Source organism: Streptococcus mitis, assembly GCF_016658865.1.
GTDB classification, from domain to species: domain Bacteria; phylum Bacillota; class Bacilli; order Lactobacillales; family Streptococcaceae; genus Streptococcus; species Streptococcus mitis_BT.
Genome location: NZ_CP067992.1, coordinates 1,185,415 through 1,297,574, shown reverse-complemented (window position 1 = coordinate 1,297,574; position 112,160 = coordinate 1,185,415). Strand labels below are relative to the sequence as shown.

The following is a 112,160-nucleotide window of genomic DNA, read 5'->3' as shown; positions in this document are numbered from 1 at the left end:
ATCATTCTAAATTGTGATATAAGTTGGTTATATGGATCCTGGGAACTGGATTACCAGTGTAGTTGGTAGCGCTTCTTACAAGTATAGTCTCTTATTTGTTATTTTGATTTCATCTATCATTGCCATGCAGCTGCAACAGATGGCTGGAAAGCTCGGTATCGTAACTAAGATGGACCTAGCACAGGCAACTGCACATCATGCTCCCAAATGGCTCCGCTATAGTCTGTGGGTGATTTTAGAATTGGCTTTAATGGCGACAAACTTGGCTGAAGTTTTAGGTTCAGCGATTGCCTTAAATCTTTTGTTTAAAATACCGATTATGGTCGCTATCCTCTTAACTGTTTTGGATGTATTTCTTTTGTTGTTGTTGATGAAATTTGGTTTCAAAAAAATTGAAGCCATTGTTACGACTCTTATCTTAACTATATTAGGTATTTTTTCTTATCTGGTTGCTTTATCCAATCCAAGTGTTCAGGGAATTTTTGGTGGCTATTTACCGACTCCAACATTATTTGAGACACCATTGCCAGGTCATGAAAGCCAATTGACCTTGGCTTTAGGGAGTGTAGGAGCGACAGTCAGCCCCATAACCTCTATCTTCATTCATCCCTATCGCAAACAAGGAAAATCAATCACAAAGATAAGAAGGACGTCCGAAAAGCAGTGCGCTTTATGACCTGGGATTCAAATCTTCAGTTGTCCCTAGCCTTTATTGTCAATTCCTTGTTGCTCATTTTGGGTGCCTCCCTCTTTTTTGGTCATGCATCTGAAATTTCGGCATTCTCCCAAATGTACAATGCTTTACAGGATTCGACAATAGCAGGAGCGATAGCAAGCTCAACTTTGTCAACTTTGTTTGCTCTGGCTCTCTTAGCAAGTGGTCAAAATTCGACCATTACAGGAACTTTGACAGGACAGATTGTCATGGAAGGTTTCTTGCATCTGAAATTACCTCAGTGGCTTATCCGTATCGGTACACGTATTTTTGCCTTGCTACCTGTGATGATAGTTGCTGTCTTGTTTGGGCATCAAGAAAAGACCTTAGATCAGTTATTGGTCTATTCACAGGTCTTTCTTTCAATCGCTCTTCCATTCTCAATTTTTCCCTTAATTTATCTGACTTCTAAGAAGTCAGTGATGGGAGAATTTACCAATGCCAAGTGGAACACAATCCTAGGCTACGTAGTTTCAATCATCTTGACTATTCTCAATATCAAGCTTCTTTTCGATATTTTTTAACCCCGTTTGAAATCAATTATAGTGTCAGCGTGACGGTTGCCAAATAGAAAGTAGTAGTGATTGGTTTATAAAAAGAATAAAAAAAGAACAGTTGAAACTGTTCTTTTTTATCATTATTTGAGACCGTATTTTACAAAGGTATACACTGTAATGTTTAAATCTTTATTAAATCAACGTTTCTAAAGGGAAAGTAGCTGTAAAATATTATATATATAGCGTATTGTTAAACCAAGACGGTACCAAAAGGGTACCAAAAATTAAGGTTTCGGAGCTTATAAAATTAAGAAAGATGTCTCAGGTGTTTGAGATTTTTTTTGACAAGAAAAAACTCTTGAATATAATCCAAGAGTAAAACGAATAGGACCAGTGGTGGAGCGGGTTCTTTACAGCCTAAAGCTGAAGGCAGTACCTAACCTGTACCTAAAACAAGTACCTTTGAGCAAACTGTTACCAGTCACCCGACATCATCCTATCCTTATCCATAGTTTAGGATAAATAAGAGAGAATGTCAACAATAATTTTTATTAACTTAGGTGTTTGTGATATTTGACTTCTCCTTGATTGATTTATTCCAATTTTACAAAGATATACTCTATAGTGTTTAAATCCTTATTAAATCAACGTTTCTAAAGGGGATATAGCTGTAAAATATTATATATACCGTATTGTTAAACCAAGACGGGACCAAAAAGGTACCAAAAATTAAGGTTTCGGAGCTTATAAAATAATGAAAGTTGTCTCAATCAGTTGAGCTTTTTTTATTGTCTTTTTGTAGCAAAGTGACATAGTCACTTTTAGTGTGGAATAGGTGAGATAAAAAAACAGTGTTTCGTTTTTGATCGATGAAGTAAAGCAAAACATATTGGTCAATAATTTTTCCTCGTGTTGGATACTTGCTGTTAATTTTTATTCCGATTTTCTCATCAGCGTCAAAACCTGCTTCAGGAAAAATTTCTAAAATTTTTAAGCTGTCTAAAATTTTAGCCACAGTATTTTTGGCAGATTGAGGTGATAGAAGTACCGTAGCTATATAGTCGTGTATATTGTCGATAGCTTCCTCGACCTCTTTTGAAGCAATCACTTTATAAGCCATAGCGTACCCTCATATTGTCTAGGGAAGTGCCTTCTCCTGCCTCGTATTCTCTCAAGGCTCGTTCAGATTGGGCTTGTAATTCCTCAATCAACTGTTCTCTATGTAAATCTTCGGCCGTCTTAATAGGCAAATCTTGCTCCAGGACTATTTGCTCCACAAATAAAGAAATAGCATCTGTCATTGTCATTCCCTTTTCCTTGATAATATTTCGAGCTTGTTCCATAGTAGCTTCATTCAGTTTAAAATTGTATTGTTTTGATAATGTTATAGCCATGATATATCTCCAATCTATACGTTATAGATTGATTATATACTAGATATAGATTTTAATCAAGAAAAAGAGGCTGGGACAATAGTCTCTTATCTTCAAAAAAGCAACGGATTTGCCGTTGCTTTTTTGCATGGTTGCGATAGTCTTGGTAAAATAGAATTGCCCAATAAACCATTTAGAAAGGCTATCTCATGCATATTCACTATAACACAAATCAAACAACTTTACCACTAGAAATCCGTTCTTTCTTGCCACAAGACCATCTCGTCTTTACTATTGAAAAAGTGGTAAATACCTTGGAAGATAGCCACTTCCATGCCTTCTATCATGCCTTTAGTCGCCCGTCTTATCACTCTAAAATGCTTGTATCTGCTCTTCTATTTGCCTGTTCACAAGGGATTATCTCTGGACGAAAAATTGAAAAAATGATGCTTGAAAATCTCGCTATGCAGTACCTAACAGGAGAGTTGGTTGTCAGCTACCGCACTATCAATAGCCATTATCAGGAAACATGGCTTGAAGAAGATAACACCTCATGGTTTCAGACATACTCATGCTACCTTGATGATTGAAGTAGGGGTTGACCCTGTCAATGCAGCCAAAAGGTTAGGGCATGCAAGTAGTCAGATGACCTTGGATACTTATAGCCATTCTACAGTAGCAGGAGAGAAGAAAGCTATCACAAAATTTGTAGATTACCTGGATAGTGCAAAAGGTTAGTTTTCCAAGACGGTACCAAAAACAAAAAAAGCCAATTCCAACTTCTTGGAATTGGCTTTGTATCAACGTTTTTAAGCAATAAATGCGGTTGATTATTTGAGACCGTATTTTTTGTTGAAACGATCCACGCGTCCATCTGCTTGAGTGAACTTTTGACGTCCAGTGTAGAATGGGTGTGAGTCTGATGAAATTTCCACACGGATCAATGGGTAAGTTTCACCTTCGAACTCAACTGTTTCGTTAGAGCGTTTTGTTGAACCGCTAAGGAATTGGTAACCAGTAGTTGTGTCCATGAAGACAACTGGGCGATATTCTGGATGGATATCTTTTTTCATTTTGCAATATTTCCTTTCTGCCATGGTCTCTTTGCGAGCCATAGATTGTTACCATACTAGTCTATCAGATTCTAAAAAGTTTGGCAAGTATTTTATCAGTTTTTAAGCAAGTTTTTTAACTTTTGGTAGATGATTTCGTTTTCTTCTAGGCTATAGGAATTAGCACCGCTTGCTAGAGGGTGGCCTCCACCATCATGTTCCTTGGCAATTTCATTGATAGGATGGATTTTACTACGTAAGCGAACACGGTAGTGACCATCAGCCTGTTCTACAAAAATTCCCCAGAGACTTACACTGTCAATACGTCCAGGAGCTCCTACAATAGCCGCAGTTTCAGCATCGGTAACATTGAATCGTTTTAAGATTTCCTGACTCAGGATAACGCGAGCAGCACCATTTTCATCCACTTCCAGATGGTCGTAGATGTAGCCTTGAAGTTTAGCAATTTTGTAGCTCATAGTGTCCATTTTGCGAGTGAGAGACGCAAAGTCAAAGTTATGTTCTCTCAAATAAGCGGCCAGGCGAAGAGTCCGTGCAGTCGTAGAAGGATAAAGGAAGCGACCTGTATCACCGACAATTCCTGCAAAGAGCAACTCAGCAGCGCGATCTGACAAGGCAAGTTGGGTTGTTTGGGCAAATAGGGTAATCATCTCACTAGCGCTACTTGAACTAGTATCCACCCAAGATAGGTCACCATATACATCATCATTTGGATGGTGGTCAATCTTAATGAGAAAATCACCTTGACTATAGCGCTTATCATCGATACGAGCAGTATTAGCTGTATCACAGACGATGACAAGTGCGCTCTGGTAGGCACTATCTTCAACAAAATCCATCTCAGCCATCCAAGTAAGAGTTGGTTCATCAAAACCAACTGCTTTGATAGTTTTTTCTGGGAAATGATGTTTGAGAAGAGCTTTCAATCCCACCTGACTTCCCAAGGCATCAGGGTCTGGTTTCATATGACGATGAATGATAATCGTGTCGTATTCTTTGATTTTTTTAAAAATTTGATGGCAAATTTCCATAAATAACCTCAATTCTTTCTCATTTCATTGTAGCACAAGAATTTTTATTTTTAAAATGAAAAAGATGTGATATAATGGAGAAAGATAAATTGAGGAGGACGATATGGCATTAGCAAAAATTGTATTTGCCAGTATGACCGGTAATACCGAAGAAATTGCAGATATTGTAGCAGACAAATTACGTGACTTGGGCTTGGATGTCGATGTTGATGAATGTACAACTGTTGACGCTTCTGACTTCCTGGAAGCAGATATCGCTATCGTTGCGACCTATACTTACGGTGATGGAGAATTGCCAGATGAGATGATGGACTTCTACGAAGACCTAGCAGACCTCAACTTGAATGGCAAAATCTACGGAGTGGTCGGCTCAGGAGATACCTTCTACGATGAATTCTGTAAGGCTGTTGATGACTTTGATCGCGTTTTTGTAGCGACAGGAGCAGAAAAAGGTTCAGAGTGTGTTAAAGTTGATCTCTCTGCTGAGGAAGAAGACATTGAACGCTTGGAACAATTCGCAGAAGAATTGGCTGCTAAAGTAGGATAAGCATAAACGTGCGCTGATGCAATCAATCAGTGCATTTTTCTTATCGTGAGTTGGGATTTTACTAGCCTATTTGGTGGCTTTTTGGTACAATAATTCAAATAAAGGAGGAGACTGTATGGATTTAGATGTTATTCGTCAAGAAATTGATCAAATCGACGATCAAATCGTCAAACTGTTAGAAGAGCGAATGCATTTGGTTGAGGGGGTAGTTGCCTATAAGAAGGCTTCAGGGAAACCGATTTTAGATACTAAGAGAGAAGAGGTTATTTTTGAAAAGGTTAGAAGTCGTGTAGAGGATAAGCGCTATCAGGAAACTATTGTCGCGACTTTTTCTGACATACTCAAACGTTCGCGTGATTATCAGGATCAAAATATCAAATGAAAAAAGAACAATTTTTTCCGCTAGGAATTTTTCTAGCTGCTATGTTGGGCGGACTTGTGCGCTATCTAGTTTCCACTTGGTTACCAGCCAGTCCAGATTTCCCTTGGGGGACCCTTCTTGTCAATTATCTGGGTATTTTTTGCTTGGTTTATCTTGTTAAGGGCTATTTAGTCTATAAGGGAACTAGTAAAGGCGTTATTTTAGCACTGGGTACAGGTTTTTGCGGAGGTTTAACAACCTTTTCTAGTCTAATGCTTGATGTTGTGAAACTGCTTGATACAGGGCGTTATCTTAGTTTAGTCCTGTATTTGCTTTTGAGCATCGGTGGAGGACTGCTTTTAGCTTGCTATTTAGGGAGGAAGAAATGGTAATCGTCTATCTTGCAATTGCTTGTGGTTTCGGAGCTTTAGTGCGCTATTTCTTTTCCCGCTATAATCAAGCTTCTAAATTGCCACTCGGAACGCTAATAGCCAATCTTTTGGGTTGTTTTTTAATTGGATTATTCTACAATCATGTGGAATCTAAGGAAGTCTATGCTATGCTAGCAACTGGATTTTGTGGAGGTTTGACAACTTTTTCGACCTTGAATGATGAACTCCAAAGATTGTTAAGTGATAAGAAGGTATTTTATTCTTATTTAGCTTTGACCTATCTAGGTGGTTTGGTTGCGATTTTTTTAGGAATTCTGCTATAAATTTCTTTACTTTTTTATGGAAATTTGGTAAACTGTATCTTGTGTGTAATGGACGCACAAAAATACAGTTTATCCGCTGAGGAAGTTTCCTCAAGATTGACAAAGATAGGAGAATAAAATGAATCCATTAATCCAAAGCTTGACTGAAGGTCAACTTCGTACAGATATCCCATCATTCCGTCCTGGTGACACTGTTCGTGTACACGCGAAAGTTGTCGAAGGTAACCGTGAACGTATCCAGATTTTTGAAGGTGTTGTTATCGCACGTAAAGGTGCTGGCATCTCAGAAAACTACACAGTTCGTAAAATCTCTAACGGTGTAGGTGTTGAGCGTATCTTCCCAATCCACACTCCACGTGTTGAAAAAATCGAAGTTGTTCGTTACGGTAAAGTACGTCGTGCGAAATTGTACTACTTGCGTGCTCTTCAAGGTAAAGCAGCTCGTATCAAAGAAATCCGTCGTTAATTCGACTAAAAAACTCTGCTTTTTCAGCAGAGTTTTTATCTAGCTCCCTTAGTTCAATGGATATAACAACTCCCTCCTAAGGAGTAGTTGCTGGTTCGATTCCAGCAGGGAGCGTTCAAGAAGCGTAAAGAAACATAAAGAAACAAAAGGAACACTGAAAATTCAGTGTTTTTTTGTTAGTTTTCGCTAGCAAACCCCTCATATCAAGCGCTTGTATGGTATAATAATGGAAAACGTTAACATTGATTTTTAAGGTAGTTCTATCATGCTGAAATACCAAATTAAAAATACTATGAATGCTCTACAAGTTTAGTTTAAAAGAGATATAAGAAAAGGGAAATACTAATGAAACCTACAAACCTAGAATGGGAAGATGTTATCCAGTTTGAAGAAGTAGAAGGTTATGGTCAGCACATATGGAGAGATGAGGACAAGTATTATTTTGTTTTAGAAGAAGGAACCGTAGTTTCTTGGTTAGTTGTCTATGAATTACCAAATGAGATATTTGCCTTACTAGAGAGTGGGGAGAGAACGCTACGCGAAGTATCTTGGAAGATTAAACACGATTCTTGGCCACCGACGGAAGAAGAGAGAAGAGAATCTAGAAGAAAATTTATAAGTAAACATCCAGCTTCTTTAATAGATGTCCCTAAAAATAGGAAACTTTTTTCTAAGGAAGAACTTGAAGAGTTGATTCCAATTGCTGAGAAGCAGTGGATTGAATCTGAAGGCGAACTTCCATATGATTATGTATCGCCACTTAAGTAAGGAAGGTATAAAATGAAACCAACAAACCTAGAATGGGAAGATGTTATCCAGTTTGAAGAAGTTGAAGGATATGGGAAATCCATCTGGAAAAATGAGGATAAATATTATTTAGTTTCAGAAGAGGGAACTGTGGCTTCTTGGTTAGCAGTCTATGAATTACCACAAGAATTATTTACCTTACTAGAGAGTGGAGAACGGACTTTACTTGAAATATCTTGCAAAGTTAAGCACGATTATTGGCCACCGACAGAAGAAGAAAAGAAAGCTAGTGAAAAACGATTTATAGAAGAGAGTCCTACATCATTAATTGATTTACCTGAAACTAGAGAGTTATTTACTCAGGAAGAACTTGAAAAATTAATTCCGATTGCTGAGCAAATGTGGATTGACTGGAGAGGCAAACTTCCAGATGATTATGTATCGCCACTTAAGTAAGGAAGGTATAAAATGAAACCAACAAACCTAGAATGGGAAGATGTTATCCAGTTTGAAGAAGTTGAAGGATATGGGAAATCCATCTGGAAAAATGAGGATAAATATTATTTAGTTTCAGAAGAGGGAACTGTGGCTTCTTGGTTAGTAGTCTATGAATTACCAAATGAGTTGTTTGCCTTATTAGAAAGTGGAGAGAGAACGCTACTTGAAGTATCTTGGAAGGTTCAAAACGATTGTTGGCCACCGAACGTGACACAAGAAGAAGCTAATAGAAATTTCTGGAGGCAATATCCAGAAGCTTTAAGAGGAAATCCTAAAGCGCAAGGTTTATTCACAAAGGCTGAACTGAAAGAAATATTACCCGAAGGGGCTGAAATTCTAGCGAGTAGCGATTAAAAAGCGGAAACTAATCTTAATAACTTCAAAATGGTAAATTTTGCAGAGAACGAACTAAGTCTTTTCGGAATTGGAGATATGAAAGATTATCAAATGAAAAATTACAGAAAACTCTTGTTAGAAGCTATCCAAGCTGGCAATGTTGTAGGGATTTTGCGAGGTGAAAAAAGATATCGCATAGAGTCTCCGACCTCTGTGCCAGATGTTTTTCCGACAGATATTTGCCAAGTATTAGCTGAGTATTTCTACAAGCAGAATGATATTGATAAGATTCAAGATATATTAGAAGGCAGTCTTATAGAGCTATCGCAGCGTTCTGCCGTTGATTTGTATATTTCAGTTTTGTTTTTTGATGCAATCCTTTTTATGCAAGAAAAAAATATAGCTAGTTTTACAATCCATACGTCGACAGTTGCCCAAGCAATTGCTAAAGGAATTAAGGATTATCCAGAGGAATTGAACGACATCATCACTTTCCCAAATGGTCTTGTTAAAATAAAACCAATGAAGCAACTGGAAAGATTCAATCAAAAATATCAAAAGAATGAACGGTTTTCTATTATTGAGAAATAGTGATGGGACTTGTAACACTCTATAGATAAACTGTTAATTGGGACAATAATATGAATAATAATTTGAATTTAGATTTGTTAAAACAAGATGTAGAAAAAGAAATCAGAGAAAAAGGCTTTGAAAATCTTTATTATGCTCTATTTGATGAGCATAGTAGTCAACTTTGGGCTATACATCTATGCTATCGAGATGGGAAGTTTATGGTAAATAGTCGGGACGACCGGACCTATATAATGGGGAAAACAAGGGAGTTTGACAATTTTGAAGAGGCAAAGCTATCTTTTCTTAATTTAATGGAGTCTTTTATCGAAATGAACAGATATTTTGTACAGAATGGAGATTCACCCTACTATTCTTGTAGTTTGTGGGATGAAAAAGGAGATGTCTAGAAGATGAGAGACGAAGCCCAAGAACGTTTAGAACTGTTATCAGCCATTCAAGATTTAGGATACGAAAGTTTGAGATATTCTATTTTTAACGAATATGGTCCTGGTGAATGGGAAGTGGTAATCGAATTTGACGATTCTAAGCAAGCGTACAATGTTTACGCTACCATGGATCGAGCAAGTTATAATAAAAAATTAGAATTTGATAATTTTCAAGATGCAAAACTAGCTTTTTTGGAACGATTAGAACATTTTGTAGAATCGACTAAGAAAGGACTTAAAGTTGGATTTTCTCCATATTACTCCTCCCCACTTTGGGACAATGAAAAGACGGATTGATTGTTAATTGCAGGAGATAATGAATGAAAAATTTAGATAAAGAAAAGCAAGACTTGCTATCAGCCATTCAAGATTTAGGATACGAAAGTTTGAGATATTCTATTTTTAACGAATATGGTCCTGGAGAATGGGAAGTGGTAATCGACTTTGACGATTCTATGCAAGTTTACAATGTCTATGCTACCGTGGATAGAGCAAGTAAGGAGGGAATTTTCAACTTTACAGACTTTTCAGAAGCAAAAGAGAAATTTTTAAAATTTTTGGGAGATACTATTTTTTTCAATCGTTATTATGTTCAGGAAGGAATGGATAAGATGTATTCTTCTCCATTATGGGACGGTTCTGAGACTCTTTCAAGAGAGATTATTGAAAACTATAAGAGAATAATTGAAAAATCCATTAGCGAAAAGAACTACCAATCTTTAGTCTATGTTTTATTTAATGAAAAAGATACTACTCCTTTCGCGATTCATCTGTTCTTTAGGGATAACCTGTTTATGGTAAATTGTAGAGATGATAGGTCTTATATTATGGGAAAAACATTTGAATTTACTAATTTTTTGGAAGCAAAAGAGAAATTTTTCAAGCTGTTAGATTTTACAGTTCGTGAAGGACGAAGAGATGTAGCAAACAGAGGAAGTTATATGTACTCCTCTCCATTGTGGGACAAGGAAGAGACTGATTAATTCTTCAGAGCTAGTAGTATAAAGATTTTAAATAGAGAAAGAAGTAGAAAATATGACTCAGAAAGAACAAGCAATTATCTACCCCTTGCCAACTGATGCGCTATTACAGGAAAGAGAAGTAGCGTGGAGGGTTAAACTGCCTGATGATTATAAGGAATTTATAAAGAATGAGAATGGATTGATTCCGTCAAAACGTTATTTTCATTTTGGGAATAATGAGAAAGTAATCGATCGATTTTTAGCTATACTAGCTATTTCAGGTGAGAAGGAAGAAGAGGCTTATGATATCGGAGTTGTGAGTACACAATTGGAAGGGCGCATTGTCTTTGATGAAGATTATGTTGGAATGCAACTAATCCCCATAGCAGCATTGTTCGGTGGTGATTTTCTTTGTCTAAACTATGTGGAGAATACTGCAAATCCGAGTATTTGTATCTGGTATCATGAAGAATCTTATGAATTAGAACCTGCTGTAGAATTTGTAGCGAACAACTTCACAGAGTTTTTAGTAATGCTACAGGATTAGCTATGTGATGGATATTAACTTAACACGAATCCGAAGAAACGAATAAAAGACTGATTAAGGTAGGAATTCTCAGATGAAAGGTTGATACAATGGTAGAATATAAAAAACATCAGCTAATAGTAAATGGTAAAGTTATAAAATCATTTAAATTTGAAATCCGAAATGTAATTGAACATGGTGATGAATTTATTGTTTTATTGGAGATTCCTATTGATAATGAGAGTGAAAAGAATAACATTTTAAGGATTGATGCGAGTGGAAATGTAGTCTGGACGATAGATAATAGTGGATACAGTAATAATAGTTATCCGTTTGAACAGATGACTTTGAGAGATGGCTGGCTTTATGTGACTGATTTTTATGCCAGAAGGTTAAAAATCGATATAAAAATGGGAAAAATAGTTGATATGGCTATATCAAAATAATAGAAGTTTGAGAATTCCAGAAATATGTGGAGGACTAATGCATGAGCGAAGGTTACTTATCTACAAGAGATAGTTTGGGTTATCAGAATGTCAAACAAGCTTTAGAGAAAATTTTTTCGATTGATCTTGATACAATTACGATTAATGAAAGGGATGATGAAAATTTTAATTTTCCGTTCATGTATAATGGTTATCATATGACAATAGGGATTTCATCAACCGATAAAAATAGGCAATTGGAAGCAGGAAAGGGTGGCTTATTTAACATTTGGTTCACTCAAACGGATGAACAGAGATTTTCAGTTACATTGTTGTCGCAGTTGATCAATGGTAAAAGTATAAAAAGAGTGTATGGTCGTGATCAAAAGTCTATCGAACGCACCTTGCAACTATTGAAAGACTTTCTAGATTCAGATAGAGCAGAAGTTTTATTAAAGAATTGACCAAATAGATATTAAAGAAATGATGTCTTTGAGGAGAATGATATTATGGAATTGAATGAAATAAACGATATGTTAGAACTCGCAAGAGAAACTAGAAAGAAAATAAGGAAAATATTTGGAGAAAGAGTGGATACGATTGCAGGTTACGATTATGCTGATGAACCCAGTCATCAAACTTTTAAATTAGACTTTAAGGTTTACGATTACTTCGCGATTGAATTTCATTATGAGAATGATCTCTGTGAGTTTTTTATTGTTTTGACTAAAGAAGTGAAGATATCAATAACGAAAGAGCCTGCTGTATATAGCCAGATAACAGATTGGGACAGCTATTTAAAAGGAATCAAGGATGAGCTCGAACTTCGGATTCCAGATAAGTTTTTAAAAGCCAAGGGATGGCTATGAGAAAAAGGAGTATTCGAATGGAAGATAATAAAATGCTTCGACTAGCAGAAGAAACGAGAGAAAAAATCAAAAGTGTATTTGGTGACCGTATAACTGAGCCGAAAATTGTGGATGTTGTTGAATATCCACAGTATAGAGGTTTTAGGCTTGAATTTATAGCGTATGATTATTTCTTTATGATGTTTAGCTATGAAGCTGATTTTTGTGGATTTACAATTTCTATTGGTGATCGTTTAGGTGCTGACTTGAACGAAAGAGACAAACCTACTTTTTATAGTGAGATTAGAGACTGGGATAAATACTTGAAAGAACTGATGATAGAAGTTGAGTCCCGCATTCCCGACAAGTTTTTAAAAGCTAAGGGATGGTATAAAAGAAGAGGTATCTTGTAATGTTTGAAAATGAAATGGATATTTTAGCGTATGAATTCTGCAATATATTGGATAGAGTTTTTACCAAGCGAATTGAAACATGGTGTATGTACGATATAGTTGATGAACCCAGTCATCAAACTTTTAAAATAGAATTTAAAGCTTATGATTACTTCGCAATTGAATTTCATTATGAAAATGACATGTGTGAGTTTTTTATTGTTTTGACAAAAGAAGTGAAGATATCAATCACTAAAGAGCCGGCTGTGTATAGCCAAATAACAGATTGGGACAGCTACTTAAAAGGGATCATGGCAGAGATTGAACTTCGAATTCCAGACAAGTTTTTGAAAGCCAAGGGATGGTTATAGTCTCAAAATCTTAGAGGAGAAAAGGAACAATGTTTAATAGAGAGCAAGAACGAGTGGAGCTTTTATCGGAGATTCAAAAACTAGGCTATGATAGTTTGAGATTTTCAATTTTCAATGACCATAATCCCTGGGAGTGGGAAACGAGAATTGAACTCAATCCTCAAACTCATAAGTATGAGGTATATTTAACAAGGGATAGGGCTGGAAAAGGAAGAGTTTTTGAGTATTCTGATTTTCCTGATGCAAAAGAAAAATTTTTGGAATTGTTAGACCATACCGTTTCAAGAAATAATTACTATATTTCCAATGGCTGGGTACCACAATATCCTTCCCCACTATGGGATAAACCAGAAATCGATATCAAATCTTTGAAAAATATAGTGGAAAAGGAGATTAAAGAAAGAGGTCTTGAAAGCTTGTCTTATGTCTTGTTTGATGAAGATAGCAGGCAACCATGGGCAACACATTTGTTTTTTAAAGATAACAAGTTTCAAATTAACAGTAGGGATGAACGCTCATATATTGTGGGGAAAACATGGGAGTTTGATACGATGAAGGAAGCATGGGATGAATTCTTTAAGATTCTTAGTCTGACAGTTCATGCGGAACAGTTGGCAAATGAACTTGGCCTTTCACACCCCTATCCTTCACCACTATGGGACGAGGAAGGAAAATGATTTAATTTGAGACAGGATATGCGAACCTTGTAAAAGATGTGTTTAGCTTTCTAGGTCATTGAGAACTAGCTAAAGTTTGGTTAGTATAAAAGAGAAGATAAATGTGTTTTAGGGAAGAAATAATCAGTAGACATTTGGTAAAAGGCAAAGGAGATAAGAATGGAATCAATTTATGTAAGTCAAAAAGATATGTTGGAAATCTGTCAAGATGGTGACAAGTATTTCTTGCGTTATCCAACTTTTAATATTACCATGCCAGAAGTAGTTCAAGAAATCCCCAAAGAAGCAGTGGATAGCTATTTAGTAGGAGAACATGATGGTGAAGAATTAATTAATTATGCTAATTTCGGATTTTGGGAATCAAAAAAGCAATATACACAAGAAGAGTCAGACAAAATTTTTATACGAAATAATCCTGATCTAATTTTTAATGATTTATCTAATAACCAAAAAATATTTTCTCCTGAAGAATTTAATCAAATCGTCACACAAGTTATCGTTTCAAAACTGAAACCTAGCGAACTAGACTCTATTGGTGTTGTAGATAGTCATTTAGAGTTACTCCTTGTGGATCTAATTGGCTGGGAGGAAGAAATAGAAGCAGTACATCTGGAAATTCTGCAAGAAAAAATTAATAATTACATTCACTTCCTCGAAAGTAAACAGTATGTGGAACGATACGGTGATAACTTTGACCAAAAAGTCATCCATATCACATTCCAGTATTCTCCGTCTGATAACGGTTTAGCCTTTCTCGCAGCGGTTCAGAAGGTGTTACAACCTACAGATATGAGCCTGAAGGCAGAATTACCGCAGCGGTAAAGAGAGCGGAAACGCTCTCTTTTTGTGATATAATGAAAACAGATTATCAAAACTTTTATTAAACAGCTGAAAATAGGAGATAATCAGGAATTCTAATGATTATAAATAATACAGTTATCAACAAACACTTAACAAAAGAACTATTTTATAATAATTTTAAAAATTATCTTCAACAAGAAGAAAGTTCTAATCTATTTATGTTAAAATCTCCCGTCAAGATTGAAGGATTGGAATTTTGGGCAGATTTTAATTTTCAAAATAATATTCTTGAATCTTTAAAGTTAAGTATTTATCAATCAAATGAGCCAATAAGCTATTCGAATATGTTTGAATATAAACTACAAGATATAAAAGGAATACAGGATAAGTGGTTAGAAAAACAATATGGTAGATTTTCCGAAAAGAGTACATACTCTACCAAATTTATTACTTCTTTTGCGGAAATAATATCCTATATTGATACAAAAACAGGTGAGACTAGTATCCTATTCTTATTTAGTTAGTATTGATTATTTACAAATAGTGGAATGAGGTAGAAATAATGCAGTTAAAGCAAGAATTAATAGAGTTACTATTAAAAATAGGGGAAACAAATCTGAATCTGTCGGACTTATTTTCAGAAGAAAAACCATCTCTATTCTTACCGGAAGGACGTACTATTTACTTAGAGGGTGATCATTACTACATTGTTGGTGTCGAACTTGGCAAAATAAATTCTGAGAAAAAATTTGATAATAAGGGAGATATTCTTTATTATCTTTTGAAATCATATGTTACTAGAATAGCATCAAAGAATGCATGGATTAATGCTAATGGAGATTTTGAACGTTATAATATCCTTCTTCAAGTAGAACAAATTCGCTTATTTAGTATCATTGATCCTAAATATGGAGAAAGAAGAAATAAGGAAATAACCTAAACATCACCTTCATTTAAGAAGTCATAAAACTAACGGAGAAAATACAATGACAAAAGAAGAGTTACTTGCTTTTTTAGAGTCTAATCGAAGTAAACTTAAATATTATACAGTCTATCTAAACAAAAAAGCATTAAAGCAGTTCGCAATAGGGTATTTTCTGGATTCGAAATCAAATAAATTTCTGGTGTATGAAGTGTCAGAGCGTCAGAGTTTGATTGAAATTGCTTCCTTTAAAAATGAAGAAGAAGCTATTGAGAAAGTTTATGAGATAGTCAAATATAGATGTCGAATATAAGCTCGGTTTCTATTAATGAGTAAAGAATATTTTGGAGAATGACATGATGACCAATTTAAAAGAAGAATTAACAGATTCGTTAACTGAATTAATAGAATTTTTATCAGAGTACAAGGAACAGCATAATGTTAAGTGTTTTATAGAGACGCTGAAAAATATGATAGCAATCATAGAGAATATAGAAAATCCTGAACTACCAATTGAATGTATAGAGCAAATTCGAAAAATGTACAAAAGTATGTTTTTCCCAAGAGATGGTTTATCGGATTTTTATGTTTTTGACTCGGACGCTGCTTACATGAAAATGAGAAATGAGCAATTCTCTTTAATGCTAGAGAGAACTGGCAACTTATTAAAAGTCTAGGTAACTGATGAGAGATTTCATAAGGTTGGAAGGTATTGAAATAGGAGTGAATAATGATTGCGATTTATCGGGGTAAAAAATATAATGTTTCAAAAGGTCTTAGTAATAATGATTGGATTGTCCTGACTAGTGATACAAAAGATGGAGGGTTTAGCAATTATATAGATTCTTGGGGAGAGGAATTTGATGATTTCTTTTCTAAAAACGTCAAGATGGAAGAGCTAGACTATCTATACAGTATTCATTATGAGATTCAATATAAGGGGCATTCTTTTCATGTTAGTAGTGGGATGATTCGAAGGAATGTTGAGAAAGATTGGTTTGAAATAAAACCAAGCGCCAACCAAAATCAAATAAAGGATGAGTTGGGATTCAAGCAGATAAATAAGTTAGAATGGGCAAAAGAGATTAGCCGAAAAGACATTGAAGTCTTAAAAATAATCGAAACACCTTTAGGAATCTTTAAAGATCAGGGAGTTAAAGTAAAAAGTTTAGAAGGCCAAGCCATTGATAACTTTTTAAATTCTATTGAAAAGTAAAGTTATGATACTGTGGTTTCAATCTAATAGAAGAAAAAATGGAATCTGTTCCGAGGAAATGATAATGTTTGATAATGAATATATTGTAAGTTTGAAAAGGTTTATCAGCAATGTCGAAATTGTTTTAAGAAATAACAAGTTGCAGGCATATGATAATGTGGATATTATTTACATTCTAGAAAAAAGAGAAGACGAATTTTTTATTTCACTAAATGAAAGAGGGGTTAGTATAGAATACTGTAAAATTCGTAACAAGGAGTTGGCGCAGCTCTATTTTGCTATCTTTGTTAAAAGAGGAGTTACAGACTTTGAATTCCCACTGATGACTTTAATAAATGATATAGAAGATATCGAAATATTGAAAGAATACTTGACTAGAGAAAAACTTGATGATTTTTATTCGGTTGATTCTAGGACTAAAGAAAAAATAAATTTTTCTTCAGAATCAAACAGGATTTATTACGTAGATGCAAGTGACAATGAATACAATCTGTTTTCTCTGCCAAACAGACTATTTCAAACCTTCTATGCATCAATTGTAAAATTAAAAACTATTAAGGAGTGGTTGATTAAACTGAATGATGCTAATGGACTAGGAGATCAATATGAGGCTACTTTGCTGGGGTATAGTTTAGAGGGGCTAATTAGAAGTGAGCTGTTTGTAATTAAGGAGAAATGATGAAAACAATTCGTTTTACTTATGGGAATTTTCGTTATTTAGTATTTGAATTGAATCATCAATACTATCTACTTGATAGAAGGCCATGTCATTTGATAGGATATCTTTTTCCACCTATAAATTGGCTTTTCTTTCAACATGTGTATCCTATTACATCAGATGAGTACTCTAAAATAAAAGAAAAAAATGGCCGTACAATAAAACTCACTGTTTCAGCTTCTCTCGGTGCTGGACTGAGTGTCTTTTTATATAATTGGTTACGCGTGAACAAGATTGATATCACTAAGTATTTTGAAATGAATCTTTCAAGTTTTACGAAAGTGGCAATCTTTTTAATGACTTTTCTTTTAACATATGTTCTGGTTGAATTATTTTACTATTCTCGGAAAAGAAGGATGGCCTCCGTGCTAGGGCGCGAACTTAGGCATTTACAATACTATAAAATCACACCAGTAAAAATTGACTTTAAACAATTGCTAGGCTTTTTAGTAGTTATTGGTGGACTAGCATTTTTTATGTCCTTGTATTATTTTTACTCAGGTAACTTACTTTTTGGTTTAATGGCTAATGCAATCATCTTTCTATATTTATCGGCTTCTAATGTTGCATTTGGAACTGAAAGTCATCACTTATATAAAATAAATGATAAAATACTAAAATAAGATATCGCCGATATCGAGATACTCCTCGAAGCTTGGGAAAAACTCATGTTTTCTTAAATTAGTAAGGATTAGAATGCAAAAAATAAAATTATATTATAAAGGGAATCTTCGATACCTATTATTTCATTATCAGGGGAGACAGTATCTATTAGATAGATCTCCTAAACATTTTCTCGGATACTTCTGTTTGCCTCTAAACTGGTATTTTTATCAGAAAGTTTATGCTATCTCAGATGAAGAACTTGTTAAAATCGAAGAAAAAAACGCTAAGGCGAGCAAATTTATCCTTCCAACGTCATTAGCCGCAGGATTGGCAGTTTTTGTGAATGCCTGGGCTCATATGAATCATATTGATTTATTTGCCAACTTTTATGTGAATTTTTCGATAGTAACTAGCTTGGTTTTAGTAGTTATTGGTCTATTATTGTCTTTTAGTTTGCTTCAACTTTTATATTTTAAAAAGAAAAAAACTTTGGAAAAATTACTCAATAGATCATTGGAGCAATCTAATTATTATAAAATAAAACCAGTAAATTCATTGCGTTTTTACGTAAAAATGCTTCTTTTACGACTATGTTTCTTTGCTTTAGCTCTTATATTTGTCTTAGCTTTTATTTACATAAAAAATGTTGCCATGCTTTTGATAATGATTTTAACAATGTTCATTTTTCTAGCAACCATAAATGTTGCCTTTGCCCCTGGAGAAGAACGGGAATATGAGATAGTTGAAGTCAAATCAAACCAGAGTAAAAATTAAACGAAGTGATTAAAGTTAATAAAGGATTCAATTATGAAGAACCAATACACGCAATATATAGAGCAATTACAAGATCTGATTAACTTAGAATATCCAGGTCAGAAGTTATACCCGGGAATTATACAGGATATATATAAGCTAACTAAGCTTATAGAACGAGGGGAAAATATCAATGACATTAGTTTTTTTAGTTTAGCGAGAAGATTTGTAGATGAAACAATGGATTATAAAAGTGACATTTTAGTCGTCTTAAAACAATTGGAGAAAGAACTGAAAAAAGGAAATGAAAGAAAAGAATAAACAATATAAAGGACTAGTTCATCTAGGAGAGTTTAAGAACAAATTAGTTTATTATGACCTAAAAGGAAGGAAACTGTTTTTTCGATTCCAGAAAGAACTTCTAAGTATCAACAGTACTTTATTCTTTCCTTGATATTACTAGTTCTTCCATTTATTAGATTCCTGAATGGTCTGACAATCTTTAGTATAGTTGAGCATAAGTATCTCTATTTGATTCTATTTTCTTTTATTTTCTTACTTATCGGGAAATTGATGGATGTCTATTTTAAAAAAGACTTGGATTTGTATCCAGCTCTATTTACAGATTTGGAGTACTTAGAATTCCTAGAAATAGTTAAGAAAAGTGGAGTTGTTGTTTCTTCTGTACTTCGTGCTAGCTTTATTAGTTTGTTAGTATCATTGACCGTCTATCTAATATATCCTGGTTTTTTGACTTTGTTTTTCCACTCCATGCTTTTGTTTATTCTCTATTTGTGTATAGCCAATAGTTTACACAGACGAAAGAAGGTAATGGAGAGTTTGATAAGGAATGTGCGCACTAACTAAATCTTTTTTGGTCTGTGATAATTCTGCAATATTAAATAAAGGAAGCAAATTTATATGACAATAGAAATTCAGCAATACAAAAGTTGTACGATATTAAAAAACAATAATGATTATCAGATTCTGTGGAGTAGAGGGAAAGAAGTGCTTAATTTTCCCATTAGCCAGGAATTAGTAGAACGTGTTTCAACATCAGAAAAAGATTCTTTAGAAGTAATGTTTTATTGTGAACATCATCGTTGGCCACAGAAAGATGAGTTAGAAGATTATAATCAATCGGATACGATTGTACATAGAGGCAATGGATTTATTGTATATGAGACAGACGGCTATTACGAAATTAGCTTCTTTAAAGAAATTGGCGGAGCCATGGGGCCAGAAGTTCGCTATCCTATTACTAAAGAACTGATTGATAAAGCATTTGAATCTTCTAGGGGAGCATATGAGGTAATGATTTATGCTGAAACAGGGCACTGGCCTTTATAGTAAAGTGGATGACATTATATAATATTTATAGTTGTGATGTCTGGACGGCTATTTTTTGAGGGAAACCCTTCGTTTGGAAAAATTCTTGGCATAATCGTGTCTGTAATACTTACAGCTATTATACCAGCAGGAATCATGGGCGGTTTCTTTTCTGCTTCCTATGTCAAGAAATATCCAGATAGAAGAGAAATGCAGTAGGCTCGTTGTTATCAATTTTAATAAAATTAGGGAGAAAATTAGATGAAGAAATCAATTTTTAAAGCAAGTTTTGAGGAGAGTTTAAATTTATTAGATGATGGTTTTTTACAGTATCAGAAAAAAGATTATTATAATAAACTTGGGAAAGCCTTTAAGAAAGGGAAACCCTCTTTTTGGTTTGGTATTCAAGCTTTTATTCTTAGTCTGTTGTTTCCGATAGGTGCAAATTTCATGCTCCTTGCTGTTACCTTATCATTGCAAAATTCTGATCCTAAAGATTTAAGGTTACCAGTTTCTCAGTATCCTTTGCTAACAGTCGAGCTTTATTTAATTTGCTTGTTAATTTGGTTGTTATTGGTATTAATGGGTAAATTCTTTAAACGGACGTTTATTCTCCCTTATCGTTATCGATTTCATATTATAACTTTTATAATATGGTTTGTGTTTGAATTTAATCTGCTGGCAACAACTATGTCTTTACCTATATTATCAATATGGGGGATCTTCGTACTTTTTGGGCTTCAAGTATTGTTGACTTATGTAATGTTAAGAACAGAGGTTAGAAGTTTGAAAAAACGAATGTATGGAGAAGTTAAGTCACCTACCTTACTCGATAAAATTGCCAAAGGCCTTGCTATTTATGGAGCAGGTATATTGGGCTTGGCTGTGATTGTTAATTATATTCTCAAAGCTTTTTCTATTAATTTTTCCTCTTCCGTAACTGTTTTAGGTCTCTTTATATTTTGGATTCTATCAAATATTGGTGTAATCGCCATGATTGTATTCATGGAGTTTCCTTTCTTTTTAGAAGGCTATTACAAGTGGAAATACCCTGAAGAATACCGCGAGTGGGAAGGCAAATCAGTGGAAGAATGGTATGGAAAGAGATACTTGAAAAAGCACTCAGAATTAGTAGAAAAGAAGATTGAGAATTAAACTTATGATAGAAAAGTCACTATTTAAAGCCAGTTTTGAAGAAAGTCTTAATCTAGAAGATGATGGTTTTTTACAGTATCAGAAAGGAAATGTTTTCTCTAAGTTAGAAACATATTATAGGGAAGAAAAGTCTAAACTAGTTCTTCATATTCAGAATATTGTTTTCACTCTTATCGGTCCTGTCATTATAAACTTTATGATTCTTGTTTTCTCGCTGTCCTTGCACAACTCTGATCCTAAAGATTTAAGATTACCTATCTATCAACATCCATTACTAACAGCTGAGGTATATCTAGTCTGTTTCTTAATTTGGGTATTTATCATATTGATTGGTAAAGTTTTTAGAAAAGCTTTTATACTGCCTTATCGCAATCATTTTCATGTCATCACATTTCTAATTTGGCTTAGTCTTGAATTTAATCTGTTAGCGATTGATATGTCATTACCAACTTTATCTATTTGGATGGTTGCTGCTATTTTTGTTTTTATTACTATATTAGCCTATTTTATGTTTAGCCTTGAAATTGAAAGTCTTAAAAAACTGATGTATGGTAATGGAAGTGGCTCTTCTCTTCGCAATAAAATTTCCAATAAGATAGCGATTTATGGAATGAGTTTTTTGGGAATTGGAGTAATTATAAACTTTATTATAAAAAGTTTTTCCATAAAATTTTCAACTTCATTGGAAGGATTAGGTCTTTTGATAACATGGATTATCCTAAATATTGCTGTGATTGCTATTCTAATTTACATCGAATTTCCTAGTTATTTACAAGCATTCTACAAATGGAAATATTCTGAAGAATATCGTGAGTGGGAAGGGAAAACTGTAGAAGAATGGTATGGGAAGAAATATTTAAAAAAACACAAGGAGTTATTAGAATAGTTTTTGGGTGAAAAGTATGAAGAAATCAATTTTTAAAGCAAGTTTTGAGGAGAGTTTAAATTTATTAGATGATGGCGTCTCAGGGAAATTTGCTCGGGACATTTACCAAGATGCTTTAAAAAAAGAGCAATTTAGAGGAACAAAAAAATCATATGTTTGGCTGGTAATTCTGACTTTCCTATTTATAATTGGTCCCAATTGGTTGATTGTAGCTTTAAATGATTATTTATTTTACCATTCTGATCCTAGAGATTTAACAGTCCCTTTACCCGACATTAATTTTCTTCCGTACTGGGTATTTTGGATAGCACTTGCAATATGGATTTTATTGATTATACTAGGGAAGCGATACAATCAGCAGTTTATTTTGATTTATAGGGGCCAATTTCATTTTATGGTTACCTTTATTATCTGGCTAGTTGTTGAACTCAATCTTTTTTCTCTAAACTTAATTTATGCAGTAGCTGGATTTTGGGGAATGTTCACTTTTGTAGGATTAATATTATTAATAATTATTTCAATGATTCTTTCTGAGTGTGAGTCATTAGGAATGTTGTTATATGGGACAACTCTAAAGAAAAGTTTTAGTGATAGATTCTTCGGCAAGATGTTTAGCATAATTGCCAAGTATGGTGGTTTGGTTGTAGCAATTTGGCTAGTCATTCATATTTTTTTCTCAAGTTCGATGGAGAATAGGAATAATTTGATTGGAGGACTCGGTATTTTGGCTTCAATACTGATTCTTAATATTTTAGTTGCTGCTTTTGAAGTTTATTTCATGTTTCCCTATATGCTACAAGCCTACTATAAATGGAAATATCCCGAAGAATACTGCGAATGGGAAGGCAAATCAGTGGAAGAATGGTATGGAATGAAATATTTAAAAAAACACAAGGAGCTAATAGCTATTAAAAATGAAGTCGATTTATACTAGTCAAAAAGATATATTGGAAATCTGTCAAGATGGTGATAAGTTTTTCTTGCGTTATCCAACTTTTAATATTACTATGCCAGAAGGAGTTCAAGAAATCCCCAAAGAAGCTGCAGATAGTTATATGTCGGGAGAACATACTGGTAAAGAGTTGATGAATTATGCACAATATGGTTTTTGGAAATCTAAAAAACAATATACACAAGAAGAGTCGAATAAAATTTTTATACAAAATAATCCTGACTTAATTTTCAATGATTTATCTGATAACCAAAAAATATTTTCTCCTGAAGAATTTACCCAAATCGTAACCAAAGCTATTGTTTCAGAACTAGAACCTAGCGAACTTGACGCTATTGGTATAGTTGATAATCATTTAGAGTTACTCCTTGTTGATCCAGTCGGTTGGCAGGAAGAGATAGAAGCAGTCCATCTGGAAATTCTGCAAGAAAGACTTAACAACTACATCTACTTCCTCGAAAGTAAGCAGTATGTGGAGCGATATGGTGATAAGTTTGACAAAAAAGTCATCCATATCACATTCCAGTATTCTCCATCTGATAATGGACTAACCTTTCTTACTGCGGTTCAGAAGGTATTGCAACCAACGGATATGAGCTTAAAGGTAGAATTAGCAGAGTGATAAAGTCTCTATTTGATATAACAGCTGTTCATTTTTTTTGTACTATCAAGATTTAAGTGACTGTGCAACAGCAATTCAATTTATTGATTTACTCTTATTGTGATATCTTCATAATAAAAACCCGCTCAGCCGAGCGGGTTTTACCTATTTCTCTTTTACAGTACCCACGTACGGATGGCATGGGCAACGCCGGATTCATCGTTAGATTTGGTGATATATTTGGCGATTTTTTTGATTTCTGGATTTCCGTTTTCCATGACAACGGGGTTTCCAACGACTTCCAGCATGGCACGGTCATTTTCTTCGTCCCCGATCGCCATGGTTTCATCTTTGGTCAATCCGAGTTTTTCAGCTAAGTGAGTAATGGCTGAGCCCTTGTCTACATTCTTTTTAAGGAGTTCGAGGTAGAAGGGAGCAGATTTGTTGATGGAGTAGCGTTCGTAAAATTCTGCTGGGATTTTTTCAATCGCAGCATCGAGAATCTCTGGTTCATCGATAAACATACACTTGACGATTTCCTTGCCAGCCATTTCTTCAGGAGTGCGGTAAAAGATGGGCATGCTTACGAGGGTTGATTCGTGCACAGTGTATTTTCCGATATTGCGATTGGCTGTGTAGATGCCGTCCTTGGTAATAGCGTGCATGTGGACACCGAGCTTGCGACTGAGAAATTCCATATCTAGATAATCCTCATAGGTCAAGGATTCGCTGATAATCTCATGGCCTGTAGCAGTTTCTTGGACAAGGGCACCATTAAAGGTCACAACATAGTCACCCTCGTCTCTCAACTGCAAGTCGTCCAGAAGTTTAGCAACACCTGCGATAGGGCGGCCAGTTGCAATCACGACTTTCACACCAGCTTCTTTGGCATCTTGGATAGCAGAAAAGACTTCAGGAGTGATTTCCTTTTGGCTATTGACTAGGGTTCCGTCGATATCAACGGCAATTAGTTTAATACTCATAAATTTCCTCTTCTAGTTTTTATTTGGGGTAAAATGATCGTTCTCAATCAAGTGTAAAAATTGCTGGGTAATGCTTGCGAAGATGCTGTTTTGGTCTAACATTTCTTTTGGGAAATAAAAACGATTATCTCCGTGACGACTACCAGCAAGGGATTGGACGATAGGAGACAGGCTAGAGAGTTCAGCTAGTTCTCCATTTTTTTGTAAAATCTCAATCTGTGTCCGCGGATTTTCAGATTCGGGACGATAGATATCATAAGGGAGGTCGAAGTTCTTATGAATGGCAGTGTAGTAGTCCGGGTCAAAGCCGATATCCTCAACCAATTTTCTCATGCTGGCGAGTTGATCTTGGTCTTCTTGTGAAAAGGTAATGGATTTAAAGACCTTGCGGTTGACAAAGCGTTGCGACAAATCTGCGAGAATCTTGTCAGGACTGGTCATCCAGAGTTGGAAGTAGGTATTCATCACACCATCATCCAGAGCCAGATAGTCAGACAAGGTCACATTTTTTTCAAAGAAAGGCAGGAGGTGTGGAGAAGTTCGTGCAAAGAAGTCCTTATCCTCAGGATAGAGTTCCTTGGCGCGTTTGAGAAGATTTTGTAGGAGAACTTCCATAGCGCGTGTTGCAGGGTGGAAATAAACCTGCATGTACATCTGGTAGCGACTGAGGACGTAGTCTTCAATGGCATGCATGCCATTGCGCTGAAATGCGATTCCATTTTCGATAGGACGAATGACACGTAAGATCCGAGTCAGGTCAAATTCCCCATAAGAAGCTCCTGTAAAATAGGAGTCGCGCAAGAGATAGTCCATACGGTCTGCATCAATCTGACTAGAAATGAGTTGCACGACCTGCTTGTTAGGATAGGTATGGTCAATGACACTGGCTACCTTTTCTGGAAAATCTGGCGCGACTTGTAGCAGGACTTGGTGAATATCCGTTTCAGGACTTTGGACAATCTCCTGAGTAATGGCTTCGTGGTCTGTATCAAAGAGATTTTCAAAGGTGTGGGAGTAGGCACCGTGTCCTAGGTCATGTAGGAGGGCAGCAGTCATGGTCAAGAGAGACTCGGCAGGATTCCATTCGTCAGGGTATTTTTCTTCAAAAATCTCTGTGATGCGACGAGCAATCTCATAGACTCCAAGACAATGGGAGAAGCGACTGTGTTCTCCACCGTGGAAGGTATAACTGGAAGTTCCCAGTTGTTTGATACGACGCAAACGCTGAAATTCTTTTGTATTAATCAAGTCATAGATGATTTGATTATTGACATGGATGTAGTTGTGAACTGGGTCACGGAATACTTTTTCGTTCATATGACCATTATAGCAAAATCCTTCTCTTTTTGGTAAAATAGTAGGACAAGAGACAAGAAAGAGGACCTGATGTGAAGATTCGGATGCGAAATACGATTCAGTTTGATGAGCAGTTGGAAGTGATTGACCAGCTCTATGACGTGGAAGTGCATGAAAAGGGGGACTATAGCTACCTCCTTTTCTATAATGAGGAAAAGGAAAAAGTAGTGATTAAATTTCATGGTCAAGAGTTGGTGATGAGCCGATTTTCTAATCCCAAGACCATTATGCGCTTTCTAAAGGATAGTGATAGTTTGGCCTATATTCCTACACCCATGGGCATGCAGGAGTTTATTATCCAAACCAGTCGTTATGAAGTTGATGGGCAAAAGATTCATTTAGACTATCAACTACAAAACCAAGAGGGATATCCCTTTGCCAGCTATCAATTGGAAATTACTTGGGGCTAGGTATGACTGGGGACGAGGTTATAGCAACGAAGCTGATAAAGTTTATGAAATCAAGCTTTTCTTGCACATTTTTAGTAGCTGAAACCTTTATTTTTTCAGATTAAGGTTATAACAATCATTCCATTACCTATTATTTATGAAAGCTAAATATAATATCCGTCTTCCCTTATACTTATTCCAAATGAGTAAAGAGGATTTGAGGCCTAGCGATTGTGATTATTGTATATTCAAAATCTAAAAATTGATAAAAGGGACAGTGAATGTCCCTTTTCATTTCTATAGAATTCAGAGTTTTAGATAGGATAGATTGGTAAATAATGAAGAAAATATTTTGGGGAAATAGCCCCCAAAAAGGGGATTTGTCTTCCAAATAGTACTAACATTATCCATGTTGGTTTTTCTTCTTGTTTTCGTGAGTCTTTATAAAGTAATCTATCTCCTTTTGAGACCTAAGGATAACAACTTTATCTGGATAGGTTTCTTGAACCCACTTGTAGCGTTCTTTAGCGGATTTGCTCCGCCCATCCCAGAGAATCCATCTGATAAACTCCCAATTAAATTGTTCTTGACAACCAGCTGCCATACTTTCTCTGACCTTGCCTCGGTATGTGAGATACCGTTTAAAGGCTCGAAAGAGACAGGTCAATGGGGAAAAGTTGAGAAAGATGATTTGGTCAGCTTCCTGCATTCTTTCCTCATAGAAACACCAAGAATAATTTCCATCGATGACCCAAGCTTTATGATTGGTGAGAAAGTTATTCATCTCGGTCAACATCCATTCACGGTCACTGTCTTGCCAACCGGGTTGAAATTGGAGTGTGTCCATGTGAAGTTTTGGGATGGAGTAGCAGTGAGACAACTTTTCGGCTAGAGTTGACTTACCAGCACCAGAATATCCGATAATTGCGATTTTCATTTTCTACCTTTTCCTATTTGAGGACAAAAAAACAGCCTCTATGGACTGTTTCTTATTTAGCAAGTTTAGCTGAAAGACGAGCTTTGTCGCGGCTTGCTTTGTTTTTGTGAATCAAACCTTTAGTTTCTGCTTTATCGATAGCTGAGCTAGCAGCACGGAAAAGTTCTTCAGATGGGTTTGCTTCGAAAGCTTTGATAGCAGTACGCATAGCTGATTTTTGAGCTGAGTTTTTTTCGTTTTGTTTAACGTTCAATTCAGCGCGTTTGATAGCTGATTTAATGTTTGCCAATGTTCTTACCTCCATATTTACTAACTATACCATTATATCTGAAAACTTACGTTTTGACAAGGGAAAATTATTTTTTTAAGTAAATTTCATCGATTTCATGGTTCTTTGTTTTATGAAGAATCACTTCTGCACGATTTCTAGTTGGTTCAATATAATTTTGTAGATTTGTGAGATTGATACTGGTCCAGACCTGATGGGCAAAGGACTCCACTTCCCCAATCGGCATTTGAGTAAAACGATAATAGTAACTATCAGGGTCGTTTTGGGCTAGGCTCAGCATCTTCAAGAAACGGTCCAGATACCAACTCTCGATGTCATCGACTGCAGCATCAACATAGATGGAAAAGTCAAAGAAGTCAGTAATGTAGAGACGCTCGTTTTGTGGATTTTGAAAGACATTTATTCCCTCAACAATGACAAAATCAGCAGCTTTGACGCTTTGCTTTTCCTCGGGTACGATGTCGTAGACTTCATGAGAATAGACAGGAATATCTACATCTTGTCCATTTTTGATGTGATCCAGGAAGTTGAGAAGAGCTTCCATATCATAGCTTTCAGGAAATCCCTTGCGATTTAAAATCCCTTGTTCAATCAAGGTCTGGTTGGGATAGAGAAAGCCGTCAGTTGTTACCAACTCAACCGTAGCATCTGTAAGTGTACGGGACAGAAGGATTTGAAGTAGGCGACTGGTTGTGGATTTTCCAACGGCAACACTCCCAGAAACACCAATGATAAAAGGCTGGGATTTGCTTTCACGTTGAAGGAAAATCCCTTTTGAAAAGGCCAAATCATCCTTGGTACGCTTGTAAATCTGGATGAGATGGGCTAGGGGGAGATAGACATCGGTAACATCCTGCAAGCTAATCTGGTCATTAAAACTCTTGATGGATTCTAATTCCTCTTCTGTCAAAGGAGGTGTTGTCTTTCGATGTAACGATTGCCAAGTCTGGCGGCTGATTTTTTCAAAATGTAAAAATTCGTTGGTCATTTGTTTTCCCCTAGATATTTTGTTTATCATACCATAAAAAGCTAAAAAAATAAAGCGGTTTCTTGAATGTAGTAAATCAATATTATATAATAGAGGTAGATAGAGGATGAACAATTTATTGATGAAGTAGGAGCTACTTTCTCCTGACTTATAAGCTAATAAAGGGGGCTTTGGGATTCACAACTTATAGGAGGTGTGTCATGAAAATCTTAAAAAGTTACATATTGGAACTCTGTTTTATTTTAAGTTTTGCACTACCTTTTTTAAAAGGAGCGAATGCGGATAATGGTAGACGTTTTGTGGAAACCTATTACGGTTTTACTTTTTTGATGGAACATGCCATTGTAACAGCTGTCTTTATCTGTTCGCTCTTGATTGCTTTCTTCCTAAAAAAACGGTGGACGAAATGGCTTGCTGCTGGTAGTTATTTCTTTTTAGTTCTATGGATTGCTACAGAGGGTTATTTCTTCCGCATGTCACTAGAAGATTTAATCCGACTTTGGACAAGTTTGGAATTCCTGACAAAAACGTATCAGTTGGGCTTTTATCTAAACATCTTATTGGGAATCCTGTTGATAATTAAGTATCTGAAGGTTAAGCAATAGTAATAATAAATACGCCCGATTATAGATGATAAACTTTTTGTTTTATCCTGACTATGATATTTCTAGTTCTAAATGGTTTATCATTTATCTATAAGTGTTGAAAGAGATTGAAGAAAAGGTTTTACCTACTAGCTTTCTTCAGTCTTTTTCGTTTTATTATCAATTTGTAAACGATTTACAATTTAAGTCAAATTATGGTAAAATAGTTTCATGAGTAAAATGTATTATGTAGAGAATCCTGACGCTGCTCACGACATTCATGAGTTGAGAGTGGACTTGTTGGGAGAAAAAATGACCTTTTTGACGGATGCTGGTGTTTTTAGCAAGAAAATGGTTGACTTTGGAAGTCAACTCTTGCTCAAGTGTCTTGAGGTCAACCAAGGAGAAACTGTCCTTGATGTAGGCTGTGGTTACGGGCCTTTGGGCTTGTCCTTGGCTAAGGCTTATGGAGTTCAGGCGACCATGGTCGATATTAATAATCGTGCCTTGGATTTGGCGCGACAAAATGCTGAACGAAATAAAGTAGAAGCGACGATTTTCCAGTCTAACATCTATGAACAAGTTGAAGGCACATTTGACCACGTCATTTCCAATCCTCCTATCCGTGCGGGCAAGCAAGTGGTTCATGAAATCATTGAGAAAAGTAAAGATTTCTTGGAAACTGGTGGAGATTTAACAATTGTTATCCAGAAAAAACAAGGGGCCCCAAGTGCTAAGTCTAAGATGGAAGATGTGTTTGGCAATTGTGAAGTCGTTAAAAAAGATAAGGGATACTATATCCTTAGAAGTGTGAAAGAATGAGAGCAGTTGATTTAATCCAAAAGAAACGAGACGGTCAAGAATTGACTTCGAGTGAAATTGAATGGCTGGTAGAAGGCTATGTGTCAGGAACTGTTCCTGATTATCAGATGTCTGCCTTTGCTATGGCTGTTTATTTCAAAGGAATGACGACTCGAGAAATCTCTGACCTAACTATGAAGATGGTCAAGACAGGGCAAGAGTTTGATTTATCAGCTATTGATGGGGTTAAGGTTGACAAGCATTCTACGGGTGGTGTTGGTGATAAGGTAACCTTGATTTTGGCTCCTCTTGTTGCTAGCTTTGGTGTGCCTGTAGCCAAAATGAGTGGTCGTGGTCTCGGCCATACAGGCGGAACAATTGATAAATTGGAGTCCATTAAGGGTTATCAAGTAGAACGTAGTCAAGAGGATTTCATTAATCAAGTGCAGGATATTGGAGTATCTGTCATTGGGCAATCAGACCAGCTGGTTAAAGCGGATAAGCTTCTCTACGCTCTCCGTGATGTGACCGCAACTGTCGACACGATTCCTTTGATTGCGAGTTCGGTGATGAGCAAGAAAATTGCGGCAGGGGCAGATGCTATTTTGCTAGATGTGACTGTCGGTGAGGGTGCCTTCATGAAGACGGTTGATGAGGCGCGTGAATTGGCTCAAACCATGGTGGATCTTGGTAAGGCTGTTGGCCGGAAGACGGTAGCAGTGATTACGGATATGAGTCAGCCATTGGGACGAGCGATTGGAAATCGTCTGGAGATCCTTGAAGCACTGGAGATTTTACAAGGTCAAGGCCGCCAGGATATTACCCACTTCATCTGTGAATTGGCTCAAATTATGCTTGGTTTGGCTAATGTGAACAAGACAGTGGAAGAAGTTCGCCAACATCTTGACAATGGTAAGGCACTGGCTAAGTTTGAGGAAATGGTCCAAGCCCAAGGTGGAGATTTAGAAGACTTGTATCGTCCTGTAAATGTAGCCCATGTAGTGGAAATCCCTGCTCAGGAAACGGGTGTCATTTCAGCTCTTCCAGCTATGGAATTTGGGCTTTATGCTATGAGACTGGGGGCAGGCCGTGCAGTCAAGTCTGATGCCTTAGACTATGAAACAGGAATTGTTTTTGAAAAGAAAGTTGGAGATTCCGTTCAAAAGGGAGAAATTGTTGCAAAAGTATACACAAATGGAAAAATTTCTCCTCAGCTAGTTACAGATTTTCAAAAATATGTTAAAATAAATGATAGTGTGCAAAGTTTACGAGAAATTATAGAAATAATCTCATAAACTGCAGGAGAATCCGAATATGAAATTAAATAAATATATCGATCATACACTTTTGAAACAAGATGCGACAGTAAATCAAATTGATTGTTTGTTGTCTGAAGCTAGAGAGTATGATTTTGCCAGTGTTTGCGTCAATCCGACCTGGGTTAAATATGCTAAAAAAGGGCTTGAAGGAACAGATGTCAAGGTCTGCACAGTAGTTGGTTTCCCCTTGGGAGCAACAACTTCAGCCGTGAAATCATTTGAAACCAAAGAAGCTATCCAAAATGGAGCAGATGAGATTGATATGGTGATCAATGTTGGAGCTCTCAAATCAGGTAATCTTGATTTGGTTGAATCGGACATCCGTGCTGTTGTAGAAGCAAGTGGTGACAAGTTAGTAAAAGTCATTATTGAAGCATGCCTTCTGACTGACCAAGAAAAAGTTGTGGCTTGCCAATTAGCTCAAAAAGCTGGAGCTGATTTCGTTAAAACATCTACTGGCTTTTCAACTGGTGGTGCGACGGTAGCAGATGTTAGATTAATGCGTGAAACAGTTGGACTAGAAATGGGTGTCAAGGCTGCTGGTGGAGCTCGTTCTTATGCAGATGCTCTTGCATTTTTAGAAGCAGGGGCGACCCGTATCGGAACTTCAGCTGGGGTAGCAATTCTAAAAGGAGAATTGGCAGATGGCGACTACTGAGTTGATTGAACTGGCAATTGAAACCAGCAAACATGCCTATGTGCCTTATTCTCACTTTCCTATCGGAGCAGTTTTAGTGGCAAAAGACGGAAGTGTTTACACGGGAGTGAATATCGAAAATGCTAGCTATCCTTTGACCAATTGCGGTGAGAGAACAGCCATTTTTAAAGCAGTTTCCGAAGGACAAAGAGAGTTTTCAGAATTGATTGTCTATGGAGAGACTGAAAAACCAATCTCACCATGTGGTGCTTGTCGCCAAGTAATGGTCGAATTTTTTGAACAAGATCTAAAAGTGACCTTAGTCGCAAAAGATAAATCGACGGTCGAGATGACGGTCGGGGAATTACTTCCATACTCTTTTACAGACTTAAACTAGTCTGAGTCGCTCTCTGAGTGGCACGGTCCTTGTGGCCAACCAATCCATACTTGCAACATCGTTGCACATCTTATTTAGGAGGTTCAGTAATGAACAAGAAACAATGGCTAGGCCTTGGTCTAGTTGCAGTAGCAGCAGTTGGACTTGCTGCATGTGGTAACCGCTCTTCTCGTAACGCAGCTTCATCTTCTGATGTGAAGACAAAAGCAGCAATCGTCACTGATACTGGTGGTGTTGATGACAAATCATTCAACCAATCAGCTTGGGAAGGTTTGCAAGACTGGGGTAAAGAACACAATCTTTCAAAAGATAAAGGCTTTACTTATTTCCAATCAACAAGTGAAGCTGACTACGCTAACAACTTGCAACAAGCGGCTGGAAGTTACAACCTGATCTTCGGTGTTGGTTTTGCCCTTCACAATGCAGTTGAAGAAGCAGCAAAAGACCACTCTGACTTGAACTATGTCTTGATTGATGATGTGATTAAAGATCAAAAGAATGTTGCTAGCGTAACTTTCGCTGACAATGAATCTGCTTATCTCGCAGGTGTTGCAGCAGCTAAAACAACTAAGACAAAACAAGTTGGTTTTGTAGGTGGTATGGAGTCTGAAGTTATCTCTCGTTTTGAAGCTGGTTTCAAGGCAGGTGTTGCCTCGGTAGATTCATCTATAAAAGTACAAGTTGACTATGCTGGTTCATTTAATGATAATGCCAAAGGTAAAACAATTGCAGCGGCACAATACGCAGCTGGTGCAGACGTTGTTTACCAAGTAGCTGGTGGTACAGGTGCAGGTGTCTTTGCAGAAGCAAAATCACTCAATGAGAGCCGTCCTGAAAGTGAAAAAGTTTGGGTTATCGGTGTTGACCGTGACCAAGAAGTAGAAGGTAAATACACTTCTAAAGATGGTAAAGAATCAAACTTTGTTCTTGTATCTACTTTGAAACAAGTTGGCACAACTGTAAAAGATATTTCTAACAAAGCAGAAAAAGGTGAGTTCCCTGGCGGTCAAGTAATCGTTTACTCATTGAAAGATAAAGGTGTTGACTTGGCAGTAACAAACCTTTCAGAAGAAGGTAAAAAAGCTGTTGAAGATGCAAAAGCTAAAATCCTTGATGGAAGCGTAAAAGTTCCTGCAAAATAATGGATGGAAGTCATTTCTTAGGAAGCGGCCCTCGGCCGCTTTTTTAAGAGTTGAGACAAAATCATTTTGTCTCAGTAAAGCTTGCTACTAGACAAACTAGCAAGTTTTATTGAAATAAAATAAGACTCTGAAAGGAAGAGCACATGGCACACGAAAATGTCATTGAGATGCGTGATATTACCAAGGTGTTTGGTGAATTTGTTGCCAACGACAAAATCAACCTGCACCTACGAAAAGGTGAAATTCATGCACTTTTAGGAGAAAATGGGGCTGGAAAGTCCACGCTAATGAATATGTTAGCAGGGCTTCTTGAACCAACCAGTGGTGAAATTGTGGTCAACGGTCAAGTTGTCAATCTCGATTCACCATCTAAAGCAGCTAGCTTGGGAATCGGAATGGTTCACCAGCACTTTATGTTGGTAGAAGCCTTCACAGTGGCTGAAAACATCATTTTAGGTAGTGAATTGACTAAAAATGGTGTGCTAGATATCGCTGGAGCTAGCAAAGAAATCAAGGCTCTTTCTGAACGTTATGGCTTAGCTGTTGACCCTTCTGCCAAGGTAGCAGATATCTCAGTTGGAGCCCAACAACGTGTAGAAATTTTAAAAACCCTTTATCGGGGAGCTGATATCCTTATCTTTGACGAACCAACGGCTGTCTTGACTCCATCAGAAATTGATGAGTTGATGGCTATTATGAAAAATCTTGTCGAAGAAGGGAAATCAATTATCTTGATCACTCACAAGTTGGATGAGATTCGAGCAGTTTCTGACCGCGTTACAGTTATCCGTCGTGGGAAGTCAATTGAAACTGTAGAAATTGCAGGAGCTACCAATGCTGATTTGGCGGAAATGATGGTGGGACGTTCTGTTTCCTTTAAGACAGAGAAACAAGCTTCTCAACCAAAAGAAGTAGTCTTGTCAATCAAAGATTTGGTGGTCAATGAAAACCGTGGTGTCCCAGCTGTCAAAAATCTATCCTTGGATGTTCGTGCGGGAGAGATTGTTGGTATTGCGGGGATTGATGGAAATGGTCAGTCTGAACTGATTCAAGCCATTACAGGCCTTCGGAAGGTTGAATCTGGTAGCATTGAGCTAAAAGGAGATTCAATTGTAGGCTTGCATCCACGTCAGATTACAGAGTTGAGTGTTGGGCACGTTCCAGAAGACCGTCACCGTGATGGTTTGATTTTGGAAATGATGATTTCTGAGAATATTGCCCTTCAAACCTACTATAAAGAACCACATAGTAAAAATGGAATTTTGAACTATTCAAATATTACTTCGTATGCTAAAAAGCTAATGGAAGAGTTTGATGTTCGTGCTGCCAGCGAATTTGTTCCTGCAGCTGCACTCTCAGGAGGAAATCAACAAAAAGCAATTATTGCTCGTGAAATTGATCGGGATCCTGAACTCCTTATCGTCAGCCAACCAACTCGTGGTTTGGATGTCGGTGCCATTGAATATATCCACAAACGCTTGATTGAAGAGCGTGATAATGGAAAGGCTGTCCTTGTTGTCAGCTTTGAATTGGATGAGATTTTAAACGTCTCAGACCGTATTGCCGTTATCCATGATGGTAAGATTCAAGGTATTGTATCACCAGAAACAACCAATAAACAAGAACTTGGTGTCTTGATGGCTGGTGGAAACTTGGGAAAGGAGAAGAGTGATGTCTAAAAAATTACAACAAATTTCGGTTCCCTTGATTTCTGTCTTCCTAGGAATTTTACTTGGAGCCATTGTCATGTGGATCTTCGGCTATGATGCTATTTGGGGCTACGAAGAATTGTTCTATACAGCCTTTGGTAGTCTGCGTGGGATTGGAGAAATCTTCCGTGCTATGGGGCCTTTGGTCTTGATTGGTCTGGGTTTTGCCGTTGCCAGTCGCGCAGGTTTCTTTAACGTCGGGCTTCCTGGTCAGGCTTTGGCAGGTTGGATTCTCAGTGGTTGGTTTGCCTTGTCTCATCCAGATATGCCACGTCCCTTGATGATTCTAGCAACTATCGTGATTGCCCTGATTGCTGGTGGGATTGTCGGCGCCATTCCAGGTATTCTGAGAGCCTATCTGGGGACGTCAGAGGTTATCGTAACCATCATGATGAACTACATTGTCTTGTATGTAGGGAATGCCTTTATCCATGCTTTCCCTAAAGACTTTATGCAAAGTACAGATTCGACGATTCGTGTTGGGGCTAATGCAACCTATCAGACTCCTTGGTTGTCCGAATTGACTGGTAATTCGCGGATGAATATTGGTATTTTCTTTGCCATCATTGCCGTTGCAGTTATTTGGTTCATGCTCAAGAAAACAACCCTTGGTTTTGAAATTCGTGCGGTTGGTCTTAATCCACACGCATCGGAATACGCTGGTATTTCTGCCAAACGAACAATTATCCTCTCAATGATTATTTCAGGTGCTTTGGCAGGTCTTGGTGGAGCTGTTGAAGGCCTTGGAACCTTCCAGAACGTTTATGTTCAGGGTTCGTCATTAGCTGTCGGATTTAACGGGATGGCGGTTAGTTTGCTTGCAGCCAACTCACCAATTGGTATTCTCTTTGCAGCCTTCCTATTTGGTGTTCTCCAAGTTGGAGCCCCTGGTATGAATGCGGCGCAGGTACCGTCTGAACTTGTCAGCATTGTAACAGCGTCTATTATCTTCTTTGTCAGTGTTCATTACCTTATCGAACGCTTTGTCAAACCGAAAAAACAAGTTAAAGGAGGTAAGTAAAGATGTCTATTACAACCTTGCTCACCCTCTTGGTGTCTTCTATGCTGATTTACTCAGCGCCCCTCATCTTTACAAGTATCGGTGGTGTTTTCTCTGAACGTGGTGGTGTGGTAAACGTCGGTCTTGAAGGAATTATGGTTATGGGTGCCTTTTCTGGAGTTGTCTTTAACCTTGAATTTGCAGAACAATTTGGAGCAGCAACTCCATGGCTATCCTTACTTGTAGCAGGATTGGTAGGGGGGCTTTTCTCCATCATCCACGCAGCGGCGACGGTTCATTTCCGTGCAGACCATGTTGTCAGCGGTACGGTATTGAACTTGATGGCGCCAGCCTTGGCTGTTTTCTTGGTGAAAGTACTTTATAACAAAGGACAAACCGACAACCTAAGTCAGACTTTTGGACGCTTTGATTTCCCAGTCTTGGCAAATATCCCAGTGATTGGTGATATCTTCTTCAAGTCAACTAGTCTACTTGGTTATCTAGCGATTGCCTTCTCATTCCTTGCTTGGTTTATCCTCTTCAAGACTCGCTTTGGTCTTCGTCTCCGCTCTGTCGGTGAACACCCTCAAGCAGCGGATACTTTGGGAATCAATGTCTACAAGATGAGATATTTAGGGGTTATTATTTCAGGTTTCCTAGGTGGAATTGGCGGAGCGATTTATGCTCAATCCATCTCAGTTAACTTCTCGGTGACAACTATTGTTGGACCTGGATTTATCGCCCTTGCTGCGATGATTTTCGGGAAATGGAATCCAATCGGAGCCATGCTATCTAGTCTCTTCTTTGGACTTTCACAAAGTTTGGCTGTTATCGGTTCTCAATTGCCATTCCTACAAGGTGTGCCAACAGTTTATCTTCAAATCGCACCTTATGTTTTGACAATTCTTGTCTTGGCAGCCTTCTTTGGAAAAGCGGTAGCACCAAAAGCAGATGGTATTAACTATATCAAATCAAAATAAGCATACAAAAAAACGTCAGTACAGAACTGGCGTTTTATTTTTTAGGATGTTGGTGAGTTAGGTTCAATCCCCAAGGGACCAAATTTTCAGTTTTATTTTTGATACGAGCGATATTGTCCTTATGACGAATGATAATCAGACTAGCAAGAGCTAGGATAATAGCGATGAAGAGAGGGTCATAGTTACTCAGGATAAAACCCAAAAGTGGAAAAAGTAGAACCCCGATAACAGCCGCGATAGATGCTGTGACACTAGATAGTGAAATCATACTACCAAGATAGAGGGTTCCAAAGAAAACAACTGCAAGGTAGAGACAGAAGACAGGTGCAAATCCGAAAACCACTCCAGCACTGGTTGCGACAGCCTTGCCACCCTTAAATCCTGCAAAGATAGGGAAGGTATGTCCAATGACAGCCAAAAGTCCAAAGATGAGAGGCGAAACGCCTTGCAGATGAAACATAATCGGAAGAAGTGTTGCTAGGGTTCCTTTGAAAAAGTCAATCACAAAGGTTGTCATACCAGCTTTCTTACCTAAAATGCGGAAGGTATTGGTTGTTCCGGTATTTCCAGAACCATGCTCGCGCAGATTGATTTGAAAGAATACTTGTCCAATCCAGAGACCAGACGGAATCGAACCCAGCAGATAGGCTAGGATTAATAAAACTATTGTAATCATACTACTATTATATCATGAAATGGAGAAGAAAGGCAGAGAATCTCTTCTGAAATTGTCACAGCGGAGAAAGAAAAATTTTGCAAAATCCTTAGAAAACCTGTAGAATAGTAAAGATGAACGAATAGGAGGTTCCTTGTGTCAAAAAAGGAAATCAATATTAATAATTATAATGATGATGCCATTCAGGTGCTAGAAGGGTTGGATGCGGTCCGAAAACGTCCGGGGATGTATATCGGATCAACCGATGGTGCTGGTCTCCACCACCTAGTCTGGGAAATCGTCGATAATGCTGTCGATGAAGCCTTGTCTGGATTTGGTGACCGTATTGATGTGACCATCAATAAAGATGGCAGTTTAACGGTTCAAGACCACGGACGTGGGATGCCGACAGGTATGCACGCTATGGGAATTCCAACAGTTGAGGTAATCTTTACCATTCTCCACGCTGGAGGAAAATTTGGTCAAGGTGGCTACAAAACATCAGGTGGTCTCCACGGGGTGGGTTCTTCCGTAGTTAACGCCCTTTCTAGCTGGCTAGAAGTTGAAATCACTCGTGCTGGTGCAATCTACAAGCAACGTTTTGAAAATGGTGGCAAACCTGTTACGACTTTGAAGAAAATCGGTACAGCGCCTAAGTCTAAGACAGGTACCAAGGTTACGTTTATGCCTGATTCGACTATCTTTTCTACGACAGACTTCAAGTACAATACCATTTCAGAGCGCCTCAATGAATCAGCCTTTCTCTTGAAAAATGTGACCTTGTCCTTGACGGACAAACGAACAGATGAAGCGATTGAATTCCACTATGAGAATGGGGTACAAGACTTTGTTTCTTATCTGAACGAAGACAAGGAAACCTTGACGCCAGTCCTTTACTTTGAAGGGGAAGACAATGGTTTCCAAGTGGAAGTAGCTCTCCAGTACAATGATGGATTTTCAGATAACATTCTGTCCTTTGTCAATAACGTTCGTACCAAGGACGGCGGAACGCATGAGACAGGACTCAAATCTGCTATCACTAAGGTCATGAATGACTATGCGCGTAAGACAGGGCTTCTCAAGGAAAAAGATAAAAACCTTGAAGGTTCAGACTATCGTGAGGGACTAGCAGCCGTTCTTTCTATCTTGGTTCCTGAAGAACATCTCCAGTTTGAAGGACAGACCAAGGACAAACTAGGAAGTCCACTAGCTCGCCCAGTTGTGGATGGCATTGTGGCGGATAAGTTGACCTTCTTCCTTATGGAAAATGGGGAATTGGCTTCGAACCTCATCCGCAAGGCTATTAAGGCCCGTGATGCTCGTGAGGCAGCACGTAAGGCGCGTGATGAAAGCCGAAATGGTAAGAAAAATAAAAAAGACAAGGGCTTACTTTCTGGTAAATTAACCCCAGCCCAGTCTAAAAATCCAGCTAAGAACGAACTCTATCTGGTCGAGGGTGACTCTGCCGGTGGATCTGCCAAACAAGGACGTGATCGTAAGTTCCAGGCAATCTTGCCTCTTCGTGGTAAGGTTATCAATACAGCCAAGGCCAAGATGGCGGATATCCTCAAAAATGAGGAAATTAACACCATGATTTATACTATCGGTGCGGGTGTGGGAGCAGACTTCTCTATTGAAGATGCCAACTATGACAAAATCATTATCATGACCGATGCGGATACTGACGGTGCCCATATTCAAACCTTGCTCTTGACATTTTTCTACCGCTACATGCGTCCGCTAGTCGAGGCAGGACATGTCTATATCGCCCTACCGCCTCTTTACAAGATGTCCAAAGGGAAAGGCAAGAAAGAAGAAGTGGCCTATGCTTGGACGGACGGTGAGTTAGAAGAACTACGGAAGCAGTTTGGCAAAGGAGCTACCCTCCAACGCTACAAGGGGCTTGGAGAGATGAATGCAGACCAGCTCTGGGAAACAACCATGAATCCAGAAACGCGTACTCTTATCCGTGTTACAATCGAAGACTTAGCACGCGCCGAACGCCGTGTCAACGTCCTCATGGGAGACAAGGTTGAACCACGCCGTAAGTGGATTGAAGATAATGTCAAGTTTACGCTGGAGGAGACAACAGCATTTTAAGAGATAAAGGATAAGAAAATGGTTGAAAAGAATGTTGATTTATTAGTGTCGTCTAAACTAAAGGAACAAGGATATACTGATAATGATATAAATTATGGTTATAGCTTACCATCTACTGGTAATAAGGATTTTACACCAGATAAAGGGACAGAATATAATTCTAAGTCAGGCAAGAAAACAAGAGCAGAGTTTGAATTCCTTATTTTTGCTGGAGGAGGAAAACAAAAAACTGAACAATTAATTCTTATAGAAGACAAGGATAGTTCAGATAAATTGGGCAGCGAGAAGGATATTACTAATAAGAAAAAGTTATATCAATTAGCTGTTACTGATGGTTTCTTTTATGCCTATGATTTGTTATCCAAAACTGAAAAGGTAAAATCAATATTAGTACTTGCGGTAGCTGGAGATAAATTAAAAACCTCAGCAATATTTGTATACAAGAATTCGGAAATTATTGATAAGTACAGTAAATATTCTCCAATCAAAGTTGATGATGAAATTTCATACATTTTCTTAGAAAAGTGGAATGATTGGGAACAATTATCTATTGATAATTTCCACACTTATCTTAACGAAGAAATTTTAGGCTTAAATTCTCCAGATAATGAAATCAATCTTGCTCATATTAGGACTGTTGCAGGTAAGTTATCAAATACTATTGATAAAAGATTAAAATTAGATCCTTTTAAACGACTCTTGCTTGTTTCAGGTCTTCTTCTCGGGATTAATGAAGATGAAGATTTAATTAAAAGCTTTAAGAAACCATATGGTGCTCAAGATTTATATAATCGAATTGAGGCAGCCTTACCAGAATCTAAATTTAGTTCTGACAAGAAACAGCAACTGCTGAATAGTTTTAGTTTTATTAAAGATGATAAAAAAATTACAACAGAATTACCTAGTAAAAATAAGGATAAGAAAGAATATCCTCTTGACATTATAGCCAAGGAGTTAAGTAAAGATTCTCGGATTGGTTATTCAATTTTAGATTTGATGAAACAGTCTAGTCATATTGATTTACTTGGAAACTTATTTGATGTATTCACTAAATATATGAGTGTAGGCGGAGCTAGCGGTGATATCGTTTTAACTCCAAGTCATATTACTAAATTTATGGCAGAAGTTATTGATGTTAGTCCAACAGATTATGTTATTGATATTACAGTTGGAACCGCTGGATTTTTGATTTCTGCAATGACAGTTATGGATGAAAAAGTTGATAATAATGCTTCTTTAACAGTAAGAGAAAAGAATAAACAGAAAAAAATGATTAAAGAAAATCAACTTTGGGGAATTGAGTACGATTCAAACATGTATGCTACAGCAGTTACAAATATGCTCTTACATGGTGATGGGAAAAGTCATATTTTTCATGGAGATTCTGAAAACAGACGTGACTTAACTAGCGGTAAAAGTTTTGATGAAATTTTTGAAGATGTTCAGTTTGATAAATTATTATTTAACCCACCTTATGACAATCAAGATAAATTTGTAAAAAATGGGCTCGATATCTTGCGGAAGGGTGGGAAAGCTGCCATTATTATTCCCAAACAAACATTTAATAAAGGTGGAAAAGTTGTTGATGAAATTTTTGAAAGTCATCGTTTGGAAGCTGTTTTTGATTTGCCAGCTGGCCAGTTTAAAAAGAAAAGTGGCACAGTTGGTACTGATGTTGCAATCTTTATTTTTACAGCCCATGAGTCACACGACTTTAAAAAAGATTATGTAACCTTTATCAAGTTATTGAAAGATGAGGTTGGAACAAAAGGAAATCTTAAAGGAGTAGCAAGTACAAAAACTGATCGAATCTACAAACGTATGTTAGAATTTGCCCAGAGTGGCTATCGAGATCTATCCATTTTGAAGAACAGGGTATATTTTGCAGAACCTTTAACAGTGTTATTGGAAAAAGGCAAATATATGTATAGAAATTATGAACCGAAACCTGATATTATTCCCACAGAAGAAGATTTTATGGAAACTGTTGGAGAATATCTTGAGTTTTTGTTGATGGAATCATATCGTATTATGGAGGAAGAAGCAGATGACGATATATAAAGATTTCCATATGTCACAAATTTTTGAATTTAGTGAAACGAAAGCAAAAATTAATGCAAATACTATCTCAAGTTTTAACGGGAAATACCCATATGTGACGAGAAGTGAGAAAAATAATGGAGTACAAGGTTATATCAGCTATCCTAAAAAATATCTTAATGATGCGAATACAATAAGTCTAGGAATGGACACAGCAACCTTTTTTTACCAAAAAGATCCATATTTTACTGGTGATAAGGTAAAGATATTATCCTTGATAAATAAAGAAGTTAATCTGAAGAGTGTTCATCCCTATCTATTAACATCTATTAAGAAAGCTTTTTCAACCTTCGGATGGGGAACTAATTCATACGATAGTAAGATTCTTAAGTCTGTTACTATTAAACTTCCTGTTAAGTCTGATACTGATTTAGAACCAGATTGGGAGTATATGGCGAATTATGTTAAAAACACTACACCAAATTATTTAGATGTAATTAATAAGCAAGGAAAAAGTCGAATAAATAAAATCCGAAATAAAAAAACTGGAATTGCAAAGCTATTAAATATTACGGATTATGAATTGAGTAGAGAAGAAATTAATCTGATTAATCAGTTTCCTCTCAAAAATTGGAAAGAGATTTCTGTTTCAAAAATTTTTGACATTATTGATCGAGGTAAGAGATTAATTGAAGCACAAAGAATTCCAGGTAGTCTTCCCTTTGTCACAGCTGGTGTTGGTAAGCAAGGAATATCAGGTTACATTTCAAATCCGGATATTAAAGTTTTCCCTGCCAACAGCTTAACTATTGATATGTTTGGAAAAGTGTTTTATCGGGATTTTAATTATGGAGCTGATGATCATGTTGCAGTATTAGCAAGATCGGATAATTCATTATCAAAAGAGGTTTTGCTTTTTATTGCCCCAATTATTGAAAAAGCTATTCGAGGGCAATTTGATTATTCTCAAAATTTTTACGCATCTGATGTTTATGACATTGTCATCAAATTACCCTATTTAGAGGATGATGATATTCCAGATTACAAATATATAGAGGCCTTTTCGAAAGTTATGGTAAAAAAATCAATTCAACGCTACGAGCAAGAGATTGCTCGACACGAGCAAGAGATTGCTCTTACTATTAGTAATTTTTTAGAAAATCTATAAAGAATTGTTAATACTTCACTCGTTCGATCTTCGGACAAGGCTTTTCTTGGTAAATTCTATTTGTCCGAAAATCGGACGAGTGTATTTTGAGTAAAAGACGAACTTTTGTTTTTGGAGGAGCTCTTGCAGGAGCAAAAAACTTTTTCCGAGAATCGGATGAAGTAAAAAGTACATTAAAATAAAAAAATTAGGAGATTATCCAGATAAAAAAATTTATGGAATTAGCAGTTTAGATACAAAAGCTTTAGAAAACAACGAATTCTTCCAACTTCTATCTGAGAGCAGGGACGAGTTGAGGGCTTTTACAAAAGCCAATAAGTCTAAGCAGGTTTACGCAACGAAGCTTAGGGATATGGAGAAACTTCTTGAGACTTTGCAAGCTGCTTTGCACCGTTCCAAGGCCAGTCAAACGGTGGCTAGTCTGGAAATGTCTGATCGTGAGCGTGATGATGCGCTTTCTATCTTGACTGGTCTGGTCAAGGCCTTCTCTCGTGTGAAAGAGGCAAGTAGCAAGGAAGCTTACGACAAACTCAGCAAACTTTTCAAAAATTATGCTGGGCTAACGAATATGAGCTACGAAAAAGAGACAGAAGCTATTAACCATTTGCTCAAGGAACTAAAAGATACTGACTACCAAACTGCCCTTTCAACCCTGCATTTGACAACTCATGTAGAAACCTTGACAAAGGAGCAGACTCAGTTTGAAAAAGCTTATAAGGAGCGCTTGGCTGAGCAAAAAGGAAAGGCACCTAGTCAAAATAAGGAAGTTCGTGCGAAACTACAAGAAATCTATGACTTCCTTGTGGATTTTACTGCAATCAACGCCTATTCTTATCCAGATAAAAAGCAGTATGCCGATCTCCGTGACCATCTCAACGCTATCCGTAGTCGCTATAAAAAATTAACACCAAAGAAAAGCAAGCAAGAAGCAGTAGCTGAGGAAAAGTAGCTTTCTTCTGAAGAAGTCCCTCAAAGATAGACGAGCTTTTGTAACATAAGGCGAAGTTTTGAAGTTCTAAAAGAATAGAAATGGGAACAAACATGGTATGGGAAAATAAACTAGGCATTACAAACTCAGCCCAGTTGGCAGATGCAGAAGAAAAACTGACAAAAAAACAAGCCGCCCTGCTTTTTCAGACAGGAGCTTTGTTCAAGATGGAAGTTGGCACTTTTTCAGGGCTGTCCGCTATTCACCATTATCTCTTTTCGGTCATCTATGATTTCGCTGGAAAGGTCCGTGATGTCAATAGTGCAAAGGATAACTTTCAATTTGCTCCCCGTATTTTTTTAGAGCAATCCTTACAGTATACTGACAAACTTCTTCATGACAATTTTGATCAAGTGATTGATAAGTACGCGGATATGAATATTGCCATCCTTTCCGTGAGGGGAATGGACGTGCCATGCGGATTTGGCTAGATTGTATGCTTCGTCAGAAGCTGAGAAAGTGGTAGATTGGAACGCCATTGATAAGGATGAATACCTGAATGCCATGAAGCATAGTGGAGTGTAGACTGGAGAACTCAAGTATCTCCTCCTCGATAATCTGACGGATGACCTCACTCAGGCCCGTTTCTTTAAGGGTGTGATGCTTCATATTATTACGAAGGGTACAGCCTTTACCAGACAGGGGAGTTATAAAGTTCAAGTAAAGGTGATGATTATCTTTTTTAGGGAAACAATCGCTAAAACTATTGGAGGTGCAGGATTGATTACGTTATTAATGATACCTTTTTTCCTCGTTCTCTTGGCTATTTTTGGAATTATATATGACTTAATGACCAGTAAAGGTAGAAAAGAGTGTGCTCGCACAGTATCCTTATTTATATTGAACATCCTCACTATTGGTATCTGTCTATTAGATCTACCCATGGAAAGTAAACCATACTCAGGAATAGGGTTTATCATATTTTATGCACTTGCTTTCACCCCTTTGATGATTGTTTTCTCACTATATACCCTTTATAGGATTGGAAAACATTATAGGTATTTTAAGAGTAAGTTCGCTATAATACTTCGCTTCAATGCCAGTTTACTTTTCCTCTTTTCATTAGTAAATACTTTTGTATTATGGAGAATCTTTAAAACATACCATAAAAACGATATTACTTTACTTTATTTTATTTTAATCGTTTTAGGAATTAGTTCGACTATCCAATTGATAGTAGGAGAACTTGAGATGAAAAGAGTACGAGGCATCCAAAAACAAGAGGAGCAAGACGGCAATGAAAAATAACTCTATAAAAGATATGTGCAGACAATATAGAAGTGAAGGGCAAATGCTGAGGTTGATTTCACAGACTGCCCAAACTCTAAAAGTTGAGGCTGTCGCCATGTCTGGTTCACGGACTGATACAAAAGCACCAAAAGATGAATTTCAAGATTATGATGTTGTTTATGTCGTGGACTATTTAGATAATCTGACGAGAGACCTTTCTTGGTTGGACCGGTTTGGCAAACGTATCATTGAGCAAGAGGTTACTCTGGGACATCGCCGTCTTTATCTCATGCTTTTTGAAGATGGGAATCGCATTGATCTAACCCTCTGTCCTAAAGAAGACATCAACGAGTGGGTGGATAGCGAGGCTTGCTTCACAGTTTTAGTAGATGATAAGGGCTTGTTTGAATCCTATTCTCCCAGTCCTCAGCGTTTCTGGATACATCCAGCTAGTGAGACGGATTTTAAAAAAGCCTGCAATGAATTTTGGTGGGTGTCAGCCTACGTGGTCAAGGGTATCTGTCGCAAGCAAGTCATTTATGCCACGGACCATCTCTACGGAATTTGTCAACAAGAACTCTTGAAGGTCTTAGCTTGGCAAGTGGCAGCAGATAAGGGAACGGTCGATGTTGGCAAGAACTACAAGTGTCTCTTTAACTATATGTCTGCTGAGAAAGAGAAGGAATTCTCAAATCTGCTGGATTTTTCAAGTGTAGAGAAACTTACTCATTCATTGTTTGCTACGATGGACCTTTTCCACAGAGAAGCTCAAATCCTTGCTCAAAAGATGGGCTTTGACTATTATAAGGAAGTAGCTGAGAAGATGATTGAGTATGCTGAGGAAAGGTTGAGCTAGTATGCTAGATTATGTATTTGCTTTATTTTTCATGGGATTCCCAGGAGTCCAAATTTTAGTATTGGTGTCTTCTATATTTCTAGCTCTTAAAAGAAATAAGTTAAATAAAAGGGTGTATGGATTATTTTTCCCGATTGTTATAACCTTGTGTAATATTTGGCTTATTTCAATAGATCGCACAGAGCTTTTTGATGATGTTTTAAGATTCTATTTCTTTCTAATCTCTTTTTGTTTTCCAATGCTCATTACAGCAGTAATTTACCATGCTCTTCGATTGTCTTCTATCTATTCTCTATTAAGGTGGAAGATGATAGTTATTAGCTTTTGCTACTTAATTGGTTTAGTCTTCCATCTTCTTAATACTATGTATTGGAATGAAGTCTTTCATGGACATCAAAATGTATTTAATGCTTTGCTTATTGGGACCGTTGTTATTTCATTTCTTCCTTCCATATATTTATTTTTTGTACAAAGAAAAGTTGAACAAGTACCTACTAGCTAAATTTAAGTAAACTAAAATGTTTTAACCTGATAAAAATTTTCAAAACTTTAAACTACAGAAAGGATTGTTTGGTTCCTTACAGTAACTGAACACGGGACTAATTCCCGTAAAATATCTTTTACTGTATAAAAACCTACTCTACATTCTTTGAAAGGAGTTGAACACGCCCTAAATGCTAGGTGAAAAAGATAAATTATCTTGTGAGCTTGCTTACTTCAAGAATTTTCTATTTTCACTTGATATTTTACGGGCTCTGTATCCTATATGTCTAACATTCAAAACATGTCCCTTGAGGACATCATGGGAGAGCGCTTTGGTCGCTACTCCAAGTATATTATTCAAGACCGGGCTTTGCCAGACATTCGTGATGGTTTGAAGCCGGTTCAGCGTCGTATCCTTTATTCGATGAATAAGGATGGCAATACCTTTGACAAGAGCTACCGTAAGTCTGCTAAGTCTGTCGGGAACATCATGGGGAATTTCCACCCGCATGGTGACAGCTCCATCTATGATGCCATGGTTCGTATGTCACAGGATTGGAAGAATCGTGAGATTTTGGTCGAAATGCACGGTAACAACGGCTCTATGGATGGAGATCCGCCTGCGGCTATGCGTTATACTGAGGCACGTTTGTCTGAAATTGCAGGCTACCTTCTTCAAGATATCGAGAAAAAGACAGTTCCCTTTGCATGGAACTTTGACGATACCGAGAAAGAACCAACTGTTTTGCCAGCAGCCTTTCCAAACCTTTTAGTCAATGGTTCGACTGGGATTTCGGCTGGATATGCCACAGATATTCCACCGCATAATTTAGCTGAGGTCATTGATGCGACGGTTTACATGATTGATCACCCAACAGCCAAGGTGGACAAGCTCATGGAATTCTTGCCTGGACCAGACTTCCCGACTGGAGGGATTATCCAGGGTCGTGATGAAATTAAAAAGGCCTATGAAACCGGAAAAGGGCGCGTGGTTGTTCGTTCCAAGACTGAGATTGAAAAGCTAAAAGGTGGTAAGGAACAAATCGTTGTCACTGAGATTCCTTATGAAATCAACAAGGCTAATCTGGTTAAGAAAATCGATGATGTTCGTGTTAATAACAAGGTAGCTGGGATTGCTGAGGTTCGTGATGAGTCTGACCGTGACGGTCTTCGCATTGCTATCGAACTAAAGAAAGACGCGAATACGGAGCTTGTTCTCAACTATCTTTTCAAATATACCGACCTACAAATCAATTACAACTTTAACATGGTGGCGATTGACAATTTCACACCTCGTCAGGTTGGAATTGTACCAATCCTGTCTAGCTACATCGCCCACCGTCGTGAAGTGATTCTGGCCCGTTCACGCTTTGACAAGGAAAAGGCTGAGAAACGTCTCCATATCGTGGAAGGTTTGATTCGCGTGATTTCGATTTTGGACGAAGTCATTGCTCTTATCCGTGCTTCCGAAAATAAGGCTGACGCCAAGGAAAATCTCAAGGTCAGCTATGACTTTACAGAAGAGCAGGCTGAGGCCATTGTTACCTTGCAACTTTACCGTTTGACCAATACAGACGTGGTTGTCTTGCAGGAAGAAGAAGCAGAACTTCGTGAAAAGATTGCCATGCTTGCGGCTATCATCGGTGATGAACGGACTATGTACAATCTTATGAAGAAAGAACTTCGTGAGGTCAAGAAGAAATTTGCGACACCACGTTTGAGCACTTTAGAAGACACTGCGAAAGTAATCGAAATTGATACAGCTAGTCTTATCGCCGAGGAAGATACCTACGTCAGCGTGACCAAGGCAGGTTACATCAAGCGTACCAGTCCACGTTCTTTTGCGGCTTCCACTCTGGAGGAAATTGGCAAACGTGATGATGACCGTCTCATCTTTGTTCAATCTGCTAAGACAACCCAACATCTTTTGATGTTCACGACTCTTGGAAATGTCATTTATCGACCAATTCATGAATTGGCAGATATTCGCTGGAAGGATATCGGAGAGCATCTGAGCCAAACCATCACAAACTTTGAAACTAACGAAGAAATCCTTTATGTTGAAGTAGTAGATCAGTTCGATGATGCGACAACCTATTTTGCAGCTACTCGGGTCGGTCAAATTAAACGGGTAGAACGAAAAGAGTTCTCTCCATGGCGAACCTATAAATCTAAATCAGTCAAGTATGCTAAGCTTAAAGACGAGACAGACCAGATTGTAGCAGTGGCTCCGATTAAACTAGATGATGTTCTTTTGATTAGCCAAAATGGTTATGCCCTTCGTTTCAATATTGAAGAGGTTCCGGTTGTTGGTGCCAAGGCTGCAGGTGTCAAAGCTATGAACCTGAAAGCAGATGATGTCCTCCAATCCGCCTTTATCTGTAACACCTCATCCTTCTACCTCTTGACTCAGCGTGGAAGCTTGAAACGTGTTTCCATTGAGGAAATTCCAGCAACCAGCCGTGCCAAACGAGGACTACAAGTCTTGCGTGAGTTGAAAAACAAACCACACCGTGTCTTCTTAGCAGGAGCAGTTGCAGAGCAAGGTTTCGTTGGTGATCTCTTTAGTACAGAAGTGGAAGAAAACGACCAAACTCTGCTTGTTCAATCCAATAAAGGAACAATCTATGAAAGTCGGTTACAAGACTTGAACCAGTCAGAACGCACAAGCAACGGCAGCTTCATCTCTGACACGATTTCAGATGAAGAAGTTTTTGACGCTTATCTTAAAGAAGTATTTACAGAAGCAAAATAAGTGAAATGAAGAATCAGTTCTAAGAGCTGGTTCTTTTTTATTGAAGAAATTTTCTGAAAATTACAAAATATACTTGCTATTTTAGAAAAATAGTGTAGAATATAAGAAATAGGTTTTTAGAATAAGGAGTGGAATATGACAGTAACGATTGATTGGGAAAATCTCGGTTTTTCCTATATGAAATTACCTTATCGCTATATTGCTCATTTTAAAAATGGACAATGGAATCAAGGAGAACTTACAGAAGATGCAACCTTGCATATTTCAGAGTCTTCTCCAAGTCTTCACTATGGTCAACAAGCATTTGAAGGTTTGAAAGCTTATCGTACTAAGGATGGCAGTGTTCAACTGTTCCGTCCTGATGAAAATGCCAAGCGTCTGCAACGTACTTGTGATCGTCTCTTGATGCCACAAGTTCCGACAGACATGTTTGTAGAAGCTTGTAAGGCAGTTGTTCGTGCGAATGAAGAATATGTACCTCCATACGGAACAGGTGGAACCTTATATCTTCGCCCTCTTTTGATTGGTGTCGGAGATATTATTGGGGTTAAACCAGCAGAAGAGTATATTTTCACCATCTTTGCCATGCCAGTTGGTAATTACTTTAAGGGTGGTTTGGTTCCAACCAACTTCTTGATTCAGGATGAATACGACCGTGCCGCTCCAAATGGTACAGGTGCGGCTAAGGTTGGTGGGAACTATGCTGCAAGTCTCTTGCCAGGGAAATTGGCTAAGTCACGTCATTTCTCAGATGTTATCTACCTAGACCCTTCAACTCATACAAAGATTGAAGAAGTCGGTTCAGCTAACTTCTTTGGAATTACAGCTGACAATGAGTTTGTAACACCATTGAGTCCATCTATCTTGCCATCTATTACTAAGTATTCTTTGCTTTATTTGGCAGAACATCGCTTGGGCTTAACTCCTATTGAGGGAGATGTCCCAATTGATAACCTTGACCGTTTTGTAGAGGCAGGTGCCTGTGGTACAGCAGCAGTTATTTCGCCAATTGGTGGAATTCAGCACGGTGATGATTTTCATGTGTTCTATAGTGAAACAGAAGTTGGCCCTGTGACTCGTAAACTCTATGATGAATTGACAGGTATTCAGTTTGGTGATATTGAAGCGCCAGAAGGTTGGATTGTAAAAGTAGATTAAAATAAACAAAAGGAGATTTTTGATGAAATCGAAAAAGTGGCTCTTAACAGCAGGAGTGGTCCTGAGCACAACAGCTCTTTTAGTGGCTTGTGGAAAAGCTGATAAAGAAGCAGATGCACCGACAACATTTTCATATGTCTATGCAGTAGATCCAGCATCTTTGGACTATAGTATAGCGACTCGTACATCTACAACAGATGTCATCGGGAACGTGGTTGATGGCTTGATGGAAAACGACCAGTACGGAAATGTTATTCCTTCCTTGGCTGAAGATTGGTCTGTCTCAAAAGATGGTTTGACTTATACCTATAAACTTCGTAAAGGAGTTAAATGGTATACATCAGAAGGTGAAGAATACGCAGAAGTAACAGCCCATGACTTTGTGACAGGACTAAAACACGTAGCTGACGGCAAGTCAGACGGTGTTTCTCTCATCCAAAATTCAATCAAGGGCTTGGATGCCTATATGACTGGTGAGACCAATGATTTCTCTACAGTTGGTGTCAAGGCCTTGGACGATTACACAGTTGAATATACCCTAAACAAACCAGAAAGCTTCTGGAACTCTAAAGTCACAACAGCGACGATGTTGCCTGTGAATGAAGAGTTTTTGAAGGCATCAGGTAAAGATTATGGAGCAGTTACTCCAGCAGGAATTCTCTACAATGGTCCTTATATCTTGAAGACCTTGACATCTAAATCGTTAATTGAATACGAGAAAAACCCAAATTACTGGGATAAAGAAAAGGTAAAAATAGAGAAGATTAAATTGACCTACTACGATGGCTCTGATCAGGAATCGTTGATTCGTAGTTTCTCTTCTGGTGCCTATACGACAGCCCGTCTCTTCCCAAGTAGCTCAAACTTTGCTTCTACTTTGGAACAATACGGAGATAAAATCACTTATAGCCCACAGGACTCAAGCAGCTATTACTTTACCTTTAACGTAAATCGTCAGTCATATAATAAAACTGCGAAAACAAGTGAAGAACAAAAGACTTCTACTAAAGAAGCTATGCTTAATAAGGACTTCCGTCAGGCTATCAACTTTGCCTTCAACCGCCATTCTTATGCTGCACAGCTAAATGGTGAAGACGGTGCGGACAAGATTATTCGTAACAGCCTCGTTCCTGACAACTTTGTACAAGCAGGTGGTAAAAACTTTGGTCAAATCGCTCAAGCAGAGTTGGTGAACTATGGTGACCAATGGAAAGGTGTTGAGCTAGTTGACGGTAAGGATTCTATCTACAATCCTGACAAGGCTAAAGCTGCTTTCGAAAAAGCTAAGAAAGACTTGGAATCTAAAGGGGTAACATTCCCAATTCACTTGGATGTCCCAGTTGAACAAACAGATACCATCGCTGTTCAACAAAGCAACTCTTTCAAACAGTCTATTGAATCAACTCTTGGTGCTGAAAATGTTGTTATCGACGTTCTTCAAATGACAGATAATGAAAAGGAAACAATCACTTCTCAAGCGCGTGTTCCTTCTCAAAAAGATTATGATTTGAACAGTACAGGATGGGCTCCAAGCTATCAAGACCCAGCATCTTACTTGAATATCATGGATCCTAAATCAGGTTCTGCTATGAAACACCTTGGTATTACTAAAGGGAAAGATAAGGATGTTGTAGCTAAACTTGGTTTGGACCAATATAAGAAATTATTGGATGATGCAGATTCAGAAACTACAAATCTTGAAGAACGCTATGAAAAATATGCCAAGGCTCAAGCTTGGTTGACAGATAGTTCATTATTGATGCCAACAGCCTCATCTGGTGGTTCTCCAGTTGTAAGTAATGTCGTGCCATTCTCAAAACCATACTCACAAGTTGGTATTAAGGGTGACCCATATATCTTTAAAGGAATGAAATTGCAAAAAGATATTGTTACAACAAAAGAATATGAAGAAGCACTGAAAAAATGGCAAAAAGAAAAATTGGAATCAAATGGTAAGTACCAAAAAGAACTAGAAAAACACATTAAATAATGCGGAAAACTCTATATCGGACAAGCCCGATATAGAGTTTTTTCTTGCTAGTTTTGGGATTTTCTTGTAAAATAGAAAAAGTGAAGAGAGGTATGAAATGAGTAAGAAAGATAAAAAAATTGAAATTCAAGTAGCAGATGCCAAGGTTAATGTAGGAAAAGACAGTTTTGAAGGCTATACATTGACAATTGGTAAAAAAGTTATCGGAGAAATTGCCGAATTAGACGGACAATTTGCCATCATAAAGAATGGAAACGTCGATAGTTTTTATAAAAAATTGGAAAAAGCTGTGGAAATTTTGATTGAAAATTATAATTTAGCAAAATAAGTCTTGTTTTTTTGAAATTTTCATGATATAATAGTCCATGTTGATTGTAGGAGAGATAGCGAAGAGGCTAAACGCGGCGGACTGTAAATCCGCTCCTTCGGGTTCGGGGGTTCGAATCCCTCTCTCTCCATTTCATCAATGGGGTATAGCCAAGCGGTAAGGCAAGGGACTTTGACTCCCTCATGCGTTGGTTCGAATCCAGCTACCCCAGTTCTTAGGTAATGATCAAGATAAAAAGCAAAATATCTTAGGGTATTTTATTTTTATAATTGAAAGACGTGAACGATATGAACATGTCCTTGCGGGTGCTTAGGAAAAAAATTATAAGTATGTCAAGTTTAAGAAAAACTTGATTGTTGGAGGATTTTTTAGATGAACGAATTTGAAGATTTGCTAAATAGCGTTAGCCAAGTTGAGACTGGTGATGTTGTTAGTGCTGAAGTATTGACAGTTGATGCGACTCAAGCTAACGTTGCAATCTCTGGGACTGGTGTTGAAGGTGTCTTGACTCTTCGCGAATTGACAAACGATCGCGATGCAGATATCAATGACTTTGTTAAAGTAGGAGAAGTATTGGATGTTCTTGTACTTCGTCAAGTAGTTGGTAAAGATACTGATACAGTTACATACCTTGTATCTAAAAAACGCCTTGAAGCTCGCAAAGCATGGGACAAACTTGTTGGTCGCGAAGAAGAAGTTGTTACTGTTAAAGGAACTCGTGCCGTTAAAGGTGGACTTTCAGTAGAATTTGAAGGTGTTCGTGGATTTATCCCAGCTTCAATGTTGGATACTCGTTTCGTACGTAACACTGAGCGTTTTGTAGGTCAAGAATTTGATGCTAAAATCAAAGAAGTTGACGCTAAAGAAAACCGCTTCATCCTTTCACGTCGTGAAGTTGTTGAAGCAGCTACAGCAGCAGCTCGCGCTGAAGTATTCGGTAAATTGGCTGTTGGTGATGTAGTAACTGGTAAAGTTGCACGTATCACAAGTTTCGGTGCTTTCATCGACCTTGGTGGTGTTGACGGATTGGTTCACTTGACTGAATTGTCACATGAACGTAACGTATCACCAAAATCAGTTGTAACTGTTGGTGAAGAAATTGAAGTGAAAATCCTTGATCTTAACGAAGAAGAAGGACGCGTATCACTTTCACTTAAAGCAACAACACCTGGACCATGGGATGGCGTTGAGCAAAAATTGGCTAAAGGTGATGTAGTAGAAGGAACAGTTAAACGTTTGACTGACTTCGGTGCATTTGTTGAAGTATTGCCAGGTATCGATGGACTTGTTCACGTATCACAAATTTCACACAAACGTATTGAAAATCCAAAAGAAGCTCTTAAAGTTGGTCAAGAAGTTAAAGTTAAAGTTCTTGAAGTTAACGCAGATGCAGAGCGCGTATCACTTTCTATCAAAGCTCTTGAAGAGCGTCCAGCTCAAGAAGAAGGACAAAAAGAAGAAAAACGTGCTGCTCGTCCACGTCGTCCAAAACGTCAAGAAAAACGTGATTTCGAACTTCCAGAAACACAAACAGGATTCTCAATGGCTGACTTGTTCGGTGATATCGAACTCTAATCAAATTGAAAATACACAAAATCCTTTGTTTACTTAACAAGGGATTTTTCTTTTGTCTGTAAGCCTTTTTTGATATAATAGTTCTATGTTAGAATCAGAAAAACAATCACGTTATCAAATCTTAAATGAGGAGTTCTCTTTTTTATTGGAAGGTGAAACCAATGTTTTGGCTAATCTTTCCAACGCCAGTGCTCTTCTAAAATCACGCTTTCCTAATACCGTATTCTCAGGCTTTTATCTGTTTGATGGAAAGGAATTGGTTTTAGGTCCTTTCCAAGGTGGTGTTTCCTGCATCCGTATTGCACTTGGAAAAGGTGTTTGTGGGGAGGCAGCTCACTTTCAGGAAACTGTTCTGGTTGGTAATGTAACAACTTATCCCAACTATATTTCTTGTGATAGTCGAGCTAAAAGTGAAATTGTTGTTCCGATGGTTAAGAATGGTCAATTGCTCGGGGTTCTGGATCTGGATTCTTCAGAGATTGATGATTATGATGCTATGGATCGAGATTATTTGGAACAATTTGTCGCTATTTTGCTTGAAAAGACAGAATGGGACTTTACAATGTTTGGGGAGAAAGCCTAATGTATCAAGCTCTTTATCGAAAATATAGAAGTCAAAACTTCTCCCAGTTGGTTGGACAGGAAGTTGTGGCTAAGACTCTTAAACAAGCAGTAGAGCAAGAGAAAATAAGTCATGCCTATCTTTTCTCTGGTCCACGTGGAACGGGAAAAACTAGTGTGGCTAAGATCTTTGCCAAAGCTATGAACTGTCCCAATCAAGTGGGTGGTGAACCTTGTAATAACTGCTATATTTGTCAAGCGGTGACGGATGGTAGTTTAGAAGATGTCATTGAAATGGATGCAGCCTCTAATAACGGGGTGGATGAAATCCGTGAAATTCGTGATAAATCTACCTATGCGCCTAGCCTTGCTCGTTATAAGGTCTATATCATAGATGAGGTTCACATGCTGTCTACAGGAGCTTTTAATGCCCTCCTAAAGACGTTAGAAGAGCCAACACAGAATGTGGTCTTTATTTTGGCTACTACTGAATTGCACAAGATACCTGCGACTATTCTATCCCGTGTGCAACGTTTTGAATTTAAATCGATTAAGACACAGGATATTAAGGAACATATTCACTATATCTTAGACAAAGAAAATATCAGTTCTGAACCAGAGGCTGTGGAAATCATTGCTAGACGGGCTGAAGGTGGAATGCGAGACGCCTTGTCTATTTTGGATCAAGCCCTAAGTTTAACACAGGGAAATGAATTGACGACTGCCATTTCTGAAGAAATTACTGGCACTATTAGCCTATCAGCCTTGGATGATTATGTGGCTGCCTTGTCTCAACAGGATGTTCCCAAGGCCTTGTATTGCTTAAATCTTCTCTTTGACAATGGTAAGAGCATGACTCGTTTTGTGACCGACCTTTTGCACTATTTAAGAGACTTGTTAATTGTCCAAACAGGTGGAGAAAACACTCATCATAGTCCAGTCTTTGTAGAAAATTTGGCACTTCCTCAAGAAAATCTGTTTGAAATGATTCGCTTGGCGACAGTCAGTTTAGCAGATATTAAGTCTAGTTTGCAACCTAAGATTTATGCTGAGATGATGACTATTCGTTTGGCAGAGATTAAGCTTGAACCAGCTCTTTCTGGGGCAGTTGAACATGAAATTTCTGCATTGAGACAGGAAGTTGCCCGTCTCAAACATGAACTCTCAAATGTGGGCACTGTACCAAAAACAACTAGTCCAGTACTTACCCGTCCAGCAGCGAGCAAGACCGTCTATCGTGTGGATCGTAATAAAGTTCAATCTATCTTACAAGAGGCTGTCGAAAATCCTGATTTAGCACGTCAAAATCTGATTCGTCTGCAGAATGCCTGGGGAGAGGTGATTGAAAGTCTAGGAGGCCCTGATAAGGCTCTATTAGTTGGTTCTCAACCGGTTGCGGCCAATGAACACCATGCTATTCTTGCTTTTGAGTCTAACTTCAATGCTGGTCAAACCATGAAACGAGACAATCTCAACACTATGTTTGGCAACATCCTCAGTCAGGCAGCAGGTTTTTCACCTGAGATTTTAGCCATTTCCATGGAGGAATGGAAAGAAGTTCGCGCAGCCTTTTCAGTCAAAGCCAAATCTACTCAAACTGAAAAAGAAGCAGAAGAAAGTCTGATTCCAGAAGGATTTGAATTTTTGGCTGATAAAGTGAAGGTAGAGGAAGACTAAAGAAAGATTTCATGATACAATAAGTTTATGAATAGACAACAATTTATTATTATCGCGCTGTTTACAGCTGCTGAGACCTATTTTTTTAATGAAGCCTGGATGACTGGTCGCTATATTATGGCAGCCTTTTGGGCCATTCTGCTCTTTAGAAATTTTCGAGTTAGTTACTTGATGGGCAAGATTGTAGATGTCATTGACCAGCATTTGAAAGGAAAAGACTAGTCCTCAGCTTCTAGACAAAATCAAAGCCTTTTAGGCTTTTTTTTGTTATACTATAAAAGTATATTTATTGACCTTTTACCGTGTTTTCTAGGAAAATCAAGTATGTCTCTAGTAACGCTGTAAAGGCCTTGAAAAAGAAAGGAACTATCATGTCAGTATTAGAGATCAAAGATCTTCACGTTGAGATTGAAGGAAAAGAAATTTTAAAAGGGGTTAACCTGACCCTGAAAACAGGAGAAATCGCCGCTATCATGGGGCCAAATGGTACTGGTAAATCGACTCTTTCTGCAGCTATTATGGGAAATCCAAACTATGAGGTGACCAAAGGTGAGGTCTTGTTTGATGGCGTAAACATCCTTGAGTTGGAAGTGGACGAGCGTGCGCGTATGGGACTTTTCCTTGCTATGCAATACCCATCAGAAATTCCTGGTATTACTAACGCTGAGTTTCTTCGTGCAGCCATGAATGCTGGTAAAGAAGATGATGAAAAAATTTCAGTTCGTGAGTTTATCACTAAATTGGATGAGAAGATGGAATTGCTTAACATGAAAGAAGAAATGGCTGAGCGTTACCTCAACGAAGGTTTCTCTGGTGGTGAGAAAAAACGTAATGAAATTCTTCAACTTTTGATGTTGGAGCCAACATTTGCTCTTTTGGATGAGATTGATTCTGGTCTTGATATTGACGCTCTTAAAGTTGTATCGAAAGGGGTCAATGCCATGCGTGGTGAAGGCTTTGGTGCTATGATTATCACTCACTACCAACGTCTTTTGAACTATATCACACCAGATGTGGTACACGTGATGATGGAAGGTCGTGTTGTCCTTTCTGGTGGTCCAGAATTGGCTGCGCGTTTGGAGCGTGAAGGATACGCAAAACTAGCTGAAGAACTTGGCTATGACTACAAGGAAGAATTGTAATTCCCTCGTATCTTTTAGGAGAAGTAAATGACTAAAGAAAATATTAAACTTTTTTCAGAAATGCACGCTGAACCAAGCTGGTTGGCTGACCTCCGTCAAAAAGCTTTTGATAAGATTGAGAGTTTAGAATTACCAGTTATTGAGCGTGTCAAATTCCACCGTTGGAATCTGGGGGATGGAACGATTACAGAAAATGAGCCATCAGCAAATGTTCCAGATTTCACTGCACTAGATAACCACTTGAAATTGGTGCAAGTAGGAACTCAGACTGTTTTTGAGCAAACTCCAGTTGAGTTGGCTGAACAGGGTGTCGTCTTTACAGATTTTCACTCAGCTTTAGAAGAAATTCCAGAGCTTATTGAGGAATTCTTCATGTCATCTGTTAAGTATGACGATGATAAGTTGGCAGCCTACCATACAGCTTATTTCAATAGTGGTGCTGTTCTCTACATTCCTGATAATGTTGAGATTAAAGAACCAATCGAAGGTATTTTCTACCAAGATAGTGATAGTGATGTGCCGTTTAACAAGCATATTATGATTATCGCTGGTAAAAACTCTAAGATTAGTTATCTGGAGCGTTTAGAGTCACGCGGTGAAGGAAGTGCCAAAGCAACTGCTAATATAACAGTAGAAGTCATTGCTCGTTCAGGTGCTCAAGTCAAGTTTGCAGCTATTGACCGTCTAGGTGAAAACGTTACTGCCTACATTAGCCGTCGTGGTAAGTTGGGCAATGATGCAAGTATTGATTGGGCAATCGGTGTCATGAACGAAGGAAACGTCGTTGCTGACTTTGATAGCGACTTGATTGGAAATGGTAGCCATGCAGATCTCAAGGTTGTAGCTCTTTCAAGTGGTCGTCAGGTACAAGGGATTGATACTCGTGTAACCAACTACGGCTGTAACTCAATCGGAAATATCCTGCAACATGGGGTTATTCTTGAGAAAGCAACTTTGACCTTCAATGGTATTGGCCACATCATCAAGGGGGCCAAGGGAGCAGATGCGCAACAAGAAAGCCGTGTTCTTATGTTGTCAGATCAAGCGCGTTCAGATGCCAATCCAATTCTTTTGATTGACGAGAATGATGTTACTGCAGGTCACGCAGCTTCTATCGGTCAGGTAGATCCAGAAGACATGTACTACCTCATGAGCCGTGGTTTAGATAAGGCGACTGCAGAACGTTTGGTTGTCCGTGGTTTCCTTGGCTCAGTTATCGTTGAGATTCCAGTCAAGGAAGTTCGTGATGAAATGATTGCAACTATCGAAGAAAAATTGTCAAAACGCTAAGGGGTAGCCTATGTTAGATGTAGAAGCGATTCGCAAGGATTTTCCAATTTTAGACCAGATTGTCAACGATGAACCATTGGTCTATTTGGACAATGCTGCGACGACACAAAAACCACTAACAGTTCTGGAAACGATTAATCGCTACTATGAACAGGATAATGCAAATGTTCACCGGGGTGTTCATACCTTGGCAGAACGGGCGACAGCTTCTTATGAGGCGGCTCGTGAAATCATTCGTAAGTTTATCAATGCAGGGTCTACAAAGGAAGTTCTTTTTACCAGAGGAACGACAACCAGTCTGAACTGGGTAGCGCGTTATGCTGAGGAAGTCTTGACTGAGGGAGATCAGGTCTTGATTTCTGTCATGGAACACCATTCCAATATCATTCCTTGGCAGGAAGCCTGCCGTAAGACTGGGGCAGAGCTTGTCTATGTCTATCTCAAGGATGGAGCTCTGGATATGGATGATTTGCGAGCTAAATTGACTGATAAAGTTAAGTTTGTCTCCCTTGCTCACGCCTCAAATGTTCTGGGTGTGGTCAATCCAATCAAAGAAATCACTCAAATGGCCCACCAAGTTGGTGCCATCATGGTGGTGGATGGTGCTCAATCTACACCTCATATGAAGATTGATGTTCAGGACTTGGATGTGGATTTCTTTGCCTTTTCGGGTCACAAGATGGCTGGTCCGACTGGTATCGGTGTTCTTTACGGTAAAGAAAAGTATCTGGAACAAATGTCACCAGTAGAATTTGGCGGCGAAATGATTGATTTCGTTTATGAACAATCTGCTAGTTGGAAGGAATTACCTTGGAAATTCGAGGCAGGAACTCCCAATATGGCAGGTGCAATTGGACTGGCAGCAGCTGTGGATTATCTTGAAAACATTGGTATGGATGCCATTGAAGCCCATGAACAAGAATTGATCGCATACGTCTATCCAAAACTGCAGGCGATTGAAGGACTGACCATTTATGGTTCACAGGACTTGGCTCAACGTTCAGGTGTTATTGCCTTTAACCTAGGCGACCTTCATCCGCACGACCTTGCGACTGCTTTGGATTATGAAGGAGTGGCTGTTCGAGCAGGTCACCATTGTGCGCAACCTTTGCTCCAGTATTTGGATGTTCCAGCAACAGCTCGTGCAAGTTTTTATATCTATAATACAAAGGCAGATTGCGACAAGCTAGTCGATGCCTTACAAAAGACAAAGGAGTTTTTCAATGGCACTTTCTAAACTAGATAGCCTTTATATGGCAGTGGTAGCGGACCATTCGAAAAATCCACATCATCAAGGAAAGTTGGAAGATGCTGAACAAATCAGTCTCAACAATCCAACCTGTGGGGATGTCATCAACCTCTCTGTCAAGTTTGATGCAGAGGACCGTTTGGTAGATATTGCTTTTCTAAACTCAGGATGTACGATTTCAACTGCCTCTGCTAGTATGATGACAGATGCCGTTTTAGGCAAGACCAAACAAGAAATCTTAGAACTTGCGACCATTTTTTCTGAAATGGTTCAAGGGCAAAAAGATGAGCGTCAAGACCAACTTGGAGACGCAGCCTTCTTGTCAGGTGTTGCCAAATTTCCTCAACGAATCAAGTGTGCAACCCTAGCTTGGAACGCCCTGAAGAAAACAATTGAAAATCAAGAAAACAAGTAAGGCAAGTTTCTTTTGTCTTATGAATCAGTAGAAATGAAGAATGAAAGAAAGGATATTATGGCTGAAGAAAGAGTAGAACCAAAACCAATTGACCTTGGTGAATATAAATTTGGTTTCCATGATGATGTAGAGCCTGTCCTATCGACAGGAAAAGGATTGAATGAAGATGTCATTCGTGAACTATCAGCTGCAAAGGGAGAACCTGAGTGGATGCTAGAATTCCGTTTGAAGTCTTATGAAACCTTCAAAAAAATGCCCATGCAAACTTGGGGAGCAGACTTGTCAGAGATTGATTTTGATGACTTGATCTACTACCAAAAACCATCTGATAAACCAGCTCGTTCATGGGATGAGGTTCCTGAAAAAATTAAAGAAACCTTTGAACGTATCGGGATTCCTGAAGCTGAGCGTGCTTATCTAGCAGGTGCCTCTGCCCAGTACGAGTCAGAAGTGGTTTACCACAACATGAAGGAAGAGTTCCAGAAATTGGGTATTATCTTTACAGATACGGATTCTGCCCTCAAGGAATACCCAGACTTGTTTAAACAATACTTTGCTAAGTTGGTACCGCCGACTGATAACAAGTTGGCAGCTCTTAACTCAGCAGTATGGTCAGGTGGAACCTTTATCTACGTACCAAAAGGGGTCAAAGTGGATATTCCACTTCAAACTTACTTCCGTATCAACAACGAAAATACTGGTCAGTTTGAACGTACCTTGATTATCGTTGATGAGGGAGCAAGTGTCCATTATGTAGAAGGATGTACAGCGCCAACTTATTCAAGTAACAGCTTGCATGCTGCCATTGTAGAAATCTTTGCCTTGGATGGAGCTTATATGCGTTATACGACTATCCAAAACTGGTCTGATAACGTCTATAACTTGGTAACAAAGCGTGCTAAGGCTCAAAAGGATGCCACTGTTGAGTGGATTGATGGTAACTTGGGTGCCAAAACAACCATGAAATACCCATCTGTTTACCTAGATGGAGAAGGGGCGCGTGGTACCATGCTCTCTATCGCTTTTGCCAATGCTGGGCAACACCAGGATACTGGAGCTAAGATGATCCACAACGCTCCACATACAAGCTCGTCTATCGTGTCTAAATCCATCGCTAAAGGCGGAGGAAAGGTGGACTACCGTGGACAGGTAACCTTTAATAAAAGCTCTAAGAAATCTGTCTCTCACATCGAGTGTGATACCATTATCATGGATGACTTGTCAGCATCAGATACCATTCCGTTTAATGAAATTCACAACTCACAAGTCGCTTTGGAACACGAAGCTAAGGTATCTAAGATTTCAGAAGAGCAACTCTATTACCTCATGAGCCGTGGATTGTCAGAATCTGAAGCAACTGAGATGATTGTTATGGGATTTGTAGAACCATTTACAAAAGAGCTTCCAATGGAGTATGCTGTTGAGCTTAATCGCTTGATTAGCTATGAGATGGAAGGATCAGTTGGGTAAGAATATGTAGAATCTGAGCAGGATTTATTTCTGTTCAGATTTTTTTGAAAAATCATCTTATAAATATTCACAAAATCCCTTTTATATGATAAAATAAAACAATCATATTTAATGGAGATGAAGTATGAATATTTTTAGAACAAAAGATGTTAGCTTGGGACGTACTGAAATGCACCGTCATTTAAAAGTATGGGATTTGATTTTATTAGGAATCGGTGCCATGGTAGGAACTGGGATTTTTACCATTACAGGAACCGCAGCAGCAACGCTTGCTGGTCCGTCACTGGTGGTATCTATAGTGATTTCTGCCCTGTGTGTTTCTTTATCCGCCCTCTTTTTCGCAGAGTTTGCCTCTCGTGTTCCTGCAACTGGTGGTGCTTATAGTTATTTGTATGCAATTTTGGGTGAATTACCAGCTTGGATTGCTGGTTGGTTGACCATCATGGAGTTCATGACAGCAGTTTCTGGTGTGGCCTCTGGCTGGGCAGCTTATTTTAAAGGCTTGCTCAGTAACTATAGTATATCAATGCCTCAATCCTTGAATGGGACCTTTAACCCTGAGCAGGGTGCCTATATAGACCTTTTACCTATTTTGGTACTGACACTGGTAACCGGTTTAGTTTTATTAAATTCCAAGGCAGCATTGCGTTTTAATTCGCTTCTAGTCGTCTTGAAATTCTCTGCTCTCGCTTTGTTTATTCTAGTTGGTATCTGGTATATTAAACCAGAAAATTGGTCCAACTTTGCTCCTTTTGGTTTTGGTCAAATTTATGGTGGAAGTACTGGAATAATGGCAGGAGCATCTTTGATGTTCTTTGGTTTCCTAGGATTTGAATCTATTTCGATGGCTGTTGATGAAATTCAAAATCCACAAAAGAATGTCCCACGAGGTATTGTTTTGTCTTTGACAATCGTAACGATTCTCTATGCTCTGGTTACATTAGTATTGACAGGGATTGTTCACTACAGCCAACTCAATGTGGATGATGCTGTAGCATTTTCATTGCGAAGTATAGGAATTGGTTGGGCAGCTAATTATGTGTCATTAGTGGCCATTTTAACCCTAATAACAGTGTGTATTTCTATGACTTATGCCTTATCGCGTATGATTTACAGTTTAGCACGTGATGGTCTTTTACCTCGAAGTTTTAAGCAATTAAGCAAAACAAGTCGTGTTCCTAAAAATGCGACCATCTTAACTGGAGTTGCTTCTGCAATTGCAGCAGGAGTGTTTCCACTGGCTAGTATTGCAGCCTTTCTAAATATTTGTACGCTTGCTTATCTTATCTTATTGGCTTATGGAATTATAAAACTTAGAAAGGATAAGGGAATGCCTAAAGAAGGAGAATTCAAAACTCCCCTAGTTCCCTTGTTACCGATTCTCTCGATTCTAATCTGTCTTTCCTTTATGCTTCAATATAGTGTAGAAACATGGATTGCGTTTGGAATTGCTCTTGTAGTTGGACTTGTGATTTACTTTACTTATGGCTATCGTCATTCTACACTTTCTGAATAAAGAAAAAGCTGGAACTTCCCAGCTTTTTGCTTACTCTTTTATATATGTGAAGCCTTCTCCTAGGATTTCATGAGCTTCTGTAATAGTTATAAAGGCTTGAGGATCAATTCGATGAATCATTTCCTTCATTTTCACAATTTCATTTCTTCCGACAATACAGTAGATAATCTTCAAATCTTCTTGACTATAATAACCTTGACCTGAGATGAAAGTAACGCCTCTACCTAGGTCATCATTAATCGCCTTAGCAAGTTGGTCAGGACGTTTTGTGATAATCATAAAACCTTTACCAGCATAGCCACCTTCACCAATCAAATCAATGACACGAGAAACGATAAAATCAAATAAGAGCGTGTAGGAAACCAATCTCAAGTCCTTGAAGATTAGGAGAATAAGCATTAGAATACAAAAATCTAAGATAAAGAGCAGTTTCCCCATGGATATATGAGTGTATTTATTGAGAATACGAGCTAGAATATCAGTACCACCAGTTGTACCTCCAGCATTAAAGATAATTCCAAGACCAATTCCCAATAGAATCCCAGCTATGAGGGCTGTAATCAGTAAATCACCTTGAAGATCAATATGAAGGGGAATCCGCTCAAAAACAGCTAACCAAGCGGACAAAGCTAAGGTTCCTAGTAAACTAGAATAGAGGGATTTGGCTCCAAAGATTTTCCAAGCCAGGATGAAAAGGGGAATATTAATCAGCAAGTTCATCAGAGAAACAGGGATTTTAAAAAGATAAAAGGTGATGAGGGTAATACCTGTCGCCCCTCCTTCAAAGAGATGATGGGGAACTACAAAATAAGTCAGCCCAAAAGCATAAATAGCAGCACCTAGTAAAATGGTTAAAATGGGATAAATTTTTTTAATCATAGGGACCTCTTTTCTTATAAGTAGATTATATCAAATTTTTAAGGAAAATTTGAATGACTCCATTAGGATTTTTAATCTTTTTTTGATATAATTAAAAGTGAAAAACCAATCTGAATCCTAAAATAGAAAGATTGACACTATGACTAAAATTAAGATTGTAACCGATTCATCTGTTACTATTGAACCTGAACTAGTAAAACAATTAGATATCACGGTAGTTCCATTATCCGTAATGATTGATAATGTTGTTTATTCTGATGCGGATTTGAAAGAAGAAGGTAAATTTCTTCAGTTGATGCAAGAAAGTAAGAATCTTCCGAAAACAAGTCAGCCACCTGTAGGTGTCTTTGCGGAAGTTTTTGAAGACCTATGTAAGGATGGTAGCCAGATTCTTGCTATTCATATGTCTCATGCCCTTTCTGGTACTGTAGAAGCGGCACGTCAAGGTGCTAGCTTATCTACTGCCGATGTGACGGTTATTGATAGTTCCTTCACTGACCAAGCCTTGAAATTCCAAGTTGTTGAGGCTGCGAAGTTAGCACAAGAAGGCAAAGAGTTGGAGGAAATTTTAACTCGCATAGAAGAGGTTAAAAGCCACACAGAACTCTATATTGGCGTTTCGACTTTGGAAAATCTTGTTAAAGGTGGACGAATTGGGCGTGTAACTGGATTGTTGAGCTCACTTCTTAATATACGTGTTGTCATGCAGATGAAAGACCATGAATTGCAGCCAATCGTTAAAGGTCGTGGAGCTAAAACCTTTAAAAAATGGTTAGATGAGTTGATAATATCGCTCTCTGAACGTTCTGTAGCAGAGATTGGAATTTCATATTCTGGTAGTGCTGATTGGGCAAAAGAGATGAAAGAAAGATTACAAGCTTATGTTGAAAAGCCTATTTCAGTTTTGGAAACGGGCTCTATTATTCAAACTCACACGGGTGAGAATGCTTGGGCTGTTTTAGTACGTTACCACTCCTAAAAAAATAAATAAAATGGGAAGAAATAGTGTTTTTAACTTGACCTAAAAGGGATTTTAGGATATGATTATATTTGTTAATTAGAAATTAAATTGGAGGAATCATTAACATGGCAAACAAACAAGATTTGATCGCTAAAGTAGCAGAAGCTACAGAATTGACTAAGAAAGACTCAGCAGCAGCAGTTGAAGCTGTATTCGCAGCTGTAACTGAGTACCTTGCAGCTGGTGAAAAAGTTCAATTGATCGGTTTTGGTAACTTTGAAGTTCGTGAGCGTGCTGCACGTAAAGGTCGTAACCCACAAACTGGTAAAGAAATCAAAATTGCAGCTTCTAAAGTTCCAGCATTCAAAGCTGGTAAAGCTCTTAAAGACGCAGTTAAATAATTTGAATTTAAAAAACCTGTCATATCAAGCATTTGAGCTTGTGTGACAGGCTTTTCTTTTGCTTTTGGGGCATTTTGGGGGCAAAACTATAAATTATCTAGCAAATTGAGGATATTGACATCCATCTTCTTTGTAACGTGTGTAGATTTTGTTTATTGTCCTAGAATCAGAACGTCCTACTCTTGCCATAATTGCTTTTAGAGTTACGCTATTCTGCTTATGAGAGTATGCCTAAAGATGTGGTAGGTGAGGTGCCTATCAATGGATTCTTCAAGTTGTGTATTTGTTTTCAGATTTAAATCTTCAATAGTTTTTACGATTTTTGGCAGTTCCGCTCGTCATGCAGAATTATATTCGATATACTCAAGGTTCACTGTGTAATCAAGAGGCAGGTTTAAGATTAACTTAAATCGTTCTGATTTTGACTTTGAAAGATCAAGTTGGATTAGAAAGCATTGAATGTATTTTGTATCGATATAAATCTCAAATGCCTATTTAAAATTATTCATGCTACTAGTAAGAGAGCTGATATAGCTCCCTTAGATTTTTTTTGGTAAAAAGTCCACTACTCTTCTAAAAAAGTGAAATTTACTTTAATATATAGCTGAGATACTGCAACAAATGGTCATTATGCTACTATTGTATATGGATATAATGCTGAAAAGTTGAAGAAATTGAAAGTTCAACTGAACATGACAGATATAGGATAAGAAGAGAGAGCAAGCGATCCTTTTATCTTTATATTATCGTGATTCCTTAATTTTAATGTATACAGTAGAAAACGAGATTGCAGCAGTAAAAAAATTGACCAGTAGTTAGAATTTATTGCTAATCTCTGAGATGATGTACCTATTAATGATTTACTGAAATAAACAGATTTAGCAAAAATTATGTCTATCTTTACAGAATTTTTTGCTCACTTAGTAGGTGATGTAGAGCCAAAGAGGAAGTGATGGCACTTGAGCAAATTTTCAAACGTTTTTATAGTTTTATCAGGCAAGTTACAGAGGGGCTTCTGGTGTGAGTATTCGTGATTTCATGGAAGGGACTAATGGAGTCCTGGCAACAATTGAAAAAGTGATAAATAAGAAGTAATCGATTTAGCTGGTTTTGAACTTTAACTTGTCAATGTAGCTATAAGAAAGTATAGTAATGTTAAAAATATGGGGACTATATGGATAAGCAATTTGTTATACCAGTGAGAGTTGATGAGAGAATTTTAAATAAACTCAATTTTGTATCAATAAAGCTACAACAAGGACGATCAGAAACGATTGGTAAAGGATTAGAGAGGCTCTATAGTGAGCTGGGGAGAAAGATGAGTGGAAAAGGATTGATTTGGGCACATATTTGATTAGGTGTGGCTATTTCTGTCTTAGCACTCTATACCTACACGATTATTTATATTTTTAATCATGATATGGAAGAAATCTTTGCAACTTTTATTATGTTGGTAATTTATTCACTATTCTTTCTGTTATTTTTGATATCAGTTGAGAGATTATCTTTATTGGTTTGCGTAGAATTAGCTTATCGTAATTTGCAACGATATAAAAAAATTAAAAAGTCCCTTCTTTTTGATAGTACTTTTACAAATAAAAGTCTTAGTAATATAATAGAGCTATAGAAGGGGAGGTGGAAGAAATGTTTCGAAAAGAAAAAGCACGCAAGCGATTTTGCTTTTGGTTTATTATTTTTATCCTTTATCTTTTTTTTGGATTGTATTGTATTTGTACAAATTTTGGAGATACCTTGGGTATGATTTTACTATCACCTTTTATCTTTGCTTCCCTGCCACTCTATGCTTATTTAGTCCTTGGTTTGTTTATCTGGGGGTTCATGAGTCTTGCTATGGATGATGTTATGGATCTTTAGTTAAAGGAAAGCTAAGATCGAGAAAGGACACATTTCGTCCTTTCTTTTTTGATAGATATAGTTTTTCTTTTTAAAGAGAATTTTTTTACAAAAATTATTGGTTATTTTGTTTATTTATGCTATAATAGGAACAATTATTTTTAGGAGGTGCAGTATGTCTTATTTGTTTGAGATATTACCGAGTTTATTGAGCGGTGCAAGCATGACTTTGCAGGTTTTTGCACTGGTCTTGATTTTTTCTATTCCCTTGGGCGTTTTGATTGCCTTTGCCTTGCAAGTCCATTGGAAGCCCCTCCATCATCTGATTAATATTTATATTTGGATTATGCGGGGAACACCCTTGCTCTTGCAATTGATTTTTATCTATTATGTGCTGCCAAGCATTGGGATCCGTTTGGATCGTCTTCCTGCGGCCATTATTGCCTTTGTTTTGAATTATGCGGCTTACTTTGCTGAAATCTTCCGTGGAGGGATTGATACCATTCCTAAAGGTCAATATGAGGCTGCTAAGGTTTTGAAGTTTAGTCCCTTTGACACAGTTCGCTATATTATCTTGCCCCAAGTGACCAAGATTGTTCTTCCTAGTGTATTTAACGAAGTTATGAGTTTGGTCAAGGATACTTCTTTGGTCTATGCGCTAGGAATTTCAGACCTTATCCTGGCTAGTCGAACAGCTGCCAACCGTGATGCTAGTCTGGTCCCAATGTTCTTGGCAGGAGCCATTTACTTAATTTTAATTGGTATTGTGACTATTCTTGCCAAAAAAGTTGAGAAGAAGTACAGTTACTATAGATAGGAGGCTACTATGTTAGAATTACGAAATATCAATAAGGGCTTTGGTGAAAAGCAAATTTTATCTAATTTCAGTCTAAAAATTCCTGAAAAGCAAATCCTGGCTATCGTTGGGCCTTCTGGTGGAGGTAAGACAACTCTCTTACGCATGCTCGCAGGTCTTGAAACCATTGATTCAGGGGAAATTTTTTATAATGGAAAACCTTTAGAACTAGATGAACTGGAGAAGCGCAATCTACTGGGATTTGTTTTCCAAGATTTTCAACTGTTCCCTCATTTATCAGTTTTAGACAATTTGACCTTATCACCTGTGAAAACAATGGGGATGAAGCAGGAAGAGGCTGATAAGAAGGCGCGAAGGCTTGTGGAACAATTAGGACTGGCAGGACATGCAGATGCTTATCCCTTCTCACTATCAGGTGGGCAAAAGCAAAGGGTGGCCTTGGCGCGTGCTATGATGATTGACCCAGAAATCATTGGCTACGATGAACCAACTTCTGCCCTAGATCCTGAATTACGCTTGGAAGTGGAAAAACTGATCTTGCAAAATAGGGAACTTGGCATGACCCAGATTGTGGTTACCCATGATTTTCAGTTTGCTGAAAATATCGCAGATCAGATTCTCAAGGTTGAACCCAAGTAGGAGGTGACAATGACTAATAAGAAAATTGCTTTAGTATTGGTTTCTCTCCTGACTCTCTTCTTAACAGCCTGTACTCAGAAGGCTAGTGATCCAAAGCAGGATAACTGGGATAAGTATCAAGAGCAGGGGAGTATAACCATTGGTTTTGATAATACCTTCGTACCTATGGGATTTGAAGAAATGAATGGTCAATATACAGGATTTGATATTGACTTAGCAGAGGCTGTCTCTGAAAAATTAGGTTTTAAGGTTCAATTTCAGCCAATTGACTGGGATATGAAGGAGACAGAACTGCAAAATGGAACCATAGATGCCATTTGGAATGGCTATTCTGCGACTGATGAACGCCGAGAAAAAGTTGCCTTTAGTATTCCTTATATGGAAAATCAGCAAGTACTAGTTACGAAGAAAAGCAAGCAAATTCGTTCAGTAGAGGATATGAAGGATAAGACCTTGGGAGCTCAAGCAGGTTCCTCTGGTTATTTAGACTTTGAAGCTCAGCCAGACTTACTGAAAAATCGTGTTAAAGACCAGAAGGCCAATCAATACCAGAGTTTCAATGAAGCCTTAATTGATTTGAAAAATGATCGGATTGAAGCTTTGTTGATTGACCGAGTGTATGCTAATTATTACCTCCAGTCTGAGGGGATATTAAATGATTACAATGTCTTTTCAGCTGGATTTGAAAGTGAATCTTTTGCTGTTGGAGTTAGAGCAGCTGATAAAAGATTATTAACAGCATTAAACCAATCCTTTATTGAACTATATCAAGAAGGAAAGTTCCAGGAAATCAGCCAGAAATGGTTTGGAGAAGATGTGGCAACAAAAGAAGTGAAAAGTAGAGATTGAGTTTTTCCTCAGTCTCTTTTTGTATCGAAAAATCCTCTGGCAAGTACCAGAGGATAAGAGGTTATTTCATTGTTGGGAAGAGCAATACATCACGGATAGTGGTTGTATCAGTTAGGAGCATGCAGAGACGGTCGATACCGATTCCCAAACCACCTGTTGGTGGCATACCATATTCAAGAGCTTCAATGTAATCGTAGTCGATACCTGTTGCCTCATCGTCACCAAGTTCTTTAGCTTTAGCTTGGGCTTCAAAACGGCTAAGTTGGTCGATTGGATCGTTCAACTCAGTAAAGGCATTACCGTACTCCTTAGTCATGATGAAGAGTTCAAAACGGTCAGTAAAGCGTTCGTCTTCAGGGTTCTTTTTAGCCAGTGGAGATACAGCTACTGGATGTCCATATACAAAGGTTGGTTGGATCAAGGTTTCTTCAACAAACTCTTCAAAGAAGGCATTGATAATGTGACCAACTTCAGTGTAGTGTTTCTCAACTGGAACTTTCTTTTCAGCAGCGATAGCTTTAGCCTCTTCCAAAGTCATGTCTTGCCAGAAATCTACACCAGTAATTTCTTTGATGGCATCCACCATGTGAACACGTTTAAATGGTTCGTTAATCTTGATTTCAGTACCTTGATAGTTAACTGGGCCATCGCCTTTGACTGATTTAGCAGCGTGTTGGATAATACCTTCAGTCAAGTCCATGATGTCTTGGAAGTCTGCATAAGCTTGGTAAACTTCGATGGAAGTAAACTCCGGGTTATGAGTAGCATCCATTCCTTCGTTACGGAAGATACGGCCAATTTCATAGACACGTTCCATACCACCAACGATAAGGCGTTTCAAGTGAAGCTCAGTCGCGATACGAAGCACCATGTCAATATTTTGGGCATTATGGTGGGTGATAAATGGACGGGCAGAAGCACCACCGGCTTCATTATGAAGAACAGGTGTTTCCACTTCAAGGAAGCCTTTTTGGTCAAGGTAACGACGGATTTCAGAGATGATCTTTGAACGAGTGACAAAACGCTCAAAACTTTCGCGATTAGAAATTAAGTCTAGGTAACGTTTACGGTAAATTGTTTCAACATCTGTCAAACCGTGGAATTTCTCAGGAAGTGGGCGAAGTGCTTTAGACAAGTGAGTGATGTGAGTAGCTTTGATAGAGAGTTCTCCCATATCTGTACGCATCACTTCACCTTCGACACCAAGGAAGTCACCAAGGTCTGCTTTTTTGAAGATTTCGTAGTTTTCTTCACCGACAGCATCTTTACGTACGTAGATTTGAATCTGCCCTTCGCGGTCTTGAAGGTGGGCAAAACCTACTTTACCTTTACCACGTTTGGTTACCAAGCGTCCTGCGATAGTAGCTGTTTCGTTTTTATCATGTAATTGTTCTTTATCGAGGTCGGCAAATTTATCTTTTAATTCTTGCGAATTTGCAGTGCGTTCAAAGCGTTTTCCGAAAGGATCAATTCCTTGTTCACGGAGCGCAGCCATTTTTTCACGGCGAACGATCTGCTGGTCATTTAGTTCTTCCATATGTTCTGTAGACATGGGATCCTCCTAGTTTTCCTCAAAATTGAATACGATGAGTCATTTTTTGCGATACTCCCATTTTATCATAAATAGCAGAGAAATTCACGGATAATCTTTCAAAACTAAAAAGAACTTGACGCTAAAATCAAGTTCTTTATTGATAAGAAGTATCATTCCATGTATCAAGAGTGAATTTTTCAAAATCATGGGTTTCAAGAATGGTCAGGCTGGCATTTGCTAGACCGCCATCTTTACGAAGAAGAGGTTCTTTATAACCTAAAAGAGTACGGAGACTGGCAGTAAGATTGGCGCCGTGACCGACAATTAGAATACGCTCAGCTGGACTATCTTTTAATGATTTGATAAATTGGATGGTACGTTGAGTGGTATTATAGAGGGATTCAGCGCCAAACATTTGAGTGTCAAATTGAGCAAGATTAAATCGGAAAGCTTTGATTTGTTGCGGGTAAATAGCTTCCAAGGTTGCAATTTTCAAACCTTCCAACTTTCCCAGCTGCCATTCACGGAGGTTAGGAACGCTTTCTAAAGGACAGGGAGTCTGGAGTTGACTTTGAATAATCTCAGCAGATTTGAATGCTCGAGGTAAATCACTTGAATAAATCTGATCAAAAGGAATATCCTTAAGATATTGACCTAGTTGTTTTAGGGTTTCAATGGATTCAGGAAGAAGGGGAGAATCTCCACTGGCGCCTTGAAAGCGACCTTCTTGGTTCCAGACTGTACGACCGTGGCGGACAAAGTAGAGTTTCATTACTTGCTGTCCTCCAAGATATCTACAAAGTCAGCCTTTACAAAACTAGCCAAGTCTTGTGGAGCGACGATAATGCTGTGACCAACTTCGCCAGCAGAGACAATCATTTGATCCAAGTCTAGAGCAATCTTATCGATAAAAATGGGGTAATTGTGTTTCTGACGAATTCCGACGGGATTATTGGCTCCATGAATATAACCAGTTGTTTTTTCCAAGTCTTTTTGTGGAATCATGCTCACTTTTTTGTTGCCAGAAATTTTGGCTAGTTTTTTTTCAGACAAGTGTTGAGTGATAGGGACAATTCCGATAATCGGTCCTGTTTTATCTCCCAAAAGCGCCAAGGTTTTAAAAATCTGATCTTTTTCATAACCTTGAGGAAGCTCTCCTTCCAGGGCATTGATTTGAATCCCCTGATGTGGGATACCTGCTTTGGACAGGATTTGTTCCACCAATGTTTTTTTGATTTTAACTTTTTTTGCCATTATTTATACTTATCCTCCAATTGGCTCATCCAAATACCAAGCCAGATTCCCAGTGCAAAGAAGAAGGCAATGATGACATACCCAACAAGAGAAATACCGGTGTACTGGATACTTTCAGCATTTCCTGCATTTGGAATCAAGATCAAAAGGGTACTTGATAGGACAATACCGATGATGAAATGATAGACGCGTGAGTGGTAGTTGTTTAAGGCATAATCCATCAATTTTGAAAAAATGATGAGAGTTGCACCTGCACCGATTCCAATCGGGAAGAAGGTTCCCAAGAGGTCAAAGGTTTTAAAACCAGTCAACATAGGAGCATAGAGCCCCAAAATTAAAAGTAGATTTGATGGACTGAGTCCAGGAACTAATACGCCAAGAGCCAGCAGTGTACCAGCTAGGACGAAATTAAGAAAGCTGGCACTTAAGGTTCCAACAACAAAATTTAAGGCATAGAGTCCTAATCCAGAAATGATAAAGGTTATCCAGAACCAAGCTAAATCAATCTTGTCTCGGTCAGATTCTCGAGTTGATTCCTTGAGGAGACTAGGAACTGTACCGATGATGGCACCCGCAAAGCTCCATAGGACAAAGACCTGATAATTTTCAAGCAGGTATTCAATTGGGTAGGAAAATAAGCCGATTCCCAGAAGCATACCGATGGCAACTGGAATAAAATACAAAACATTTTCTTTAAAGTCTTTAAAGGGATGAGCCAGAAAACCAATCATTCGTTCATAAATTCCTAAGATTGCTGCTAGAACCCCTCCGGAAATTCCCGGTAGAATAAATCCAAGAGCAATGACAATCCCTTTAATAACACGTGCTAACCATGAGAGCATATTTTTCCTCCAACTATTTCTATTTCAAAAAATCCTTACTATATTGTATCACAATCTAAAACAAAAAGAAAAAGCAAATGAGAAACAAATGCTTTTAAGGTTTTAAAAAGAGTTTTCTAAAGGTTTCTTCTTTATTTTTTAAAGAAGAGATGACGTTGATATCCAAATCGTGGTCAAAGCCAGCAATTTTTCCTTTAGAAGTGTACTGGTGAATGTCATAATCTATATCAGTCTTAGGAGTTGCCTCGTAAAATCCTGAGTCAGAACCATAGGAAGGAATCCACACAGACGTAAACTTGTCAGTATCAATACTGTGTTCTTCCATGAAATAGACCCCAACGTAGATTCCGATATTTTTAGCACCTAGTGATTCTAGTTTTGCACGAAAGGCTTCAACACCTTCGTTCATATTGGACATGGTTTTTTCTTCCACATCTAGCCAATAGTAGCTAGGGCTGTATGGCGATGCGGAATTATAAAAACTTTCAGCAGCCTTTTCCATTTCTTGGATACTTTTTCCAGCTACATAGGCATAGACCCCAACTGGGACATTTCGTTTTTGAAACTCGGTAATATGGGTTTTAAAGGCCTTGTCTACCCCATTAACAAAGGAAGCATCATTCTCTTTTGAAGACTGAGCGCCACTATGGACGCGAACAATAGCTCCTGAAATGTTTTGGGAGAGAGTATCGTAATTAATTTCCTCAGGTCGTTGCCAACCAGAAACATCAATCACCGGTTTATCTATATTATGTAGCGCTTGCGATTCTACTTGCGCGATATTTGACTTTGTTTTTACAGGATGGTCCTCAAAACGAGGGCGATTTAGGATTAAAATGAAAATCATAATCCCAAAAAAACCAAACAAAATAAGCGGATTAATTTTCTTTCTCATATCTTATAATTTTACCTTATAAATGAAAAAAAATCAAAAAAAAATACTCAAAAAATGGGTTAATAGAGGACTTTAGAGCATTTTTTCATTCAAGAGCGCGGAATGATTTGAAATATGGTATAATAAAAGGGAATTTCTAGAGAAAAGAGAAGATTATGTCAAATTATGCCATTATTTTAGCAGCGGGTAAAGGAACTCGCATGAAATCGGATTTGCCAAAAGTTTTGCACAAGGTTGCGGGTATTTCTATGCTAGAACATGTTTTCCGTAGTGTGGGAGCTATCCAACCTGAAAAGACAGTAACAGTTGTGGGACACAAGGCGGAATTGGTTGAAGAGGTCTTGGCTGGACAGACAGAATTTGTGACTCAATCTGAACAGTTGGGGACTGGTCATGCGGTTATGATGACAGAGCCTATTTTAGAAGGTTTGTCAGGGCATACCTTGGTCATTGCAGGAGATACTCCTTTAATCACTGGTGAAAGCTTGAAAAACTTGATTGATTTCCACATCAATCATAAAAATGTGGCGACTATCTTGACTGCTGAAACGGATAATCCTTTTGGTTATGGACGAATTGTTCGTAATGACAATGCTGAGGTTCTTCGTATTGTTGAGCAAAAGGATGCCACAGATTTTGAAAAACAAATCAAGGAAATCAACACTGGAACATATGTTTTTGATAACGAGCGTTTGTTTGAGGCTTTGAAAAATATCAATACCAACAATGCTCAAGGTGAATACTATATTACAGATGTCATTGGCATTTTCCGTGAAGCTGGTGAAAAAGTCGGCGCTTATACTTTGAAAGATTTTGATGAGAGTCTTGGGGTAAATGACCGTGTGGCTCTTGCGACTGCTGAGTCGGTTATGCGTCGTCGCATCAATCACCAGCACATGGTCAATGGCGTTAGCTTTGTTAATCCAGAAGCAACTTATATCGATATTGATGTTGAGATTGCTCCTGAAGTTCAAATCGAGGCCAATGTTACCTTAAAGGGGCAAACGAAAATTGGTCCTGAGACTGTTTTGACAAACGGAACGTATGTAGTGGACAGCACTATTGGAGCAGGAGCTGTTATTACCAACTCTATGATTGAGGAAAGCAGTGTTGCAGATGGTGTGACTGTCGGACCTTACGCCCACATTCGTCCAGGTTCAAGTCTGGCTGCTCAAGTTCATATTGGTAACTTTGTTGAAGTTAAAGGCTCTTCAATCGGTGAAAATACCAAGGCTGGTCATTTGACTTATATCGGAAACTGTGAAGTGGGTAGTCATGTTAATTTCGGTGCAGGAACTATTACAGTCAACTACGATGGTAAAAACAAATACAAGACAGTCATTGGCAACAATGTCTTTGTTGGTTCAAATTCAACCATTATTGCTCCAGTTGAGTTAGGTGACAATTCTCTTGTTGGTGCTGGTTCAACTATTACCAAAGACGTTCCAACAGATGCGATTGCGATTGGTCGTGGTCGTCAGGTCAATAAAGATGAATATGCTACTCGCCTCCCTCATCATCCTAATAATCAGTAGGAGCCTATCATGGAATTTGAAGAAAAAACGCTTAGCCGAAAAGAAATCTATCAAGGACCAATTTTTAAATTGGTACAAGATCAGGTTGAGTTACCAGAAGGCAAGGGAACTGCCCAACGTGATTTGATTTTCCACAATGGAGCTGTCTGTGTTTTAGCTGTAACGAATGAGCAAAAACTCATCTTGGTCAAACAGTACCGTAAGGCTATCGAGGCTGTCTCTTACGAAATTCCAGCTGGAAAATTGGAAGTAGGAGAAAATACAGACCCTGTCGCAGCAGCCCTGCGTGAATTAGAGGAAGAAACAGCCTATACAGGGAAGTTAGAACTCTTGTATGACTTTTATTCAGCCATTGGCTTTTGTAATGAAAAGTTAAAACTATACCTAGCAAGCGATTTGACAAAGGTGGAAAATCCACGTCCGCAGGATGAAGATGAAACCTTGGAAGTCCTTGAAGTGAGCCTAGAAGAAGCCAAGGAATTAATCCAATCAGGTCACATCTGTGATGCCAAGACAATTATGGCTGTTCAATACTGGGAATTACACAAAAAATAGAGGAGGTCAGTATGGGTAAACCTTTATTAACGGATGAAATGATTGAAAGAGCTAATAGAGGCGAAAAAATTTCAGGTCCCCCTTTGCTAGATGATGAGGAGACCAAGATTTTACCAACCTCATCTTCCCGTTTTGGTTATGCCAATCCTAAGGAACATGGTTTTAGCCAGGAAACCTTGAAGATTCAGGTCGAACCGTCTATTCATAAAAGCCGTCGTATTGAAAATACCAAGAGAAATGTCTTCAATTCTAAGTTAAATAAAATCTTATTTGCTGTCATCTTTCTCTTGATCTTGCTTGTTTTAGCAATGAAACTTTTGTAATAGAAAAGGAATTGAAATGAAAATAGGAATTATTGCGGCTATGCCAGAAGAACTGGCTTATCTAATCCAGCATTTAGACAATGCCCAGGAGCAAGTTGTTTTGGGGAATACCTATCACACAGGAAGCATTGCCTCTCATGAAGTCGTTCTTGTAGAAAGTGGAATTGGTAAGGTCATGTCTGCTATGAGTGTGGCGATTTTGGCTGATCATTTCCAAGTGGATGCTCTTATCAATACAGGATCAGCTGGTGCCGTCGCAGAAGGGATTGCTGTTGGGGATGTCGTGATTGCTGACAAATTAGCCTATCATGACGTGGATGTCACAGCTTTTGGCTATGATTATGGACAAATGGCGCAACAACCGCTGTATTTTGAATCAGATAAAACCTTTGTCGCCAAAATCCAAAAGAGTTTATCTCAATTGGACCAGAACTGGCATCTTGGTTTGATTGCTACAGGTGATAGTTTTGTTGCAGGAAATGACAAGATAGAAGCAATTAAGTCCCATTTCCCAGGAGTTTTAGCCGTTGAGATGGAGGGGGCAGCTATTGCTCAGGCAGCGCATGCTCTTAATCTTCCAGTCTTAGTTATCCGTGCTATGAGTGACAATGCCAACCATGAAGCAAACATCTCTTTTGATGAGTTTATTATCGAAGCTGGACGTCGCTCTGCTCAAGTCTTATTAGCTTTTTTGAATGCCTTAGATTAAGCGGAAATTTGACAGTTTTTCTAGCTTATGATAAGATTTAAGTAAAGAAAAGCTAGAAAACGTTTCAGAGGATATTATGAGTATTGAAATGACCGTAAGTGAGATTGCAGAGGTTTTAGGATTATCTCGCCAAGCAATCAATAACCGTGTCAAGGAATTACCAGAAGAAGACACAGATAAAAATGACAAAGGGGTAACAGTCGTTACCAGAAGTGGCTTGATTAAGCTAGAAGAAATTTATAAAAAAACGATTTTTGAAGATGAGCCTGTCAGTGAAGATGTCAAGCAACGTGAACTGATGGAGATTCTAGTGGACGAGAAGAATGCAGAAATTCTCCGTCTCTATGAACAATTAAAAGCCAAGGATCGTCAATTATCAGAAAAAGATGAGCAAATGCGCATCAAAGACCGTCAGATTGCTGAGAAAGATAAACAACTGGATCAGCAGCAACAATTGACCCTTCAAGCCATGAAGGATCAAGAAAATCTCAAGCTAGAGCTGGACCAAGCAAAAGAAGAAGTCCAATCCACTAAGAAAGGCTTTTTTGCTCGTTTATTTGGAGGATAATCAAGGAGCTGTTTAGGTTAAATGCTAACCTGATGGCTTCTTTTGTTTGTGAATGCTATAGTTGATTAGAACAGAGACAGTATAGGAGAGGTAGAAAATGGAACGAATAGAAGATTACATTGCTTTCGATTTAGAATTTAATCAGCACGAAGGACAAACACACTTGATTCAAGTATCGGCAGTGCGTTTTAGAGATGGTCAGGAAATCGATGCCTATGATTCCTATGTCCAGACTAGTGTGCCTCTAAAGAGTTTTATCAATGGATTGACTGGAATTACAGCTGAGACTCTAAAAGATGCTCCACCAGTAGAGAAAGTTATAGCAGAATTTCAAGAGTTTGTGGGTTCTTTGCCTATGGTAGGCTACAATGCTGCTAAAAGTGATTTGCCTATTCTAGCAGAGCATGGTTTAGACTACAGCCAGCAGTACAAGGTGGATCTATATGATGAAGCCTTTGAACGCCGTAGTTCAGATTTACATGGTATTGCCAATCTCAAATTGCAAACTGTTGCCTCATTTCTTGGATTTCAAGGTCAGTCTCATAATAGCTTGGAGGATGCTCGGATGACGGCGCGTGTTTACGAGTCCTTTCTAGAGTCAGATCAAGCTAGAGAATTGTTAGAGACGGAAAGTAGCCTATCAAACAATCCTTTTGGAGGCTTGGACTTGTCTCAATTATTTGACTAGGAGTGCCTATGAAACCTGAAAAACCTAAAAATCTAGGTTTTAAGCAGATATACTTTAATCTAGATAAAATACTCTTTCTCTTTTTCTTGATATTCATGATGATTGAGTTTGTCTGGTTACCACTTAATTCTTGGATTGCTGGACTGTTACTTCGTCAGACAGGTTATCTCTTTCTTTCCTACAATAATATTTTTGCCATTATAAAGGGTTCTCCCTTTGTTAGTCTTGCTTTATTTGTTCTGGTAATCGTTAATTTACTAATCGCCTATTACCAGATAGGACTCCTCTTTATCGGAGCTCGACACCTCCTCTATCATGAAAAGAGAACTTTGCTGGAGTACAGTCGCAAGGTCTTTCGACAAAGTTTCTTGTTTATGAAGCAAGTGACGATTTCCAAAATGGCCTTTATTTTCTTTTATGTCATGATGCTCTTTCCATTGATTCGAAAGATTTTAAAGATTTATTACCTCAATAAAATCGTCATTCCGGAATTTATAGTAGCCTATGTAGAAGATAAGTACTGGTTGGTTGGTTTGATTGTTACTATTCTGGCTTTACTGTTATTTTACATTTCAGTACGTTTGATGTTTGCCTTACCCCAGCTTTTGTTTGAGAAGAAAACAGTCAAAGAAGCGGTCAGATACAGTATAGAGAAGACCAAAAGGCAATCCTGGTTTTATATTTGGAACTTGCTTTGGATTATCGTCAAAACGTATCTATTTTTCATTCTTCTCTTGATTCCTATCTTAGCAAGTCAGGTATTGATGGATGGATTGACCCATAAGGAATCTCTTGTACTTGGAATAATCAATTTTGTTTTGATCAAGAATTTCCACTATATGGCCTTGACCTATTTCCTTATTAAGTTTGTTTCCTTTTTGACAGGGGAAGAACTAGAAATCACACCAAGGAGAAAGAAAGACCACTGGATGAGATGGGGAGTGATGGGCTGTGCTGCTATCTTTTTTGCTCTTGAGGGGTATGTCTATTTGGAAGCTCCAGTAGCACATAAACCTTTAGTTATTTCTCATAGAGGTGTTTCTAATAAGAACGGTGTGCAGAATACTGTACAGTCGCTAGAAAAGACAGCTCAACTAGGGCCAGACTTTGTTGAGACGGATGTTCAGGAAACAAAAGATGGCCAGTTTGTCATGATGCATGATGCTAATATTAAGAATTTGACAGGAGTCAATGCCAATCCTCAAGATCTAACTTTGGATGAATTAACCAAACTTGATATTTCAGAAAATGGTTATCATAGCAAGGTGTCTAGTTTTGATGCTTATCTCAACAAAGCCAATGAATTGCATCAAAAACTCCTTATTGAGATTAAGACCAGTCGAAAAGATAGTCCAGATATAATGAAACGCTTTATGGACAAATATGGAGCCATCATTAAGCAGAATGGTCATCAAATGCAGTCCTTAGACTATCATGTGATTGATCAGGTTTTAGCCTACGATTCACAAATTCCAGTCTATTTCATTCTGCCTTACAATAGTATTTTTCCAAGAACCAAAGCCACAGGTTACACCATGGAGTATTCAACCTTGGACCAAAATTTTGTCAATAAGCTTTGGAATACGGATCAGAGATTGTACGTGTGGACCATCAATAGTTCAGAGTCCTTTGATAAATCTGTTCAGCTAGGAGCGGATGGCATGATAACTGATGACTTGGAAATGGTTCAAGAGCAGGTTACCATTGCACAAGAAGATCCAGAGTACACAGATTTGCTTTTTAAACAAGCAATGGAATTCTTTAATTTTTAGTAACAAAAAAGAGGAACAGTTGTTCCTGAGTTTGGAGATAAACTCCTTAGAATAAACGTTTCTATGGAATTTATATCAAATAAGGTTGGCAAGAGCCAACCTTATTTGATATAGAGTTCTTGATTTTTTAGGACAATTTCACGTACTCTTGCGAACTTCTTGAGTTTTTTAAGTTCTTCTGGATGAGTGACGAGAGTGATAACATAGCCTTCTTTACCCATGCGACCTGTACGGCCAGCACGGTGAGTGTAGGTTTCAATATCTCTAGGGACATCAAAGTTTACGACACATTCTAGACTATCAATATCAATTCCACGAGCCAAAAGGTCAGTTGCAAGAAGCAGGGTTAGTTGCTTATCTTTAAACTTTTCTAAGATGACTTTTCTAAATTTAACATTGACATCGCTAGCGAGGGAAACAGCCAATATATCACGATACTGTAGTTTTTCCTCGGCACTCCCAAGGTCTGATAGGCTGTTAAAAAAGACTAGTCCGCGGAAATCCTCAACATGAGCCAATTTTCGTAGCATATCAACGCGGTGACGTTGGTCTACCTGCATGTAGAAATGCTGGATATTGTCCAGTTTTTGGTCAGAGAGATCAATGGTTCGCGTATTAGATGCAATCTTTTCTTGGTCAAACTTGGTCGTAGCACTCATGTAGATGAGTTGGTGGTCACGAGGTGCGTAGTGAGTTATTTTCTCAACAAAGTGAATCTGAGAATCATCAAGCAATTGGTCAAATTCATCCAGGATGATGGTTTCTACATTCATCATCTTGATTTTTTTCAATTTAATCAACTCAAAGATACGACCAGGAGTGCCGATTAGAATTTCTGGTCCTTTTTTGAGTCGTTCAATCTGGCGTTTTTGACTTGAACCTGATAAGAAGAGCTGGGCTGTCAAGCCGATAGCTTCTGCCCACGTTTTACATACGTCAAAAATCTGTCCAGCAAGCTCCGTATTTGGTGCTAGAATCAATAGTTGCTGCGCTTTTTTCTTTTGTAGTCTGAGAAGACTTGGTAGGAGGTAAGCGAGGGTCTTACCAGTTCCTGTTGGGCTCACTCCTAGGAGGTTTTCTCCAGCAAGAAGGGACTCAAATAGTTGAGTTTGAATGGGAGTAAATTCTTGGAAACCAAGTTGGTCACTCAATTCTTGCCATTCAGTCGGTAGTTTGGTTTTCATTTTTCTGCCTCAAATCTAATGCCAGCAGTCTGGCGCATGGTATATAGTAGTTCATGAACAGAGCTTGCATCGTCCAGCCAAGTCTGGTAGAGTGTCTGGTCTGGTTGCTGAATCATCTGTGCAAATGCAGCGACTTCCTCAGTCATAGTATGAGGAGCCTGTTGGATAGGAAGATGGACTTGATTTCCTTGGTGGTCGCTAAAAATAGCTGAGCGAACATGTTCAATCATGTTGAGAGTCAAGATTCCATCTGCTGTGTAAATCTCACAAGGAAGATTGGAAGTGATGTTTTTCCCAGCCTTGATATGAACTTGAAAGTCTGGGTAGAAGAGGATGCCGTCTCCATTTAGGTCAATGCTATTGTCAAGCTGTTGAGCATGGTAAGTCACGTTATTAGCTTTTCCAAAAAGATGAACGGCAACATAGAGGGGATAAATCCCCAAATCCATAAGGGCTCCACCAGCAAAACAATCTGAAAAGACATTTGGTGTCTTCCCAGCCAACAAGTCCGGCATTTTTGAAGAATACTTGGCATAGTTGAAATCTGCCCCTAACACTTGCTTGTCTGCTAAAAAGTTTTTGATGGTAGTAAAAGCTTCCTCGTGATAATTACGAGCTGCTTCAAAGATAAAACAATTATTTTTCTCAGCTGTTTGAATCAAATTCAGCCATTCTTGTGGTTGAGTAACAGCTGGCTTTTCAAGAATAACGTGCTTACCAGCAGACAAGGCAGCTTTTGCCTGAGCAAAATGTAAGGAGTTTGGACTGGCAATATAGACTACATCAAAGGAAGATTTGAAGAAGTCCTCTAATTGATCGAAGAGTTGGATATTTTCATAGCGAGAAGCAAAGGTTGCTGCGGTTTCAAGTTTTCTAGAATAGACTGCGACCAGCTGGTATTCTCCGCTGGTATGGGCTGCTTCTATGAAGTGATGGCTGATAGCGCCTGTTCCGATGACAGCTAATTTAAGCATAGATACTCCTTTTCCGATTTCAAATCCTTCTTTCATTATAACATAGATGGCAGAGACTATCCAACAGAGGGTAAAAATTTTCAAATAAGCTACTAGGACTTTCCCAAAGAAAGTGGTACAATAATGAGATGAGTAAATGAAATGGGAGGGAAAATGAGGTTACTACCTATAAGAAAAATATCACGTCAGTCTAAGAGGCTAGCGCTTTTTTTGACTTTTTGTGCAGGATATGTAGATGCCTATACGTTTATTGTCCGAGGGAATACTCTTGTAGCTGGACAAACGGGGAATGTCGTCTTTCTATCAGTGGGACTCATTCAACACAATGTATCAGATGCTAGTGCCAAAGTAATGACCTTACTAGCTTTTATGATGGGAGTCTTTTTACTAACTATTTATAAGGAAAAATTGAGAATTGTTAAAAAACCAATTTTGTCACTGATTCCTTTGGCAATCTTATCAATAGTTATCGGTTTTGTGCCGCAGACTGTAGATAATATCTATCTAGTGCCACCCTTGGCGTTCTGTATGGGGTTGGTGACAACTGCTTTTGGAGAAGTGTCGGGTATTGCCTACAATAACGCTTTTATGACAGGGAACATCAAACGGACCATGCTGGCTTTTGGAGATTATTTCCGAACTAAGCACACTCCTTTTTTGCGTGAAGGGATTATCTTTGTAAGCCTGCTTAGTAGTTTTGTCCTTGGCGTTGTCTTTTCAGCCTATTTGACGATTTTCTATCATGAAAAGACCATTCTTGGTGTTCCAATTATGATGAGTATTTTTTACCTCAGCATGCTTTTTGCATCTTGGCAGAAAAAAGTAAAAGAAAAAACTTCATTTTAGGTGTTATTACTTGTAAGAAAATAGGAGATATGCTATACTTGAAGAGTTGACTATGCACATTCCTGTGCAACCGCACGAACATCGTCGCTCGTCGTATAACAAATTTAAACTTCGTCATTGTCGCCTTGCCTAACATAAGTTATGCCTTCGGCTCAATTCCTAGTTTATTCTTTGTTATACTTAGAGCTCTTCTTTTAAGTGGTTCGTCCCACGATGCTAGGCGAGTCTTCACAAAAAATTCGGGGAAACCCATAAAAATCATAGGAGGTGCATAATGAGCACATACGCAATTATCAAAACTGGCGGAAAACAAGTTAAAGTTGAAGTTGGTCAAGCAGTTTACGTTGAAAAATTGAACGTTGAAGCTGGTCAAGAAGTTACTTTTAACGAAGTTGTTCTTGTTGGTGGTGAAAACACTGTTGTCGGAACTCCACTTGTTGCTGGAGCTACTGTAGTTGGAACTGTTGAAAAACAAGGAAAACAAAAGAAAGTTGTTACTTACAAGTACAAACCTAAAAAAGGTAGCCACCGTAAACAAGGTCACCGTCAACCATATACAAAAGTTGTCATCAACGCAATCAACGCTTAATTTTAAGGAGAACACATGATACAAGCAGTCTTTGAGAGAGCCGAAGATGGCGAGCTGAGGAGTGCGGAAATTACTGGACACGCCGAGAGTGGCGAATACGGCTTAGATGTCGTGTGTGCATCGGTTTCTACGCTTGCCATTAACTTTATCAATTCCATTGAAAAATTTGCAGGCTATGAACCAATCCTAGAATTAAACGAAGATGAAGGTGGCTATCTGATGGTTGAGATTCCAAAAGATCTTCCTTCACACCAGAGAGAAATGACCCAGTTATTCTTTGAATCATTTTTCTTAGGTATGGCAAACTTATCGGAGAACTCTTCTGAGTTCGTCCAAACCAGAGTTATCACAGAAAACTAACACGGAGGAAAACATTATGTTAAAAATGACTCTTAACAACTTGCAACTTTTCGCCCACAAAAAAGGTGGAGGTTCTACATCAAACGGACGTGATTCACAAGCGAAACGTCTTGGAGCTAAAGCAGCTGACGGACAAACTGTAACAGGTGGATCAATCCTTTACCGTCAACGTGGTACACACATCTACCCAGGTGTAAACGTTGGACGTGGTGGAGACGATACTTTGTTCGCTAAAGTTGAAGGCGTAGTACGCTTTGAACGTAAAGGACGCGATAAAAAACAAGTTTCTGTTTACCCAATCGCTAAATAAAAAGATTCAGTGAATCTTTTTATCCCGAGCCTTGAAATATAAAGGCGAGGAAGCTAGAAGTAGCTTTAACTAAGGCTTTCCGAGTTTTCGGAGAGCCTATTTTTTTGGTTTGGTACCCATTTTGGTACCCATATTTTAAAATCCAAGTTTAGGTCAAATTTCTTTTGATACCTTTTTTCCTTTGTGGAAAGCTTCTGAAATATGATATAATGAACAGATAGAGAAGTTGGAGGTAGAAGATGAACATTCAACAATTACGCTATGTTGTTGCCATTGCCAATAGTGGTACTTTCCGTGAAGCAGCTGAAAAGATGTATGTTAGTCAGCCGAGTCTGTCCATTTCTGTTCGTGATTTGGAAAAAGAGTTGGGCTTTAAGATTTTCCGTCGGACCAGCTCAGGGACTTTCTTGACCCGTCGTGGTATGGAATTCTATGAAAAAGCGCAAGAATTGGTTAAAGGATTTGATATTTTTCAAAATCAGTATGCCAATCCTGAAGAAGAAAAGGATGAATTTTCCATTGCTAGTCAACACTATGACTTCTTGCCACCGACCATTACGGCCTTTTCAGAGCGCTATCCTGATTACAAAAATTTCCGTATTTTTGAGTCTACTACAGTTCAAATCCTTGATGAAGTAGCTCAGGGGCACAGTGAGATTGGGATTATCTACCTTAACAATCAAAATAAAAAGGGGATCATGCAACGGGTTGAAAAGCTAGGTCTGGAGGTCATTGAATTGATTCCCTTCCATACCCACATTTATCTCCGCGAGGGGCATCCTTTGGCTCAGAAAGAGGAATTGGTTATGGAGGATTTAGCGGATCTACCAACGGTTCGTTTTACTCAAGAGAAAGACGAGTACCTTTATTATTCAGAGAACTTTGTTGATACCAGCGCTAGCTCACAGATGTTTAATGTGACAGACCGTGCCACCTTGAATGGTATTTTGGAGCGGACGGACGCCTATGCGACAGGTTCTGGATTTTTAGATAGTGATAGTGTTAATGGCATTACCGTTATTCGTCTCAAGGATAATCTAGATAATCGCATGGTCTACGTTAAACGTGAGGAAGTGGAGCTCAGTCAAGCTGGGACTCTCTTTGTAGAAGTCATGCAAGAATATTTTAATCAGAAGAGGAAATCATGAAAAAAAGAGGAATAGTGGCAGTCATTGTACTGCTGTTGATTGCGCTGGATCAGTTAGTTAAATCCTATATCGTCCAGCAGATTCCACTGGGTGAAGTGCGCTCTTGGATTCCTAATTTCGTTAGCTTGACCTATCTGCAAAATCGAGGGGCTGCCTTTTCGATGCTACAAGACCAGCAGTGGTTATTTGCTATCATTACTCTGGTTGTCGTGGTTGGTGCCATTTGGTATTTACATAAACACATGGAGGACTCACTCTGGATGGTCTTGGGTTTGACCTTGATTATCGCAGGTGGACTTGGAAACTTTATTGACAGGGTCAGTCAGGGCTTTGTTGTGGATATGATCCACCTTGACTTTATCAACTTTGCAATTTTCAATGTGGCAGATAGCTATCTGACGGTTGGAGTGATTATTTTATTGATTGCAATGCTAAAAGAGGAAATAAATGGAAATTAAAATTGAAACTGGTGGCCTGCGTTTAGATAAGGCTTTGTCAGATTTGACAGAATTATCACGCAGTCTCGCGAATGAACAAATCAAATCATGCCAGGTCTTGGTCAATGGCCAAGTCAAGAAAGCTAAATACACAGTTCAAGAGGGTGATATCGTCACTTACCATGTACCAGAGCCTGAGGTCTTAGAGTATGTGGCTGAGAATCTTCCGCTAGATATCATCTACCAAGATGAGGATGTGGCCGTCGTTAACAAGCCTCAGGGAATGGTTGTGCATCCGAGTGCTGGTCATACTAGTGGAACTCTGGTAAATGCCCTTATGTATCATATTAAGGACTTGTCGGGTATCAATGGGGTTCTGCGTCCAGGAATTGTTCACCGTATTGATAAAGATACGTCAGGCCTTCTCATGATTGCTAAAAACGATGATGCGCATCTAGCACTTGCCCAAGAACTCAAGGATAAAAAGTCTCTCCGCAAATATTGGGCGATTGTTCATGGAAATCTGCCTAATGATCGTGGTGTAATTGAAGCACCGATTGGCCGTAGTGAAAAAGACCGTAAGAAACAGGCTGTGACTGCTAAAGGGAAACCTGCAGTGACCCGTTTCCACGTTTTGGAACGCTTTGGTGATTATAGTTTAGTGGAGCTGCAGTTGGAAACAGGCCGCACCCATCAAATCCGTGTTCACATGGCTTATATTGGTCATCCAGTCGCTGGTGATGAAGTCTATGGTCCTCGCAAGACTTTGAAAGGACATGGACAATTTCTTCATGCCAAGACTCTAGGATTTACGCATCCACGAACAGGTGAGACCTTAGAATTTACAGCAGATATCCCAGAGATTTTTAAGGAAACCTTGGAGAGATTGAGAAAGAATTAGATTTGATAAAAGGTTGAGATGGCTTGTCTCGACCTTTTTCCTATCAACTCTTTTCTATTTCCTGCCATTCATGTTATAATGGATAAATATGAAGAATCGGAGTGAGACTATGAAATTCAAACGGATTGTCTTTAAGGTGGGGACTTCTTCTCTGACGAATGAGGATGGAAGTTTATCACGTAGTAAAGTAAAAGCTATTACCCAACAGTTGGCTATGCTGCACGAGGCTGGTCATGAATTGATTTTGGTGTCGTCAGGTGCCATTGCGGCTGGTTTTGGGGCCTTAGGATTTAAAAAGCGTCCGACTAAGATTGCTGATAAACAGGCTTCAGCAGCGGTAGGACAAGGACTTTTGTTGGAAGAATACACGACCAATCTTCTCTTGCGCCAAATCGTTTCTGCACAAATTTTGCTGACTCAGGATGATTTTGTGGATAAGCGCCGTTATAAAAATGCCCATCAGGCTTTGTCAGTTCTACTTAGCCGTGGCGCGATTCCTATTATCAATGAGAATGACAGTGTCGTTATTGATGAGCTCAAGGTCGGGGACAATGACACTCTAAGTGCTCAGGTAGCAGCCATGGTCCAAGCAGACCTTTTGGTCCTCTTGACAGACGTAGACGGTCTATATACTGGAAATCCTAATTCAGACCCAAGAGCCAAACGCTTGGAGAAAATCGAGACCATCAATCGTGAGATTATTGATATGGCCGGTGGAGCAGGTTCGTCTAATGGTACAGGTGGCATGTTAACCAAAATCAAAGCTGCAACTATCGCGACGGAATCAGGAGTTCCTGTTTATATCTGCTCATCCTTGAAGTCAGATGCCATGATTGAAGCAGCTGAGGAGACCAAGGATGGTTCCTACTTTGTTGCGCAAGAGAAGGGACTTCGTACCCAGAAACAATGGCTGGCCTTTTATGCTCAGAGTCAAGGTTCTATTTGGGTTGATAAAGGGGCTGCAGAAGCTCTCTCTCAACATGGGAAGAGTCTCCTTTTATCTGGTATTGTTGACGCAGAAGGAGCCTTTTCTTACGGTGATATCGTGACAGTATTTGACAAGGAAAGTGGAAAATCACTTGGAAAAGGACGCGTGCAATTTGGAGCATCTGCTTTGGAGGATATGTTGCGTTCTCAAAAAGCCAAGGGTGTCTTGATTCACCGTGATGACTGGATTTCCATTACTCCTGAAATCCAACTACTCTTTACAGAATTTTAGAGGTAAACTATGGTAAGTACACAAGAACAATTTGAACAGGTACAGGCTGTTAAAAAATCGATCAACACAGCTAGTGAAGATGTGAAAAATCAAGCCTTGCTAGCCATGGCTGATCACTTATTAGTAGCTACTGAGGAAATTTTAGCGGCCAATGCCCTCGATATGGAAGCGGCTAAGGGTAAAATCTCAGATGTGATGCTGGATCGTCTTTATTTGGATGCAAGTCGTATAGAAGCGATGGCAACTGGGATTCGTGAAGTGGTTGCCTTACCAGATCCAATCGGTGAAGTTTTAGAAACCAATCAACTTGAAAATGGTTTGGTTATCACCAAGAAACGGGTGGCTATGGGTGTTATCGGTATTATCTATGAAAGCCGTCCAAATGTGACGTCTGACGCGGCTGCTTTGGCTCTCAAGAGTGGAAATGCGGTTGTTCTTCGTAGTGGGAAGGATGCCTATCAAACTGCCCATGCCATTGTCACAGCCTTGAAGAAGGGCTTGGAGACGACTACTATTCACCCAGATGTAATTCAACTGGTGGAAGACACCAGCCGTGAAAGTAGCTATGCCATGATGAAGGCCAAGGACTATCTAGACCTTCTCATTCCTCGTGGAGGAGCTGGTTTGATCAATGCAGTGGTTGAGAATGCTATTGTACCAGTTATCGAGACCGGGACTGGGATTGTCCATGTCTATGTGGATAAGGATGCAGATGAAGACAAGGCTCTGTCTATCATCAACAATGCTAAAACCAGTCGCCCTTCTGTCTGCAATGCCATGGAGGTTCTACTTGTTCATGAAGACAAGGCAGCAAGCTTCCTTCCTCGCTTGGAGCAAGTTCTAGTTGCAGAGCGTAAAGAAGCTGGACTGGAACCAATTCAATTCCGCTTGGATAGCAAAGCAAGCCAGTTTGTTTCAGGTCAAGTAGCTGAAGCTCAAGACTTTGACACCGAATTTTTAGACTATGTATTAGCTGTTAAGGTTGTGAGCAGTTTAGAAGAAGCGGTTGCCCATATTGAAACCCACAGTACCCATCATTCGGATGCCATTGTGACGGAAAATGCTGAAGCTGCAGCTTACTTTACAGATCAAGTGGACTCAGCAGCCGTCTATGTCAATGCCTCAACTCGTTTCACAGATGGTGGCCAATTTGGTCTTGGTTGTGAAATGGGGATTTCTACTCAGAAATTGCACGCGCGTGGTCCAATGGGCTTGAAGGAGTTGACTAGCTACAAGTATGTGGTTACTGGTGACGGACAGATAAGGGAGTAAGAGATGAAGATTGGATTTATCGGCTTGGGGAATATGGGTGCTAGTTTGGCCAAGGCTGTCTTGCAGGCTAAGACGGGCGATGACCTTCTCCTTGCTAATCGTACTCAAGCCAAGGTAGACGCTTTCATTGCAGACTTTGGTGGTCAGGCTTCCAGCAATGAAGAAATTTTTGCAGAAGCAGATGTGATTTTTCTAGGAGTTAAGCCTGCTCAGTTTTCTGAACTGCTTTCTCAATACCAGACCATCCTTGAAAAAAGAGAAAGTCTTCTTTTGATTTCCATGGCAGCTGGATTGACCTTGGAAAAACTGGCTAGTCTTCTTCCAAGTCAGCACCGAATTATTCGTATGATGCCAAATACCCCTGCTTCTATCGGGCAAGGAGTGATTAGTTATGCCATATCAGCAAACTGTCGTGCTGAGGACAGTGAACTTTTTTGTCAGCTTTTAGCCAAGGCTGGTCTCTTGATTGAACTTGGGGAAAGCTTAATTGATGCAGCGACAGGTCTTGCAGGTTGTGGGCCGGCCTTTGTCTATCTTTTTATTGAGGCCTTGGCAGATGCAGGTGTTCAGACAGGATTGCCAAGAGAAACGGCATTGAAAATGGCAGCTCAAACAGTTGTCGGCGCTGGACAATTGGTCCTAGAAAGCCAGCAACATCCTGGGATCTTGAAAGACCAAGTTTGTAGCCCAGGAGGTTCGACTATTGCTGGTGTAGCAAGCTTAGAAGCGCATGCTTTTCGAGGAACAGTCATGGATGCAGTTCATCAAGCATACAAACGAACACAAGAACTAGGTAAATAAGAGGTAGATTTGTCTGCCTCTTTTATGGTGTTTGATACTCTTCGAAAATCTCTTCAAACTGCGTCAGCTTCCATCTGCAACCTCAAAACAGTGTTTTGAGCAACCTGCGGCTAGCTTACTAGTTTGCTCTTTGATTTTCATTGAGTATGAAATTAGAAGACAAAAAGATTGTCACAAACCCCTATTTTTTTGATAGAATAGAAGTAGTAAAAAAGAAATGAGTTAGACATGTCAAAAGGATTTTTAGTCTCTCTTGAGGGACCAGAGGGAGCAGGAAAGACCAGTGTTTTAGAGGCTCTACTCCCAATTTTAGAGGAAAAAGGAGTAGAAGTGTTGACGACCCGTGAACCTGGCGGAGTCTTGATTGGTGAGAAAATTCGGGAAGTGATTTTGGACCCAAGTCATACTCAGATGGATGCTAAGACTGAACTCCTTCTCTATATTGCCAGTCGTAGACAGCATTTGGTGGAAAAAGTTCTTCCAGCCCTTGAAGCTGGCAAGTTGGTCATTATGGATCGTTTTATCGATAGTTCTGTTGCCTATCAAGGATTTGGTCGTGGTTTGGACATTGATGCCATTAATTGGCTCAATCATTTTGCTACAGATGGCCTCAAACCTGATTTGACCCTCTATTTTGACATTGAGGTGGAAGAGGGACTGGCTCGCATTGCTGCTAATAGTGACCGTGAGGTCAATCGCTTGGACTTGGAAGGGTTGGACTTGCACAAAAAAGTTCGTCAAGGCTATCTTTCTCTTCTTGACAAAGAAGGAAATCGCATAGTCAAGATTGATGCTAGTCTCCCTTTGGAGCAAGTTGTGGATGCTACCAAGACTGTCTTGTTTGAAAGAATGGGCTTGGCTAAATGAAACAAGAAGAATTAAAGGTTTGGCAACCAGACCAGTTTGACCGCTTTGTCCGTATCCTAGAACAAGACCAGCTCAATCATGCCTATTTATTTTCAGGATTCTTTGGAAGCTTGGAAATGGCGCAATTTTTGGCTAAGAGCCTCTTCTGTGCAGAGAAGGTAGGCGTTTTACCATGTGAGAAATGCCGAAATTGTAAGCTGATTGAACAGGGAGAGTTTCCCGATGTCACCTTGATTAAGCCAGTCAATCAGGTCATCAAGACAGAACGGATTAGAGAATTGGTGGGCCAGTTTTCCCAAGCAGGGATTGAAAGCCAGCAGCAGGTTTTTATTATCGAGCAAGCTGAGAAGATGCACCCCAACGCAGCCAATTCTCTGCTCAAGGTCATCGAAGAACCCCAGAGTGAGGTTTATATTTTCTTCTTGACAAGCGATGAAGAAAAGATTTTACCGACAATCCGAAGTCGGACCCAGATTTTCCACTTTAAAAAACAAGAAGAGAAGCTGATCTTGCTCTTAGAACAAATGGGACTGGTTAAGAAAAAAGCGACTCTCCTAGCTCAGTTTAGTCAATCGCGAGCTGAAGCAGAAAAGTTGGCTAATCAGGCAAGTTTTTGGACTTTGGTCGATGAAAGTGAACGCCTGCTGACTTGGTTAGTAGCTAAGAAAAAAGAAAGTTATCTGCAGGTTGCTAAATTAGCCAACTTGGCAGATGACAAGGAAAAACAGGATCAGGTTTTACGGATTTTTGAAGTCCTCTGTGGGCAGGACCTCCTGCAAGCAAGAGTAAGAGTGATTCTACAAGATTTGCTAGAAGCTAGAAAAATGTGGCAAGCTAATGTCAGCTTTCAAAATGCCATGGAATATCTGGTCTTGAAAGAAATATAAACTCAAAAATGAATGATAAAGAAAGGAAAGGGCTGTTTTATGGACAAAAAAGAATTATTTGACGCGCTGGATGATTTTTCCCAACAATTACTAGTGACCTTGGCCGATGTGGAAGCCATCAAGAAAAATCTCAAGAGCCTGGTAGAGGAAAATACAGCTCTTCGTTTGGAAAATAGTAAGTTGCGCGAACGCTTGGGTGAGGTGGAAGCAGACGCTCCTGTCAAGGCTAAACATGTTCGCGAAAGTGTCCGTCGCATTTACCGTGATGGATTTCACGTATGTAATGATTTTTATGGACAACGTCGAGAGCAGGACGAGGAATGTATGTTCTGTGACGAGTTGTTATACAGGGAGTAGGCATGCAGATTCAAAAAAGTTTTAAGGGGCAGTCTCCCTATGGCAAGCTGTACCTAGTGGCAACGCCGATTGGCAATCTAGATGATATGACCTTTCGAGCTATTCAGACCTTGAAAGAAGTGGATTGGATTGCTGCTGAGGACACGCGCAATACAGGTCTATTGCTCAAGCATTTTGACATTTCTACCAAGCAAATCAGTTTTCATGAGCACAATGCCAAGGAAAAGATTCCTGATTTGATTGGTTTCCTGAAAGCAGGTCAAAGTATTGCTCAGGTATCCGACGCGGGTCTGCCTAGCATCTCAGACCCTGGTCATGATTTGGTTAAGGCAGCCATTGAGGAAGAAATTGCAGTAGTGACTGTTCCAGGTGCCTCTGCAGGAATTTCTGCCTTGATTGCCAGTGGTTTAGCGCCACAGCCACATATCTTTTACGGCTTTTTACCCAGAAAATCAGGTCAGCAAAAGCAATTTTTTGACTCGAAAAAAGACTATCCTGAAACTCAGATTTTCTATGAATCCCCTCATCGTGTAGCTGATACGTTGGAAAATATGCTAGAAGTCTACGGTGACCGCTCGGTGGTCTTGGTTAGAGAATTGACCAAAATCTATGAAGAATACCAAAGAGGTACCATTTCAGAGTTATTAGAAAACATAGCTGAAACGCCACTCAAGGGCGAATGCCTTCTCATCGTTGAAGGTGCCAGTCAGGATGTGGAAGAAAAAGATGAGGAGGACTTGTTCTTAGAAATCCAAGTCCGCATCCAGCAAGGCATGAAGAAAAACCAAGCTATTAAGGAAGTAGCTAAGTTTTACCAGTGGAATAAGAGCCAGCTTTACGCAGCCTACCATGACTGGGAAGAAAATCAAGAAAATGACTAAACAGGGAAGTTTGCCTTCTTCCCTTTTTTTGTTATACTAGTAGAAGAAAAAATTAGAAAGATTTGTGGGAGTGAAAAAGTCCTGTGGACTTTTTCAGCTTAAGCCAAGAAACTCGAAAGCGAAGTAGGTCAGATTGGCTTTTTCAATGTGAAACTTGTCTTCACACTCCCAAAGAGGTATTAGTGTCGTGTCTCAATCTTATATCAATGTTATCGGTGCTGGTTTGGCAGGTTCTGAAGCTGCCTACCAAATTGCAGAACGTGGTATTCCAGTTAAACTTTATGAAATGCGTGGTGTCAAGTCAACACCCCAGCACAAAACAGATAATTTTGCCGAGTTGGTTTGTTCCAATTCTTTGCGTGGGGATGCTTTGACAAATGCTGTCGGGCTTCTCAAGGAAGAAATGCGTCGCTTGGGTTCAGTTATTTTGAAATCTGCTGAGGCTACACGTGTTCCTGCTGGTGGTGCCCTTGCGGTGGACCGTGATGGTTTCTCCCAAATGGTGACCGAAAAAGTTGCCAACCATCCCTTGATTGAAGTGGTTCGTGATGAAATTACAGAATTACCGACTGATGTAATCACAGTTATCGCTACTGGTCCTTTGACTAGCGATGCCTTGGCTGAAAAGATTCATGCTCTCAATGACGGCGATGGTTTCTATTTCTACGATGCGGCAGCGCCGATTATTGATGTCAACACCATCGATATGAGCAAGGTCTATCTCAAGTCTCGGTATGACAAGGGAGAAGCTGCTTATCTCAATGCTCCAATGACCAAGCAAGAGTTTATGGATTTCCATGAAGCCTTGGTCAATGCGGAAGAAGCTCCGCTTAATTCTTTCGAAAAAGAAAAGTATTTTGAAGGCTGTATGCCTATCGAAGTCATGGCTAAACGTGGTATTAAAACAATGCTTTATGGTCCTATGAAACCAGTCGGTCTGGAGTATCCGGACGACTACACAGGACCTCGTGATGGAGAATTTAAAACACCTTATGCGGTGGTTCAGCTTCGTCAGGACAATGCAGCTGGTAGCCTCTATAATATCGTCGGTTTCCAGACCCACCTCAAATGGGGAGAACAAAAGCGTGTCTTCCAAATGATTCCAGGTCTTGAAAATGTGGAGTTTGTTCGTTATGGTGTCATGCACCGCAATTCTTACATGGATTCACCAAATCTTCTTGAACAGACCTATCGTTCTAAGAAGCAACCAAATCTCTTCTTTGCTGGTCAGATGACGGGTGTGGAAGGCTATGTTGAGTCAGCAGCGTCAGGCTTGGTTGCGGGTATTAATGCAGCTCGTCTTTTCAAGGGTGAAAGTGAGGCTATTTTCCCAGAGACAACAGCGATTGGAAGTCTGGCTCATTACATCACCCATGCGGACAGCAAACATTTCCAACCGATGAATGTCAACTTTGGAATTATCAAGGAGTTGGAAGGCGAACGTATCCGTGATAAGAAGGCTCGTTATGAAAAAATTGCAGAGCGTGCCCTTAACGATTTAGAGGAATTTTTAACGGTCTAATTTTTTTGAAAGAATTGCTCATGATACTATAAAAATCTTAGAAATTGTGATAAAATAGGTAGGATAAAAAAAGGAGAGTGAAAATGGCGAATCCCAAGTATAAACGTATTTTAATCAAGTTATCAGGTGAAGCCCTTGCCGGTGAACGTGGCGTAGGGATTGATATCCAAACAGTTCAAACAATCGCAAAAGAGATTCAAGAAGTTCATAGCTTAGGTATCGAAATTGCCCTTGTTATTGGTGGAGGAAATCTCTGGCGTGGTGAACCTGCTGCAGAAGCAGGAATGGACCGCGTTCAGGCAGATTACACAGGAATGCTTGGGACTGTTATGAATGCTCTTGTGATGGCAGATTCATTGCAACAAGTTGGGGTTGATACGCGTGTACAAACAGCCATTGCCATGCAACAAGTGGCAGAGCCTTACGTACGTGGACGTGCCCTTCGTCACCTTGAAAAAGGCCGTATCGTTATCTTTGGTGCTGGAATTGGTTCACCTTACTTCTCAACAGATACAACAGCGGCTCTTCGTGCAGCTGAAATCGAAGCAGATGCCATCCTCATGGCTAAAAATGGCGTCGACGGTGTTTATAATGCCGATCCTAAGAAGGACAAGACAGCCGTTAAGTTTGAAGAATTGACTCACCGTGACGTTATCAATAAAGGTCTTCGTATCATGGATTCAACAGCTTCAACCCTCTCAATGGACAACGACATTGACTTGGTTGTCTTCAACATGAACCAACCAGGCAACATCAAACGTGTCGTATTTGGTGAAAATATCGGAACAACAGTTTCAAATAATATCGAAGAAAAGGAATAAGAAAGATTATGGCTAACGCAATTATTGAAAAAGCTAAAGAGAGAATGACCCAGTCTCACCAATCACTTGCTCGTGAATTTGGTGGTATCCGTGCCGGTCGTGCCAATGCAAGCTTGCTTGACCGTGTACATGTAGAGTACTATGGAGTAGAAACTCCCCTTAACCAAATCGCTTCAATTACGATTCCAGAAGCGCGTGTCTTGTTGGTAACACCATTTGACAAGTCTTCATTGAAAGACATCGAACGTGCCTTGAACGCTTCTGATCTTGGTATTACACCAGCTAATGATGGTTCTGTGATTCGTTTGGTTATCCCTGCTCTTACAGAAGAAACTCGTCGTGACCTTGCTAAAGAAGTGAAGAAGGTCGGTGAAAATGCTAAGGTGGCTGTCCGCAATATCCGTCGTGATGCTATGGACGAAGCTAAGAAACAAGAAAAAGCAAAAGAAATCACTGAAGACGAATTGAAGACTCTTGAAAAAGATATTCAGAAAGTAACAGACGATGCTGTCAAACACATCGATGACATGACTGCCAACAAAGAAAAAGAACTTTTGGAAGTCTAAAAATAAACAGAAAAACTCAGTTGGCATTGCTGGCTGAGTTTTATTCGAAAGAAGGAAATATGAATACAAATCTTGCAAGTTTTATCGTTGGACTCATCATCGATGAAAATGACCGTTTTTACTTTGTGCAAAAGGATGGCCAAACCTATGCGCTTGCCAAGGAAGAAGGTCAGCATACAGTAGGGGATACGGTTAAAGGTTTCGCCTACACAGATATGAAGCAAAAGCTCCGCTTGACAACTCTAGAAGTGACTGCTACTCAGGACCAATTTGGTTGGGGACGTGTTACAGAAGTTCGTAAGGACTTGGGTGTTTTTGTGGATACAGGACTTCCTGACAAGGAAATCGTTGTGTCACTCGATATTCTTCCTGAGCTCAAGGAACTCTGGCCTAAGAAAGGCGACCAACTCTACATCCGTCTTGAAGTGGACAAGAAAGACCGTATCTGGGGACTTTTGGCCTATCAAGAAGACTTCCAACGTCTGGCTCGTCCTGCCTACAACAATATGCAGAACCAAAACTGGCCAGCCATTGTATACCGTCTCAAGCTGTCAGGAACCTTTGTTTACCTACCAGAAAATAACATGCTTGGCTTTATCCATCCTAGCGAGCGCTACGCAGAGCCACGGTTGGGTCAAGTGTTAGATGCGCGTGTCATTGGTTTCCGTGAGGTTGATAGAACTCTGAACCTCTCCCTAAAACCGCGTTCATTTGAAATGTTGGAAAATGATGCCCAGATGATTTTGACCTACTTGGAAAGCAATGGCGGTTTCATGACCTTAAATGATAAGTCATCTCCAGACGACATCAAGGCAACCTTTGGCATTTCTAAAGGTCAGTTCAAGAAAGCTTTAGGTGGTCTTATGAAGGCTGGTAAAATCAAGCAAGACCAGTTTGGGACAGAGTTGATTTAGGGAGACATATGAGAAAATCATTTTACACTTGGCTCATGACCGAGCGCAATCCTAAAAGTAACAATCCCAAGGCTATCTTGGCAGACCTCGCTTTTGAAGAATCAGCCTTTCCAAAACATACGGATGATTTTGATGAGGTCAGTCGATTTTTGGAGGAGCATGCCAGTTTTTCTTTTAACCTAGGAGACTTTGACGCTATCTGGCAAGAATACTTAGAACACTAGACTTTATTCATTGGCTTTGGGCTAGTAATTTCTCCATCCCTTTGCTATAATAAAAAGAAATAAAAGGATTAGAGAGGTTCTTTATTTGAAGGAACATTCAATTGACATTCAACTGAGTCATCCAGATGACCTGTTTCATCTTTTTGGTTCCAATGAACGCCATCTTCGTTTGATGGAAGAAGAGCTTGATGTTGTGATTCATGCTCGTACGGAGATTGTCCAGGTTTTGGGAGAAGAGAATGCCTGTGAGGAAGCTCGTCAGGTTATTCAAGCTCTCATGGTTTTGGTGAATCGTGGGATGACAGTCGGCACACCAGATGTGGTGACTGCGATTAGCATGGTCAAAAACGATGAAATCGACAAGTTTGTTGCCCTTTACGAAGAAGAAATTATCAAGGACAATACAGGTAAACCGATTCGCGTCAAAACATTGGGTCAAAAGCTTTATGTGGATAGTGTTAAACAGCACGATGTGACCTTTGGAATCGGACCAGCAGGGACAGGGAAGACCTTTCTTGCAGTGACCTTGGCAGTGACTGCCCTTAAACGTGGGCAGGTCAAGCGAATTATCCTGACTCGTCCAGCAGTGGAAGCAGGAGAGAGTCTAGGTTTTCTTCCGGGTGATCTTAAGGAGAAGGTGGATCCTTACCTTCGACCTGTTTATGATGCCTTGTATCAGATTCTTGGGAAAGACCAAACAACGCGTCTCATGGAGCGTGAAATTATCGAGATTGCACCCCTCGCATATATGCGTGGGCGAACCTTGGATGATGCCTTTGTCATTCTAGATGAAGCCCAAAATACGACCATCATGCAGATGAAGATGTTCTTGACTCGTTTAGGCTTTAATTCTAAGATGATTGTCAATGGAGATATCAGTCAGATTGACCTGCCGCGTAATGTCAAGTCCGGTTTGATTGATGCTCAAGAAAAACTCAAGAACATTCACCAAATTGACTTTGTTCATTTTTCAGCTAAAGATGTGGTTCGCCATCCAGTTGTTGCTCAGATTATCCGAGCTTATGAACCAGCACCTGTCAAGAATGAAGAGAGTGAAGAATTAGAGTCTCAACCTCTGTCTGAAGGATAGTTCTTTTGTATTTAAAGTTATCTCAATACAATGTTTCAGTCAATATCCTTGTATTAGTTAGAAACTTTTCAAGCGGAGGAGAAGTATGGAATCAATCTTTTTAAAACTAGCTCAGTATCCCATAGTCGAGACTGAGCGTTTATTGCTTAGACCTGTAACCTTGGATGATGCGGAAGAAATGTTTGACTATGCCTCGGACAAGGATAATACACGCTACACTTTTCCAACAAATCAGAGCCTAGAAGAGACCAAGAATAACATTGCTCAGTTCTACTTGGCCAATCCCTTGGGACGGTGGGGAATCGAACTAAAAAGCAATAGTCAGTTTATCGGAACTATTGATTTGCACAAGATTGATCCCATTCTCAAAAAGGCAGCTATTGGTTACATTATCAATAAAAAGTATTGGAATCAAGGTTTGACGACAGAAGCCAATCGTGCCGTGATTAAGCTGGCTTTTGAGAATATTGGAATGAACAAGTTGATCGCCCTTCACGATAAGGATAATCCCGCATCTGGCAAGGTCATGGAGAAATCAGGCATGCGTTTTTCCCACGAAGAACCCTATGCCAGAATGGATAATAAAGAACCAGGTCGAATTATCACAAGAGTTTATTATGTCTTGACTAAGGAAGACTATTTTGCAAATAAATAAGCAGTTGAAAAGAAATTTTCGACTGTTTTTTCTTCCTCTTACGAATAATCTAAGAGAGGAGAAAATATGGAAGCAATTATCGAGAAAATCAAAGAGTATAAAATCATCGTCATCTGTACTGGTCTGGGCTTGCTTGTAGGAGGATTTTTCCTGCTAAAACCAGCTCCACAAATACCTGTTAAAGAGACGAATTTACAGGGAGAAGTTGCAGCTGTTTCCAAGGTTTCATCGACCGAAAAGGATGTGAAGAGGGAAGAGAAGGACGAATCGGTTGAACAAGATGTGATTACAGTAGATGTGAAAGGCGCTGTTAAATCACCAGGGATTTATGACTTGCCAGTAGGTAGTCGGGTCAATGATGCTGTTCAAAAGGCGGGTGGCTTGACAGAGCAAGCAGACAGCAAATCGCTCAATCTAGCTCAGAAAGTTAGTGATGAGGCTCTGGTCTACGTTCCAACTAAGGGAGAAGAAGCAGCTAGTCAACAGACTGGTTCTGGGACAGCTTCTTCAAAGAACAAGGAAAAGAAGGTCAATCTCAACAAGGCCAGTCTGGAAGAGCTCAAGCAGGTCAAGGGTCTGGGTGGCAAACGAGCTCAGGATATTATCGACCATCGTGAATCAAATGGGAAATTCAAGTCGGTTGATGAACTCAAGAAGGTTTCTGGCATTGGTGCTAAAACGATAGAAAAGCTAAAAGACTATGTTACAGCGGATTAAGACTTTCCCTGTTCCCCTAATCTATCTGAGTTTTCTATTGCTCTGGCTTTACTACGCCATTTTTTCAGCATCCTATATCGCACTGCTAGGCTTCGTTTTTCTGCTAGTCTGTCTCTTTATCCAATTTTCTTGGAAATCTGCTAGCAAAGTTCTAGTGCTTTGTGGAATTTTTGGATTCTGGTTTGTTTTTCAAAATTGGCAACAGAGTCAAGCGAGTCAAAATTTGGCGGATTCTGTTGAAAGGGTGCGGATTTTGCCTGACACTATTAAGGTCAATGGTGATAGTCTGTCCTTTCGTGGTAAGCATGATGGACGCATTTTTCAAGTCTATTATAAACTCCAGTCCGAGGAGGAGAAAGAAGCCTTTCAAACTTTAATAGACCTTCATGAGATAGAACTTGAAGGAAAACTTTCGGAGCCAGAAGGGCAGAGAAATTTTGGTGGTTTTGACTACCAAGCCTATCTGAAGACTCAGGGAATTTACCAGACTATCAATATCAAAAAAATTCAGTCACTTCAAAAGGTTGGCAGTTGGGATATAGGTGAAAACCTGTCCAGCTTACGTCGAAAGGCTGTAGTTTGGATCAAGACGCACTTTCCAGATCCTATGCGCAATTACATGACGGGGCTTCTATTAGGACATCTGGACACCGACTTTGAGGAGATGAATGAGCTTTATTCTAGTCTAGGAATTATCCATCTTTTTGCCTTGTCGGGCATGCAGGTAGGCTTTTTCATGGATGGATTTAAGAAACTTCTCTTGCGATTGGGCTTGACTCAAGAAAAGTTGAAATGGCTGACTTATCCCTTTTCCCTTATCTATGCGGGCCTGACAGGGTTTTCAGCATCGGTCATTCGCAGTCTTTGGCAAAAACTATTGGCTCAACATGGCTATAAGGGATTAGATAATTTTGCCCTGACTGTGCTTGTTCTCTTTATCGTCATGCCTAACTTTTTCCTGACTGCAGGAGGAGTTTTGTCCTGCGCTTATGATTTTATCTTGACTATGACCAGCAAAGAAGGAGAGGGCCTAAAGGCTGTGACCAGAGAAAGTCTAGTCATTTCCTTGGGAATATTGCCCATTCTGTCCTTCTATTTTGCGGAATTTCAACCTTGGTCCATCCTTTTGACCTTTGTCTTTTCCTTTCTATTTGACTTGGCCTTCTTACCGCTCTTGTCTATCTTATTTGTCCTTTCATTTCTCTATCCAGTCATTCAGCTTAATTTTATTTTTGAATGGTTGGAGGGGATGATTCGCTTTGTATCACAGGTGGCAAGTAGACCGCTTGTCTTTGGACAACCCAATGCATGGCTTTTAGTTTTATTGTTAATTTCCTTGGCTTTAGTATATGATTTGAGGAAAAACATTAAAAGGCTAGCAGTATTGAGCTTATTGATTACGGGTCTCTTTTTCTTGACCAAGCATCCACTGGAAAATGAAATTACCATGCTGGATGTGGGGCAAGGCGAAAGTATTTTCCTACGGGATGTAACTGGTAAGATCATTCTTATAGATGTCGGCGGCAAGGCAGAATCTAGCAAGAAAATCGAAAAATGGCAAGAAAAGACGACGACAAGCAACGCCCAGCGAAGCTTGATTCCCTATCTAAAAGGTCGAGGAGTAGCCAAGATTGACCAGCTGATTTTAACAAATACAGACAAGGAGCATGTTGGAGATTTGTTGGAGGTGACCAAGGCTTTCCATGTAGGGGAGATTTTAGTATCAAAAGGTAGTCTGAAACAGAAGGAATTTGTGGCAGAACTACAGGCAACTCAAACCAAGGTGCGTAGTGTGACAGCAGGAGAGAACTTGCCAATTTTTGGAAGTCGGTTAGAAGTCCTGTCTCCAAGGAAAATTGGAAATGGAAATCATGAAGATTCCCTGGTTTTGTATGGAAAACTCTTGGATAAAAACTTTCTTTTCACAGGAAATTTGGAGGAAAAAGGAGAGAAGGACTTGCTGAGGCAATATCCTGACCTAGAGGTGGATGTTTTGAAAGCTAGCCAACATGGCTCTAAAAAATTATCAAGTTCAGCCTTTTTAGAACAGCTCAAACCAGAGTTTACTCTCATTTCAGTTGGAAAGAACAATCGAACGAAACTCCCCCATCAGGAAACCTTGACACGACTGGAAGGTATCAATAGCAAAGTTTATCGAACTGACCAGCAGGGAGCTATACGCTTTAAAGGGTGGAATAGATGGAAAATCGAAAGCGTTCGATAGGAAGGACAAATATAATATATTAGTAAAATAAACTAAAAATCTGTTGAATAATAATGATAAAAACGATATAATGAAAGCGTCTTCGATATTAATGATATAAAACCATTGAAAATTAGCAAAAATCGTTTAATTAGTTAGTTTATGATTATTGGTCTTTTTCAGTCCAGTATATCTGCTGTGAGCGTTCTTAAAATTTATCGGTATGATTGGAATACCTTCTATATGTCTAGTATGAATTACCACAGACATAGCTATATTAACGTTCCATCATGATCTCGTTATTATAGCTATTCTGAATATAAAGTTGGTTCTGGTTGGAATTACGATTGGTATGAGGTACTAAACTACTACAGCGGAGGCTATTAATCCAAAAAGGAGGGCTAGATATGTTGCAACTTACTCATGTGACCTTAAAAACGCGACAAGTCATCTTACAAGATGTTGATTTTACATTTGAAAGGGGTAGGATTTATGGTATTCTTGCTATAAATGGCTCTGGAAAGACGACACTGTTCCGTGCCATTAGCAATTTAATTCCTATAAGTAGTGGAAATATCGCACTCTCTCCTTCTTTGTTTTATTATGAGAGTATTGAATGGCTGGATGGAAACTTAAGTGGGATGGACTATCTTCGCCTGATCAAGAACATCTGGCAGTCAGGGCTGAACTTGGGGGATGAAATTGATTACTGGGAAATGTCTGACTATATCAGCCTTCCCATTCGCAAGTATTCCTTAGGCATGAAGCAACGCTTGGTGATTGCCATGTATTTCCTCAGTCAGGCGAAATGCTGGCTTATGGATGAGATTACAAATGGCTTAGATGAGTATTATCGACAGAAGTTTTTTGATAGGCTAGCACAAATCGATAGACAAGAACAGCTGGTTCTTTTAAGTTCCCACTATAAGGAAGAGATGGTTGATGTCTGCGATAGAGTAGTAACCATTCATCGGGGAAAGATAGAAGAGGTTTAGTTTATGAAAGATGTTAGTCTATTTTTATTAAAAAAAGTTTTCAAAAGTCGCTTAAACTGGATTATCTTAGCTTTATTTGTATCTGGACTCGGTGTTACCTTTTATCTTAATAGTCAGACTGCAAACTCACACAGCTTGGAGGGAGAGTTGGAAACTCGTCTTGTAAAAGATGAGAGAGTCATCAATGAATATGAAGAGAAACTCTCCCAAATATCTGATACCAACTCGGAGGAATACCAGATTGCTAAAATTAATTTAGAATCGCAAAAAAATCTTTTGACTCAAAAGAAAGAAATTCTGGCTTTGTTAAGAGAAGGACGCTGGAAAGAAGCCTACTATTTGCAGTGGCAAGATGAAGAGAAGAATTATGAAGTTATGTCAAATCAACCGACTTCTAGCTCTGACTTAAAAATGGCGATTGACCGCCAACGAAAGATTTACCAAGCCCTGTATCCCTTGAACATAAAAGCACATACTTTGGAGTTTCCGACCTACGGGATTGATCAGATTGTCTGGATTTTAGAGGCTATCATCCCAACCTTGTTTGTGGTTGCTATTATTTTTATGCTAACGCAACTATTTGCAGAAAGATATCAAAATCATCTGGACACAGCTCAGTTATATCCTTTTTCAAAAGTGACATTTGCCATGTCCTCTCTTGGAGTTGGAGTGGGCTATGTAACTGTGCTGTTTATCGGAATCAGCGGATTTTCTTTTCTAGTGGGAAGTCTGATAAGTGGTTTTGGACAGTTAGATTATCCCTACCCGATTTATAGCTTAGTGAATCAAGAGGTAACCATTGGAAAGATACAAGATGTGTTATTTCCTAGTTTGCTATTAGTTTTCTTATCCTTTATCGTTATTGTGGAAGTTGTGTATTTGATTACTTACTTTTTCAAGCAAAAAATGCCTGTACTCTTTCTTTCACTCATTGGGATTGTTGGCTTATTGTTTGGCATCCAAACAATTCAGCCTCTTCAAAGGATTGCACATCTGATTCCTTTTACTTACTTACGTTCAGTGGAGATTTTGTCTGGAAGATTACCTAAGCAAATTGATAATGTCAATCTAAATTGGGGTATGGGGCTAGTCTTACTTCCTTGCCTGATTATCCTTTTGCTAGTGGGGATTCTATTTATCGAAAGCTGGGGAAGTTCACGGAAAAAGGAAGTTTTTAATAGACTTTAGCTTTCCTATACGGAAGATGAAGATAAGGAAAAACTAACATAGAGAGAATCAACTTGATTCTCTCTCTTTGATGTGGAAACCAATCTAAAATATAAACACAAACTTTTCAAAAAAATAACTTTTTATCTTGACAAGGGCTAGAAAACTTGGTATCATATAAAAGTTGAGAAAAGCAGAAGTGAGAGCTTCTCGCCTTGTGACATCAAGTTGCCTGGCCCTACGGATGAAAAGTTTCTAAGAAACGCTATCATAACGTGCGGGCTTGTAGTATTACGAGTCCGCTATTGTTTTTCTCTAATAAAACAAAAGAGGTGAAAACCATAGCAAAGCAAGACTTATTCATCAATGATGAGATTCGTGTACGTGAAGTTCGCTTGATTGGTCTTGAAGGAGAACAGCTAGGCATCAAGCCACTCAGTGAAGCGCAAGCTTTGGCTGATAACGCTAATGTTGACCTAGTATTGATTCAACCCCAAGCCAAACCGCCTGTTGCAAAAATTATGGACTACGGTAAGTTCAAATTTGAGTACCAGAAGAAGCAAAAAGAACAACGTAAAAAACAAAGTGTTGTTACTGTGAAAGAAGTTCGTCTAAGTCCAACGATTGACAAGGGTGACTTTGATACAAAACTTCGCAATGCACGCAAATTCCTTGAAAAAGGAAATAAAGTTAAGGTATCTATTCGCTTTAAGGGTCGTATGATTACCCATAAAGAGATTGGTGCAAAAGTTTTAGCCGAGTTTGCTGAAGCAACTCAAGATATTGCAATCATCGAACAACGTGCTAAAATGGATGGACGTCAAATGTTCATGCAATTGGCGCCAGCGACTGACAAAAAATAATTGTCAGAAAGTTAAATAAAGGAGAAAAAATCATGCCAAAACAAAAAACACACCGCGCATCAGCTAAACGTTTCAAACGTACAGGTTCTGGTGGACTTAAACGTTTCCGTGCTTACACTTCTCACCGTTTCCACGGAAAAACTAAGAAACAACGTCGTCATCTTCGTAAAGCATCTATGGTGCATTCAGGAGATTACAAACGTATCAAAGCAATGCTTACTCGCTTGAAATAATAGCTTGACTGTAAGTAAACAATTCTAGGAAATATTTGGAGGAAATAAAACATGGCACGTGTTAAAGGTGGCGTTGTATCACGCAAACGTCGTAAACGTATTCTTAAATTAGCAAAAGGTTACTATGGAGCTAAACACATCTTGTTCCGTACTGCAAAAGAACAAGTAATGAACTCTTACTACTATGCATACCGTGACCGTCGTCAGAAAAAACGTGACTTCCGCAAATTGTGGATCACTCGTATCAACGCGGCAGCTCGTATGAACGGACTTTCATACTCACAATTGATGCATGGTTTGAAATTGGCTGAGATCGAAGTTAACCGTAAAATGCTTGCTGACTTGGCTGTTAACGATGCAGCAGCTTTCACAGCTCTTGCAGATGCAGCTAAAGCAAAACTTGGTAAATAATAACTGATAAGACTGGAACAGGATTGTCCCAGTCTTTTTGAAAATAAAGGAGAAAAATATGGCTTCAAAAATGCTACACACTTGCTTGCGAGTAGAAAATCTTGAAAAATCAATCGCATTTTATCAAGACGCTTTTGGTTTTAAAGAATTGCGTCGTAGAGATTTTCCAGACCATGCCTTCACGATTGTCTATCTAGGACTTGAGGGTGACGACTATGAGTTGGAGTTGACTTATAACTACGATCACGGTCCTTATGTGGTTGGAGATGGGTTTGCCCATATCGCTCTCAGTACACCTGATCTTGAAGCGCTTCATCAAGAGCACAGTGCCAAAGGCTATGAAGTTACTGAACCAAATGGTCTACCAGGAACTGCACCTAACTATTACTTTGTCAAAGACCCTGATGGCTACAAGGTTGAAGTCATTCGTGAAAAATAATCTCGTGAAGTCAAGTAGAATGTTCGTTTTCTACTTGACTTTTTTTGGTTGAAAGAGTATACTAGTAAAAATTTAACCTTTAAGGGGAGTCCAGAGAGACTCACAAGGTGTCAGATAAAAGAATAGTACAATTTTCTAGAGGGGACTTTTTGAGTGTGCTCTCTTGTGTTGTACGATTTTAACTGAGGCCTTGCACTAGCAAGGTCTTTTCTTTGTCTGGTCCCCTTAAAATTTAAGGAGGAAAAGTCATGAATCCCACATGTAAGAAACGTTTGGGTGCAATTCGTTTGGAAACCATGAAGGTGGTTGCACAGGAGGAAATCGCGCCAGCAATCTTTGAATTAGTCCTAGAGGGGGAAATGGTTGAAGCCATGCGAGCAGGTCAATTTCTTCATCTGCGTGTGCCTGATGACGCCCATCTCTTGCGTCGGCCTATTTCAATTTCGTCTATTGATAAGGTAAAGAAGCAGTGTCACCTCATTTATCGGATTGAAGGTGCTGGTACAGCTATTTTTTCAACCTTAAGTCAGGGAGATACTCTTGATGTGATGGGACCTCAGGGGAATGGATTTGACTTGTCTGACCTAGATGAGCAGAGCCAGGTTCTCCTTGTTGGAGGGGGGATTGGTGTACCTCCTTTACTTGAGGTTGCTAAGGAATTGCATGCGCGTGGTGTGAAAGTAGTGACAGTCCTTGGTTTTGCTAATAAGGATGCTGTTATTTTAGAGACGGAATTAGCTCAATATAGTCAAGTCTTTGTAACGACAGATGATGGTTCTTATGGCATCAAGGGAAATGTGTCCGTTGTCATCAATGATTTAGGCAGTCAGTTTGATGCTGTTTACTCATGTGGGGCGCCAGGAATGATGAAGTATATCAATCAAACCTTCTATAACCATCCAAGAGCCTATCTATCTTTGGAATCTCGTATGGCTTGTGGGATGGGGGCTTGCTATGCCTGCGTCCTAAAAGTGCCAGAAAGCGAGACGGTCAGCCAACGTGTCTGTGAAGATGGTCCTGTTTTCCGCACAGGAACAGTTGTATTATAAGGAGAAAATTATGACTACAAATCGTTTACAAGTTTCTCTACCAGGCTTGGATTTGAAAAATCCGATTATTCCAGCATCAGGCTGTTTTGGTTTTGGTCAAGAGTATGCCAAGTACTATGATTTAGATCTTTTGGGTTCTATAATGATCAAGGCGACAACACTTGAAGCCCGTTTTGGCAATCCAACTCCAAGGGTGGCAGAAACACCCGCTGGTATGCTCAATGCAATTGGCTTACAAAATCCTGGTTTGGAAGTTGTTTTGGCTGAAAAGTTACCTTGGCTGGAAAGAGAGTATCCAAATCTTCCTATTATTGCTAATGTAGCTGGTTTTTCAAAACAAGAGTATGCGGCTGTTTCTCATGGGATTTCCAAGGCAGCTAATGTAAAGGCTATTGAGCTCAATATTTCTTGCCCCAATGTTGACCACTGTAATCACGGACTTTTGATTGGTCAAGATCCAGATTTGGCTTATGATGTGGTGAAAGCAGCTGTGGAAGCCTCTGATGTACCAGTTTATGTCAAACTAACCCCTAGTGTGACCGATATTGTAACCGTCGCAAAAGCAGCAGAAGATGCGGGAGCAAGTGGCTTGACTATGATTAATACTCTGGTTGGAATGCGTTTTGACCTCAAAACCAGAAAACCAATTTTGGCCAATGGAACAGGTGGAATGTCTGGTCCAGCAGTTTTTCCAGTATCCCTCAAACTCATCCGCCAAGTTGCCCAAACAACAGACCTGCCTATCATTGGAATGGGGGGAGTAGATTCGGCTGAAGCTGCCCTAGAAATGTATCTGGCTGGAGCATCGGCTATTGGAGTTGGAACAGCCAACTTTACCAATCCCTATGCCTGCCCTGATATCATCGAAAATTTACCAAAAGTCATGGATAAATACGGTATTAGCAGTCTAGAAAATCTTCGTCAGGAAGTAAAAACCAGCCTTAGATAAGCTAGACCATCCTTATTGTTAATTAGAAATAGAATTTTCATCATTTTGTAATATTTTCTTCTTTTAACTATGTTAGAATAAAGTTAATTACGAATGATGTAGACGAATATCTACTTAGGGGAGTAAAATGAAGAGAACACTACTTGTAAGCACGGCAGTGCTTGCATTGGCAATTGTGCCCACAACATCAGTCTTTGCTGAAGATAGTAAAACAACGGACCAAAGTCAAACGACGAATAAGAGTCAATCAGTGGAAGAAAATCAGCCCAAAGATAAAAATCAGACTCCAGCATCAGAAGAGAAAAAAGTTGTTGAAAATACAAAGAATGAAGCTGAAAAGACGGAAAAAAAGAAAGAACCAGTTGTTGTAAAAGAAAATAATTCTAAAAAAGAGGCTATTTCAAATAAAGAAAAAGTTGAAGAAGCTCATAAGAATGGTTGGCAGAAAGAGCATGGGAAATGGCTTTTTTATGAGAATAATCAACCAATCAAAAACTGGAAAAAAATTGCGGGTGTCTGGTATTTCTTTGATCAACATGGAATCATGGTCAGCAATAGAATTGTTAATGACTATGCTTTTCATACTAGTGGAGCAATGGTAGAAAATTCCTGGGTGAAAATTGCGGATAAATGGTACTATGCTACAGATTCAGGAAAGATTGTTCGTAATAGATGGGAAAAAATTGGCAATGTTTGGTATTACTTCAAGCAAGATGGAGTTATGGCTAGCAATGTTCTAGTGAACGATTATCTTCTTAATAGTAGTGGAGCAATGGCTCAAGATGCTTGGGTGAAGATTACTGATAAATGGTATTATGCTACAGATTCAGGAAAGATCCTTCGTAATAAATGGGAAAAGATTAAGGGCACATGGTACTATTTTAACAGTGATGGTTTGATGGCTAGTAATCAGTGGAAAGATGCTTACTATCTAAAAAATAGTGGAGCAATGGCTGAAAAAGAATGGATTTTTGATAAATCTTATAATAGCTGGTTTTACCTAAAATCAGGTGGTGCTTATGCTTCACGTGAATGGATTGGTGCTTATTACCTAAAATCTGGTGGTTATATGGCCAAGAATGAATGGATTTTTGATCCTAACTACAATGCATGGTACTACCTGAAAGAAGATGGAAGTTATGTTACTGGTGGTTTTAATATTAAAAATAAAGAGTATTTCTTCCAGAGTGATGGAAAGTGGATTCAAAGCCCCAAATATTTTAAGGTTAAACCAATCACAGCCTATATTTATAGCGAATCAGGAGATATTTTGAGCTATGTCAATCAGGGAAGTATTGTGACCCATGATGGCTCTAAAAGCAAGGGTAGTCGTCTAGCTGTTTCAATATCAGGCTTGTCTGGTTATATGAATCAAAGCGATTTGACTTTAGTTGAGGAAGGAAGTGAGTTTATTCCTCACTATACTACTGACGGAAGATTCCTATATCATGAGCTTTCTCCATACACTAGTATTCGGGTAGCTCCACATACTTCAGCTATGAAAATTGGTAAGAAGTATTATTCAAAGGATGGAGAACATTTCGATGGGTTTACTATCAAAAATCGTTTCCTTTTCAAGAATTTAACTGAACCAACCAACTATAGTGCGGATGAATTAAATAGAGTTTATTCGATGATGAATATCCGAAACAGTCGTCTTGCCGGTAAAGGAGCAATTTTTAAGGAAGCTGAAAAACGTTACGGTGTCAATGCTCTCTATTTAATGGCTCACAGTGCGCTAGAAAGTGCTTGGGGACGTAGCCAAATTGCTAATGATAAAAATAACTTCTTCGGTATAGCTGCTTACGATACCAGTCCCTATGATTCCGCTAAGAAATTTGATGATGTAGACAAAGGAATTCTTGGTGCGGCCAAGTGGATTCGTGAGAACTATATTGACCGTGGAAGAGATCACCTTGGAAATAAAGCGACGGGAATGAATGTACGCTATGCATCAGATCCGTACTGGGGTGAAAAAATAGCTAGTATCATGATGAATATCAATAGTCGACTTGGTGGAAAAGATTAAAAGATAAGCAACGATAACTGCTGAAAAGTGGTTGTCGTTTTTTTATTTTTCCGTAGATTTAAGAAGATAAAATGGAGTGAAGTATAGTCAAAAAGCCGTTTCAAAGCGGTTTTTAACAATAATAACATATAATTCAATTGATTACTTTGATATATTATAGTAAAATGTAATAAAAATGCTAAAGGAAATTAAAAAGATGTTAAAGATGAAGAAGTTTGTTTATGTTAGTCTATCCATTTTGTCAGTCTTTACCTTGGCGGCTTGTTCTGGTCATAAGGAAGAAGCAAAAATTCCAGAAGTAAAAGTGGAACAAAAACAAGCCAAGTTTGATGAAAAGTTGTTCAAAGAAGCGGATCTACTGCCTTTTAAAAGTGAAAAACAGCTTGAACTTGGCGAACTAGATTCTAAAAATCGCGCGACGGGTGCTCATATTCAGCTAAAAGATAGCGATGAGCCAACTGAGAAAAGAGATTCAAAATTGACCTATGATCCAGTAGGGTGGCACAACTATAAATTCTTTTACGGAGATGGCCGGGAAGAAGCTTGGTTGATGAGTAGAGGTCATTTGATTGGCTACCAATTTAGTGGTTTGAATGATGAAAAGAGAAATTTAGTTCCTATGACTAACTGGCTTAATGCTGGAAATTATTCTGGGACTGATGAACACAACCAGAGTAGTATGCTTTATTATGAAAATCGATTAGATTCATGGCTCGCTAATCATCCTAACTACTATCTTGATTATAAGGTGACGCCAATTTATCAGAAAGATGAGCTGATTCCAAGACAAATTGAGTTGCAATATGTAGGCATTGATGAAAATGGTAAACTCTTGGAAATTAAATTGGAAAGTAGTAAAGAAAAGGTTGATAAGTACTCTGTGACGCATGTCGTTTTAGACAATGTTTCGGCTAATGCAGAAATTAACTATTTGGATGGTACTGCTAAAAACCTGGTTGAAGACGCAAAGGTAAAAGAAGAAAAAGAAAAAGCCAAGAAGGAAGCTGAGGAAAAGGCTAAGAAAGAGGCGGAGGAAAAAGCAGAAGCCGAGAAGAAGGCGAAAGAAGAGGAAGAAAAGGCTCGTCAAGCAAAACAAGAAAAGGAAGAGAGTCAGGAATCAAACACGCAATCAGCAAATTCAGGTGGTTATTTCAAAGATTCCAGAGGAAGATGGCATAAACCAAATGGCAAGTATGCCTCTAAGAAAGAAATTAAAGCAGCTGGATTAACTTGGTAATCATGTAAATGAAGGAATAATAGAATAAATCATTGTCAAAAAGCCGTTGCAAAGCGGTTTTTTGTTGCGTGTTTTGGGGTAATATAGTAGAATTATGGAGATATTAAATATTTTTTGGAGATTAATATGAAGAAAAAAATAATTATATTGTCAATGTGTCTGATATTAGGAATTTCTGGTCTTGGATACTATTTCTTATCTTATGTCCCCTACAGATCTGCTGTAACTAAGTTTGAAGATATAGTCAAAGATTTACAAGAAAAAAATAAAGAGGTTGAAAACCAAATAGCTGA

At 38.9% G+C, this 112,160-nt stretch carries 130 protein-coding genes, 3 tRNA genes, 6 pseudogenes and 2 other annotated features (1 of these 141 running past the window's edge); of the genes and pseudogenes, 120 read left to right on the top strand and 19 right to left on the bottom strand.

The genetic code is table 11. From position 1 onward, the window contains the following. The first annotated feature begins 31 nt into the window (after positions 1-31). Positions 32-1,239 (top strand): annotated as a pseudogene (locus tag JJN14_RS10305) (Nramp family divalent metal transporter). 739 nt (positions 1,240-1,978) lie between these two features. Here the strand turns inward: JJN14_RS10305 and JJN14_RS06435 are convergent. Together JJN14_RS06435 and JJN14_RS06430 are read right to left on the bottom strand one after the other, a co-directional pair. Beyond that, positions 1,979-2,332, bottom strand: a complete 354-nt coding sequence (locus JJN14_RS06435; protein ID WP_201058180.1) for a type II toxin-antitoxin system RelE/ParE family toxin — start codon at positions 2,330-2,332, stop codon at positions 1,979-1,981. Then, entirely contained in the window at positions 2,322-2,606 is a 285-nt protein-coding gene (locus JJN14_RS06430) for a type II toxin-antitoxin system RelB/DinJ family antitoxin (RefSeq protein ID WP_049491505.1), read from the bottom strand. Before JJN14_RS06430 ends, JJN14_RS06435 begins: the two co-directional genes overlap by 11 nt. A 245-nt stretch (positions 2,607-2,851) precedes the next feature. Here JJN14_RS06430 and JJN14_RS10350 point away from each other — a divergent pair. Both JJN14_RS10350 and JJN14_RS06420 read left to right on the top strand, forming a co-directional pair. After that, positions 2,852-3,127, top strand: a pseudogene (locus JJN14_RS10350) (transposase); the annotation flags it as partial. After that, a pseudogene (locus JJN14_RS06420) lies at positions 3,102-3,323 on the top strand (tyrosine-type recombinase/integrase); the annotation flags it as partial. The pseudogenes JJN14_RS10350 and JJN14_RS06420, both read left to right, overlap by 26 nt. Positions 3,324-3,415: 92 nt before the next feature. Here JJN14_RS06420 and JJN14_RS06415 read toward each other — a convergent pair. Together JJN14_RS06415 and JJN14_RS06410 are read right to left on the bottom strand one after the other, a co-directional pair. Continuing rightward, positions 3,416-3,658, bottom strand: coding sequence for a type B 50S ribosomal protein L31 (locus JJN14_RS06415; RefSeq protein ID WP_000710764.1), 243 nt, complete (start codon positions 3,656-3,658; stop codon positions 3,416-3,418). A 95-nt stretch (positions 3,659-3,753) separates the two neighbouring features. Further along, positions 3,754-4,689 (bottom strand): DHH family phosphoesterase, encoded by a 936-nt coding sequence (locus tag JJN14_RS06410; protein WP_201058178.1) that lies wholly within the window; start codon positions 4,687-4,689, stop codon positions 3,754-3,756. A gap of 103 nt (positions 4,690-4,792) precedes the next feature. Here JJN14_RS06410 and JJN14_RS06405 point away from each other — a divergent pair, with 103 nt between their 5' ends. The 35 genes from JJN14_RS06405 to JJN14_RS06235 all read left to right on the top strand — a co-directional run bounded on the left by JJN14_RS06405 (position 4,793) and on the right by JJN14_RS06235 (position 23,539). After that, positions 4,793-5,236: a flavodoxin gene (locus tag JJN14_RS06405; RefSeq protein ID WP_001162125.1), complete on the top strand. Its 444-nt coding sequence runs from the start codon at positions 4,793-4,795 to the stop codon at positions 5,234-5,236. Positions 5,237-5,351: 115 nt separating this feature from the next. Continuing rightward, the gene (locus JJN14_RS06400) at positions 5,352-5,618 is read left to right on the top strand and encodes a chorismate mutase (protein ID WP_201058177.1); all 267 of its coding nucleotides are present in this window, start codon (positions 5,352-5,354) and stop codon (positions 5,616-5,618) included. Beyond that, the gene (gene crcB / locus JJN14_RS06395) at positions 5,615-5,989 is read left to right on the top strand and encodes a fluoride efflux transporter CrcB (protein WP_201058176.1); all 375 of its coding nucleotides are present in this window, start codon (positions 5,615-5,617) and stop codon (positions 5,987-5,989) included. Before JJN14_RS06400 ends, crcB (JJN14_RS06395) begins: the two co-directional genes overlap by 4 nt. Continuing rightward, a complete protein-coding gene (crcB, locus tag JJN14_RS06390) occupies positions 5,983-6,312 on the top strand; it encodes a fluoride efflux transporter CrcB (RefSeq protein WP_201058175.1) in 330 nt (109 codons plus the stop codon). The genes crcB (JJN14_RS06395) and crcB (JJN14_RS06390) overlap by 7 nt, the downstream gene beginning before the upstream one ends. Before the next feature lie 118 nt (positions 6,313-6,430). After that, positions 6,431-6,778 (top strand): 50S ribosomal protein L19, encoded by a 348-nt coding sequence (gene rplS, locus JJN14_RS06385; protein WP_001068669.1) that lies wholly within the window; start codon positions 6,431-6,433, stop codon positions 6,776-6,778. 42 nt (positions 6,779-6,820) lie between these two features. Beyond that, positions 6,821-6,892, top strand: a tRNA-Arg gene (locus JJN14_RS06380). 231 nt (positions 6,893-7,123) lie between these two features. Continuing rightward, complete coding sequence (locus JJN14_RS06375; protein WP_201058174.1) at positions 7,124-7,546, top strand: hypothetical protein; 423 nt, start codon at positions 7,124-7,126, stop codon at positions 7,544-7,546. 12 nt (positions 7,547-7,558) lie between these two features. Then, positions 7,559-7,981, top strand: a complete 423-nt coding sequence (locus JJN14_RS06370; protein ID WP_201058173.1) for a hypothetical protein — start codon at positions 7,559-7,561, stop codon at positions 7,979-7,981. Positions 7,982-7,993: 12 nt separating this feature from the next. Further along, positions 7,994-8,377, top strand: a complete 384-nt coding sequence (locus JJN14_RS06365; RefSeq protein ID WP_201058172.1) for a hypothetical protein — start codon at positions 7,994-7,996, stop codon at positions 8,375-8,377. Positions 8,378-8,455: 78 nt separating this feature from the next. Beyond that, positions 8,456-8,950 carry a hypothetical protein gene (locus tag JJN14_RS06360; protein WP_236253674.1) on the top strand — a complete coding sequence of 165 codons (495 nt, stop codon included), beginning with the start codon at positions 8,456-8,458 and terminating at the stop codon, positions 8,948-8,950. A 50-nt stretch (positions 8,951-9,000) separates the two neighbouring features. Beyond that, positions 9,001-9,339: an Imm59 family immunity protein gene (locus JJN14_RS06355; protein WP_201058171.1), complete on the top strand. Its 339-nt coding sequence runs from the start codon at positions 9,001-9,003 to the stop codon at positions 9,337-9,339. A 3-nt stretch (positions 9,340-9,342) separates the two neighbouring features. Continuing rightward, on the top strand, positions 9,343-9,675 hold the full coding sequence (locus JJN14_RS06350) for an Imm59 family immunity protein (protein WP_201058170.1): 333 nt from the start codon (positions 9,343-9,345) through the stop codon (positions 9,673-9,675). 23 nt (positions 9,676-9,698) lie between these two features. After that, complete coding sequence (locus JJN14_RS10260; RefSeq protein ID WP_201058169.1) at positions 9,699-10,361, top strand: Imm59 family immunity protein; 663 nt, start codon at positions 9,699-9,701, stop codon at positions 10,359-10,361. A gap of 52 nt (positions 10,362-10,413) precedes the next feature. Next, the gene (locus tag JJN14_RS06340) at positions 10,414-10,887 is read left to right on the top strand and encodes an SMI1/KNR4 family protein (RefSeq protein ID WP_049510851.1); all 474 of its coding nucleotides are present in this window, start codon (positions 10,414-10,416) and stop codon (positions 10,885-10,887) included. 89 nt (positions 10,888-10,976) lie between these two features. After that, on the top strand, positions 10,977-11,312 hold the full coding sequence (locus JJN14_RS06335) for a hypothetical protein (RefSeq protein ID WP_049510852.1): 336 nt from the start codon (positions 10,977-10,979) through the stop codon (positions 11,310-11,312). A gap of 41 nt (positions 11,313-11,353) precedes the next feature. Continuing rightward, the gene (locus JJN14_RS06330; RefSeq protein ID WP_201058168.1) at positions 11,354-11,755 is read left to right on the top strand and encodes a hypothetical protein; all 402 of its coding nucleotides are present in this window, start codon (positions 11,354-11,356) and stop codon (positions 11,753-11,755) included. Positions 11,756-11,800: 45 nt separating this feature from the next. Beyond that, positions 11,801-12,160 carry a hypothetical protein gene (locus tag JJN14_RS06325; protein ID WP_049510854.1) on the top strand — a complete coding sequence of 120 codons (360 nt, stop codon included), beginning with the start codon at positions 11,801-11,803 and terminating at the stop codon, positions 12,158-12,160. Between the two features lie 17 nt (positions 12,161-12,177). After that, the gene (locus tag JJN14_RS06320) at positions 12,178-12,552 is read left to right on the top strand and encodes a hypothetical protein (RefSeq protein WP_049510855.1); all 375 of its coding nucleotides are present in this window, start codon (positions 12,178-12,180) and stop codon (positions 12,550-12,552) included. Beyond that, positions 12,552-12,902: a hypothetical protein gene (locus JJN14_RS06315; protein ID WP_049510857.1), complete on the top strand. Its 351-nt coding sequence runs from the start codon at positions 12,552-12,554 to the stop codon at positions 12,900-12,902. The genes JJN14_RS06320 and JJN14_RS06315 overlap by 1 nt, the downstream gene beginning before the upstream one ends. 29 nt (positions 12,903-12,931) lie before the next feature. Continuing rightward, complete coding sequence (locus JJN14_RS10255) at positions 12,932-13,579, top strand: Imm59 family immunity protein (RefSeq protein ID WP_201058167.1); 648 nt, start codon at positions 12,932-12,934, stop codon at positions 13,577-13,579. Positions 13,580-13,738: 159 nt separating this feature from the next. Further along, on the top strand, positions 13,739-14,401 hold the full coding sequence (locus JJN14_RS06305; RefSeq protein ID WP_201058166.1) for a DUF6572 domain-containing protein: 663 nt from the start codon (positions 13,739-13,741) through the stop codon (positions 14,399-14,401). Positions 14,402-14,496: 95 nt separating this feature from the next. After that, positions 14,497-14,904: a hypothetical protein gene (locus tag JJN14_RS06300; protein WP_201058165.1), complete on the top strand. Its 408-nt coding sequence runs from the start codon at positions 14,497-14,499 to the stop codon at positions 14,902-14,904. Between the two features lie 38 nt (positions 14,905-14,942). Then, a complete protein-coding gene (locus JJN14_RS06295) occupies positions 14,943-15,320 on the top strand; it encodes a hypothetical protein (RefSeq protein ID WP_201058164.1) in 378 nt (125 codons plus the stop codon). Positions 15,321-15,366: 46 nt separating this feature from the next. Next, on the top strand, positions 15,367-15,615 hold the full coding sequence (locus tag JJN14_RS06290) for a hypothetical protein (RefSeq protein WP_201058163.1): 249 nt from the start codon (positions 15,367-15,369) through the stop codon (positions 15,613-15,615). Positions 15,616-15,658: 43 nt separating this feature from the next. Beyond that, complete coding sequence (locus JJN14_RS06285) at positions 15,659-15,979, top strand: hypothetical protein (RefSeq protein ID WP_236253673.1); 321 nt, start codon at positions 15,659-15,661, stop codon at positions 15,977-15,979. A gap of 53 nt (positions 15,980-16,032) precedes the next feature. Continuing rightward, a complete protein-coding gene (locus JJN14_RS06280) occupies positions 16,033-16,518 on the top strand; it encodes a hypothetical protein (protein ID WP_201058162.1) in 486 nt (161 codons plus the stop codon). A gap of 64 nt (positions 16,519-16,582) precedes the next feature. Continuing rightward, positions 16,583-17,197: a hypothetical protein gene (locus tag JJN14_RS06275; RefSeq protein ID WP_201058161.1), complete on the top strand. Its 615-nt coding sequence runs from the start codon at positions 16,583-16,585 to the stop codon at positions 17,195-17,197. Further along, a complete protein-coding gene (locus JJN14_RS06270) occupies positions 17,197-17,859 on the top strand; it encodes a DUF443 family protein (RefSeq protein WP_201058160.1) in 663 nt (220 codons plus the stop codon). The genes JJN14_RS06275 and JJN14_RS06270 overlap by 1 nt, the downstream gene beginning before the upstream one ends. 73 nt (positions 17,860-17,932) lie before the next feature. Next, on the top strand, positions 17,933-18,616 hold the full coding sequence (locus JJN14_RS06265) for a DUF443 family protein (protein ID WP_201058159.1): 684 nt from the start codon (positions 17,933-17,935) through the stop codon (positions 18,614-18,616). A gap of 33 nt (positions 18,617-18,649) precedes the next feature. Further along, positions 18,650-18,916: a hypothetical protein gene (locus tag JJN14_RS06260; protein WP_201058158.1), complete on the top strand. Its 267-nt coding sequence runs from the start codon at positions 18,650-18,652 to the stop codon at positions 18,914-18,916. Positions 18,917-19,516: 600 nt separating this feature from the next. Next, entirely contained in the window at positions 19,517-19,945 is a 429-nt protein-coding gene (locus JJN14_RS06255; protein ID WP_201058157.1) for a hypothetical protein, read from the top strand. 240 nt (positions 19,946-20,185) lie between these two features. Then, positions 20,186-21,079, top strand: coding sequence for a hypothetical protein (locus JJN14_RS06250; protein WP_201058156.1), 894 nt, complete (start codon positions 20,186-20,188; stop codon positions 21,077-21,079). A 4-nt stretch (positions 21,080-21,083) separates the two neighbouring features. Further along, positions 21,084-21,965 (top strand): hypothetical protein, encoded by an 882-nt coding sequence (locus tag JJN14_RS06245; protein WP_201058155.1) that lies wholly within the window; start codon positions 21,084-21,086, stop codon positions 21,963-21,965. A gap of 16 nt (positions 21,966-21,981) precedes the next feature. Further along, a complete protein-coding gene (locus JJN14_RS06240; RefSeq protein ID WP_201058154.1) occupies positions 21,982-22,899 on the top strand; it encodes a hypothetical protein in 918 nt (305 codons plus the stop codon). Beyond that, a complete protein-coding gene (locus JJN14_RS06235) occupies positions 22,880-23,539 on the top strand; it encodes a DUF6572 domain-containing protein (protein WP_201058153.1) in 660 nt (219 codons plus the stop codon). Before JJN14_RS06240 ends, JJN14_RS06235 begins: the two co-directional genes overlap by 20 nt. A 155-nt stretch (positions 23,540-23,694) precedes the next feature. On the opposite strand, the gene yidA is transcribed toward JJN14_RS06235, so the two are convergent. Together yidA and JJN14_RS06225 are read right to left on the bottom strand one after the other, a co-directional pair. Continuing rightward, entirely contained in the window at positions 23,695-24,501 is an 807-nt protein-coding gene (gene yidA, locus JJN14_RS06230) for a sugar-phosphatase (RefSeq protein ID WP_125454430.1), read from the bottom strand. A gap of 12 nt (positions 24,502-24,513) precedes the next feature. Continuing rightward, on the bottom strand, positions 24,514-25,818 hold the full coding sequence (locus tag JJN14_RS06225; RefSeq protein ID WP_201058152.1) for an HD domain-containing protein: 1,305 nt from the start codon (positions 25,816-25,818) through the stop codon (positions 24,514-24,516). A gap of 71 nt (positions 25,819-25,889) precedes the next feature. Here JJN14_RS06225 and JJN14_RS06220 point away from each other — a divergent pair, with 71 nt between their 5' ends. After that, positions 25,890-26,267 (top strand): DUF1934 domain-containing protein, encoded by a 378-nt coding sequence (locus JJN14_RS06220; protein WP_080709993.1) that lies wholly within the window; start codon positions 25,890-25,892, stop codon positions 26,265-26,267. Between the two features lie 382 nt (positions 26,268-26,649). On the opposite strand, the gene JJN14_RS06215 is transcribed toward JJN14_RS06220, so the two are convergent. The 3 genes from JJN14_RS06215 to coaA all read right to left on the bottom strand — a co-directional run bounded on the left by JJN14_RS06215 (position 26,650) and on the right by coaA (position 28,460). Further along, on the bottom strand, positions 26,650-27,183 hold the full coding sequence (locus JJN14_RS06215) for a DNA topology modulation protein (RefSeq protein ID WP_042751398.1): 534 nt from the start codon (positions 27,181-27,183) through the stop codon (positions 26,650-26,652). Between the two features lie 52 nt (positions 27,184-27,235). Beyond that, a complete protein-coding gene (gene rpsT / locus JJN14_RS06210; protein WP_001274000.1) occupies positions 27,236-27,472 on the bottom strand; it encodes a 30S ribosomal protein S20 in 237 nt (78 codons plus the stop codon). A 67-nt stretch (positions 27,473-27,539) separates the two neighbouring features. Further along, entirely contained in the window at positions 27,540-28,460 is a 921-nt protein-coding gene (gene coaA / locus JJN14_RS06205) for a type I pantothenate kinase (protein ID WP_004258795.1), read from the bottom strand. 200 nt (positions 28,461-28,660) lie between these two features. Here coaA and JJN14_RS06200 point away from each other — a divergent pair, with 200 nt between their 5' ends. The 9 genes from JJN14_RS06200 to JJN14_RS06160 all read left to right on the top strand — a co-directional run bounded on the left by JJN14_RS06200 (position 28,661) and on the right by JJN14_RS06160 (position 37,029). Further along, the gene (locus JJN14_RS06200; RefSeq protein WP_042751396.1) at positions 28,661-29,065 is read left to right on the top strand and encodes a hypothetical protein; all 405 of its coding nucleotides are present in this window, start codon (positions 28,661-28,663) and stop codon (positions 29,063-29,065) included. A gap of 210 nt (positions 29,066-29,275) precedes the next feature. Beyond that, positions 29,276-29,866 (top strand): class I SAM-dependent methyltransferase, encoded by a 591-nt coding sequence (locus JJN14_RS06195; protein WP_080709992.1) that lies wholly within the window; start codon positions 29,276-29,278, stop codon positions 29,864-29,866. After that, a complete protein-coding gene (locus tag JJN14_RS06190) occupies positions 29,863-31,140 on the top strand; it encodes a pyrimidine-nucleoside phosphorylase (RefSeq protein ID WP_125851907.1) in 1,278 nt (425 codons plus the stop codon). The genes JJN14_RS06195 and JJN14_RS06190 overlap by 4 nt, the downstream gene beginning before the upstream one ends. A 19-nt stretch (positions 31,141-31,159) precedes the next feature. Beyond that, positions 31,160-31,822 carry a deoxyribose-phosphate aldolase gene (gene deoC / locus JJN14_RS06185; RefSeq protein WP_201058151.1) on the top strand — a complete coding sequence of 221 codons (663 nt, stop codon included), beginning with the start codon at positions 31,160-31,162 and terminating at the stop codon, positions 31,820-31,822. Continuing rightward, complete coding sequence (locus JJN14_RS06180) at positions 31,809-32,198, top strand: cytidine deaminase (protein WP_042751392.1); 390 nt, start codon at positions 31,809-31,811, stop codon at positions 32,196-32,198. The genes deoC and JJN14_RS06180 overlap by 14 nt, the downstream gene beginning before the upstream one ends. A gap of 89 nt (positions 32,199-32,287) precedes the next feature. Further along, entirely contained in the window at positions 32,288-33,340 is a 1,053-nt protein-coding gene (locus tag JJN14_RS06175; protein WP_201058150.1) for a BMP family lipoprotein, read from the top strand. A gap of 143 nt (positions 33,341-33,483) precedes the next feature. Beyond that, positions 33,484-35,019, top strand: coding sequence for an ABC transporter ATP-binding protein (locus JJN14_RS06170; RefSeq protein ID WP_201058149.1), 1,536 nt, complete (start codon positions 33,484-33,486; stop codon positions 35,017-35,019). After that, positions 35,012-36,070, top strand: a complete 1,059-nt coding sequence (locus tag JJN14_RS06165; protein ID WP_000038671.1) for an ABC transporter permease — start codon at positions 35,012-35,014, stop codon at positions 36,068-36,070. The genes JJN14_RS06170 and JJN14_RS06165 overlap by 8 nt, the downstream gene beginning before the upstream one ends. Positions 36,071-36,072: 2 nt before the next feature. Continuing rightward, on the top strand, positions 36,073-37,029 hold the full coding sequence (locus JJN14_RS06160; protein ID WP_033677420.1) for an ABC transporter permease: 957 nt from the start codon (positions 36,073-36,075) through the stop codon (positions 37,027-37,029). 34 nt (positions 37,030-37,063) lie between these two features. Here JJN14_RS06160 and plsY read toward each other — a convergent pair whose 3' ends face one another. Next, positions 37,064-37,705, bottom strand: coding sequence for a glycerol-3-phosphate 1-O-acyltransferase PlsY (gene plsY, locus JJN14_RS06155; protein ID WP_201058148.1), 642 nt, complete (start codon positions 37,703-37,705; stop codon positions 37,064-37,066). A 135-nt stretch (positions 37,706-37,840) separates the two neighbouring features. Here plsY and parE point away from each other — a divergent pair, with 135 nt between their 5' ends. From parE to JJN14_RS06035, 24 genes and pseudogenes are all read left to right on the top strand, one after another. Continuing rightward, positions 37,841-39,784 (top strand): DNA topoisomerase IV subunit B, encoded by a 1,944-nt coding sequence (gene parE / locus JJN14_RS06150; protein ID WP_201058147.1) that lies wholly within the window; start codon positions 37,841-37,843, stop codon positions 39,782-39,784. Between the two features lie 18 nt (positions 39,785-39,802). Then, positions 39,803-41,845: an HsdM family class I SAM-dependent methyltransferase gene (locus JJN14_RS06145; protein ID WP_201058146.1), complete on the top strand. Its 2,043-nt coding sequence runs from the start codon at positions 39,803-39,805 to the stop codon at positions 41,843-41,845. Then, complete coding sequence (locus tag JJN14_RS06140; RefSeq protein WP_201058145.1) at positions 41,832-42,992, top strand: restriction endonuclease subunit S; 1,161 nt, start codon at positions 41,832-41,834, stop codon at positions 42,990-42,992. The genes JJN14_RS06145 and JJN14_RS06140 overlap by 14 nt, the downstream gene beginning before the upstream one ends. A 178-nt stretch (positions 42,993-43,170) precedes the next feature. Then, positions 43,171-43,941, top strand: a complete 771-nt coding sequence (locus JJN14_RS06135; RefSeq protein WP_201059143.1) for a DUF6261 family protein — start codon at positions 43,171-43,173, stop codon at positions 43,939-43,941. Positions 43,942-44,033: 92 nt separating this feature from the next. Continuing rightward, a pseudogene (fic, locus tag JJN14_RS06130) lies at positions 44,034-44,633 on the top strand (protein adenylyltransferase Fic). An 82-nt stretch (positions 44,634-44,715) separates the two neighbouring features. Next, complete coding sequence (locus JJN14_RS06125; RefSeq protein ID WP_201059142.1) at positions 44,716-45,228, top strand: hypothetical protein; 513 nt, start codon at positions 44,716-44,718, stop codon at positions 45,226-45,228. Continuing rightward, positions 45,218-46,066 (top strand): aminoglycoside 6-adenylyltransferase, encoded by an 849-nt coding sequence (locus JJN14_RS06120; protein WP_201058144.1) that lies wholly within the window; start codon positions 45,218-45,220, stop codon positions 46,064-46,066. Before JJN14_RS06125 ends, JJN14_RS06120 begins: the two co-directional genes overlap by 11 nt. Position 46,067: 1 nt before the next feature. Further along, positions 46,068-46,568: a hypothetical protein gene (locus tag JJN14_RS06115; RefSeq protein WP_042751383.1), complete on the top strand. Its 501-nt coding sequence runs from the start codon at positions 46,068-46,070 to the stop codon at positions 46,566-46,568. A 264-nt stretch (positions 46,569-46,832) separates the two neighbouring features. Further along, on the top strand, positions 46,833-49,304 hold the full coding sequence (parC, locus tag JJN14_RS06110; protein WP_201058143.1) for a DNA topoisomerase IV subunit A: 2,472 nt from the start codon (positions 46,833-46,835) through the stop codon (positions 49,302-49,304). Between the two features lie 135 nt (positions 49,305-49,439). Next, complete coding sequence (locus JJN14_RS06105) at positions 49,440-50,462, top strand: branched-chain amino acid aminotransferase (protein ID WP_033676924.1); 1,023 nt, start codon at positions 49,440-49,442, stop codon at positions 50,460-50,462. A 22-nt stretch (positions 50,463-50,484) separates the two neighbouring features. Beyond that, positions 50,485-52,452 carry a peptide ABC transporter substrate-binding protein gene (locus JJN14_RS06100; RefSeq protein ID WP_000837408.1) on the top strand — a complete coding sequence of 656 codons (1,968 nt, stop codon included), beginning with the start codon at positions 50,485-50,487 and terminating at the stop codon, positions 52,450-52,452. Between the two features lie 97 nt (positions 52,453-52,549). Next, positions 52,550-52,780, top strand: coding sequence for a DUF2969 domain-containing protein (locus tag JJN14_RS06095; RefSeq protein WP_000037113.1), 231 nt, complete (start codon positions 52,550-52,552; stop codon positions 52,778-52,780). A gap of 49 nt (positions 52,781-52,829) precedes the next feature. After that, a tRNA-Tyr gene (locus JJN14_RS06090) sits at positions 52,830-52,910 on the top strand. A gap of 9 nt (positions 52,911-52,919) precedes the next feature. Then, a tRNA-Gln gene (locus JJN14_RS06085) sits at positions 52,920-52,991 on the top strand. 161 nt (positions 52,992-53,152) lie between these two features. Then, a complete protein-coding gene (gene rpsA / locus JJN14_RS06080) occupies positions 53,153-54,355 on the top strand; it encodes a 30S ribosomal protein S1 (RefSeq protein WP_001001630.1) in 1,203 nt (400 codons plus the stop codon). Between the two features lie 85 nt (positions 54,356-54,440). Further along, complete coding sequence (locus JJN14_RS06075) at positions 54,441-54,938, top strand: GAF domain-containing protein (RefSeq protein ID WP_201058142.1); 498 nt, start codon at positions 54,441-54,443, stop codon at positions 54,936-54,938. Continuing rightward, the gene (dnaX, locus tag JJN14_RS06070) at positions 54,938-56,593 is read left to right on the top strand and encodes a DNA polymerase III subunit gamma/tau (RefSeq protein ID WP_201058141.1); all 1,656 of its coding nucleotides are present in this window, start codon (positions 54,938-54,940) and stop codon (positions 56,591-56,593) included. The genes JJN14_RS06075 and dnaX overlap by 1 nt, the downstream gene beginning before the upstream one ends. A 27-nt stretch (positions 56,594-56,620) precedes the next feature. Continuing rightward, positions 56,621-56,815 carry a DUF3272 domain-containing protein gene (locus JJN14_RS06065; RefSeq protein WP_001081602.1) on the top strand — a complete coding sequence of 65 codons (195 nt, stop codon included), beginning with the start codon at positions 56,621-56,623 and terminating at the stop codon, positions 56,813-56,815. Between the two features lie 149 nt (positions 56,816-56,964). Further along, positions 56,965-57,735 carry a Fe-S cluster assembly ATPase SufC gene (gene sufC / locus JJN14_RS06060; RefSeq protein ID WP_000114489.1) on the top strand — a complete coding sequence of 257 codons (771 nt, stop codon included), beginning with the start codon at positions 56,965-56,967 and terminating at the stop codon, positions 57,733-57,735. A 27-nt stretch (positions 57,736-57,762) separates the two neighbouring features. Next, positions 57,763-59,025: a Fe-S cluster assembly protein SufD gene (gene sufD / locus JJN14_RS06055; protein ID WP_201058140.1), complete on the top strand. Its 1,263-nt coding sequence runs from the start codon at positions 57,763-57,765 to the stop codon at positions 59,023-59,025. Positions 59,026-59,035: 10 nt separating this feature from the next. Beyond that, positions 59,036-60,262 carry a cysteine desulfurase gene (locus tag JJN14_RS06050; protein WP_201058139.1) on the top strand — a complete coding sequence of 409 codons (1,227 nt, stop codon included), beginning with the start codon at positions 59,036-59,038 and terminating at the stop codon, positions 60,260-60,262. Further along, entirely contained in the window at positions 60,249-60,689 is a 441-nt protein-coding gene (gene sufU, locus JJN14_RS06045; RefSeq protein ID WP_084930118.1) for a Fe-S cluster assembly sulfur transfer protein SufU, read from the top strand. Before JJN14_RS06050 ends, sufU begins: the two co-directional genes overlap by 14 nt. 57 nt (positions 60,690-60,746) lie before the next feature. Continuing rightward, positions 60,747-62,159, top strand: coding sequence for a Fe-S cluster assembly protein SufB (sufB, locus tag JJN14_RS06040; protein WP_125458019.1), 1,413 nt, complete (start codon positions 60,747-60,749; stop codon positions 62,157-62,159). A 124-nt stretch (positions 62,160-62,283) separates the two neighbouring features. After that, the gene (locus JJN14_RS06035; protein WP_201058138.1) at positions 62,284-63,675 is read left to right on the top strand and encodes an APC family permease; all 1,392 of its coding nucleotides are present in this window, start codon (positions 62,284-62,286) and stop codon (positions 63,673-63,675) included. Between the two features lie 30 nt (positions 63,676-63,705). Here JJN14_RS06035 and JJN14_RS06030 read toward each other — a convergent pair whose 3' ends face one another. Beyond that, on the bottom strand, positions 63,706-64,554 hold the full coding sequence (locus JJN14_RS06030) for a YitT family protein (RefSeq protein WP_070478807.1): 849 nt from the start codon (positions 64,552-64,554) through the stop codon (positions 63,706-63,708). Positions 64,555-64,693: 139 nt separating this feature from the next. Between JJN14_RS06030 and JJN14_RS06025 the strand changes: the two genes are divergently transcribed. From JJN14_RS06025 to JJN14_RS05995, 6 genes are all read left to right on the top strand, one after another. Further along, on the top strand, positions 64,694-65,533 hold the full coding sequence (locus JJN14_RS06025; RefSeq protein ID WP_201058137.1) for a DegV family protein: 840 nt from the start codon (positions 64,694-64,696) through the stop codon (positions 65,531-65,533). Between the two features lie 107 nt (positions 65,534-65,640). Next, positions 65,641-65,916 carry an HU family DNA-binding protein gene (locus tag JJN14_RS06020; protein ID WP_001284640.1) on the top strand — a complete coding sequence of 92 codons (276 nt, stop codon included), beginning with the start codon at positions 65,641-65,643 and terminating at the stop codon, positions 65,914-65,916. 1,174 nt (positions 65,917-67,090) lie between these two features. Continuing rightward, a complete protein-coding gene (locus tag JJN14_RS06015; protein WP_049487111.1) occupies positions 67,091-67,270 on the top strand; it encodes a hypothetical protein in 180 nt (59 codons plus the stop codon). A 675-nt stretch (positions 67,271-67,945) separates the two neighbouring features. Continuing rightward, positions 67,946-68,587, top strand: a complete 642-nt coding sequence (locus JJN14_RS06005) for an amino acid ABC transporter permease (RefSeq protein WP_049487112.1) — start codon at positions 67,946-67,948, stop codon at positions 68,585-68,587. A 9-nt stretch (positions 68,588-68,596) separates the two neighbouring features. Further along, on the top strand, positions 68,597-69,226 hold the full coding sequence (locus JJN14_RS06000) for an amino acid ABC transporter ATP-binding protein (RefSeq protein ID WP_201058136.1): 630 nt from the start codon (positions 68,597-68,599) through the stop codon (positions 69,224-69,226). A 9-nt stretch (positions 69,227-69,235) separates the two neighbouring features. Next, positions 69,236-70,075: an amino acid ABC transporter substrate-binding protein gene (locus JJN14_RS05995; protein ID WP_201058135.1), complete on the top strand. Its 840-nt coding sequence runs from the start codon at positions 69,236-69,238 to the stop codon at positions 70,073-70,075. 61 nt (positions 70,076-70,136) lie between these two features. On the opposite strand, the gene lysS is transcribed toward JJN14_RS05995, so the two are convergent. The 5 genes from lysS to JJN14_RS05970 all read right to left on the bottom strand — a co-directional run bounded on the left by lysS (position 70,137) and on the right by JJN14_RS05970 (position 74,600). Further along, a complete protein-coding gene (gene lysS, locus JJN14_RS05990; protein WP_061759817.1) occupies positions 70,137-71,627 on the bottom strand; it encodes a lysine--tRNA ligase in 1,491 nt (496 codons plus the stop codon). 136 nt (positions 71,628-71,763) lie between these two features. Then, positions 71,764-72,381, bottom strand: a complete 618-nt coding sequence (locus JJN14_RS05985) for a histidine phosphatase family protein (RefSeq protein ID WP_201058134.1) — start codon at positions 72,379-72,381, stop codon at positions 71,764-71,766. Next, positions 72,381-72,863: an aminoacyl-tRNA deacylase gene (locus JJN14_RS05980; protein WP_201058133.1), complete on the bottom strand. Its 483-nt coding sequence runs from the start codon at positions 72,861-72,863 to the stop codon at positions 72,381-72,383. The genes JJN14_RS05985 and JJN14_RS05980 overlap by 1 nt, the downstream gene beginning before the upstream one ends. Then, a complete protein-coding gene (locus JJN14_RS05975; protein ID WP_201058132.1) occupies positions 72,863-73,705 on the bottom strand; it encodes a DUF368 domain-containing protein in 843 nt (280 codons plus the stop codon). The genes JJN14_RS05980 and JJN14_RS05975 overlap by 1 nt, the downstream gene beginning before the upstream one ends. A gap of 94 nt (positions 73,706-73,799) precedes the next feature. After that, positions 73,800-74,600: a glycoside hydrolase family 25 protein gene (locus JJN14_RS05970; protein WP_049487118.1), complete on the bottom strand. Its 801-nt coding sequence runs from the start codon at positions 74,598-74,600 to the stop codon at positions 73,800-73,802. A gap of 155 nt (positions 74,601-74,755) precedes the next feature. Between JJN14_RS05970 and glmU the strand changes: the two genes are divergently transcribed. The 7 genes from glmU (at position 74,756) to JJN14_RS05935 (ending at position 80,750) form a co-directional block, all read left to right on the top strand. Next, positions 74,756-76,135: a bifunctional UDP-N-acetylglucosamine diphosphorylase/glucosamine-1-phosphate N-acetyltransferase GlmU gene (glmU, locus tag JJN14_RS05965; RefSeq protein WP_201058131.1), complete on the top strand. Its 1,380-nt coding sequence runs from the start codon at positions 74,756-74,758 to the stop codon at positions 76,133-76,135. Between the two features lie 9 nt (positions 76,136-76,144). After that, positions 76,145-76,690, top strand: a complete 546-nt coding sequence (locus JJN14_RS05960) for an NUDIX hydrolase (RefSeq protein WP_201058130.1) — start codon at positions 76,145-76,147, stop codon at positions 76,688-76,690. Positions 76,691-76,701: 11 nt separating this feature from the next. Beyond that, complete coding sequence (gene macP, locus JJN14_RS05955) at positions 76,702-77,013, top strand: cell wall synthase accessory phosphoprotein MacP (protein WP_000517862.1); 312 nt, start codon at positions 76,702-76,704, stop codon at positions 77,011-77,013. Between the two features lie 16 nt (positions 77,014-77,029). Further along, positions 77,030-77,722, top strand: a complete 693-nt coding sequence (locus JJN14_RS05950; RefSeq protein WP_201058129.1) for a 5'-methylthioadenosine/adenosylhomocysteine nucleosidase — start codon at positions 77,030-77,032, stop codon at positions 77,720-77,722. A 76-nt stretch (positions 77,723-77,798) separates the two neighbouring features. After that, on the top strand, positions 77,799-78,290 hold the full coding sequence (rocS, locus tag JJN14_RS05945) for a chromosome segregation protein RocS (protein ID WP_000021242.1): 492 nt from the start codon (positions 77,799-77,801) through the stop codon (positions 78,288-78,290). A gap of 97 nt (positions 78,291-78,387) precedes the next feature. Then, entirely contained in the window at positions 78,388-78,978 is a 591-nt protein-coding gene (locus tag JJN14_RS05940; RefSeq protein WP_201058128.1) for a 3'-5' exonuclease, read from the top strand. Positions 78,979-78,986: 8 nt separating this feature from the next. Next, positions 78,987-80,750 (top strand): glycerophosphoryl diester phosphodiesterase membrane domain-containing protein, encoded by a 1,764-nt coding sequence (locus JJN14_RS05935; RefSeq protein ID WP_201058127.1) that lies wholly within the window; start codon positions 78,987-78,989, stop codon positions 80,748-80,750. Positions 80,751-80,851: 101 nt separating this feature from the next. Here the strand turns inward: JJN14_RS05935 and JJN14_RS05930 are convergent, their stop codons facing one another. Further along, positions 80,852-81,934: a DEAD/DEAH box helicase gene (locus JJN14_RS05930; RefSeq protein WP_201058126.1), complete on the bottom strand. Its 1,083-nt coding sequence runs from the start codon at positions 81,932-81,934 to the stop codon at positions 80,852-80,854. Continuing rightward, positions 81,931-82,908, bottom strand: coding sequence for a Gfo/Idh/MocA family protein (locus JJN14_RS05925; RefSeq protein WP_201058125.1), 978 nt, complete (start codon positions 82,906-82,908; stop codon positions 81,931-81,933). Before JJN14_RS05925 ends, JJN14_RS05930 begins: the two co-directional genes overlap by 4 nt. A 153-nt stretch (positions 82,909-83,061) precedes the next feature. On the opposite strand from JJN14_RS05925, the gene JJN14_RS05920 reads away from it, so the two are divergent. The 4 genes from JJN14_RS05920 to rpmA all read left to right on the top strand — a co-directional run bounded on the left by JJN14_RS05920 (position 83,062) and on the right by rpmA (position 85,013). Beyond that, the gene (locus JJN14_RS05920) at positions 83,062-83,754 is read left to right on the top strand and encodes a YoaK family protein (protein ID WP_236253672.1); all 693 of its coding nucleotides are present in this window, start codon (positions 83,062-83,064) and stop codon (positions 83,752-83,754) included. A gap of 58 nt (positions 83,755-83,812) precedes the next feature. Further along, positions 83,813-83,992 (top strand) — a sequence feature (ribosomal protein L21 leader region). A gap of 36 nt (positions 83,993-84,028) precedes the next feature. Further along, positions 84,029-84,343 (top strand): 50S ribosomal protein L21, encoded by a 315-nt coding sequence (gene rplU, locus JJN14_RS05915; protein ID WP_000109141.1) that lies wholly within the window; start codon positions 84,029-84,031, stop codon positions 84,341-84,343. Positions 84,344-84,358: 15 nt separating this feature from the next. Continuing rightward, entirely contained in the window at positions 84,359-84,703 is a 345-nt protein-coding gene (locus tag JJN14_RS05910; protein WP_000613699.1) for a ribosomal-processing cysteine protease Prp, read from the top strand. A gap of 16 nt (positions 84,704-84,719) precedes the next feature. After that, positions 84,720-85,013, top strand: a complete 294-nt coding sequence (rpmA, locus tag JJN14_RS05905) for a 50S ribosomal protein L27 (protein ID WP_000916509.1) — start codon at positions 84,720-84,722, stop codon at positions 85,011-85,013. Between the two features lie 172 nt (positions 85,014-85,185). Here rpmA and JJN14_RS10100 read toward each other — a convergent pair. Then, positions 85,186-85,260, bottom strand: a pseudogene (locus tag JJN14_RS10100) (AraC family transcriptional regulator); the annotation flags it as partial. Here JJN14_RS10100 and JJN14_RS05900 point away from each other — a divergent pair. From JJN14_RS05900 to JJN14_RS05755, 31 genes and pseudogenes are all read left to right on the top strand, one after another. Then, positions 85,253-86,161, top strand: coding sequence for a LysR family transcriptional regulator (locus JJN14_RS05900; RefSeq protein ID WP_001025694.1), 909 nt, complete (start codon positions 85,253-85,255; stop codon positions 86,159-86,161). The pseudogene JJN14_RS10100 and the gene JJN14_RS05900 sit on opposite strands and share 8 nt — an antisense overlap. After that, positions 86,158-86,619, top strand: a complete 462-nt coding sequence (gene lspA, locus JJN14_RS05895) for a signal peptidase II (RefSeq protein ID WP_201058123.1) — start codon at positions 86,158-86,160, stop codon at positions 86,617-86,619. The genes JJN14_RS05900 and lspA overlap by 4 nt, the downstream gene beginning before the upstream one ends. Next, the gene (locus JJN14_RS05890) at positions 86,609-87,499 is read left to right on the top strand and encodes an RluA family pseudouridine synthase (RefSeq protein WP_201058122.1); all 891 of its coding nucleotides are present in this window, start codon (positions 86,609-86,611) and stop codon (positions 87,497-87,499) included. Before lspA ends, JJN14_RS05890 begins: the two co-directional genes overlap by 11 nt. A gap of 109 nt (positions 87,500-87,608) precedes the next feature. Beyond that, on the top strand, positions 87,609-88,718 hold the full coding sequence (gene proB / locus JJN14_RS05885; RefSeq protein WP_236253671.1) for a glutamate 5-kinase: 1,110 nt from the start codon (positions 87,609-87,611) through the stop codon (positions 88,716-88,718). Between the two features lie 9 nt (positions 88,719-88,727). Further along, positions 88,728-89,990 carry a glutamate-5-semialdehyde dehydrogenase gene (locus JJN14_RS05880; protein ID WP_201058120.1) on the top strand — a complete coding sequence of 421 codons (1,263 nt, stop codon included), beginning with the start codon at positions 88,728-88,730 and terminating at the stop codon, positions 89,988-89,990. 3 nt (positions 89,991-89,993) lie between these two features. Continuing rightward, a complete protein-coding gene (gene proC / locus JJN14_RS05875) occupies positions 89,994-90,791 on the top strand; it encodes a pyrroline-5-carboxylate reductase (protein ID WP_201058119.1) in 798 nt (265 codons plus the stop codon). A gap of 228 nt (positions 90,792-91,019) precedes the next feature. Beyond that, on the top strand, positions 91,020-91,658 hold the full coding sequence (gene tmk / locus JJN14_RS05870; protein WP_201058118.1) for a dTMP kinase: 639 nt from the start codon (positions 91,020-91,022) through the stop codon (positions 91,656-91,658). Then, on the top strand, positions 91,655-92,545 hold the full coding sequence (locus JJN14_RS05865) for a DNA polymerase III subunit delta' (protein WP_201058117.1): 891 nt from the start codon (positions 91,655-91,657) through the stop codon (positions 92,543-92,545). Before tmk ends, JJN14_RS05865 begins: the two co-directional genes overlap by 4 nt. A 39-nt stretch (positions 92,546-92,584) precedes the next feature. Continuing rightward, positions 92,585-92,902: a DNA replication initiation control protein YabA gene (yabA, locus tag JJN14_RS05860; RefSeq protein ID WP_000358228.1), complete on the top strand. Its 318-nt coding sequence runs from the start codon at positions 92,585-92,587 to the stop codon at positions 92,900-92,902. Positions 92,903-92,904: 2 nt separating this feature from the next. Further along, positions 92,905-93,783, top strand: coding sequence for a 16S rRNA (cytidine(1402)-2'-O)-methyltransferase (rsmI, locus tag JJN14_RS05855; RefSeq protein ID WP_201058116.1), 879 nt, complete (start codon positions 92,905-92,907; stop codon positions 93,781-93,783). Positions 93,784-93,970: 187 nt separating this feature from the next. Continuing rightward, positions 93,971-95,305 carry a methylenetetrahydrofolate--tRNA-(uracil(54)-C(5))-methyltransferase (FADH(2)-oxidizing) TrmFO gene (gene trmFO / locus JJN14_RS05850; RefSeq protein ID WP_201058115.1) on the top strand — a complete coding sequence of 445 codons (1,335 nt, stop codon included), beginning with the start codon at positions 93,971-93,973 and terminating at the stop codon, positions 95,303-95,305. A gap of 83 nt (positions 95,306-95,388) precedes the next feature. Then, a complete protein-coding gene (gene pyrH, locus JJN14_RS05845) occupies positions 95,389-96,126 on the top strand; it encodes a UMP kinase (RefSeq protein WP_000002996.1) in 738 nt (245 codons plus the stop codon). An 8-nt stretch (positions 96,127-96,134) separates the two neighbouring features. Next, positions 96,135-96,692: a ribosome recycling factor gene (gene frr / locus JJN14_RS05840; RefSeq protein WP_001262225.1), complete on the top strand. Its 558-nt coding sequence runs from the start codon at positions 96,135-96,137 to the stop codon at positions 96,690-96,692. Positions 96,693-96,751: 59 nt separating this feature from the next. After that, entirely contained in the window at positions 96,752-97,606 is an 855-nt protein-coding gene (gene cvfB / locus JJN14_RS05835; protein ID WP_001095445.1) for an RNA-binding virulence regulatory protein CvfB, read from the top strand. An 8-nt stretch (positions 97,607-97,614) separates the two neighbouring features. Continuing rightward, a complete protein-coding gene (locus JJN14_RS05830; RefSeq protein ID WP_201058114.1) occupies positions 97,615-97,830 on the top strand; it encodes a YozE family protein in 216 nt (71 codons plus the stop codon). A gap of 85 nt (positions 97,831-97,915) precedes the next feature. After that, the gene (locus JJN14_RS05825; protein ID WP_201058113.1) at positions 97,916-98,920 is read left to right on the top strand and encodes a PhoH family protein; all 1,005 of its coding nucleotides are present in this window, start codon (positions 97,916-97,918) and stop codon (positions 98,918-98,920) included. Positions 98,921-99,005: 85 nt separating this feature from the next. Then, complete coding sequence (locus tag JJN14_RS05820) at positions 99,006-99,575, top strand: GNAT family N-acetyltransferase (RefSeq protein ID WP_201058112.1); 570 nt, start codon at positions 99,006-99,008, stop codon at positions 99,573-99,575. Positions 99,576-99,641: 66 nt separating this feature from the next. Further along, positions 99,642-100,292 (top strand): helix-hairpin-helix domain-containing protein, encoded by a 651-nt coding sequence (locus JJN14_RS05815; RefSeq protein ID WP_201058111.1) that lies wholly within the window; start codon positions 99,642-99,644, stop codon positions 100,290-100,292. After that, complete coding sequence (locus JJN14_RS05810; RefSeq protein ID WP_201058110.1) at positions 100,276-102,516, top strand: DNA internalization-related competence protein ComEC/Rec2; 2,241 nt, start codon at positions 100,276-100,278, stop codon at positions 102,514-102,516. The genes JJN14_RS05815 and JJN14_RS05810 overlap by 17 nt, the downstream gene beginning before the upstream one ends. A gap of 141 nt (positions 102,517-102,657) precedes the next feature. Next, positions 102,658-102,882, top strand: a pseudogene (locus JJN14_RS10095) (hypothetical protein). A 20-nt stretch (positions 102,883-102,902) separates the two neighbouring features. After that, positions 102,903-103,490 carry an ABC transporter ATP-binding protein gene (locus tag JJN14_RS05805; RefSeq protein WP_201058109.1) on the top strand — a complete coding sequence of 196 codons (588 nt, stop codon included), beginning with the start codon at positions 102,903-102,905 and terminating at the stop codon, positions 103,488-103,490. Between the two features lie 3 nt (positions 103,491-103,493). Then, positions 103,494-104,678, top strand: coding sequence for a hypothetical protein (locus tag JJN14_RS05800; protein ID WP_201058108.1), 1,185 nt, complete (start codon positions 103,494-103,496; stop codon positions 104,676-104,678). A 164-nt stretch (positions 104,679-104,842) separates the two neighbouring features. Next, positions 104,843-104,974, top strand: a sequence feature (ribosomal protein L20 leader region). A gap of 15 nt (positions 104,975-104,989) precedes the next feature. Then, positions 104,990-105,520 (top strand): translation initiation factor IF-3, encoded by a 531-nt coding sequence (gene infC, locus JJN14_RS05795; RefSeq protein WP_000848180.1) that lies wholly within the window; start codon positions 104,990-104,992, stop codon positions 105,518-105,520. 32 nt (positions 105,521-105,552) lie between these two features. Next, positions 105,553-105,753: a 50S ribosomal protein L35 gene (gene rpmI, locus JJN14_RS05790; RefSeq protein ID WP_001125943.1), complete on the top strand. Its 201-nt coding sequence runs from the start codon at positions 105,553-105,555 to the stop codon at positions 105,751-105,753. A gap of 51 nt (positions 105,754-105,804) precedes the next feature. Continuing rightward, a complete protein-coding gene (gene rplT, locus JJN14_RS05785) occupies positions 105,805-106,164 on the top strand; it encodes a 50S ribosomal protein L20 (protein WP_000124834.1) in 360 nt (119 codons plus the stop codon). A 58-nt stretch (positions 106,165-106,222) separates the two neighbouring features. After that, positions 106,223-106,603, top strand: a complete 381-nt coding sequence (locus tag JJN14_RS05780; protein WP_000157153.1) for a VOC family protein — start codon at positions 106,223-106,225, stop codon at positions 106,601-106,603. 248 nt (positions 106,604-106,851) lie between these two features. Next, entirely contained in the window at positions 106,852-107,652 is an 801-nt protein-coding gene (locus JJN14_RS05775) for a dihydroorotate dehydrogenase electron transfer subunit (RefSeq protein ID WP_201058107.1), read from the top strand. After that, positions 107,615-108,601, top strand: coding sequence for a dihydroorotate dehydrogenase (locus JJN14_RS05770; protein WP_201058106.1), 987 nt, complete (start codon positions 107,615-107,617; stop codon positions 108,599-108,601). The genes JJN14_RS05775 and JJN14_RS05770 overlap by 38 nt, the downstream gene beginning before the upstream one ends. 127 nt (positions 108,602-108,728) lie before the next feature. Then, the gene (locus JJN14_RS05765; protein ID WP_201058105.1) at positions 108,729-110,630 is read left to right on the top strand and encodes a glucosaminidase domain-containing protein; all 1,902 of its coding nucleotides are present in this window, start codon (positions 108,729-108,731) and stop codon (positions 110,628-110,630) included. A 205-nt stretch (positions 110,631-110,835) separates the two neighbouring features. Next, positions 110,836-111,867 (top strand): DNA/RNA non-specific endonuclease, encoded by a 1,032-nt coding sequence (locus JJN14_RS05760; protein WP_201059141.1) that lies wholly within the window; start codon positions 110,836-110,838, stop codon positions 111,865-111,867. Between the two features lie 126 nt (positions 111,868-111,993). Then, on the top strand, positions 111,994-112,160 hold the 5' portion of the coding sequence (locus JJN14_RS05755) for an EbhA (protein ID WP_201058104.1). It continues 649 nt past the right edge of the window; the window shows 167 of its 816 coding nt (coding positions 1-167); it begins with the start codon at positions 111,994-111,996; its stop codon lies off the right edge, out of view.

Coding starts and splice junctions, on each gene's coding strand:
- JJN14_RS06435 (WP_201058180.1), bottom strand. CDS start 2,332: ATGGCTTATAAAGTGATTGCTTCAAAAGAGGTCGAGGAAGCTATCGAC.
- JJN14_RS06430 (WP_049491505.1), bottom strand. CDS start 2,606: ATGGCTATAACATTATCAAAACAATACAATTTTAAACTGAATGAAGCT.
- JJN14_RS06415 (WP_000710764.1), bottom strand. CDS start 3,658: ATGAAAAAAGATATCCATCCAGAATATCGCCCAGTTGTCTTCATGGAC.
- JJN14_RS06410 (WP_201058178.1), bottom strand. CDS start 4,689: ATGGAAATTTGCCATCAAATTTTTAAAAAAATCAAAGAATACGACACG.
- JJN14_RS06405 (WP_001162125.1), top strand. CDS start 4,793: ATGGCATTAGCAAAAATTGTATTTGCCAGTATGACCGGTAATACCGAA.
- JJN14_RS06400 (WP_201058177.1), top strand. CDS start 5,352: ATGGATTTAGATGTTATTCGTCAAGAAATTGATCAAATCGACGATCAA.
- crcB (WP_201058176.1), top strand. CDS start 5,615: ATGAAAAAAGAACAATTTTTTCCGCTAGGAATTTTTCTAGCTGCTATG.
- crcB (WP_201058175.1), top strand. CDS start 5,983: ATGGTAATCGTCTATCTTGCAATTGCTTGTGGTTTCGGAGCTTTAGTG.
- rplS (WP_001068669.1), top strand. CDS start 6,431: ATGAATCCATTAATCCAAAGCTTGACTGAAGGTCAACTTCGTACAGAT.
- JJN14_RS06375 (WP_201058174.1), top strand. CDS start 7,124: ATGAAACCTACAAACCTAGAATGGGAAGATGTTATCCAGTTTGAAGAA.
- JJN14_RS06370 (WP_201058173.1), top strand. CDS start 7,559: ATGAAACCAACAAACCTAGAATGGGAAGATGTTATCCAGTTTGAAGAA.
- JJN14_RS06365 (WP_201058172.1), top strand. CDS start 7,994: ATGAAACCAACAAACCTAGAATGGGAAGATGTTATCCAGTTTGAAGAA.
- JJN14_RS06360 (WP_236253674.1), top strand. CDS start 8,456: ATGAAAGATTATCAAATGAAAAATTACAGAAAACTCTTGTTAGAAGCT.
- JJN14_RS06355 (WP_201058171.1), top strand. CDS start 9,001: ATGAATAATAATTTGAATTTAGATTTGTTAAAACAAGATGTAGAAAAA.
- JJN14_RS06350 (WP_201058170.1), top strand. CDS start 9,343: ATGAGAGACGAAGCCCAAGAACGTTTAGAACTGTTATCAGCCATTCAA.
- JJN14_RS10260 (WP_201058169.1), top strand. CDS start 9,699: ATGAAAAATTTAGATAAAGAAAAGCAAGACTTGCTATCAGCCATTCAA.
- JJN14_RS06340 (WP_049510851.1), top strand. CDS start 10,414: ATGACTCAGAAAGAACAAGCAATTATCTACCCCTTGCCAACTGATGCG.
- JJN14_RS06335 (WP_049510852.1), top strand. CDS start 10,977: ATGGTAGAATATAAAAAACATCAGCTAATAGTAAATGGTAAAGTTATA.
- JJN14_RS06330 (WP_201058168.1), top strand. CDS start 11,354: ATGAGCGAAGGTTACTTATCTACAAGAGATAGTTTGGGTTATCAGAAT.
- JJN14_RS06325 (WP_049510854.1), top strand. CDS start 11,801: ATGGAATTGAATGAAATAAACGATATGTTAGAACTCGCAAGAGAAACT.
- JJN14_RS06320 (WP_049510855.1), top strand. CDS start 12,178: ATGGAAGATAATAAAATGCTTCGACTAGCAGAAGAAACGAGAGAAAAA.
- JJN14_RS06315 (WP_049510857.1), top strand. CDS start 12,552: ATGTTTGAAAATGAAATGGATATTTTAGCGTATGAATTCTGCAATATA.
- JJN14_RS10255 (WP_201058167.1), top strand. CDS start 12,932: ATGTTTAATAGAGAGCAAGAACGAGTGGAGCTTTTATCGGAGATTCAA.
- JJN14_RS06305 (WP_201058166.1), top strand. CDS start 13,739: ATGGAATCAATTTATGTAAGTCAAAAAGATATGTTGGAAATCTGTCAA.
- JJN14_RS06300 (WP_201058165.1), top strand. CDS start 14,497: ATGATTATAAATAATACAGTTATCAACAAACACTTAACAAAAGAACTA.
- JJN14_RS06295 (WP_201058164.1), top strand. CDS start 14,943: ATGCAGTTAAAGCAAGAATTAATAGAGTTACTATTAAAAATAGGGGAA.
- JJN14_RS06290 (WP_201058163.1), top strand. CDS start 15,367: ATGACAAAAGAAGAGTTACTTGCTTTTTTAGAGTCTAATCGAAGTAAA.
- JJN14_RS06285 (WP_236253673.1), top strand. CDS start 15,659: ATGATGACCAATTTAAAAGAAGAATTAACAGATTCGTTAACTGAATTA.
- JJN14_RS06280 (WP_201058162.1), top strand. CDS start 16,033: ATGATTGCGATTTATCGGGGTAAAAAATATAATGTTTCAAAAGGTCTT.
- JJN14_RS06275 (WP_201058161.1), top strand. CDS start 16,583: ATGTTTGATAATGAATATATTGTAAGTTTGAAAAGGTTTATCAGCAAT.
- JJN14_RS06270 (WP_201058160.1), top strand. CDS start 17,197: ATGAAAACAATTCGTTTTACTTATGGGAATTTTCGTTATTTAGTATTT.
- JJN14_RS06265 (WP_201058159.1), top strand. CDS start 17,933: ATGCAAAAAATAAAATTATATTATAAAGGGAATCTTCGATACCTATTA.
- JJN14_RS06260 (WP_201058158.1), top strand. CDS start 18,650: ATGAAGAACCAATACACGCAATATATAGAGCAATTACAAGATCTGATT.
- JJN14_RS06255 (WP_201058157.1), top strand. CDS start 19,517: ATGACAATAGAAATTCAGCAATACAAAAGTTGTACGATATTAAAAAAC.
- JJN14_RS06250 (WP_201058156.1), top strand. CDS start 20,186: ATGAAGAAATCAATTTTTAAAGCAAGTTTTGAGGAGAGTTTAAATTTA.
- JJN14_RS06245 (WP_201058155.1), top strand. CDS start 21,084: ATGATAGAAAAGTCACTATTTAAAGCCAGTTTTGAAGAAAGTCTTAAT.
- JJN14_RS06240 (WP_201058154.1), top strand. CDS start 21,982: ATGAAGAAATCAATTTTTAAAGCAAGTTTTGAGGAGAGTTTAAATTTA.
- JJN14_RS06235 (WP_201058153.1), top strand. CDS start 22,880: ATGAAGTCGATTTATACTAGTCAAAAAGATATATTGGAAATCTGTCAA.
- yidA (WP_125454430.1), bottom strand. CDS start 24,501: ATGAGTATTAAACTAATTGCCGTTGATATCGACGGAACCCTAGTCAAT.
- JJN14_RS06225 (WP_201058152.1), bottom strand. CDS start 25,818: ATGAACGAAAAAGTATTCCGTGACCCAGTTCACAACTACATCCATGTC.
- JJN14_RS06215 (WP_042751398.1), bottom strand. CDS start 27,183: ATGAAAATCGCAATTATCGGATATTCTGGTGCTGGTAAGTCAACTCTA.
- coaA (WP_004258795.1), bottom strand. CDS start 28,460: ATGACCAACGAATTTTTACATTTTGAAAAAATCAGCCGCCAGACTTGG.
- JJN14_RS06200 (WP_042751396.1), top strand. CDS start 28,661: ATGAAAATCTTAAAAAGTTACATATTGGAACTCTGTTTTATTTTAAGT.
- JJN14_RS06195 (WP_080709992.1), top strand. CDS start 29,276: ATGAGTAAAATGTATTATGTAGAGAATCCTGACGCTGCTCACGACATT.
- JJN14_RS06190 (WP_125851907.1), top strand. CDS start 29,863: ATGAGAGCAGTTGATTTAATCCAAAAGAAACGAGACGGTCAAGAATTG.
- deoC (WP_201058151.1), top strand. CDS start 31,160: ATGAAATTAAATAAATATATCGATCATACACTTTTGAAACAAGATGCG.
- JJN14_RS06180 (WP_042751392.1), top strand. CDS start 31,809: ATGGCGACTACTGAGTTGATTGAACTGGCAATTGAAACCAGCAAACAT.
- JJN14_RS06175 (WP_201058150.1), top strand. CDS start 32,288: ATGAACAAGAAACAATGGCTAGGCCTTGGTCTAGTTGCAGTAGCAGCA.
- JJN14_RS06170 (WP_201058149.1), top strand. CDS start 33,484: ATGGCACACGAAAATGTCATTGAGATGCGTGATATTACCAAGGTGTTT.
- JJN14_RS06165 (WP_000038671.1), top strand. CDS start 35,012: ATGTCTAAAAAATTACAACAAATTTCGGTTCCCTTGATTTCTGTCTTC.
- JJN14_RS06160 (WP_033677420.1), top strand. CDS start 36,073: ATGTCTATTACAACCTTGCTCACCCTCTTGGTGTCTTCTATGCTGATT.
- plsY (WP_201058148.1), bottom strand. CDS start 37,705: ATGATTACAATAGTTTTATTAATCCTAGCCTATCTGCTGGGTTCGATT.
- JJN14_RS06145 (WP_201058146.1), top strand. CDS start 39,803: ATGGTTGAAAAGAATGTTGATTTATTAGTGTCGTCTAAACTAAAGGAA.
- JJN14_RS06140 (WP_201058145.1), top strand. CDS start 41,832: ATGACGATATATAAAGATTTCCATATGTCACAAATTTTTGAATTTAGT.
- JJN14_RS06125 (WP_201059142.1), top strand. CDS start 44,716: ATGATACCTTTTTTCCTCGTTCTCTTGGCTATTTTTGGAATTATATAT.
- JJN14_RS06120 (WP_201058144.1), top strand. CDS start 45,218: ATGAAAAATAACTCTATAAAAGATATGTGCAGACAATATAGAAGTGAA.
- JJN14_RS06115 (WP_042751383.1), top strand. CDS start 46,068: ATGCTAGATTATGTATTTGCTTTATTTTTCATGGGATTCCCAGGAGTC.
- parC (WP_201058143.1), top strand. CDS start 46,833: ATGTCTAACATTCAAAACATGTCCCTTGAGGACATCATGGGAGAGCGC.
- JJN14_RS06105 (WP_033676924.1), top strand. CDS start 49,440: ATGACAGTAACGATTGATTGGGAAAATCTCGGTTTTTCCTATATGAAA.
- JJN14_RS06100 (WP_000837408.1), top strand. CDS start 50,485: ATGAAATCGAAAAAGTGGCTCTTAACAGCAGGAGTGGTCCTGAGCACA.
- JJN14_RS06095 (WP_000037113.1), top strand. CDS start 52,550: ATGAGTAAGAAAGATAAAAAAATTGAAATTCAAGTAGCAGATGCCAAG.
- rpsA (WP_001001630.1), top strand. CDS start 53,153: ATGAACGAATTTGAAGATTTGCTAAATAGCGTTAGCCAAGTTGAGACT.
- JJN14_RS06075 (WP_201058142.1), top strand. CDS start 54,441: ATGTTAGAATCAGAAAAACAATCACGTTATCAAATCTTAAATGAGGAG.
- dnaX (WP_201058141.1), top strand. CDS start 54,938: ATGTATCAAGCTCTTTATCGAAAATATAGAAGTCAAAACTTCTCCCAG.
- JJN14_RS06065 (WP_001081602.1), top strand. CDS start 56,621: ATGAATAGACAACAATTTATTATTATCGCGCTGTTTACAGCTGCTGAG.
- sufC (WP_000114489.1), top strand. CDS start 56,965: ATGTCAGTATTAGAGATCAAAGATCTTCACGTTGAGATTGAAGGAAAA.
- sufD (WP_201058140.1), top strand. CDS start 57,763: ATGACTAAAGAAAATATTAAACTTTTTTCAGAAATGCACGCTGAACCA.
- JJN14_RS06050 (WP_201058139.1), top strand. CDS start 59,036: ATGTTAGATGTAGAAGCGATTCGCAAGGATTTTCCAATTTTAGACCAG.
- sufU (WP_084930118.1), top strand. CDS start 60,249: ATGGCACTTTCTAAACTAGATAGCCTTTATATGGCAGTGGTAGCGGAC.
- sufB (WP_125458019.1), top strand. CDS start 60,747: ATGGCTGAAGAAAGAGTAGAACCAAAACCAATTGACCTTGGTGAATAT.
- JJN14_RS06035 (WP_201058138.1), top strand. CDS start 62,284: ATGAATATTTTTAGAACAAAAGATGTTAGCTTGGGACGTACTGAAATG.
- JJN14_RS06030 (WP_070478807.1), bottom strand. CDS start 64,554: ATGATTAAAAAAATTTATCCCATTTTAACCATTTTACTAGGTGCTGCT.
- JJN14_RS06025 (WP_201058137.1), top strand. CDS start 64,694: ATGACTAAAATTAAGATTGTAACCGATTCATCTGTTACTATTGAACCT.
- JJN14_RS06020 (WP_001284640.1), top strand. CDS start 65,641: ATGGCAAACAAACAAGATTTGATCGCTAAAGTAGCAGAAGCTACAGAA.
- JJN14_RS06015 (WP_049487111.1), top strand. CDS start 67,091: ATGGATAAGCAATTTGTTATACCAGTGAGAGTTGATGAGAGAATTTTA.
- JJN14_RS06005 (WP_049487112.1), top strand. CDS start 67,946: ATGTCTTATTTGTTTGAGATATTACCGAGTTTATTGAGCGGTGCAAGC.
- JJN14_RS06000 (WP_201058136.1), top strand. CDS start 68,597: ATGTTAGAATTACGAAATATCAATAAGGGCTTTGGTGAAAAGCAAATT.
- JJN14_RS05995 (WP_201058135.1), top strand. CDS start 69,236: ATGACTAATAAGAAAATTGCTTTAGTATTGGTTTCTCTCCTGACTCTC.
- lysS (WP_061759817.1), bottom strand. CDS start 71,627: ATGTCTACAGAACATATGGAAGAACTAAATGACCAGCAGATCGTTCGC.
- JJN14_RS05985 (WP_201058134.1), bottom strand. CDS start 72,381: ATGAAACTCTACTTTGTCCGCCACGGTCGTACAGTCTGGAACCAAGAA.
- JJN14_RS05980 (WP_201058133.1), bottom strand. CDS start 72,863: ATGGCAAAAAAAGTTAAAATCAAAAAAACATTGGTGGAACAAATCCTG.
- JJN14_RS05975 (WP_201058132.1), bottom strand. CDS start 73,705: ATGCTCTCATGGTTAGCACGTGTTATTAAAGGGATTGTCATTGCTCTT.
- JJN14_RS05970 (WP_049487118.1), bottom strand. CDS start 74,600: ATGAGAAAGAAAATTAATCCGCTTATTTTGTTTGGTTTTTTTGGGATT.
- glmU (WP_201058131.1), top strand. CDS start 74,756: ATGTCAAATTATGCCATTATTTTAGCAGCGGGTAAAGGAACTCGCATG.
- JJN14_RS05960 (WP_201058130.1), top strand. CDS start 76,145: ATGGAATTTGAAGAAAAAACGCTTAGCCGAAAAGAAATCTATCAAGGA.
- macP (WP_000517862.1), top strand. CDS start 76,702: ATGGGTAAACCTTTATTAACGGATGAAATGATTGAAAGAGCTAATAGA.
- JJN14_RS05950 (WP_201058129.1), top strand. CDS start 77,030: ATGAAAATAGGAATTATTGCGGCTATGCCAGAAGAACTGGCTTATCTA.
- rocS (WP_000021242.1), top strand. CDS start 77,799: ATGAGTATTGAAATGACCGTAAGTGAGATTGCAGAGGTTTTAGGATTA.
- JJN14_RS05940 (WP_201058128.1), top strand. CDS start 78,388: ATGGAACGAATAGAAGATTACATTGCTTTCGATTTAGAATTTAATCAG.
- JJN14_RS05935 (WP_201058127.1), top strand. CDS start 78,987: ATGAAACCTGAAAAACCTAAAAATCTAGGTTTTAAGCAGATATACTTT.
- JJN14_RS05930 (WP_201058126.1), bottom strand. CDS start 81,934: ATGAAAACCAAACTACCGACTGAATGGCAAGAATTGAGTGACCAACTT.
- JJN14_RS05925 (WP_201058125.1), bottom strand. CDS start 82,908: ATGCTTAAATTAGCTGTCATCGGAACAGGCGCTATCAGCCATCACTTC.
- JJN14_RS05920 (WP_236253672.1), top strand. CDS start 83,062: ATGAGGTTACTACCTATAAGAAAAATATCACGTCAGTCTAAGAGGCTA.
- rplU (WP_000109141.1), top strand. CDS start 84,029: ATGAGCACATACGCAATTATCAAAACTGGCGGAAAACAAGTTAAAGTT.
- JJN14_RS05910 (WP_000613699.1), top strand. CDS start 84,359: ATGATACAAGCAGTCTTTGAGAGAGCCGAAGATGGCGAGCTGAGGAGT.
- rpmA (WP_000916509.1), top strand. CDS start 84,720: ATGTTAAAAATGACTCTTAACAACTTGCAACTTTTCGCCCACAAAAAA.
- JJN14_RS05900 (WP_001025694.1), top strand. CDS start 85,253: ATGAACATTCAACAATTACGCTATGTTGTTGCCATTGCCAATAGTGGT.
- lspA (WP_201058123.1), top strand. CDS start 86,158: ATGAAAAAAAGAGGAATAGTGGCAGTCATTGTACTGCTGTTGATTGCG.
- JJN14_RS05890 (WP_201058122.1), top strand. CDS start 86,609: ATGGAAATTAAAATTGAAACTGGTGGCCTGCGTTTAGATAAGGCTTTG.
- proB (WP_236253671.1), top strand. CDS start 87,609: ATGAAATTCAAACGGATTGTCTTTAAGGTGGGGACTTCTTCTCTGACG.
- JJN14_RS05880 (WP_201058120.1), top strand. CDS start 88,728: ATGGTAAGTACACAAGAACAATTTGAACAGGTACAGGCTGTTAAAAAA.
- proC (WP_201058119.1), top strand. CDS start 89,994: ATGAAGATTGGATTTATCGGCTTGGGGAATATGGGTGCTAGTTTGGCC.
- tmk (WP_201058118.1), top strand. CDS start 91,020: ATGTCAAAAGGATTTTTAGTCTCTCTTGAGGGACCAGAGGGAGCAGGA.
- JJN14_RS05865 (WP_201058117.1), top strand. CDS start 91,655: ATGAAACAAGAAGAATTAAAGGTTTGGCAACCAGACCAGTTTGACCGC.
- yabA (WP_000358228.1), top strand. CDS start 92,585: ATGGACAAAAAAGAATTATTTGACGCGCTGGATGATTTTTCCCAACAA.
- rsmI (WP_201058116.1), top strand. CDS start 92,905: ATGCAGATTCAAAAAAGTTTTAAGGGGCAGTCTCCCTATGGCAAGCTG.
- pyrH (WP_000002996.1), top strand. CDS start 95,389: ATGGCGAATCCCAAGTATAAACGTATTTTAATCAAGTTATCAGGTGAA.
- frr (WP_001262225.1), top strand. CDS start 96,135: ATGGCTAACGCAATTATTGAAAAAGCTAAAGAGAGAATGACCCAGTCT.
- cvfB (WP_001095445.1), top strand. CDS start 96,752: ATGAATACAAATCTTGCAAGTTTTATCGTTGGACTCATCATCGATGAA.
- JJN14_RS05830 (WP_201058114.1), top strand. CDS start 97,615: ATGAGAAAATCATTTTACACTTGGCTCATGACCGAGCGCAATCCTAAA.
- JJN14_RS05820 (WP_201058112.1), top strand. CDS start 99,006: ATGGAATCAATCTTTTTAAAACTAGCTCAGTATCCCATAGTCGAGACT.
- JJN14_RS05815 (WP_201058111.1), top strand. CDS start 99,642: ATGGAAGCAATTATCGAGAAAATCAAAGAGTATAAAATCATCGTCATC.
- JJN14_RS05810 (WP_201058110.1), top strand. CDS start 100,276: ATGTTACAGCGGATTAAGACTTTCCCTGTTCCCCTAATCTATCTGAGT.
- JJN14_RS05805 (WP_201058109.1), top strand. CDS start 102,903: ATGTTGCAACTTACTCATGTGACCTTAAAAACGCGACAAGTCATCTTA.
- JJN14_RS05800 (WP_201058108.1), top strand. CDS start 103,494: ATGAAAGATGTTAGTCTATTTTTATTAAAAAAAGTTTTCAAAAGTCGC.
- rpmI (WP_001125943.1), top strand. CDS start 105,553: ATGCCAAAACAAAAAACACACCGCGCATCAGCTAAACGTTTCAAACGT.
- rplT (WP_000124834.1), top strand. CDS start 105,805: ATGGCACGTGTTAAAGGTGGCGTTGTATCACGCAAACGTCGTAAACGT.
- JJN14_RS05780 (WP_000157153.1), top strand. CDS start 106,223: ATGGCTTCAAAAATGCTACACACTTGCTTGCGAGTAGAAAATCTTGAA.
- JJN14_RS05775 (WP_201058107.1), top strand. CDS start 106,852: ATGAATCCCACATGTAAGAAACGTTTGGGTGCAATTCGTTTGGAAACC.
- JJN14_RS05770 (WP_201058106.1), top strand. CDS start 107,615: ATGGTCCTGTTTTCCGCACAGGAACAGTTGTATTATAAGGAGAAAATT.
- JJN14_RS05765 (WP_201058105.1), top strand. CDS start 108,729: ATGAAGAGAACACTACTTGTAAGCACGGCAGTGCTTGCATTGGCAATT.
- JJN14_RS05760 (WP_201059141.1), top strand. CDS start 110,836: ATGAAGAAGTTTGTTTATGTTAGTCTATCCATTTTGTCAGTCTTTACC.